Source organism: Rhizobium sp. P1_E6, from assembly GCF_056405875.1.
This window is the reverse complement of sequence record NZ_JBFUBG010000018.1, coordinates 1-89,521: the sequence shown is the minus strand read 5'-3', so window position 1 is coordinate 89,521 and position 89,521 is coordinate 1. Positions and strand designations below refer to the sequence as shown.

General features: G+C 60.6%; 86 protein-coding genes and 1 tRNA gene. 48 read left to right on the top strand and 39 right to left on the bottom strand.

The annotated features are described in order from the left end of the window. The first annotated feature begins 139 nt into the window (after window positions 1-139). From AC1D35_RS12285 to AC1D35_RS12270, 4 genes are read left to right on the top strand one after another with little or no spacing between them, the layout of a single operon-like run. Window positions 140-913, top strand: a complete 774-nt coding sequence (locus AC1D35_RS12285) for a GntR family transcriptional regulator (protein WP_113299552.1) — start codon at window positions 140-142, stop codon at window positions 911-913. Beyond that, window positions 910-1,941 (top strand): SIS domain-containing protein, encoded by a 1,032-nt coding sequence (locus AC1D35_RS12280; protein WP_113308659.1) that lies wholly within the window; start codon window positions 910-912, stop codon window positions 1,939-1,941. The genes AC1D35_RS12285 and AC1D35_RS12280 overlap by 4 nt, the downstream gene beginning before the upstream one ends. Further along, window positions 1,941-3,092 (top strand): N-acetylglucosamine-6-phosphate deacetylase, encoded by a 1,152-nt coding sequence (gene nagA / locus AC1D35_RS12275; protein WP_113308660.1) that lies wholly within the window; start codon window positions 1,941-1,943, stop codon window positions 3,090-3,092. The genes AC1D35_RS12280 and nagA overlap by 1 nt, the downstream gene beginning before the upstream one ends. Before the next feature lie 10 nt (window positions 3,093-3,102). Further along, on the top strand, window positions 3,103-3,831 hold the full coding sequence (locus AC1D35_RS12270; RefSeq protein WP_113308661.1) for an SIS domain-containing protein: 729 nt from the start codon (window positions 3,103-3,105) through the stop codon (window positions 3,829-3,831). Between the two features lie 142 nt (window positions 3,832-3,973). On the opposite strand, the gene efp is transcribed toward AC1D35_RS12270, so the two are convergent. Continuing rightward, window positions 3,974-4,543 carry an elongation factor P gene (efp, locus tag AC1D35_RS12265; protein WP_113299556.1) on the bottom strand — a complete coding sequence of 190 codons (570 nt, stop codon included), beginning with the start codon at window positions 4,541-4,543 and terminating at the stop codon, window positions 3,974-3,976. Between the two features lie 150 nt (window positions 4,544-4,693). On the opposite strand from efp, the gene epmA reads away from it, so the two are divergent. From epmA to AC1D35_RS12220, 9 genes are all read left to right on the top strand, one after another. Then, entirely contained in the window at window positions 4,694-5,758 is a 1,065-nt protein-coding gene (gene epmA / locus AC1D35_RS12260) for an EF-P lysine aminoacylase EpmA (RefSeq protein WP_113308662.1), read from the top strand. After that, window positions 5,755-6,807: a lysine-2,3-aminomutase-like protein gene (locus tag AC1D35_RS12255; protein WP_113308663.1), complete on the top strand. Its 1,053-nt coding sequence runs from the start codon at window positions 5,755-5,757 to the stop codon at window positions 6,805-6,807. Before epmA ends, AC1D35_RS12255 begins: the two co-directional genes overlap by 4 nt. Before the next feature lie 264 nt (window positions 6,808-7,071). Further along, the gene (locus AC1D35_RS12250) at window positions 7,072-7,323 is read left to right on the top strand and encodes an acyl carrier protein (protein WP_113299559.1); all 252 of its coding nucleotides are present in this window, start codon (window positions 7,072-7,074) and stop codon (window positions 7,321-7,323) included. Further along, the gene (locus AC1D35_RS12245; RefSeq protein WP_113308664.1) at window positions 7,323-8,504 is read left to right on the top strand and encodes an acyl-CoA dehydrogenase family protein; all 1,182 of its coding nucleotides are present in this window, start codon (window positions 7,323-7,325) and stop codon (window positions 8,502-8,504) included. The genes AC1D35_RS12250 and AC1D35_RS12245 overlap by 1 nt, the downstream gene beginning before the upstream one ends. Window positions 8,505-8,508: 4 nt before the next feature. Further along, entirely contained in the window at window positions 8,509-9,417 is a 909-nt protein-coding gene (locus tag AC1D35_RS12240; protein ID WP_113299561.1) for an amino acid--[acyl-carrier-protein] ligase, read from the top strand. Then, the gene (locus AC1D35_RS12235) at window positions 9,408-10,388 is read left to right on the top strand and encodes a DUF1839 family protein (protein ID WP_477938626.1); all 981 of its coding nucleotides are present in this window, start codon (window positions 9,408-9,410) and stop codon (window positions 10,386-10,388) included. Before AC1D35_RS12240 ends, AC1D35_RS12235 begins: the two co-directional genes overlap by 10 nt. A 16-nt stretch (window positions 10,389-10,404) precedes the next feature. Further along, on the top strand, window positions 10,405-12,879 hold the full coding sequence (locus tag AC1D35_RS12230; RefSeq protein WP_113308665.1) for a glycoside hydrolase family 2 protein: 2,475 nt from the start codon (window positions 10,405-10,407) through the stop codon (window positions 12,877-12,879). A 46-nt stretch (window positions 12,880-12,925) separates the two neighbouring features. Continuing rightward, window positions 12,926-14,104 (top strand): glycosyltransferase family 4 protein, encoded by a 1,179-nt coding sequence (locus tag AC1D35_RS12225; protein WP_113308725.1) that lies wholly within the window; start codon window positions 12,926-12,928, stop codon window positions 14,102-14,104. An 89-nt stretch (window positions 14,105-14,193) separates the two neighbouring features. Further along, window positions 14,194-17,505 (top strand): oligosaccharide flippase family protein, encoded by a 3,312-nt coding sequence (locus AC1D35_RS12220; protein WP_113308666.1) that lies wholly within the window; start codon window positions 14,194-14,196, stop codon window positions 17,503-17,505. A 115-nt stretch (window positions 17,506-17,620) separates the two neighbouring features. Here AC1D35_RS12220 and AC1D35_RS12215 read toward each other — a convergent pair whose 3' ends face one another. The 3 genes from AC1D35_RS12215 to AC1D35_RS12205 all read right to left on the bottom strand — a co-directional run bounded on the left by AC1D35_RS12215 (window position 17,621) and on the right by AC1D35_RS12205 (window position 20,106). Then, window positions 17,621-18,787 (bottom strand): glycosyltransferase family 4 protein, encoded by a 1,167-nt coding sequence (locus AC1D35_RS12215; protein WP_113308667.1) that lies wholly within the window; start codon window positions 18,785-18,787, stop codon window positions 17,621-17,623. Window positions 18,788-18,890: 103 nt separating this feature from the next. Further along, window positions 18,891-19,127, bottom strand: coding sequence for an Lrp/AsnC ligand binding domain-containing protein (locus AC1D35_RS12210; protein ID WP_113299657.1), 237 nt, complete (start codon window positions 19,125-19,127; stop codon window positions 18,891-18,893). A gap of 70 nt (window positions 19,128-19,197) precedes the next feature. Then, entirely contained in the window at window positions 19,198-20,106 is a 909-nt protein-coding gene (locus tag AC1D35_RS12205) for a LysR family transcriptional regulator (RefSeq protein ID WP_113308668.1), read from the bottom strand. Window positions 20,107-20,209: 103 nt separating this feature from the next. Between AC1D35_RS12205 and hglS the strand changes: the two genes are divergently transcribed. The 7 genes from hglS (at window position 20,210) to AC1D35_RS12170 (ending at window position 28,632) form a co-directional block, all read left to right on the top strand. Continuing rightward, window positions 20,210-21,616 carry a 2-oxoadipate dioxygenase/decarboxylase HglS gene (gene hglS / locus AC1D35_RS12200; protein WP_113308669.1) on the top strand — a complete coding sequence of 469 codons (1,407 nt, stop codon included), beginning with the start codon at window positions 20,210-20,212 and terminating at the stop codon, window positions 21,614-21,616. Window positions 21,617-21,685: 69 nt separating this feature from the next. Next, a complete protein-coding gene (locus AC1D35_RS12195; RefSeq protein ID WP_113308670.1) occupies window positions 21,686-22,969 on the top strand; it encodes an NAD(P)/FAD-dependent oxidoreductase in 1,284 nt (427 codons plus the stop codon). A gap of 24 nt (window positions 22,970-22,993) precedes the next feature. Next, the gene (gene amaB, locus AC1D35_RS12190; RefSeq protein WP_113308671.1) at window positions 22,994-24,532 is read left to right on the top strand and encodes an L-piperidine-6-carboxylate dehydrogenase; all 1,539 of its coding nucleotides are present in this window, start codon (window positions 22,994-22,996) and stop codon (window positions 24,530-24,532) included. Between the two features lie 11 nt (window positions 24,533-24,543). Further along, complete coding sequence (locus AC1D35_RS12185) at window positions 24,544-24,720, top strand: hypothetical protein (RefSeq protein ID WP_162747193.1); 177 nt, start codon at window positions 24,544-24,546, stop codon at window positions 24,718-24,720. A gap of 19 nt (window positions 24,721-24,739) precedes the next feature. Next, complete coding sequence (locus tag AC1D35_RS12180; RefSeq protein WP_113308672.1) at window positions 24,740-25,765, top strand: iron ABC transporter substrate-binding protein; 1,026 nt, start codon at window positions 24,740-24,742, stop codon at window positions 25,763-25,765. Window positions 25,766-25,930: 165 nt separating this feature from the next. Next, the gene (locus AC1D35_RS12175; protein ID WP_113308673.1) at window positions 25,931-27,598 is read left to right on the top strand and encodes an ABC transporter permease; all 1,668 of its coding nucleotides are present in this window, start codon (window positions 25,931-25,933) and stop codon (window positions 27,596-27,598) included. Then, window positions 27,595-28,632, top strand: coding sequence for an ABC transporter ATP-binding protein (locus AC1D35_RS12170; protein WP_113299572.1), 1,038 nt, complete (start codon window positions 27,595-27,597; stop codon window positions 28,630-28,632). Before AC1D35_RS12175 ends, AC1D35_RS12170 begins: the two co-directional genes overlap by 4 nt. Window positions 28,633-28,634: 2 nt before the next feature. On the opposite strand, the gene AC1D35_RS12165 is transcribed toward AC1D35_RS12170, so the two are convergent. The 10 genes from AC1D35_RS12165 to AC1D35_RS12120 form a co-directional block, all read right to left on the bottom strand. Further along, the gene (locus AC1D35_RS12165; protein WP_113308674.1) at window positions 28,635-29,966 is read right to left on the bottom strand and encodes a glucoamylase family protein; all 1,332 of its coding nucleotides are present in this window, start codon (window positions 29,964-29,966) and stop codon (window positions 28,635-28,637) included. 255 nt (window positions 29,967-30,221) lie between these two features. Continuing rightward, window positions 30,222-32,060 carry an ABC transporter ATP-binding protein gene (locus AC1D35_RS12160; RefSeq protein WP_113308675.1) on the bottom strand — a complete coding sequence of 613 codons (1,839 nt, stop codon included), beginning with the start codon at window positions 32,058-32,060 and terminating at the stop codon, window positions 30,222-30,224. 38 nt (window positions 32,061-32,098) lie between these two features. Further along, window positions 32,099-32,854 (bottom strand): DUF1028 domain-containing protein, encoded by a 756-nt coding sequence (locus AC1D35_RS12155; RefSeq protein ID WP_113308676.1) that lies wholly within the window; start codon window positions 32,852-32,854, stop codon window positions 32,099-32,101. Window position 32,855: 1 nt separating this feature from the next. Next, window positions 32,856-34,640, bottom strand: coding sequence for a gamma-glutamyltransferase family protein (locus tag AC1D35_RS12150; protein WP_113308677.1), 1,785 nt, complete (start codon window positions 34,638-34,640; stop codon window positions 32,856-32,858). A gap of 21 nt (window positions 34,641-34,661) precedes the next feature. Next, window positions 34,662-35,546: an ABC transporter permease gene (locus tag AC1D35_RS12145; protein ID WP_113308678.1), complete on the bottom strand. Its 885-nt coding sequence runs from the start codon at window positions 35,544-35,546 to the stop codon at window positions 34,662-34,664. Next, entirely contained in the window at window positions 35,543-36,490 is a 948-nt protein-coding gene (locus tag AC1D35_RS12140; RefSeq protein WP_113299578.1) for an ABC transporter permease, read from the bottom strand. The genes AC1D35_RS12145 and AC1D35_RS12140 overlap by 4 nt, the downstream gene beginning before the upstream one ends. A 63-nt stretch (window positions 36,491-36,553) precedes the next feature. Further along, the gene (locus AC1D35_RS12135) at window positions 36,554-38,062 is read right to left on the bottom strand and encodes an ABC transporter substrate-binding protein (RefSeq protein WP_113308679.1); all 1,509 of its coding nucleotides are present in this window, start codon (window positions 38,060-38,062) and stop codon (window positions 36,554-36,556) included. A gap of 81 nt (window positions 38,063-38,143) precedes the next feature. Then, window positions 38,144-38,866: a FadR/GntR family transcriptional regulator gene (locus AC1D35_RS12130; RefSeq protein ID WP_113308680.1), complete on the bottom strand. Its 723-nt coding sequence runs from the start codon at window positions 38,864-38,866 to the stop codon at window positions 38,144-38,146. A 202-nt stretch (window positions 38,867-39,068) separates the two neighbouring features. Then, the gene (locus tag AC1D35_RS12125) at window positions 39,069-40,511 is read right to left on the bottom strand and encodes a M81 family metallopeptidase (protein WP_113507245.1); all 1,443 of its coding nucleotides are present in this window, start codon (window positions 40,509-40,511) and stop codon (window positions 39,069-39,071) included. 8 nt (window positions 40,512-40,519) lie between these two features. Next, window positions 40,520-41,653, bottom strand: coding sequence for an ROK family transcriptional regulator (locus tag AC1D35_RS12120; RefSeq protein WP_113299582.1), 1,134 nt, complete (start codon window positions 41,651-41,653; stop codon window positions 40,520-40,522). Between the two features lie 137 nt (window positions 41,654-41,790). On the opposite strand from AC1D35_RS12120, the gene AC1D35_RS12115 reads away from it, so the two are divergent. Genes AC1D35_RS12115 through AC1D35_RS12105 form a run of 3 tightly spaced genes read left to right on the top strand, consistent with a single transcriptional unit; the run spans window position 41,791 to window position 45,191 of the window. After that, complete coding sequence (locus tag AC1D35_RS12115) at window positions 41,791-43,341, top strand: ABC transporter substrate-binding protein (RefSeq protein ID WP_113308682.1); 1,551 nt, start codon at window positions 41,791-41,793, stop codon at window positions 43,339-43,341. A 60-nt stretch (window positions 43,342-43,401) separates the two neighbouring features. After that, window positions 43,402-44,322 carry an ABC transporter permease gene (locus AC1D35_RS12110; RefSeq protein WP_113308683.1) on the top strand — a complete coding sequence of 307 codons (921 nt, stop codon included), beginning with the start codon at window positions 43,402-43,404 and terminating at the stop codon, window positions 44,320-44,322. Then, window positions 44,322-45,191, top strand: a complete 870-nt coding sequence (locus AC1D35_RS12105) for an ABC transporter permease (protein ID WP_113308684.1) — start codon at window positions 44,322-44,324, stop codon at window positions 45,189-45,191. The genes AC1D35_RS12110 and AC1D35_RS12105 overlap by 1 nt, the downstream gene beginning before the upstream one ends. Before the next feature lie 61 nt (window positions 45,192-45,252). Here the strand turns inward: AC1D35_RS12105 and AC1D35_RS12100 are convergent. Beyond that, window positions 45,253-45,327, bottom strand: a tRNA-Gly gene (locus tag AC1D35_RS12100). A 257-nt stretch (window positions 45,328-45,584) separates the two neighbouring features. Here AC1D35_RS12100 and AC1D35_RS12095 point away from each other — a divergent pair. The 4 genes from AC1D35_RS12095 to AC1D35_RS12080 all read left to right on the top strand — a co-directional run bounded on the left by AC1D35_RS12095 (window position 45,585) and on the right by AC1D35_RS12080 (window position 48,093). Next, window positions 45,585-46,094, top strand: a complete 510-nt coding sequence (locus tag AC1D35_RS12095; protein ID WP_113308727.1) for a prolyl-tRNA synthetase associated domain-containing protein — start codon at window positions 45,585-45,587, stop codon at window positions 46,092-46,094. A 58-nt stretch (window positions 46,095-46,152) separates the two neighbouring features. Continuing rightward, window positions 46,153-47,124 (top strand): thioredoxin, encoded by a 972-nt coding sequence (gene trxA / locus AC1D35_RS12090; protein ID WP_113308685.1) that lies wholly within the window; start codon window positions 46,153-46,155, stop codon window positions 47,122-47,124. 101 nt (window positions 47,125-47,225) lie between these two features. Further along, on the top strand, window positions 47,226-47,897 hold the full coding sequence (locus tag AC1D35_RS12085; protein WP_113299587.1) for an LON peptidase substrate-binding domain-containing protein: 672 nt from the start codon (window positions 47,226-47,228) through the stop codon (window positions 47,895-47,897). A 7-nt stretch (window positions 47,898-47,904) separates the two neighbouring features. Next, entirely contained in the window at window positions 47,905-48,093 is a 189-nt protein-coding gene (locus AC1D35_RS12080) for a Trm112 family protein (protein ID WP_007814601.1), read from the top strand. 70 nt (window positions 48,094-48,163) lie between these two features. On the opposite strand, the gene AC1D35_RS12075 is transcribed toward AC1D35_RS12080, so the two are convergent. Continuing rightward, window positions 48,164-49,378 (bottom strand): ubiquinone biosynthesis hydroxylase, encoded by a 1,215-nt coding sequence (locus AC1D35_RS12075; RefSeq protein WP_113308686.1) that lies wholly within the window; start codon window positions 49,376-49,378, stop codon window positions 48,164-48,166. 85 nt (window positions 49,379-49,463) lie between these two features. Here AC1D35_RS12075 and tesB point away from each other — a divergent pair, with 85 nt between their 5' ends. The 6 genes from tesB (at window position 49,464) to AC1D35_RS12045 (ending at window position 57,061) form a co-directional block, all read left to right on the top strand. Then, the gene (gene tesB, locus AC1D35_RS12070; RefSeq protein ID WP_113308687.1) at window positions 49,464-50,348 is read left to right on the top strand and encodes an acyl-CoA thioesterase II; all 885 of its coding nucleotides are present in this window, start codon (window positions 49,464-49,466) and stop codon (window positions 50,346-50,348) included. Window positions 50,349-50,561: 213 nt separating this feature from the next. Next, on the top strand, window positions 50,562-50,912 hold the full coding sequence (locus tag AC1D35_RS12065; RefSeq protein WP_007814595.1) for a P-II family nitrogen regulator: 351 nt from the start codon (window positions 50,562-50,564) through the stop codon (window positions 50,910-50,912). A gap of 30 nt (window positions 50,913-50,942) precedes the next feature. Beyond that, complete coding sequence (locus tag AC1D35_RS12060; protein ID WP_477938625.1) at window positions 50,943-52,373, top strand: ammonium transporter; 1,431 nt, start codon at window positions 50,943-50,945, stop codon at window positions 52,371-52,373. Window positions 52,374-52,610: 237 nt separating this feature from the next. Beyond that, entirely contained in the window at window positions 52,611-55,280 is a 2,670-nt protein-coding gene (locus AC1D35_RS12055; RefSeq protein ID WP_113308688.1) for a DNA translocase FtsK, read from the top strand. Window positions 55,281-55,415: 135 nt separating this feature from the next. Next, window positions 55,416-56,090, top strand: a complete 675-nt coding sequence (locus AC1D35_RS12050; RefSeq protein ID WP_113299592.1) for an outer membrane lipoprotein carrier protein LolA — start codon at window positions 55,416-55,418, stop codon at window positions 56,088-56,090. A 167-nt stretch (window positions 56,091-56,257) separates the two neighbouring features. Next, the gene (locus AC1D35_RS12045) at window positions 56,258-57,061 is read left to right on the top strand and encodes an exodeoxyribonuclease III (RefSeq protein WP_113507240.1); all 804 of its coding nucleotides are present in this window, start codon (window positions 56,258-56,260) and stop codon (window positions 57,059-57,061) included. Window positions 57,062-57,067: 6 nt separating this feature from the next. On the opposite strand, the gene AC1D35_RS12040 is transcribed toward AC1D35_RS12045, so the two are convergent. Together AC1D35_RS12040 and AC1D35_RS12035 are read right to left on the bottom strand one after the other, a co-directional pair. Beyond that, window positions 57,068-57,523 carry a cyclic nucleotide-binding domain-containing protein gene (locus tag AC1D35_RS12040; RefSeq protein ID WP_113308690.1) on the bottom strand — a complete coding sequence of 152 codons (456 nt, stop codon included), beginning with the start codon at window positions 57,521-57,523 and terminating at the stop codon, window positions 57,068-57,070. A gap of 1 nt (window position 57,524) precedes the next feature. Continuing rightward, window positions 57,525-58,208, bottom strand: coding sequence for a response regulator transcription factor (locus AC1D35_RS12035; protein ID WP_112564470.1), 684 nt, complete (start codon window positions 58,206-58,208; stop codon window positions 57,525-57,527). 139 nt (window positions 58,209-58,347) lie between these two features. Here AC1D35_RS12035 and AC1D35_RS12030 point away from each other — a divergent pair, with 139 nt between their 5' ends. Together AC1D35_RS12030 and AC1D35_RS12025 are read left to right on the top strand one after the other, a co-directional pair. Beyond that, on the top strand, window positions 58,348-58,896 hold the full coding sequence (locus AC1D35_RS12030; RefSeq protein ID WP_113308691.1) for a L,D-transpeptidase family protein: 549 nt from the start codon (window positions 58,348-58,350) through the stop codon (window positions 58,894-58,896). A gap of 157 nt (window positions 58,897-59,053) precedes the next feature. Next, a complete protein-coding gene (locus tag AC1D35_RS12025; RefSeq protein ID WP_113308692.1) occupies window positions 59,054-59,884 on the top strand; it encodes an aldo/keto reductase in 831 nt (276 codons plus the stop codon). A gap of 56 nt (window positions 59,885-59,940) precedes the next feature. Here the strand turns inward: AC1D35_RS12025 and AC1D35_RS12020 are convergent, their stop codons facing one another. The 10 genes from AC1D35_RS12020 to ffh all read right to left on the bottom strand — a co-directional run bounded on the left by AC1D35_RS12020 (window position 59,941) and on the right by ffh (window position 68,420). Further along, window positions 59,941-60,282: a cell surface protein gene (locus tag AC1D35_RS12020; RefSeq protein ID WP_477852267.1), complete on the bottom strand. Its 342-nt coding sequence runs from the start codon at window positions 60,280-60,282 to the stop codon at window positions 59,941-59,943. A 196-nt stretch (window positions 60,283-60,478) separates the two neighbouring features. Beyond that, entirely contained in the window at window positions 60,479-61,888 is a 1,410-nt protein-coding gene (leuC, locus tag AC1D35_RS12015; protein ID WP_113308694.1) for a 3-isopropylmalate dehydratase large subunit, read from the bottom strand. 242 nt (window positions 61,889-62,130) lie between these two features. Then, entirely contained in the window at window positions 62,131-62,949 is an 819-nt protein-coding gene (locus AC1D35_RS12010) for an amino acid ABC transporter permease (RefSeq protein ID WP_113299599.1), read from the bottom strand. Window positions 62,950-62,966: 17 nt separating this feature from the next. After that, the gene (locus AC1D35_RS12005) at window positions 62,967-63,764 is read right to left on the bottom strand and encodes a transporter substrate-binding domain-containing protein (protein WP_113299600.1); all 798 of its coding nucleotides are present in this window, start codon (window positions 63,762-63,764) and stop codon (window positions 62,967-62,969) included. 146 nt (window positions 63,765-63,910) lie between these two features. Further along, window positions 63,911-64,474, bottom strand: coding sequence for a 50S ribosomal protein L19 (gene rplS / locus AC1D35_RS12000; protein WP_113299660.1), 564 nt, complete (start codon window positions 64,472-64,474; stop codon window positions 63,911-63,913). 199 nt (window positions 64,475-64,673) lie between these two features. Beyond that, window positions 64,674-65,375, bottom strand: a complete 702-nt coding sequence (gene trmD, locus AC1D35_RS11995; protein WP_113308695.1) for a tRNA (guanosine(37)-N1)-methyltransferase TrmD — start codon at window positions 65,373-65,375, stop codon at window positions 64,674-64,676. Between the two features lie 5 nt (window positions 65,376-65,380). Then, a complete protein-coding gene (gene rimM / locus AC1D35_RS11990) occupies window positions 65,381-65,950 on the bottom strand; it encodes a ribosome maturation factor RimM (protein ID WP_113308728.1) in 570 nt (189 codons plus the stop codon). A gap of 125 nt (window positions 65,951-66,075) precedes the next feature. Then, complete coding sequence (rpsP, locus tag AC1D35_RS11985; RefSeq protein ID WP_113299602.1) at window positions 66,076-66,450, bottom strand: 30S ribosomal protein S16; 375 nt, start codon at window positions 66,448-66,450, stop codon at window positions 66,076-66,078. Between the two features lie 49 nt (window positions 66,451-66,499). Then, window positions 66,500-66,820, bottom strand: coding sequence for a chorismate mutase (locus AC1D35_RS11980; RefSeq protein ID WP_113299603.1), 321 nt, complete (start codon window positions 66,818-66,820; stop codon window positions 66,500-66,502). Window positions 66,821-66,836: 16 nt separating this feature from the next. After that, the gene (ffh, locus tag AC1D35_RS11975) at window positions 66,837-68,420 is read right to left on the bottom strand and encodes a signal recognition particle protein (protein WP_113299604.1); all 1,584 of its coding nucleotides are present in this window, start codon (window positions 68,418-68,420) and stop codon (window positions 66,837-66,839) included. Window positions 68,421-68,916: 496 nt separating this feature from the next. Here ffh and AC1D35_RS11970 point away from each other — a divergent pair, with 496 nt between their 5' ends. From AC1D35_RS11970 to AC1D35_RS11945, 6 genes are all read left to right on the top strand, one after another. Next, window positions 68,917-69,147: a hypothetical protein gene (locus tag AC1D35_RS11970; protein ID WP_477938624.1), complete on the top strand. Its 231-nt coding sequence runs from the start codon at window positions 68,917-68,919 to the stop codon at window positions 69,145-69,147. 160 nt (window positions 69,148-69,307) lie between these two features. Beyond that, complete coding sequence (gene dapF / locus AC1D35_RS11965) at window positions 69,308-70,210, top strand: diaminopimelate epimerase (RefSeq protein WP_113308697.1); 903 nt, start codon at window positions 69,308-69,310, stop codon at window positions 70,208-70,210. Next, window positions 70,207-71,481 (top strand): tRNA (N(6)-L-threonylcarbamoyladenosine(37)-C(2))-methylthiotransferase MtaB, encoded by a 1,275-nt coding sequence (gene mtaB, locus AC1D35_RS11960; RefSeq protein WP_113308698.1) that lies wholly within the window; start codon window positions 70,207-70,209, stop codon window positions 71,479-71,481. Before dapF ends, mtaB begins: the two co-directional genes overlap by 4 nt. 15 nt (window positions 71,482-71,496) lie before the next feature. Beyond that, window positions 71,497-72,951 carry a signal recognition particle-docking protein FtsY gene (gene ftsY / locus AC1D35_RS11955; RefSeq protein ID WP_113308699.1) on the top strand — a complete coding sequence of 485 codons (1,455 nt, stop codon included), beginning with the start codon at window positions 71,497-71,499 and terminating at the stop codon, window positions 72,949-72,951. 61 nt (window positions 72,952-73,012) lie between these two features. Then, window positions 73,013-73,657 (top strand): septation protein A, encoded by a 645-nt coding sequence (locus AC1D35_RS11950; RefSeq protein ID WP_113299609.1) that lies wholly within the window; start codon window positions 73,013-73,015, stop codon window positions 73,655-73,657. After that, the gene (locus AC1D35_RS11945; RefSeq protein ID WP_113308700.1) at window positions 73,654-74,241 is read left to right on the top strand and encodes a DUF2585 domain-containing protein; all 588 of its coding nucleotides are present in this window, start codon (window positions 73,654-73,656) and stop codon (window positions 74,239-74,241) included. The genes AC1D35_RS11950 and AC1D35_RS11945 overlap by 4 nt, the downstream gene beginning before the upstream one ends. Here AC1D35_RS11945 and AC1D35_RS11940 read toward each other — a convergent pair. Genes AC1D35_RS11940 through ccmA form a run of 5 tightly spaced genes read right to left on the bottom strand, consistent with a single transcriptional unit; the run spans window position 74,238 to window position 77,126 of the window. Then, window positions 74,238-74,846, bottom strand: coding sequence for a DsbE family thiol:disulfide interchange protein (locus AC1D35_RS11940; RefSeq protein WP_113308701.1), 609 nt, complete (start codon window positions 74,844-74,846; stop codon window positions 74,238-74,240). The two genes, AC1D35_RS11945 and AC1D35_RS11940, sit on opposite strands and share 4 nt — an antisense overlap. After that, a complete protein-coding gene (gene ccmD, locus AC1D35_RS11935; protein WP_113299612.1) occupies window positions 74,843-75,013 on the bottom strand; it encodes a heme exporter protein CcmD in 171 nt (56 codons plus the stop codon). Before ccmD ends, AC1D35_RS11940 begins: the two co-directional genes overlap by 4 nt. 2 nt (window positions 75,014-75,015) lie before the next feature. Next, window positions 75,016-75,777, bottom strand: a complete 762-nt coding sequence (locus tag AC1D35_RS11930; protein WP_113308702.1) for a heme ABC transporter permease — start codon at window positions 75,775-75,777, stop codon at window positions 75,016-75,018. A gap of 48 nt (window positions 75,778-75,825) precedes the next feature. Then, window positions 75,826-76,485, bottom strand: a complete 660-nt coding sequence (gene ccmB, locus AC1D35_RS11925; RefSeq protein ID WP_113308729.1) for a heme exporter protein CcmB — start codon at window positions 76,483-76,485, stop codon at window positions 75,826-75,828. Then, window positions 76,482-77,126, bottom strand: a complete 645-nt coding sequence (ccmA, locus tag AC1D35_RS11920) for a heme ABC exporter ATP-binding protein CcmA (protein ID WP_113308703.1) — start codon at window positions 77,124-77,126, stop codon at window positions 76,482-76,484. Before ccmA ends, ccmB begins: the two co-directional genes overlap by 4 nt. Window positions 77,127-77,387: 261 nt before the next feature. On the opposite strand from ccmA, the gene acnA reads away from it, so the two are divergent. The 3 genes from acnA to AC1D35_RS11905 all read left to right on the top strand — a co-directional run bounded on the left by acnA (window position 77,388) and on the right by AC1D35_RS11905 (window position 81,730). Then, window positions 77,388-80,078 (top strand): aconitate hydratase AcnA, encoded by a 2,691-nt coding sequence (gene acnA, locus AC1D35_RS11915; protein WP_113299616.1) that lies wholly within the window; start codon window positions 77,388-77,390, stop codon window positions 80,076-80,078. A 236-nt stretch (window positions 80,079-80,314) separates the two neighbouring features. Beyond that, window positions 80,315-81,055: a DUF1223 domain-containing protein gene (locus AC1D35_RS11910; protein ID WP_113308704.1), complete on the top strand. Its 741-nt coding sequence runs from the start codon at window positions 80,315-80,317 to the stop codon at window positions 81,053-81,055. Between the two features lie 273 nt (window positions 81,056-81,328). Beyond that, window positions 81,329-81,730, top strand: a complete 402-nt coding sequence (locus AC1D35_RS11905) for a DUF2794 domain-containing protein (RefSeq protein WP_113299618.1) — start codon at window positions 81,329-81,331, stop codon at window positions 81,728-81,730. 6 nt (window positions 81,731-81,736) lie between these two features. Here AC1D35_RS11905 and AC1D35_RS11900 read toward each other — a convergent pair whose 3' ends face one another. The 4 genes from AC1D35_RS11900 to AC1D35_RS11885 all read right to left on the bottom strand — a co-directional run bounded on the left by AC1D35_RS11900 (window position 81,737) and on the right by AC1D35_RS11885 (window position 86,560). Further along, window positions 81,737-82,294, bottom strand: a complete 558-nt coding sequence (locus AC1D35_RS11900; protein WP_113308705.1) for a GNAT family N-acetyltransferase — start codon at window positions 82,292-82,294, stop codon at window positions 81,737-81,739. 111 nt (window positions 82,295-82,405) lie between these two features. Continuing rightward, complete coding sequence (locus AC1D35_RS11895) at window positions 82,406-83,134, bottom strand: Bax inhibitor-1/YccA family protein (RefSeq protein ID WP_113299619.1); 729 nt, start codon at window positions 83,132-83,134, stop codon at window positions 82,406-82,408. Between the two features lie 178 nt (window positions 83,135-83,312). Continuing rightward, window positions 83,313-85,856: an ABC transporter permease gene (locus AC1D35_RS11890; protein ID WP_113299620.1), complete on the bottom strand. Its 2,544-nt coding sequence runs from the start codon at window positions 85,854-85,856 to the stop codon at window positions 83,313-83,315. Next, entirely contained in the window at window positions 85,853-86,560 is a 708-nt protein-coding gene (locus AC1D35_RS11885) for an ABC transporter ATP-binding protein (RefSeq protein ID WP_113299621.1), read from the bottom strand. The genes AC1D35_RS11890 and AC1D35_RS11885 overlap by 4 nt, the downstream gene beginning before the upstream one ends. A 72-nt stretch (window positions 86,561-86,632) precedes the next feature. On the opposite strand from AC1D35_RS11885, the gene AC1D35_RS11880 reads away from it, so the two are divergent. Together AC1D35_RS11880 and thpR are read left to right on the top strand one after the other, a co-directional pair. Beyond that, window positions 86,633-87,277, top strand: coding sequence for an arylesterase (locus AC1D35_RS11880; RefSeq protein ID WP_113299622.1), 645 nt, complete (start codon window positions 86,633-86,635; stop codon window positions 87,275-87,277). A gap of 68 nt (window positions 87,278-87,345) precedes the next feature. Beyond that, complete coding sequence (gene thpR, locus AC1D35_RS11875; protein WP_113299623.1) at window positions 87,346-87,939, top strand: RNA 2',3'-cyclic phosphodiesterase; 594 nt, start codon at window positions 87,346-87,348, stop codon at window positions 87,937-87,939. Here the strand turns inward: thpR and AC1D35_RS11870 are convergent. Next, window positions 87,846-88,346: a low molecular weight protein-tyrosine-phosphatase gene (locus AC1D35_RS11870; RefSeq protein ID WP_113308706.1), complete on the bottom strand. Its 501-nt coding sequence runs from the start codon at window positions 88,344-88,346 to the stop codon at window positions 87,846-87,848. The two genes, thpR and AC1D35_RS11870, sit on opposite strands and share 94 nt — an antisense overlap. A 35-nt stretch (window positions 88,347-88,381) precedes the next feature. On the opposite strand from AC1D35_RS11870, the gene AC1D35_RS11865 reads away from it, so the two are divergent. Together AC1D35_RS11865 and AC1D35_RS11860 are read left to right on the top strand one after the other, a co-directional pair. Continuing rightward, entirely contained in the window at window positions 88,382-88,687 is a 306-nt protein-coding gene (locus AC1D35_RS11865) for a 4a-hydroxytetrahydrobiopterin dehydratase (RefSeq protein ID WP_113299625.1), read from the top strand. Between the two features lie 51 nt (window positions 88,688-88,738). Further along, window positions 88,739-89,131: a YkvA family protein gene (locus tag AC1D35_RS11860; RefSeq protein ID WP_113308707.1), complete on the top strand. Its 393-nt coding sequence runs from the start codon at window positions 88,739-88,741 to the stop codon at window positions 89,129-89,131. Here AC1D35_RS11860 and AC1D35_RS11855 read toward each other — a convergent pair. After that, a partial coding sequence (locus AC1D35_RS11855; RefSeq protein ID WP_477938623.1) for a sigma-70 family RNA polymerase sigma factor occupies window positions 89,128-89,521 on the bottom strand: 394 nt, incomplete at its 5' end. The genes AC1D35_RS11860 and AC1D35_RS11855 overlap by 4 nt on opposite strands.

Genomic DNA, 89,521 nt, shown 5'->3' with positions numbered 1-89,521 from the left:
GATTATATCTTTACGAAGAACTGAGTTCGTATTTCCTGTCCTGATTAATGAGACCCTCGCGGCCAACCGCGAGGGTTTTTTCTTTGGTGAAGCGAATCCGGCTTGCCGATTGGTTCTAAATAGGTTCTATTGTGTATCCATGGATAGAACCAGTCTGATAGCGGAACTGAATGGCCGTGGGCTGCGCGATGAGGCGGCAACGGGACCGCTTTACAAGCGGCTGGCGCAGGGCCTCACCGGCCTCATTCAGGAGGGCCTCTTGAAGCCCGGCACGGCGCTGCCCGGCGAACGCGATCTGGCGGAAGCTCTGAAACTCGGCCGCGTCACTGTGCGAACAGCCTATCGGGATCTCATGACATCGGGTGCGCTTGAATCCCGGCACGGCAGCGGCACCTTCGTTTCCAGCAAGGTCGAGCGTATGGAGCAGTCGCTGTGGCGACTTTCCTCCTTCTCGGCGGACATGCGTTCACGCGGGCGCTCGCCGGCGGCCCAGATCCTGTCGCGCACCATCAACAGCCCATCTCCGGAAGAGTCCTTCCTGCTCGGCCTCAGTGTCGACGAGCCGGTGCTGCGGCTCGACCGCCTTCGTTTGGCCGACGGGCTGCCACTCGCCATCGAACGCGCCGTCGTTCCGGTCAAGTTTCTTGGCGACAATGCCGGCGGCGAAGGCTCGCTCTACGATGCGCTTGCGCAGAGCGGCCACAAGCCGGTGCGCGCCATGCAGCGATTGACGGCCGTCACGCTCGATCCCTCTTCGGCCGCTATTCTTGATGTCAAGGCCGGTGCGCCTGCGCTTCTGATCGAGCGCGTATCGCGCCTGGAAGACCAGCGTGTCGTTGAATACACCCGCTCGCATTATCGTGGCGACGCCTATGATTTCGTCGCCGAACTGAGAATTGGAGATGACCTATGAGTGAGAACCAGTCGTTGATGCTGCAGGAAGCGGGCCAGTCGCCCGAAGTGGTCGCCGCCTTGCTCGAAAAGGAAAAGCCGGTTTTTGCCGAAATCGCCCGGCTGTTTTCGTCCGCCCGTCCGAGCGTCGTGACGACGGCGGCGCGGGGCTCTTCCGACCATGCAGCGACCTTCTTCAAATATCTCTTCGAGATCACTTGCGGCGTGCCGGTCGCCTCGATCGGCCCTTCGATCGCCTCGGTCTATGGCGCTTCCCTACATCTGAAGGGTGGCATCCACTTCACCGTTTCCCAGTCGGGCGCCAGTCCCGATATCGTGGCACTGCAGGAAGCGGCCAAGAAGGGCGGAGCGACGACGATCGCCGTCGTCAACGTCACCGACAGCCCGCTCGCCAAGCAGGCCGATATCGTTCTCGGCCTCAATGCCGGTGCCGAAAAGAGCGTTGCCGCGACCAAGTCCTTCATCGCATCGGTTGCCGCCCTTGCCGGTGTCACTGCTGCGATCGGCGGCAAGGCCGATCTGCAGGCCGCTATCGAGAAGCTGCCGGCCGCTTTGTCTGCGACATCGGGCATCGATACTGCTGCTGCCGAGGGTGTTCTGTTCAGCGCCGCATCGCTTTACACAGGCGGCCGCGGCACGGCTTTCGCCATTGCTCTTGAAGCGGCGCTGAAGGCTAAGGAAACCGCAGGTCTTCATGCCGAGGCCTTCTCGCTTGCCGAACTGATGCATGGCCCGATGCGCCTCGTGCAGCCGGGCTTCCCGATCGTCGGTTTCGTGCCTGAAGATGCTGCTTTCGACAATAATGTGAAGGCACTGGATCGGCTGCAGAAACTTGGCGCCACGACCGTGCCCTTCTCCACAAAGCCGCTTGCCGGCGTCAACCTGCAGGTTCCGACGACCGGCAACGGCCTCGTCGATCCCCTGGTCTCGCTGCTCGTCTATTACCGCCTGATCGAGTCGGTCACCCGCCGTAAGGGCTTCGATCCGGACAAGCCGGCAAACCTGCTCAAGGTGACGGAGACCGTCTGATGAGCCGCAAGATCTTCACGGGCGCCCGTATCTTCGACGGAGAGCGCTTTCATGACGAGCGGGCGCTGATCGTCAAGGACGGACGCGTCGAGGCGATCGTCGGCCTGAATAAGCTGCCCGAGGGCGAAGTCGTGACGCTTGATGGAGGCGTGCTGTCTGCTGGCTTCGTCGATGCGCAGGTCAACGGCGGGGGTGGTCGTATGCTGAACGACGACCCATCGCCGGTTTCCATGTACATGATCGCCGATGGACATCGGCCATACGGCACGACGGCACTGCTGCCGACGCTGATCACCGACACGGCCGAGGCAACGGCAACAGCGATCGAGGCGGCCAAGGTTGCGGTGAAGACGAACCGCGGTGTTGCCGGCCTGCATCTGGAAGGCCCGCATCTGGCGCCGGCGCGCAAGGGCGCGCATCTCGCCGAGCTCATGCGGCCGGTCGAGGACAAGGACGTCAAGGCCTTCATCGCTGCGCGCGAGGCGATCGGCACGTTGCTCGTCACCATGGCGGCGGAACAGGTAACGGTTTCGCAGGTGCGCGAACTCAGCGAAGCCGGCGTCATCGTCAGCATCGGCCATTCCGACAGCACGAGCGAAGCGGCGGAAGCTCGTTTCGATGCCGGTGCCCGGGGAGTGACACATCTCTTCAACGCCATGAGTCAGCTGGCGCATCGCGCGCCAGGGCTCGTCGGGGCGGCGATCGATCATCCGGCGGTCTGGTGCGGCATCATCGCCGATGGTCACCATGTCGATCCGAAGGCATTGCGCACGGCGTTGCACGCTAAGCGTGGCGAGGGCAAGCTTTTCTTCGTAACCGACGCCATGTCGCTCGTCGGCTCGGAGAAGGACACGTTCATGCTCAATGGCCGCACCGTGCGACGCGAAAGGGGCGGTTTCTGTTCCAAACTCGTGCTTTCGGACGGCACGCTGGCAGGCTCGGATGTCGATATGGCTTCGACGATCCGCTACGGCGTCACCTATCTGGAACTGACGCTTGCTGAAGCGCTCAGGATGGCGACGCTCTATCCGGCGCGGTTCCTGCGGCTTGCCGATCGCGGCCACCTTTCGCCGGGCGCGCGCGCCGATCTCGTGCATTTCACCGATGCGATCGATGTGACGGCGACCTGGCTCAACGGCGAAGCGGCTTAGGGAGCGGCGGATGAGCGACATTACGGACGCCTATTTCGCCAATCTCATCGGCCGGCTGGAGGAGCTGAAACAGGCCCTTGCGGAGCCGATGGCGCAGGCCGCTGCCGTGATACTCGAGGCTGCCCGTGGCGACAAGCGCGTCTATGTCTTCGGCACCGGCCATTCGCATATGCTGGCGGAAGAAGTTCACTATCGAGCTGGCGGGCTCGCCTTCACGGTGCCGGTCCTGGTCGGTTCGGCGATGCTGCATGAGGGTGCGGTCATCAGTTCGGTCTATGAACGCACGCAGGGTCTGGTACGGCCGATGCTGGAGCGTTACGGCATGCAGCCGGGCGACGTCATCATCATCGCCTCGAATTCGGGCGTGAATGCCGCGCCGATCGAGGCGGCCGACTATGCGCGAGAGATCGGCGTCAAGGTGATCGCCATCACATCGATTGCCTATTCGACAGCGATCGCCAATGGCCGCCGGCGGTTGGCCGATGTCGCAGATGTGGTGCTCGACAACGGATTGCCGCCGGGCGACGCCGTTCTCGATCTGGATGGCACCGGCCTCCGGGTCGGGCCGGTCTCGACGGCGGTCGGGGTGACGGTCATCAACGCTATCTTCGCGGACGTCGCCTCCGAGCTTTCCAAGTCCGGCGATGCGCCGGTCTATCTTAGCGCCAACATGCCGGGTGCTGCGGAGATCAACCAGAAACTGGTGAAGAAATACCGGCCGCGCAATCCTCATCTCTGAGTACGGAGGCCGGCGTTTTTCCGGCCTTTCTCTATATGGCCACGGGCGCCGTCAGGGCGATCGTGCCCTTGGAAGCAGACGTCAAATGAAAACGGCCCGAAGCGGGTGCTCCAGGCCGTTGGAATGTCTGGAACTGATGCGCTCAGTTCTTGGCGCGCTCGACGTAGGAATTGTCTTCCGTCGCGATGACGACGCGGGTGCCGGCGTCGATATGGGGCGGAACCAAAGTGCGGATGCCGTTCGACAGGATCGCCGGCTTGTAGGAGGAGGAGGCCGTCTGGCCCTTCACGACCGGCTCGGTCTCGACGATCTCGAGGGTGACGTGGCGCGGCAGATCGAGCGCCAGCGGAATGCCTTCGTGGATCGACAGGATGCAGGTCATGCCTTCCTGGAGGTAGGCCTTCTGGTCGCCCATAGTGTCAACGTCGACGACGACCTGGTCATAGGTGGCCGGGTTCATGAAGTGGAAGCCTTCGCCATCTTCATAAAGGTACTGGAAGTTGACGTCTTCGACGAAGGCGCGCTCGACCTGCTCGGTGGTGCGCCAACGCTCGGAAACCTTCACACCGTCGACGATGCGGCGCATGTCGACCTGGGTGACCGGCGTGCCTTTGCCCGGGTGGAAATTCTGAGCCGTGAGAACGACGTAGAGCTTGCCGTCGACATCGAGAACGTTGCCCTTGCGGACCGAAGAGGCGATGACCTTGACCATAAGACTTCCTTGTAAGTCGGCTTTCGGCGTCGTAGAGGACAGTCGGAATGGCCCTGAAGACGCAAAATGTTTTTCTTTCGGGGCGCACTAACCTAAAATCGCAGAAATAGCCACCCCCATACCGGCTGAATCCGGCGAGGAAAGCGCTGAATGAACCTCACGAGCGCCAAAGCGTCTCCCTGGTGGACCCCCGCCGTACACGCCGATCGCCGTCCGTTCCTCATGGGGCGCAACGCGATCCAGGCAGCGTTGCGCGGCTACTTCGCGCGTGAGGATTTCATTGAGGTCGATACCGCCACCTTGCAGGTCTCTCCGGGCAATGAGGCGCATCTGCATGCGTTTGCCACACAGGCCCTGACGACAGATGGACAGGCTGCACCCTTCTACCTGCACACGTCGCCGGAATTTGCCTGCAAGAAGCTCTTGGCCGCTGGTGAAGAACGCATCGTCTGCTTCGCACATGTCTATCGCAACCGCGAGCGTGGGCCGCTCCATCATCCTGAGTTCACCATGCTCGAATGGTATCGTGCGGGCGAAAGCTATGAGAGCCTGATGATGGATTGTGTGCGCATGCTGGCGCTCGCCGCCGAAACGATTGGAACCACAACGCTCACCTATCGTGGCGCCGAGTGCGACCCCTTCGCCGGGCCGGAGCGTATCAGCGTTGCAGAAGCGTTCGGTCGCTATGCCGGCGTCGATCTTCTGGCTTCTGTGTCTGCTGACGGCTCGACCGATCGCGAACATCTCGCTGCCGAAATGGGGCGGGTCGGCATGCGCGTTGCCGATGATGACCATTGGGCCGATCTATTCAGCCGGGTGCTGGTGGAGAAGGTCGAGCCGCATCTCGGCTTCGGCCGCGTCACCATTCTCGATGAATATCCGGTTTCCGAAGCCGCGCTTGCGCGGCCGTCGGCGCGCGATCCCCGCGTGGCGGAGCGGTTCGAACTTTATGCTTGCGGCGTCGAGCTTGCCAACGGCTTTGGCGAATTGACCAATGCCGCCGAGCAGCGGCGTCGTTTCGAGATCGAGATGGCGGAGAAGGTGCGGGTCTATGGCGAGACCTATCCGCTCGACGAGGATTTTCTGGCCGCGCTGGCAATCATGCCGGAAGCAAGCGGTATCGCGCTCGGCTTCGACCGCCTGGCGATGCTGGCGACGGGTGCCTCTCGGATCGATCAGGTGCTCTGGGCGCCGGTCGCGGAGTACGGCCGATGAATATCATGCGTCCGATCAAGAGCGTGGACGATCTTGTCAGGGCGGGGCTGATCGAAGAAGCCGAACGGCTGGCGCTCGACGAGGTTGCCACGCGTTATGCCCTCACGCTGACGCCCGCCATGGCGCGGCTGATCGATCATGCCGATCCGGCTGACCCGATTGCCCGGCAATTCGTGCCCGATGCAGCGGAGCTCGTCACCACGTCGGAGGAACGGGCTGATCCCATAGGCGATCATGCCCACAGCCCGGTCGAGGGCATCGTGCATCGCTATCCCGACCGCGTGCTGCTGAAGGCCGTGCATGTCTGCCCGGTCTATTGCCGCTTCTGTTTCCGGCGGGAGATGGTCGGGCCGCAGGGGCTCGGCACTCTCGATGCAGCGGCGCTCACTGCCGCCTTCGACTATATCCGCGGGCATGGCGAAATCTGGGAAGTGATCCTGACGGGCGGCGATCCGCTGGTGCTTTCACCGCGGCGTCTTGGTGAGATTCTCAGCCAGCTTGCAGAGATCGAGCACGTGAAGATCGTGCGCTTCCATACGCGCGTGCCCGCCGTCGATCCGCAAAAGATCGATGCAGAGCTGATCGCGGCTCTGAAAGCGAGTGGCAAGACTGTCTATGTCGCGCTTCACGCCAACCATCCGCGGGAACTGACGGCGGAAGCACGCGCCGCCTGCGCCCGGCTGGTGGATGCAGGCATCGTCATGGTCAGCCAGTCGGTGCTCCTGAGGGGCGTCAATGATGATCCTGATATCCTGGCGGAACTGATGCGGGCCTTTGTCGAGACGCGTGTGAAACCCTATTATCTGCATCATCCGGATCTTGCGCCCGGCACCAGCCATTTCCGGCTGTCGATAGAGGAGGGGCAGAAGATCGTCGCCTCGCTTCGCGGCCGTATCTCCGGGCTCTGCCAGCCTACCTATATTCTCGATATTCCCGGCGGTTACGGCAAGGCGGTAATCGGCGAGAGCGCCGTGAAGACGACCGGGGAGGGCTGCTACTCGATCTCCGATTATCGCGGTGGCGAGCATTCCTATCCGCCTGCCGGTTAACGCAAAAGTGCGCGTTTGGCGTACCATTTCTGCACTCGGCACAGCCGCCGCCAGTTGCGGCCGCTCTGCTTAGACTATATCAAACTATTGATAGAAATTAAGTATTAGGCATCAGCCCGGCATGATTTGTAAAATGCCAAGTATGGGCGATAGTTATATTTAACTAATAACATTAGCGGAATGTTCTGTTTTCCGCACTAAAAGCACTCCCATGAAAAGGCGATGAATGCCGGCTCAGGATCATGAAAATCTGGAGTTAATGGGATGAACAAGACAATCCGCGACCTCGTAGCCAAATTCGGTAAGCTTCCTGTTTCGATTGATCAGGTTGCCGATGATGCGGATCTCTACACCGCGGGTCTGACGTCCTTCGCCTCGGTGCAGCTCATGCTCGGCATCGAAGAGGCATTCGACATCGAATTTCCGGATAATCTCCTGAACCGCAAGTCCTTTTCCAGCATTTCAGCGATCGCCAAGACGGTCGATCTCATTCAGGATAGCCGAAAGGTCGCCTGATGAACTTCCCGGTCAAGATCACGGAAGACAGCCTCGTCGCAAGGGCTGCTCGCGTCGCCGAAATTGCGGCAAGGCATGCGGATGCCGTCGATTTTGAGGGCCGGTTCCCGCAGGAAGCCGTAAACGCGATGAAGGCCGAGCGTCTGTTCGGCATCCAGATTCCCCGCCATCTCGGCGGCGAGGCCGCTTCCATTACCGATATCGCCGAATTGTGCTCGGTGCTCGGTCAGGCCTGCGCGGCAAGCGCGATGGTCTTCGCCATGCACCAGATCAAGCTTTCAAGCCTTGTCGAACATGGCGTTGACAGCGAATGGCATAGCGCCTTCATGCGCCGCATAGTCGCCGAACAGCTCCTCATCGCCTCCGCCACCACCGAGGGCGGGATCGGCGGCAATCTGCGCAACAGCATCTGCGCGATCGAAATCGACGGTGATACCTGCCGGCTGGAAAAGGACGCAACCGTCATTTCCTACGGTTCGCATGCCGACGCCATTCTCATCACCTCGCGCAGCCATTCGCAGGCCGCCTCTTCCGATCAGGTGCTGACAGCTTTCCTGAAAGACCAGTACACGATCGAAAAGACGCATGTCTGGAATACACTCGGCATGCGCGGCACTTGCTCCGACGGCTTCCTGTTCAAGGGCGAGGCGCCGGCTGTACAGATCCTGCCGAAGCCTTTTGCTGAAATCGCTGCACAGTCGATGCTGGCATCTTCACACCTGCTCTGGAGCGGTGTCTGGTACGGCATCGCGGTTGACGCCGTTTCCCGCGCTCAAGCATTCGTGCGTGCCGCCGCCCGCAAGTCTCCCGATGCCACGCCGCCCGGCGCGCTTCGCCTCGCGGAGGTCTCCAACCTTCTGCAGATGGTGAAGTCGAACGTCGTTGCCGGCCTCAAGGCCTATGAAGACGCCAAGGCTGACGGCGACAAGCTTTCTTCGATGGGTTTTGCCGTTGCAATGAACAACGTGAAGATCGCTTCTTCCGAAACGATCCTGGAAATCGTCAATCATACCATGCTGATCTGCGGCATCATGGGCTACAAGAACGGTACGCCCTTTAGCCTCGGACGCCATCTGCGCGATGCCCATTCCGCGCAACTCATGATCTCGAACGACCGCATCCTCGGCAATACGTCGAGCATGCTTCTTGTCCATAAGCAGGACACTAGCCTACTGGGGTAAAGCCATGGATATGCAGACCTCGTTTCTGGACCGGCTCTTCGAGTCCGGTCTGCTGATCGATACCGGCGTTGACGGTCTTTACGGCCGCAGTGGTCAGTTCGAAGACGTTATCGCCGCCTTTGAACGGCTGATCGATAAGTTTGGCGGCGCCGATGGCGCCGAGGCGATGCGTTTTCCGCCTGGCATGAACCGCGCACTCTTCGAAAAGAGCGGGTACATGAAGAGCTTTCCGCAGCTCGCCGGCACGGTGCACAGCTTCTGCGGCAGCGAGCTCGACCATATGAGCCTGTTGCAGTGCATGGAAGTCGGCGAGGACTGGACGAAGGACCAGAAGGCGACCGATATCGTGCTGACGCCGGCAGCCTGCTATCCGCTCTATCCGACTGTTGCCAAGCGCGGCAACCTGCCTGCCAAGGGCGGCCTCTTCGATCTGCAATCCTATTGTTTCCGCCATGAGCCTTCCAAGGATCCGGCTCGTCAGCAGCTCTTTCGCATGCGCGAATATGTCTGCATGGGCACCGAGCAACATGTGACCGATTTCCGCCAGAGCTGGATGGATCGCGGCCTTGAAATGATGAAGCAGGTCGGGCTCGACGTTACGATCGATGTTGCCAACGACCCCTTTTTCGGCCGTGCCGGCAAAATGATGGTCAATAACCAGCGTGACCAGAACCTGAAGTTCGAACTCTTGATCCCGATCACCTCGGCGGCAAATCCGACGGCTTGCATGAGCTTCAACTACCATCAGGACTCCTTCGGCGTGAAGTGGGGCCTGAACCTCGAAGACGGCAGCGTCGCCCATACCGCCTGCGTCGGCTTCGGCCTGGAGCGCATCGCGCTCGCGCTCTTCCATCACCACGGTCTCGACGTCAAGGAATGGCCGGCAAGTGTGCGGAAAGTCCTGTGGGGCTGAGCGGCACGATGACATCGGTCTTTGCGGGTATCGACCCTGATGCCTACAAGCCGCATGCGCTGCATTCCAACGAGCGCATATGGCCGGAGACCAATTGCTATATCGATCTCTGGATCGAGGTTCTCTCGACCTTCGGCGTTGCGCCGGAAGCCATGCTCGGTTTTACGCTGACGCAGGATTTCGAGGGCGACCAGTTCACCTTCTTCAAGGTGCCGTTGGAGGATCTCGAAGCGCTCTACGGCATCCGCGCCACCGAGCTTGCGATCTACGACCGTATCGAGCGGCATATCGAGGTGCAGACAGCCCGCGGGCGGCTCTGCCTCATCGAAATGGATTCCTTCTACATGCCGGATACGCGCGGCACCGCCTACCGGCAGGAGCATGGCAAGACCACGGTCGCGATCAACCGGCTGGATTTTGCCGGCAAGCGCGTCGACTACTTCCACAATGCCGGTTATTTCCGCATCGAAGGCGAGGATTTCGACGGGCTGTTCCAATCCCATCTGACGGACGAGGATGCGCCGTTCCTGCCCTATACGGAATTCGTCAAGTTCCCGGAACGCCCTGTCGGCGAAGCGCATCTGCGCGAGGTTTCCCGGCGTCTCCTTGCTTTCCATTTTCGTCGCCGCCCGAGCGCCAACCCGATCCGCGCTTTTGCCGAGGTCTTTCCGCTGCAGGTCGAAGCAGTGGCCGATCGGCCCTTCGGCTTCTTCCACAAATATGCCTTCAACACGCTGCGGCAGGTGGGTGCGAATTTCGAACTTGCTGCCGATCATCTGACCTGGCTTTCAGCCGGCGAGTTTGGTGTTGCCGCTGAGGAGGCGCGCCGCATCTCGGAAGGGGCGAAGTCGGTTCAGTTCCAGCTTGCCCGCGCGGTCACCCGCCACAAGTTCGAGCCATTGAAAGCGGCACTTGATCCGGCAGCCGATGCATGGGATTCGATGATGGCATCGCTTGTGGAGCGAGTCTGAAGCCGGAGATCTGACCATGCGGGGGCGGTTAGCAAGCATCGGAGCTGAGGAAAGCTTGCTTTCCGAAGGGTGGAATCTGGTTCTGACCGAGCCTGATGCCTGCGCGACACCCCATGATATTCACCTTTCCGCACAGTTCATTCCAGCGCCCGTTCCGGGCACGGTCGCGGCCGCGCTCGAAAGGGCTGGTCTCTTCGACCGCGAAAATCCGCGGGCTCTGAACACCAAGGACGCCTGGTATCTGACCCGCCTGTTCGATACGGAGCCGGGTGAGGCGATCCTGCGTTTTGAGGGGCTGGCGACGATCTGCCATGTTTTTCTCAACGGCCAGGAAATCCTCTCTTCCGAGAGCATGTTTACTGCGCACGAAATGCCGGTGACGCTGACAGGCGGTGATGAACTGGCGCTTTGCTTCCGGGCGCTTGGCCCTCGCCTTGCGGAACCCGGACCGCGTGCTCGCTGGCGGCCGCAGATGATTACGCCGCAGGGGCTGAAGAATGTCCGCAACACGTTGCTCGGGCATATGCCCGGCTGGTGTCCGGAGATCCATGCCGTGGGGCCATGGCGTCCGATTTCGCTCGTGCGGCGAGGAGTGGCTGCGGTCGACAATGTCTCGGTACGCGCCATGCTCGAGGAAAACCGGGCGGGGCGGCTCAGCGTTTCCCTTTATACCGATGGCGAAGAGCCTGTGATGCTGCTGCGCTGCGCTGGCGTCGAACAGGGTTTTGAGAAGATCGGCGACCGGCATTATTCGGCGATCCTCAAACTGCCCGAAGTCGAGGCATGGTGGCCGCACACGCATGGTGTGCCACATCTCTATGACGTGACGCTGATCCTCGACGGCGAAGAACACTCGCTGGGCAAAACGGGTTTCCGGCGGATCGAGGCCAACCATGGCGCTGACGGCAGCGATTTCGCGCTTCTCGTCAATGGCGAGCGGGTCTTCTGCCGGGGCGCGGTGTGGACGACAGCCGATATTGCACGGCTACCGGGCGAGCGGGCCGATTACGAACCCTTCCTGCGGCTTGCGGCCGAGGCCGGCATGAACATGATCCGCATCGGCGGAACCATGGCCTACGAGACACCTGATTTCTTCGCGCTCTGCGACGAGCTCGGCCTGTTGGTCTGGCAGGACTTCATGTTCGCCAATTTCGACTATCCGAAGAATGACAAGGCGTTTATCGGCCATGTGCATGCCGAGGTGGAGGAATTCCTGCACGGAGTGCAGCTCTCGCCCTCGCTTGCCGTGCTCTGCGGCGGCAGTGAAATCCACCAGCAGGCCGCGATGTTCGGCCTCCCCTCGGATTTCTGGAGCGGGCCGATCACCGACGAGATCATCCCGGCAATCTGCCAGCGCGTGCGCCCGGATGTCCCCTATGTGCCGAATTCGCCCTATGGCGGAGCGATGCCCTTCTCGCCGAACGCCGGCGTTACGCACTATTACGGCGTCGGAGCCTATATGCGGCCGCTCGATGATGCGCGACGTGCCGAGGTCCGTTTCGCGGCCGAGAGCCTGGCATTTGCCCATGTGCCGCAGCAGAGGATGCTACAGCGGCATCTCGATGTGCCATCGGTTCACAGTCCGCTCTGGAAAGAGCGGGTCCCGCGCGACCGCGGTGCCTCCTGGGATTTCGAGGATGTGCGCGATTTCTATCTCGGGCTTCTTTACGATCTCGACCCGGCCAGGCTCCGCCGCGAAGACCCTGAACGCTATCTCGATCTTTCGCGTGCTGTGACGGGTGAGGTGCTGGAGGAAACCTTTGCCGAATGGCGGCGCAAGGGATCGTCCTGCAATGGCGCGCTCGTCTGGACCCTGCAGGATCTGTTGCCAGGGGCTGGCTGGGGTGTGATCGATTCCACCGGCGAGCCGAAGCCCGTCTGGTACGCAATGCGCCGCGCCTTCCGTCCTGTCCAGGTCGTCTTCACTGATGAAGGGACGAACGGGCTTTACGCTCACGTTATCAATGAAACGGACAAGGTGGTCGCTCTCGAACTCGATGTCGCCTGCCTGCGCGATGGGCGCCAGCAGGTGGCAAGCGGCAGCAAGGCCTTCAACCTTGACCCCAGAAGCGTGGAGCGCATCGCCTGCACCGACCTTTTCGGCGGCTTCTTCGATGCGGCCTATGCCTTCCGTTTTGGCGCGCCGTCACATGATGTGAGCGTCGGCTGGCTGCGGTCGACGATGGACGGCGGGCTCCTGGCGCAAGCTTTCCATTTTCCTCGCGGGCGGCCGAAAGCCTTCCACGACGCGACGATCGAAGCGTCCTTCATGCGCGAGGGCGACGACTGGTTCATCACGCTTGCGACCGACAGGCTGGCGCAGTCGGTGCACATCGATGTCGAAGGCTATCGAGCGGAAGAGGACTGGTTCCATCTGGCGCCGGGTCCGGCCAAGCGGGTGAAGCTCATTGCCGCTGCGGGCACCGATGGAGAAGCGCTGCCGACCGGTGAAATCAGGAGCGTCGGCGCCTCGCGCCGTTTCGCGCTTTAAGGACCAGGGAGCGGTCATGACGATCAGAGTGCAGGCGGAAGAGGCTTTGCGGGGCGTCTATCGGAGCGTGCGCGGGCATCTGCTGCAGCGCCTCATCGTCAAATCGCGCCTTGCCTTCAATCCGCGCCGACCTGTCGAGATCGTCGGCTATCTGTCGATGGCTGCAGGCGTCGGGGAATCCGCAAGGCTTTGCGCTGCCGCACTCTCGAAGGCGGGTAGAGAGATCATGCTTGCTGACGTCAGCACCCATCCGGACGAAGACAAGCTGGTGGAATGGGCACCGGCGAATCTCTCCGACGGTCAGCCGGGAAGCCGCATATGGCATCTCAATCCGCCCATGCTGCCGCGCGCGATCCTGAAGAAGGGGCTCGGTAATTTCACCCGCACCTTCAACATCGGCTACTGGGCCTGGGAGCTCGAAGTGGTACCAGCGGAATGGCGCAATGCCGTGCACTATATGAACGCCGTCTTCGTTCCCTCGGAATTCACGAGACGGGCGATCGCGCCGCATACGACCGCACCTGTCATCGTCGTGCCGCATCCAGTAACCGAGCGCCCGGCGGCTGAAGGCATCCGGCGGAAGTTCGGGATCGCCGATGACGCCTTCTTCGTGTCGTTCATCTTCAGTGCCGGTTCCTCGATCAACCGCAAGAACCCGCAGGGCACGATCGAGGCCTTCAGGCTGTTCAGCGCTGAATGCCCCAATGCCTTTCTCCTGATGAAGGCGAGTGGCAATCCGGCAAGGGACGAGACGCTTCGAGCAGTCATGCAGTCCGTCGAAGGCGATCCTAATATCAGGATCGTTACCGACAATCTGACGAGTTCGGAGATCAACGGCATTATCCGCGATTCCAACGCCTATCTTTCCCTGCATCGTTCCGAGGGTTTCGGCCTGACGGTCGCCGAGGCGATTATGCATCGCACGCCTGTCGTCTCGACCGGCTGGTCGGGCACTGCAGACTTTTGTGACCCCGATAATACCTGGCTGGTCGAGCCGTCGCTCATTCCCGTCGTCGATAGCCATCCGGAATTTGCAGATCTCAAGGATGCAGTCTGGGCCGATCCTTCGCCGGCGGCAGCGGCAGCGCATCTGAAGAGCATCCATTCGGATACAGATGGTGCGAGGCGGAAGGCGGAGGGGGCCAGGGACTATCTGATGCGCCATCTTGCCGAGCACAGCTATGACAAGGCGCTTTCAAGGCTTTCGGCGATGCAGGTGAGCTAAGCTGAGGGCGTCACTCCCCTTTATTTTAACATTTCCAATTTAGAGATGGCTTGTTTTTGGCCGCGATGCGGCGTGCAACGGATGGATCGATGTCGAAGGGCATTATTGCAAACTCGATGATGAATGCGGCGGCGGGCATGCTGCTTCTGGTGACGGGGTTTGCTTCCTCGATCATAACCGCACGCCTGCTCGGACCTGAGGCCAATGGCATTGTTGCCTTCTCGCTCTGGCTCGTCGTCACCGGCGCCTCGATTGCCGAACTCGGCTCCAGCATCACGCTTCTGAAGACGCTGCCGCAACTCTCGGCGCAGGGCTACAGCCTTGAGCAGCGCAGGGGATTTGCCTCGATCCTCGTCACATTCATGGTTTGCTCCACGCTCGTGTTGCTGGGGCTCTATGCCATGTTCTTCCTGACCTCGGAGGAGATGCACTGGGCCGATACCGCGCCGTCGGTGGCGCTGGTCACCGGTATCCTTTTCTTCGTTCAGGCAATCGGCTCCTTCGTCAAATTCTACCTTATCGGCGAGAAGCGGCTCGGCACCTTCTTTCGGCTGACGCTGATCGTCTCGGTCTTCCAGCTAGTGGGCGTGGCGATCGGCGCGGTTTTTTATGGGGTGCTGGGCGTGCTGGTCGGCTATGCGCTCGGCCAGTTCGTGCTTTTCGTCGCGACCTTGCCGATCCTCTCTACCCGCCGTGACCGCTGCGGCGTCTCGCTCAAATATCTGGCGTCATCGTCGGTCATCCTGTCGATGCAATTCATCATCGATTCGATCTTCCTCAACCGTATCGAGCTGCTTTTCCTGCAGCAGTTCTGGTCGGTGGAAATGGTTGGTTTCTATGCTGCCGGCCTGTCCATCGCCAATATCGCGCTGCAGCTTCCCATCCAGATGAGCGGCAGCCTGCTGCCCTATTATTCGGAACGGCGCCATGCCAGCGCCGATGCGAAATTCCCGGTCGAGGCCTTCGCTGCAGTCATCCGCAGCATGGCCTATATCGTGCTGCCGATGAGCCTCGGGCTTGCCGCGATCTCCAGTGAACTGGTGCATGTGGTATTCGGCGAAGCCTTCGATCGAAGCGGCGGGGTTGTTGCCCTGCTTGCGCTTGTGGCGCCGGCGTACACTTTGATGCAGGTTCTCAGCCTGTACCTGCTTTCGATCGACAAGGCCAATGTACGGTTGAAAATCAGTGTGATAGGTGGCCTCCTGATGGTAGTGGGTTGTTTACTCATCGTACCTAGGCTGGCCGCTGAGGGTGCCGCGCTTGTGCGCATAGCCGTATTTGTTGCGATGTCGGTAATGATGGTCAGACAAACGGGATTCGGAGCTCAGCTTTCGGGGCTTTATCTCAGCCTTACGAAAATCACGCTTGCGGCGGTATTGTGCGCTTGCGGCGCAATTACCGCGCTCGAGATCTTCCAGGGGCCTGTTGGCCTTGTCGTCGCGATCATTGCCGGCACATTTGCCTATTTTGCTGCGCTTAAGGTCTTCCGTGCCGTTCCGGCCGAGGATATCCAGGTGCTGCGCTCGATCCTCGACAAGATCCCGGCGCTGTTGAAGGGACCGGCAAGGCGCGCGGTTGATTTCATCACCGCGCCGACCCCCGAAGGGGAACAGAAGAAGCCGGTCAACGAAGAATTCTCGCGCGAACCGGCAGAAGGCGCCGGCCGTGCTGCTGCTCTTCCCGTTGTCTTCGATGGCACGATCGGTCTCTTCATGCCTGAAAAGGCTGACGTTACAAAACGTTCGGCTGCCGTTCTCTTCGTCAGTCCCTGGGGTTTCGAGGAAATGTGCACGCGGAAATTCTACCGTGTGGCGGCAGAGCATTTTGCCGATATCGGCGTCCCGAGCCTGCGTTTCGACTATACGGGTACGGGTGACGCTCTGGATTTTGGTGATCACACACCGAGCCTGGAAATCTGGAAGAATTCTATCCGCGCGGCGGCTGGAAAGCTGAAGGCGCTCAGTGGTTGCTCGCAGATCATTCTTGTCGGCCAGGGTCTCGGTGGCACGCTTGCTCATCTGACCGGCCATACAATCGAGGGCGTCGACAGCGTCGTGCTGCTTGCGCCTATTCTGAGCGGCAGGGGGCATCTGCGCGAAATCAACATGTGGTCGCGCATCATCCATGCCGACCTTGGTCTCAGCAAGGAGCATGCGCCGAGCGCACAGGTCCAGATCGCCGGTCTGTCTTTGCCCGACGCAATTGCTGCGGAAATCGGCAAACTCAATATCAGCTCACCGCAGGACCTGGCAGCGCCGAATTACCTCATCCTCGAACGCCCGGTTCGCGTCGACGATACGGGGTTTGCTGACGCACTGAAGGCGCTCGGCGGCAATGTCGAGCAGCGCGTTTTCGAAGGTTATGACGAGCTGGTCACGAACCCGCTCTTTGCGAAGACGCCGATGGCAGTCATCGACCTGCTCGCCGAATGGCTTGTCGAGACGACCTCGCCAGAAGCATCCGCCACTCATTCTCCGCAGATGGTCGAAAACCAACCGCTCGCGGGTGATGGTTTTGAGGAAATTCCGGTTCGTTTCGGCGCATTCCAGCATCTCATCGGCGTCATCAGTCGCCCGCAGGGCGAGATCAAAGGCAATGCCGTGCTCTTCATGTCGACGGCCTATGATCGGCACGCCGGTTGGGGTCGTACGACTGTCGATATGGCGCGTGAACTGGCTCGCCAGGGCGTCGTTTCACTGCGCTTCGATTCCGCCAATGTCGGCGACAGCGTTCCCCGCCCGGATGCGCCGGAACAGGTTCTCTATTCGGCGACGCAGACGGAAGATGCGCTCGCCTCGCTGGATCTCTTGGAAAGCTTCGTCGCGGGCCCGATCATGGTCGCGGGTCGCTGCAGTGGCGGCTATGTGGCCCTGCGTGCGGGCATCGAGGACGAACGCCTGAAAGCGATCGTTTCCATCAATCCCTTCGTCTACTACTGGGATCCCGAGATGCCGGTGCGGCGCGAGCATGTCGTCTCCGTTCCGCGCAGCGTCGACGACTACGGTCAGCGGATGATGCGGCTCGACACGGTCAGGCGACTGTTCCGCGGCGAGGTCGATGTCTTTGCGGCGTTGCAGAATATCTTCATCGCGATCGGCCGCCGGCTTTCGCCGCGCATCGCGCCGCTTGTCGAACTCATTCCGGGCCGCCGTCATATCGCACGGCAAGTGCGCCAGTCCTTTGCCGCGCTCGGCAAGCGCAAGGTGCCGCTGACCCTGATCTACAGTGAAGGCGATGTCGGTCTCGACCACATGTATTTCCACTTCGGTCCGCGCGGGCACAAATTTACCCGGCACCCCAATGTGCGAGTGGTGATGCTGCAGGATGCCGATCACAACCTAACGCCGCCGGAATCGCGCAAGCTGGTGCTGGACGAGATCGTCCGGCTGGCGAAGGCCTGAGAATCTCCTGATTTTCTGGAGCATTTTCGTTTTCGTTGAAACACGAAATGCTCCGTCGCCTCGTGTTCCCACAATTCCGGATGCAAAACTGCTGTTCGCTTTTGCTTGAATTTCTCTAGGCGATAATGCCGATCGACCGGTAGAGGTCGATGTAGCGCCCTGCCACAGCATCCCACGAATAGGCCTGGGTGGCTTCGATGAGGCTTTCCCGCAGGACCGCACCCTCGGCAGCGACTTTCCGGTAAGCTTCTTCGATCACATCCGCGGCCGCGTCCGGTTTCGTGAAGTCGGCGAGGGCAATTGCCTCATGCCTTCCAGCCAGCGCGCGATAGGCCTCATTGGCGTTGAGAACCGGCAGTAGGCCGGCGCTCATCGCTTCCAGGGCGACAAGCCCGAAACCTTCGTATTCCGAAGCGGAAGCGAAGAGGGATGCTTTGGCAATGATGTCGCGGATCGCCTGGTTGTCAGGCGAGATGCTGAGGGTGACAGACTTCTCCAGCGATCTCTCGGCGATTTCACGCTTGAGATCGGCGGCATTGAGATCGGATTCGGCGCCGACAATATCGAGATGCCAATCGGGATTGCGTCTGACGAGGGCGGCCCCAGCATTCAGCAGGTTATCGAGCCGCTTGTTCACGGAGAAACGCCCGATCGTGACGATGCGACGTTCGGGTGCGCGCGAGCCGATATCGGCAAATTTGCCGATATCGGCGCCGTTTTCGATGGTGATGCCGTCAGGAACGATCCGAATGAACTGGCTGAGGTCGGACGCGCTGCAGCACACGACCTGCCGGTAGGCCATCGCCGAGAGCCGTGTCAGCGTGCTGAACCAAACCTTCTTGATGACAAGAAATTTCTTGGTGTGAAAGAAGCCGCCATGGGTCGTCACGACCATGGGTTTGCGATGCAGGAGCCTGCCCCAGGCGAGTGCATCGAAGAAGAAGTCGATCGCATGGACATGAATGAGGTCGGCATCGCCGATATGGCGGAACACCTGCGGTGCTACCGGATAGCGGCTACTGCCGGACCAGGGGATGCGCACCACCTCGATGCCGTCGATGATTTCACGTAGCGGAAGCTTCTTTTCGGGTGCGGTGAAAAGGGAATCAAGCGTGACGACGCGAACGCGATATCCGCGCTTCAGCGTCTGGCGAGCCAGATTGGCAACCACATCTTCCATCCCGCCACGGTTTGGCAGGAACTGGCGCACCACATGCACGATGAGGGGCGCCGCCTGCGGCTGCGCCCTGTTCTCAAAGGTCTCGATCATGGAGACGGACATTTCCCACCTATTCTTCGTGGGAAGGATCAGCCATGCCGGCCGTTAATGTGCGGTATATGCGGGCGCACTACAGCCGGCTTTGTTAACAGAAGGGTTAATCGCGTCAGAACGCCTTGAAGGTCAATGTCGTCAGAGAACGGATGATGCCGGGGATATTGGCGATGTTGTCGTTGATGAACTTGCCGATATCCTGGCCTTCCTCGATGTAGACCTTGAGCAGCAGGTCGTAATTGCCTGATGTCGAATAGAGCTCCGAGACCAGTTCGGTCTTGTAGATGGCGTCAGCGACCTCATAGGTCTTGCCTGGGGCGCACTGGAGCTGGACGAAGATCGGCTTCATGGGAATTTCCTGCGTCGAATTCTGATGGCGCGCATAATGGTCGAAACCGCTGCTGCGATGCAAGCCTTCCTTACGTGTCCGGATCCGAACCGGCCTCGGAGACGATCCAGTCGCGGAAGGCGGCAAGCGGCGCGTAATCGGCACGCTCCGGTGGGAAGGCGAGATAGTAGCGCTCGCGGCTTTCCATCTCCCTGTCAACGGCGGCAATGAGATCGCCGCGTTTCAATTCCTCCTGCATGAGGAAGGTTGGCAGCAGGGCGACACCGAGGCCGGCGATTGCTGCCTGCGCTGCCGTGGCGAACTGGTCGAACAACATGCCGTGCACGCTTTCGAAGTCGACGCCGCTATCGGCAAACCAGCGTTCCCAGGCGTCGGGCCGGGTCGTCAGATGCAAGAGAGGCACCGTCAGGAGGTCTTCCGGTCGGGTGATCGCATTGCGTTTGAGGAAGTCTGGACTGCAGGCGGGCAGCGTGTGCTCCGACATCAGGAAGGCGAGTTCCGCGCCGGGCCAATGCGGATGACCGAAATGGATGGCGGCATCGATGGAATCAAGGCGGAAATCGAAGGGGGAAAGCCGGGTAGCGAGATTGATCGTGACGCCCGGATTGGCGGCAAGGAAGTGGCCGAGGCGCGGTGCCAGCCAGCGTGTACCGAAGGTCGGCAGGATGGCGAGGTTCAGCGTGCCACCATGCGGGTTGGCGCGCAGGTTCAGCGAGGCGCTGGAGATGCGCCGCAGCGCTTCGCGAATTTCTCGAGCATAGGCATCACCGGCGATTGTAAGGCGCACGGTTTGCCGCTCGCGCAGGAAAAGCTCGACACCGAGGTGTTCCTCCAGTGCCTTGACCTGGCGGCTGACGGCGCTCTGCGTCAGGTCGAGTTCGCGGGCCGCCGCCGTCACGCTGCCAGTGCGGGCTACTGCCTCGAAGGCGGCGAGATGGGAGATCGAGGGCAAAAACCGTCTTGGTGCGAGCATGATCATTCCGTTTCAGAATGGGCTATTTCCGAAACGTCGATATTCATGGCTCAAGCTGGATTGTAAAGAATTTCATCCTGCAAAATCGGAATGAACGCGGAGTTCCTTCATGCCCGTCCCTTTCGTCTCCACGGACCACATCCGTTCGCTTTTCACCGAAGCCATGTCGCAGATGTACCGGACGGAGGTGCCTCAATACGGGACGCTGATCGAGCTTGTGGAGGAGGTCAACGCCGAAGTCCTCGCGAGAGACCAGGAACTCAGCGAGCGGCTTCGGCGTGCGGGAGAGCTGGAACGTATCGATGTCGAGCGTCATGGCGCGATCCGTCTCGGAACGGCCGAAGAGCTATTCACGATCCGCCGGCTCTTTGCCGTCATGGGCATGCAGTCGGTCGGTTACTACGATCTTTCGGTCGCCGGCGTTCCCGTACATTCCACCTGCTTTCGGCCGGTCGATGAGGCGGCGTTGAACGTCAACCCGTTTCGCGTTTTCACCTCACTTCTACGCTTGGAGCTGATCGAAGATGAAGATTTGCGTGCGGAAGTTGCTGCAATCCTCGCCAAACGGCGCATCTACACACCTCGTGCCATCGCTCTCATCGAACAGCACGAGAAGGCCGGCGGTCTGACGGAGCCGGAAGCTTCGGAATTTGTTGCCGAAGCGCTGGAAACCTTTCGCTGGCATGGCGAGGCGACGGTCAGTGCGGGGACCTACAAGCGGCTGCATGATACGCATCGCCTCATTGCTGACGTCGTCAGTTTCAAGGGTCCGCATATCAATCACCTGACACCGCGCACGCTCGATATTGACGAAGTGCAGCGGCGCATGCCCGCGCGCGGCATCACACCTAAGGCTGTCATCGAAGGCCCTCCGCGGCGAGATTGCGATATCCTGCTGCGGCAGACGAGCTTCAAGGCGCTTGAGGAGCCGATCGCCTTCACGGGTGCTGCTGGGGCAATATCGGGCACGCACACGGCCCGCTTCGGCGAGATCGAACAGCGCGGCGTGGCGCTGACGGCCAAGGGCCGGGCGCTCTATGATAAGCTGCTTGCCTCTGTGCGCGGCGAAGTGCAGGTCGGCGCAGCCGGCGCCAAGGCTGGCGATTATGATTCTGAGCTTGCCGAACGGTTCAAGGCGTTGCCGGATAATTGGGATGAGCTGCGGCGCGAAGGGCTGGCCTTTTTCCACTATTCCGCAACTCCTGCCGGCATTGCGGCCAGAGGGCATTTGCCGTCTGATCCGGAAGCATTGATCGCCAAAGGGTATCTGCACTTCGATCCGGTTATCTACGAGGATTTCCTGCCCGTCAGCGCGGCTGGTATCTTCCAATCGAATCTCGGTACGGACCAACAGCAGAATTATGCGACGCGATCGAACCGTGTTGCCTTCGAGGAAGCGCTTGGCGTTGACGTGCAGGACGAGCTCGCACTTTACGCCGAGCGGCAGGCTGCATCGCTCGATCTTGCCATGGTAAAGTTAGGCCTTTGCGACCTGACGCTGAAGACAGTGGCCTGATATTTGGCCGCTTCCGCAAGCGCGGAGGCGGCGCTAGAGTGCCGATTTCGATCCTGACTGGACTGTCCGATGCTCAATGATCCGCGCTCCCACGGCCTGTGGGAAAAGACTGCTCCCCAGCCGCCTGTTACGTCTGCGCTGGAAGGCGCTGCCGAGGCCGATGTCGTCATCGTCGGCGGCGGCTATACGGGCCTGTCCTCCGGCCTGCATTTAGCCGAGGCCGGGTCGCGAGTCGTGCTCCTGGAGGCGAAGGACATCGGTTTTGGTGGAGCAGGCCGCAATGTCGGCCTTATCAATGCAGGCATGTGGGTCATGCCTGATGATCTGCCCGGTGTGCTTGGATCTGTCTATGGTGAGCGGCTACTCGATCTGCTCGGCAATGCGCCGCAGCTGGTGATGGCGCTGATCGAAAAGCATGGCATCGCCTGCGAGCTTGAGAAGCAGGGCACCCTGCATTGTGCCGTCGGCCCTGACGGATTGAAGGAAGTCGAGGAACGCTACAAACAGTGGTCGGCGCGCGGCGCGGCCGTCACGCTGCTCGATGCGGATGAGACGGCAAAACGCATCGGCACAAACGCCTATAGCGGATCGCTGCTCGATATGCGGGCCGGCACGCTGCAGCCGCTCGCCTATGCGCGCGGGCTTGCCCATGCCGCGCAACAGGCGGGCGTCGTGCTGCACACGGCGAGCCCGGTGATTGCGACGGAGAAGCAAGGCAGCCGCTGGGTGGTGAAGACGGCGCGGGGGCAAATCACCGCTGACTGGATCATCGTGGCGACCGATGCCTACAGCACCGGCCCCTGGGAGCAGGTTCGCAACGAGCAGGTGTTTCTACCCTATTTCAATTTCGCCACCGTGCCGCTCGGCCATAATCTGCGTCAATCGATCCTGCCCAATCGCGAGGGTGTGTGGGACACGAAGGAGATCCTCTCCTCCTTCCGCATGGATCAGGCTGGTCGTCTGGTCTTCGGCAGTGTCGGAGCGCTGCGCAATACCGGCCTTTCCATCCACAAGGGCTGGGCGAAGCGCTCGCTGAAGCGGCTTTTCCCTGAGATCGGCGATGTCGAATTCGAGTGCGAATGGTACGGCCAGATCGGCATGACCGACAATGCGCTGCCGCGCTTCCACAAATTCGCTCCCAATGTCATCGGCTTTTCAGGCTATAATGGCCGCGGCATCGCGCCCGGCACGGTGTTCGGCCGCACATTGGCAGAGCATATCCTCGGCCGGGTCGGCGAGGCGGACCTGCCTCTGCCTCTGACCGATCCCCGCGAGACGAGCTTCCGCACGCTCAAGGAATTATGGTACGAAGCCGGCGCTCAGGTCGCCCATTTCGCCGATGCCCGTTTCTGAGAACAACAAGACTGGAACCAAGATATGACCATCGCCGTCCTCGATCTCGCCACCGAAACCGCCAAGCTGCTCGCCGATCTCGGCGTTGATGCCGGGAGCTATACGGGCGGAACGCTCTCCGTCTCCTCGCCGATTACGGGCAAGGAAATCGGCAAACTGAAAGAGCATTCCGTCTCGGACGCCAAGGCGGCGATCGACGCGGCGCATCAGGCCTTCCTCGAATGGCGAGCGGTTCCGGCGCCGAAGCGTGGTGAGTTGATCCGCCTGCTCGGTGAAGAGTTGCGTGCCTCCAAGGTGGCACTCGGCCGGCTGGTCTCGATCGAAGTCGGCAAGATCACCTCCGAAGGCCTCGGCGAAGTGCAAGAAATGATCGATATCTGCGATTTTGCAGTCGGCCTTTCCCGCCAGCTTTACGGCCTGACGATCGCCACCGAGCGTGCCGAACACAGGATGATGGAAAGCTGGCATCCGCTCGGCGCCATCGGCATCATATCGGCCTTCAACTTCCCGGTGGCTGTCTGGTCGTGGAATGCGGCGCTCGCCATCGTCTGCGGCAATTCCACCGTCTGGAAGCCCTCGGAAAAGACACCGCTGACGGGGCTTGCCGTTCAGGCGCTGTTCGAAAAGGCGCTGAAGCGTTTCGTCGCTGAAGGCGGCAAGGCGCCGGCAAATCTCTCGACGCTGCTGATCGGCGGTCGCGAGATCGGCGAAGTGTTGGTCGACCATCCAAAGATCCCACTCGTTTCTGCGACCGGTTCCACGGCCATGGGCCGCGCCGTCGGTCCGCGCCTGTCGCAGCGTTTTGCCCGCGCGATCCTGGAGCTCGGGGGCAACAACGCCGCGATCGTCTGCCCGACGGCCGATCTCGATCTGACGCTGCGCGGTGTCGCCTTTGCGGCGATGGGCACGGCCGGCCAGCGCTGCACGTCGCTGCGCCGTCTCTTCGTGCATGAGAGTGTTTACGACCAGCTCGTGCCGCGATTGAAGAAGGCCTATGGTTCGGTGACGATCGGCAATCCGCTGGAGACCGGCACGCTCGTCGGCCCGCTGATCGACGGGCAGGCTTTTGAGAAAATGCAGGCAGCGCTTGGTCAGGCAAAGGCTGCAGGCGGCTCCATCGTCGGTGGCGACCGCATCGAGAATGGTTCGGCAGAAGCCTTCTACGTTCGCCCGGCGCTCGTCGAAATGTCCACCCAGGCTGGCCCGGTCGAGAACGAGACCTTCGCGCCGATCCTCTATGTCATCAAGTACAGCGATTTCGACGCCGTGCTGGAGCTGCATAACGCCGTGCCGCAGGGCTTGTCTTCCTCGATCTTCACCAACAACATGCGCGAAGCCGAGACTTTCCTCTCCTCGCGCGGTTCGGATTGCGGCATTGCAAATGTCAACATCGGCCCGTCCGGCGCTGAAATCGGCGGCGCCTTCGGCGGCGAGAAGGAAACCGGCGGTGGCCGCGAATCCGGTTCGGATGCCTGGAAGGCCTATATGCGGCGTGCCACGAACACGATCAACTACGGTAAGACCCTGCCGCTGGCGCAGGGCGTGAAGTTCGACGTCGAATAAGGCGAGGCTGGTTGAAATTGCAAAAGGCGGCGTCCTCGGACGTCGCCTTTTTTGACGAGATCTGGATTTATTCCCGCGAAGATGAAAGATTTAGTCAAGATAATGTGATGCCGTTTTCGGCAGCGAAACTTGAAGTAATCAGTCAACAAAAATATACGGCTGCCATCACCCTTGGGGAACTCGGGTGACATCGTCACGGAGGCCATCATGAAAATTGCTCTTACCCGTTTTTCCGGCGCGTTCGCGCTTGCCGCTTCGCTTCTCGCTGCCACTACACTCGCTGGCAGCGCCAATGCGCAGGAGGCCGAAGGTATCGTCGTTTACAATGCGCAGCACGAAAGCCTCGGCCGCGAATGGATCGATGCCTTCACCAAGGAGACTGGCATCAAGGTCACCATGCGCCAGGGCAGCGACATGCAGTTTGCCAACCAGATCATTCAGGAAGGCGATGCTTCGCCTGCAGACGTATTCCTGACCGAAAATTCGCCGGCGATGACGCTGGTCGATGGCGCCGGCCTCTTCGCGCCGGTCGAGAAGGAAACGCTGGATCAGGTTCCGGAACGATATCGCCCGACCGACGGCATGTGGACCGGCATTGCCGCCCGTACCACGGTTTTTGCCTATGACAAGACCAAACTGACCGAAGATAAGTTGCCGAAGTCGATGCTCGACCTCCAGGACCCGGCCTGGAAGGGCCGCTGGGGTGCCGCTCCTGCCGGCGCTGACTTCCAGGCGATCGTTGCCGCCTTCCTGCAGCTGAAGGGCGAAGATGCCACCAAGGCATGGCTGAAGGGCCTCAAAGACAACGCCACTCCCTATAAGGGCAACAGCGTCGCCATGAAGGCCGTCAATGCCGGCGAAGTCGAAGGCGCAATCATCTATCACTATTACTGGTTCGGCGATCAGGCGAAGACCGGCGAAAACAGCAAGAATGTCGGCCTTCACTACTTCAAGAACCAGGACCCAGGCGCCTTCGTCAGCGTGTCCGGCGGCGGTATCCTGAAGTCCACGCAGCACATGAAGGAAGCTCAGGCTTTCCTGAAATACATCACCAGCAAGACCGGCCAGACCGTCCTCAAGGATGGCGATTCCTATGAATACGCCATCGGCAAGGACGCTGCCTCCAACGACAAGCTGGTGCCGCTTGCCGACCTCAATGCGCCTGATGTCGAAGCCTCGACCCTCGACAGCAGGAAGGTCGTGGAGTTGATGACGGCCGCAGGCCTCATCTAAGCCTGTCGCGCAAAAGCGTGCCGCGGTTTTCGTCAACGACAGTCGCGGAACAAGGACTTAAAGCGCGGCAAGCGGATCTGACAGATCGCGACGCGCTTTAAACCTTTCTGCCGCAGGCTTGTTCCGGCTAAAACTATTGCTTTTGGCTCAAGAAAACCTTAGGGCATGACGAAATCCGGCAACCGCTTCTCAAAAGCGGTTGCCTTCCTTTTTCAGCGTGTAAAGGCATCGGCCTTGCTGCAGGACAACAGATTGCTTGCATCCGGCAATAAGGCGCCGGTAGCGCCAAGGGCCGCGCGAACGGTTTTGCCGCGCGGGCGCATGCCGAACGCTTCCGTCGTCCTCCTCGCATCGATCGTCGCGATCTTCAGCCTCGTGCCACTCGGCTTCATCGCCTGGGTGACCTATGATGTCGGCTGGGAAGTCGTGAAGACGCTAGTCTTCCGACCGCGTGTCGGCGAGCTTCTTGTTAATACGATCCTCTTGGAATCGTTTACTATTCCCCTGTCTGTCGCGCTTGCCGTCACGCTTGCCTGGCTGACGGAGCGAACAAATATCCCCTTTGCAAGACTTTGGGCGTGGCTGGCGATCGCACCCCTCGCGGTGCCGGCCTTTGTGCATTCCTACGCCTGGGTCAGCCTTCTTCCAGGCATGCGCGGCCTGCAGAGCGGTGTCTTCGTTTCCGTGCTTGCCTATTATCCGTTCCTGTACCTTCCGGTTGCCGCGGCGCTCCGCAGGCTCGATCCGGCGATCGAGGATGCCGCCGCCTCGCTCGGCCTTGGGCCTTGGCGCGTCTTCTTCCGCACGGTCCTACCGCAGCTTCGCCTTGCCATTTGCGGCGGCTCGCTGCTGATCGCGCTGCACCTGCTTTCGGAATATGGTCTGTTCGTCATGATCCGGTTCGACACGTTCGCTACCGCGATCGTCGACCAGTTCCAGTCTTCCTACAACAGCCCGGCCTCCAATATGCTCGGCGGTGTGCTCGTCGCCTGCTGCCTGTTCCTGCTTGGCCTCGAAGTGCTGCTGCGTGGCAATGAGCGCTATGCCCGTGTCGGTTCCGGTTCCGCGCGTCCGGCCGATCGCCGCCGGCTCGGCTGGTTCGTGTTGCCGGCCGTCGTGTTGCCGGTCGTCCTCGCGGCGCTGACGCTTGGCGTGCCGCTGATCACGCTTGGGCGCTGGCTCTATCTCGGCGGTGTAGAAATCTGGCGCATCGAAGTGGTGAGCGCTTTTGCGCAGACGATCGTGCTTGCCATTGCCGGTGGCGTGCTGACGACGATTGCCGCTGCGCCCATGGCCTGGCTATCGGTGCGCGCGCCGGGACGTCTCCAGCGCATTCTTGAAGCCTGCCACTATTATGTCGGCTCGTTGCCGGGCGTCGTCGTGGCGCTGGCGCTGGTCTCGATCACAGTCCGTATGATCCTGCCGCTCTACCAGACTTTCGCAACGCTGCTCGTCGCCTATGTGCTGCTCTTCCTGCCGCGCGCCATGGTCGGCCTGCGTGCCAGCATCGCTCAGGCGCCGGTCGAGCTCGAGCGGGCGGCAATGGGGCTCGGCCGCACGCCGGGACAGGCGGTCCGGCAGATCACCATGCGGCTTGCCGCGCCAGGTGCGGCGGCCAGCGTGGCGCTTGCCGCGCTCGGCATCACCAACGAGTTGACGGCGACGCTGATGCTGTCGCCGAATGGCGTCGATACGCTGGCGACGAAATTCTGGTCGCTGACCAGCGAGATCGATTATGTCTCGGCAGCACCTTACGCCTTCATGATGGTCGTGTTGTCGCTGCCACTTACTCTCATGCTCTATGCCCAATCGAAACGGACTGCCGGCCAATGACGCTGCTTACCATCGACACTATCAGCAAGCGCTATGGCTCGGTTCAGGCCTTGAAAGATATCTCGCTCGAAGTACAGGCGGGCACACGCACGGCGGTCGTCGGTCCGTCCGGTTCCGGCAAGACGACGTTGCTGCGCATCATCGCGGGCTTTGAACAACCTGATGTCGGAAGGGTGACGCTCAATGGCGAAGTTCTTGCCGATGGACCGGCGAGCGTTCCGGCCCACAAGCGCGGCATCGGCATCGTCTCGCAGGACGGTGCGCTCTTCCCGCACCTGAGCGTCGCAGAGAATATCGGCTTCGGTTTCGAGCGCGGCGCGCCGGACCGCGAGAAACGTATTCGTGACCTCCTCGAAATGGTGGAACTCGAAAACAGCATGCTGGATCGTCGTCCGCACCAGCTTTCTGGCGGCCAGCAGCAGCGTGTGGCGCTTGCCCGTGCGCTCGGTCGCCGGCCGCGCCTCATGCTGCTTGACGAACCGTTTTCGGCGTTGGATACGGGCCTCAGGGAAAATATGCGCAAGGCGGTCGCCCGCGTGCTGCAGGCGGCGGGTATTACGGCCATCCTCGTCACTCACGATCAGGGCGAGGCGCTGTCATTTGCCCATCAGGTGGCCGTGCTGCGCGAAGGGCGGCTGGTGCAGGCCGGATCGCCAGAGACGCTCTATCTCAAGCCGCGTGATCGCGAGACGGCGCTTTTTCTCGGCGATGCCGTCATGCTGCCGGCGATCATCAAGAACGGGTTTGCAGATTGCGCGCTTGGCAGCGTACCGGTCGAGGAAGGCCATCAGGGCAAGGCGGAAATCATGCTGCGGCCGGAACAGATCCGCGTCGTCGTCGACGAGGCCAATGCGAAATATGGCGGGCGTGTCGTGGATGTGGAATTCGGCGGCGCCACCTGCACGGTGGCCGTGTCGCTTGCGGCTGTCGCCTTGCCGCCGATCCTTATCAAGACATCAAGCGTGGCGCTGCCGGCGCGAGGCGATCTCGTTCGCCTCGATATCGCCGGCAAGGCGCATGTCTTCACGCGGTAAGTTCAGCCAGCCTTCAGAACCAATTCTTCCGGTTCTTCGCCTGCCAGCCAGCCGCCAGTGAAGCCGGCGCGCTCCAGACCGAGGCGAATGACCGGCGACTTGCGCATCAGCTTCCAGATGAAGTCAGAACGTTCGTTCTCGACCGTCATAACGACGAGGCCCTGGTCTATGGCGACGGTGCGGTCGTCGACCCAGCCTTCCGGCCGCTTTGTCTGGACCGTCGGGTTGAAGCCGCCGGGGAAGCCGCCTTCAAGGAGCAGGTTCGGATAGGTGGTCAGCAGTGCCTTGGTGCCGTCGATGGCGGCCTGCCGGTCGTAAGGCAGGCAGCCAAGCGCTGCCCAGGGCGCAATCGTGCCGTCATCGGGACCGAGTGGAGCGCCACGGGCAGCATAACCCAGCACCTTCGGGCTGCGGCCACCGCGCATGCGGCGCGTTGGCGGCGGGCCATCGCAAGCGGTAAAGCCCCAGATATCCTTGCTGTAGCCAACGAACTGGCCGGGATTGCGTTCCGCATAATCGCGCTGGACGTTGATGACGACCTGTGTGTTGCGGAAATAATCCCAGTTCCGCTCGGCCATCGGCTTGTCCTGGATGCCGCGGAAATCGATCCAGGCATGGGAGAAGAGATGGATGAAGAGCGGACCGGCGTAGAGGTAGGGCTGCTCATTGAAGATCATCCACGAATAGCTTGCCGTGAAGGCGTCATAGCTCGATTGTGGAATCGGATAGGTCGGTGACGCGAGCGCCAGCGTGTAGAGGATGATCGCTTCATCGAAGCCATGGTAGCGCCAGCGCAGGAAACCGGAAGAGGGCTTCCAGCCCATCGAGATACAATCGCCCTTGTTCAGCGCCCAGCGCCAGTCGACGCGCTCGTAAATGAATTTTGCGAGCGCGCGTATCTCGGTCTCGGTTTCACCCTCGCCGTCGAAATATTGTGCTGCGGTCAAAATACCGGCGATGAGCAGAGCGGTATCGATGGTCGACAGCTCGCTATTCCACGCGCGGTTGCCGGTATCCACGTGGAGAAAATGGTAGAAGAAGCCGCGATAGCCAGTCGCGTGGCGTTCCGTGCCCTGTTTGGCGTTGGCGAAGAAGTGCAACGTGTTGAATACGCGCTCTGCGGCTTCCTCGCGGCTGACCCAGCCGCGCTCGACGCCAACCGGATAGGAAGAAAGCCCGAAGCCGACTGCGGCGATGCTGGCCGGGACGCCAGGGATCGACGTGTCCGGCACAAGGCCGTTTTCAGGATTGGAATATTTCAGGAAATACTTGAACGCTGAATGCTGCAGCCTGTCGACTAGCGCGGCATCAATGTCATCAATCCGTTGCAGCATGTGCTCCTGCCCGACTGTTCTATCGCCCCATGGTTCAACATGGTGGCTGCCCCCAAGCAAATCAAACCTTTTTGATTCGCAAGGATAAGAGAACACAAACGCCAGCGATTGGCGTTAATAATTCCCAGTGAAATAATATCTGGAATAAATGATATAAGCGATGCAGCAAAAGGGATTAAACCGCACCCTCGGATGCGGCCTGTTTCCTGCAATAGCTGTCTTTCTCAAACAGCCGCCTAAGCCTCCCGGACTAACTCAGGCGGCTTCGTCCATCCGTACCATATGGCCTGCCGCGACCTCGCGGTACTGACGCTTCGGAGGCACGTAACCCACGGGGCGGACGGGGCTTTTCAGTTCGTCGGTGCCGAGGTTGCGGCGGATGCCGCGGCGAGCTGGATCGGGCACGGGAACAGCCGCCATCAGCTTCTTGGTGTAGGAGTGTTGCGGGTTGCGGAAGAGTTCTTCGCGCGGGCCGATTTCGACAATCTCGCCGAGATACATGACCGCAACGCGGTGGCTGACGCGTTCGACGACCGCCATGTCGTGGGAGATGAAAAGGAAGGCGAGGTTGAGGCTCTGCTGCAGATCCATCAGCAGATTGCAGACCTGCGCCTTGATCGAAACGTCGAGGGCCGACACGCTTTCATCCGCTACGATGACCTTCGGATCGAGCGCAAGGGCGCGGGCGATGCAGATGCGCTGGCGCTGGCCGCCGGAGAATTCGTGCGGGTAGCGCTTCATCATATCCGGCTTCAGCCCGACGCGTTCGAGCAGGTCGGCGGCCTTGTCGCGCGCCTGGGCGCGGGTGCCGAGGCCGTGTTCGACAATGGGTTCGGCGACGGCGGCCCCTATCGTCATGCGTGGATTGAGGCTCGCGAAAGGGTCCTGGAAGATCATCTGGATGCTGCGGCGCATCTGACGCAGGCTGATCGCGTCGAGGTTCAGCACGTCATAACCGTCAAGGCTGACGGAACCGGCATTCGGCTGCACCAGGCGGGTGATCGAACGTCCGGTCGTGGATTTGCCGCAGCCGGATTCGCCGACGAGCGACAGCGTCTCGCCCTGGAAGAGCTCGAAGGAGACATCCTCGACGGCGTGGATGGCGCCAGTCTTGCGGCCAAGCAGACCGCCGCGAATATCGAAGCGGGTGACGAGGTTCTTCACTTCGAGGATCGGGGTTTTGCGGCGGTCGATGGTTTCGGCCACCTCCACCGGTTCGCGACGTTCGCCAGTCGCCGCATCGATAACCGGGAAACGCAGAGGCCATTTGCGGCCATCCATCGAGCCGAGGCGCGGCACAGCCGAGAGCAAGGCGCGCGTATAGGGATGTTTGCCGCGATGGAAAATGTCGTCCGTCGTGCCGGTTTCGACCGCCTCGCCGCGATACATGACGATGGTGCGGTCGGCGATCTCGGCGACCACGCCCATGTCATGGGTGATGAAGAGAACAGACATGCCCTCCTCTTCCTGCAGCACCTTGATGAGATCGAGAATCTGGCCCTGTATGGTGACGTCGAGCGCGGTTGTCGGCTCGTCGGCGATCAACAGCTTCGGCCTTGATGCGAGCGCCATGGCGATCATCACACGCTGGCGCATGCCGCCGGAAAACTGGTGCGGATATTCGTCAAAGCGGGATGCGGCGTTCGGAATGCGCACCTTCTCCAAGAGGCGGATGGTTTCCGCGCGTGCGTCGGCCTTGCTGATATCGCCGTGGCAGGTGAGCGCCTCGGAGATCTGCCTGCCGATGGTGAAGATCGGGTTCAGGCTGGTCATCGGCTCCTGAAAGATCATCGCGGCATCCTTGCCGCGCACCGCGCGCATTTCCTTTTCGGAGAGCGAAAGAATGTCGCGGCCGTTCAACGTGATGCTGCCTTCGACACGGCTCGAGCCCTTGGCGAGCAGACGCATGATGGAAAGCGAAGTGACGCTCTTGCCGGAACCGCTCTCGCCGACGATGGCGACCGTCTCCCCCGGCATGACATCGAAGGAGACGTTGCGGACGACGGATTTCCATTCGCCGTCAGCGAGAAAGGAGGTCGTCAGGTTCTTCACGGAAAGAACCGGAGAGACGGATGCTGCGGACTGATCACTCATATCGTTCCCTTACTCTTATATGCCTGGTGGTCGGGCTCTCAGGTCTTCGGAGGCGTAGCGAAGGAGGCCGAGGGCCGCCCTTCCGCAATGCGCGCCGCTTCCAGCGTCGCGATCTTTTCATCGATCTCGCGCCTGTCAATCATTCCGTCAGGATTGGCCTTTGTCGCCATCGTCTCGGCGACATGCATGTAACGCTCCTGCGCCACCGCGTAGAGCCTGTGCAGTTCGGCGAGCGGATCCGGATGATCATCGGCGCGGATGCTGAGCCAGGGATAATCCTGATCGCGGTAGACGAGGAGGGCGGCAGACTGCTTGCCACGCTTGTCACCGCCGGCATCCTCGCCGGCCTGCATGGCTTCGAGCAGGCGCTCGATGAAGGGCTTGTCCGTCGCCTTCCTGTAGATCGCAAGCGTCTCGGCAACGACCTCGGGACCGGCCAGCATATTGCCGGCAACGGAGACATTGTCGTCGATCAGATGGCCGGCCCAATCGATGCATTCGGTGCCGGTGAAGGCGGCGTTGCGGCCGTGAGCATCGATCAGGTGAAGCTGGCGCTGGTCGCGGCCAGCATCACGACCGGTCAGCTCGGCGATGATCTCATCCGGTGCTTTGCCCTCGGCAAGCAGGGCAAGTCCGTCGGTGCCATAGAGCGGGCTGACGAAAGCCTGCGTGGCGACCGCGCCGATGCCGCCGCGGATATGCGGCACCAGCCCGCCGACCGCAAAGAAGCGGGTGGCGACGGCGATGCCGAGATAGCCGGTCTTGGGATCACGGGCGACGATGGACCAGGTCATGCTATCTCCCCACAGCATAGGCCTGCATGAGGCGTGGTGTGGCGGCTGCGCGCAGCAGTCCGTCGGCATCGCGGCGCGCGGCCGTCAGGCGGCCGATGGTCCAGGGCTCGGAGACCGTAAGGTCATGGCCACGGGCGCGCAGGCTGTCGAGCACGGCGGCGTTGAAATTGCCTTCCACCATCAGGCCACCCGGCTCACGCGTGCGCGGATAGAAGGAGCCGGGGAAATGCGAGGTGTGGAAGAGCGGCTGGTCGATCGCCGCCTGCAGGTTCATCTTGTGATGAACATAGCGCAGGAAGAAAGAAAGCTGCCATTGTTCCTGCTGGTCGCCGCCGGGCGTCCCGAAGGCGAGCGTCGGGCGGCCTTCGTAAAGGGCGAGCGAAGGCGTCAGCGTGGTGCGCGGGCGCTTGCCGGGGGCGAGCGAGGTCGGCAGACCTGGCTTCAGCCAGAACATCTGGGCGCGCGAATTCAGGCAGAAGCCAAGACCCGGAATGATCGGCGAAGACTGCAGCCAGCCGCCCGACGGCGTGACCGAGACCATGTTACCTTCGCGGTCGATGACGTCGATATGCACGGTATCGCCGCGTTTTTCCGTCAGATGCGCCATGGTCGGTTCGTAGACGGCGCCGGTCTTGGAATCTGCGCCGAGCATCTCCATGGTTACATCGTATTGCTGCTCGAAACCGGGCAGCTTTCCGGGACGCAGGTCGAAGGAGGCTTCGCCCGTTATGAGTTTGCGACGAGCGGTGGCGTAGGTATCCGACAGGAGATGGTCGAGTGGTACATCGGCGAAGTCGGGATCACCGTAATAGATTTCGCGATCGGCGAAGGCGAGCTTCATGGCTTCGGTGACGGTATGGACGAAATCGGCTCCATCCGGCTCCATCGAGGCGATGTCCATGCCCTTGAGGATCGACAGAGTCTGCAGGAAGACAGGACCCTGACCCCAGGGGCCGATCTTGGCGACAGTCCAGCCGTGATAGTCGTAGGTCTTCGGCTCTTCGATTGTTGCCGACCAGTTGGCCATGTCATCCGCGGTCAGCACCGCCTTGTGACGGCTGCCGGTCGCATCCATCACTTCGGCGGTCTTCAGATAGTTTGCGATCTTCTCGGCGACGAAGCCGCGATAGAAGGCGTCGCGGGCGGCGTCGATCTGTGCTTCGCGACCCTGCTTTGCTTCCGCCTCGGAAACAATGCGCTTCCAGGTCTCGGCCAGAACCGGGTTCTTGAAGTTGGAATTCGGTTCGGGAACGGAGCCGCCCGGAACCCAGGTCTGGTAGGACGTCGGCCATTCTTTTTCGAAGAACTCGGCGAGCCCGTTGATGGTGGCGGAAACGCGCGGCAGCAGCGGATGGCCGTTCTCGGCGTAGTAGATCGCAGGCTCCAGCACGTCGCGCACGCTTAGCCTGCCGTAGTCGCGCAGCATCAGCATCCAGCCATCGAAGGAGCCGGGAATGACGGTTGCGAGCAGACCGTCGCCGGGGATCAGTTTCATGCCTTCGGACGTGTAATGCTCGATGGTGGCGCCCGCCGGGGCGGGGCCCTGGGCGCAGATGACTTCGACCTTGTCCTTCTTCTTCGAATAGATGATCGCCGGCATGTCGCCGCCGGGGCCGACGAGATGCGGCTCAAGAATCTGCAAGGTAAAGCCGGTCGCAACTGCGGCATCGAACGCATTGCCGCCCTTTTCCAGGATGCTCATGCCGACGGCAGAGGCGATCCAATGCGTTGAGGTGACGACGCCGAATGTGCCCAGAATTTCGGGGCGGGTCGTGAATGCGGTCATTTCATATATCCTTTCGAAGAGTCATGCTTCGCGCGGATCGAGCGCATCGCGCAGGCCGTCGCCCAAGAGATTGAAACCGATAACGACGAGGAAGATGGCGATACCCGGCCACATCGCCATCCATGGTGCCTGGCTGAGGAAGTTCTTGGCAACGTTCAGCATCGAGCCCCAGCTCGGTGCCGGCGGCTGCTGGCCGAGGCCGAGGAAGGAGAGGCTGGCTTCGGCGATGATCGCGGTCGCAATCGTCAGTGTCGCCTGCACGAGGATCGGCGCGAGCACATTGGGCAGGATGTAGCGGGTGATGATGCTGAAGTGACGGAGCCCGACGGAGCGCGCACCTTCGATATATTCCTCGGTCTTCACAGCCAGCACCTGGCCGCGGGTCAGCCGCACGAAGATCGGCATGGCCGAAAGCCCGATCGCGATCATCGCATTGGTGAGGCTTGGGCCGAGGAAGGCGGCGAGGGCAATGGCGGTAATGAGGAAGGGCATCGCCAGGAAGGCTTCAGTGATGCGCGAGATCACCATGTCGATCCAACCGCCGAAATAGCCGGATACAAGGCCGAAGGGCACGCCGATGAGGACGGCGATCGCCACGGAAAAGACACCCGCCATCAAAGAGGCCTGAGCGCCCCAGATCATGCGAGAGAGGATATCGCGACCGAGGTCGTCTGTGCCGAACCAATGGGCGGCGGATGGCGCCTTGCGGATCGCCGACCAGCTCGTTGCGATCGGATCGGGAATCGGCAGAAGCGGTGCGATAATCGCAAGGATAGTGAAGAAGGCGATGATGGCGAGGCCGACGAGCGCGCCCTTGTTGGCTTTCAGCTTGCGCCACGCACGGTTCGGCGAACGTTGCTCGCTGGAGGCGACGGGTGCGGCTGCGACTTGATCGATTACGGTCATAACGAGGCCCTCATGCGCGGATTGAGGAGGACGTAAAGCACGTCGGCCACGAGGTTCATCAGGATGAAGCCGATCGCGGTGCATATGACGACGCCCTGGACGACGGCATAATCGCGGTTGAAGACGGCATCGACGATGAGTTTCCCGAAGCCGGGAATGGTGAAGATCTGCTCCGTGAGAACGGCGCCGGCGAGAAGCTCGCCAAACAGCAAGGCGGTCAGCGTTACGATGGGCAGGACGGCATTACGGAAGCTATGCTCCAGTACCACGGAGCTTTCCGAAAGCCCCTTGGCACGGGCGGTGCGGATATAGTCGGCGCTCAGGACGCTCAGCATGGCCGATCGGGTGTGGCGCATGAGCGTGGCGGCGAGTGCATTGCCGAGCACGAAGGAAGGCATCAACATGGTTTCGAGCGAACGTAGCGGATTCGAGAAGAAGGGTTCGTAGCCCGAGGCTGGGAGCCAGCCGAGATTTACGGAGACCAACAGGATCAGCATGATGCCGAGCCAGAAATTCGGGATCGAAAGGCCTGATAGTGCGATGATGTTGGCGATATAATCGATGGCAGTGTTCTTCTTGACCGCCGCCAGAATGCCCATGGGAACGCCGATCGCGAAGGCGAAGATCATCGACATGATGGCGAGCTGGATTGTGACCGGCAGCTTTTCGGCCACGAGTTCCAGAACCGGCTGGTTGGTGCGCAGGGAAATGCCGAGATCACCCTGAAGCGCAGAGCCCAGCCAGTAGAAGTACTGATAGGGGACTGGGTCGTTGAAGTGATATTTTTCGCGCAGGAATTCCAGCACCTGCGGGTCCCGCTCCTCGCCGGCCATGGCCAGAATCGGATCGCCGGGTAGAAGCTTCTGCAGCGAGAAGACGAAGACCGAAATGATCAGCAATGTTGGAATGGCGACCAGCAGCCGCTTGGCGATGTAACTGTACATGGGCGCTCCCGTAGCGTCGGGAGGACGCGGCAAAAGCTGCCGCGCCCTCAGAGACTTGGCGTATCAGCCTTCTTTTTTCACGCCGATCAGGCGAATCATGCCGTCAGGCGAGGGGATGAAGCCAGAAACATTCTTGTGGAATGCCCAGCTCCAGGACTGGTGACCGATGAAGGTGATCGGCAGGTCCGCGTTGAGGATCACAGCCGCCGCATCATACTTCTGCTTGCGCACGGAATCATCGGTGGATTGACGAGCCTCGCTCAGCAGCTTGTCGACATCGGGATTGCAGTACTTGCTGTCGTTCAGGCCGGCATTGCACGTGACGAACTGCTGAATGTTGCCGTCAGGATCGACGCGGCCAGACCAATCCGAGCGGCTGAGTTGGTAGTTGCCGGCGGTCTGCTCGTTGAGAAGGGTCGCAAATTCGGTCGCCTTCAGCGTTACGTCAAAGCCAGCCTCCGCGACCATCGACTGGATGATCTGCATCATCTGCATCGTGACCGGACCGTTCGCGACCATGATCTCTACGGGAACGCGATCGTAACCGGCTTCCTTCACGAGAGATTTGGCCTTTTCGACATCGCGGGCCGGGACCGGGATATCCTTATCGAACCAGGGGCTGCTCGGCGGGAACGGCTGGTTGCCGGCAACGGCCGTGCCGTCATAAACGATCTGCATGGCGGCTTCGCGGTCGATGGCCAGCGAGAAAGCCTGTCTCAGGCGCTTGTCCTTGCCGAGCGGATTGTCAGCGCGCGCACCGTTACCGACATTGGCGTAAATGCCGAGCCAGCCGGTATTGACGACATCGTTGTAGACGAGGTTCGAATCGGCTTTGATCGTCGCGGCGTCAGTTGCTGCGGGACGCTCGATCATGTCGAGATCGCCTGATTGCAGGTTAGCGAGGCGCACGGTCGTATCCGGGATCGGCAGGTAAGTGACCTTGTCGACGAAGACGTTGTCCTTGTTCCAGTAATCCTGGAACTTCTCGAGCACGATGCGATCCTGCTGGACGCGTTCGACAAATTTGAACGGGCCGGCGCAGACCGGATGGTCGCCGAACTTGGCGCCAAGTTCCTTCGCTGCCTTCGGCGAGACGATCATGCCGGCGCGGTCGGAAAGTTGGGCGAGAAGGGAGACGTCCGGGCTTTTCAGCGTGAACTTGACTTCGTATTCGCCGGTGGCCTCGACCTTGGCGACGGAGGCAAGCTCGCTCTTTCGACGGGATTCCGGCAGGGTGATGTTTCGCTCGATGGTAGCGACGACGGCCTCAGCGTTGAAAGGCGTCTCATCCTGAAATTTTACGCCCTGACGGAGCTTCATGGTGAGCTCCTTGCCATCGGCTGACCAGTTCCACTCGGTCGCAAGCTGCGGCACGATCTTCAAATCCGGCGAAACGTCGACCAGCTTGTCACACATCGCGGTATAAACGATGCGGCCCACGAATGAGCGCGACTGAGCCGGATCGAGCACATCAGCGTCGTCCTGCAGGCCGATCTTCAGGTCGACCGCGAAAGCCGGAAACGCAAACAGCGCTGCCGTTGCGGCGGTCGTTAATAATTTGGCGAATTTCATTCCATTCTCCTCTGTTATGTTGTTGTTTCACGCTGTCGTTGGAAGCCGGCGAGTTATGGCTCCGCAGGTCTTCCTTCGCGTTCAGCTGGCCTTCTCGGCGCCCGTTTCACCGTGATCCAGCGAGGTGATGCGGATGAGGCTCTCCTGCAGGGTCAGCAGATGCTGGCGCATGGCCTCGCCTGCCCTGGCCGGATCGCGCGCGGCAATGGCGTCGACGATGGCCTTGTGCTGGCCATGCGTGACTTCACGTGTGCGGCTTATGCTGCGGGCGCGCTCGCGGATCATCTGCCAGGCGGGGTCCTGGCGTACGCGATTGATGACGTCGAAAATCGTCAGGAAGAACTGGTTGCCCGCGCACTGCGCGATCTGTCGATGCAGCGTACCGTCCCACAACTCGCGACCATCAGCATCGGTGCTCTCGTAGATCTTCTCTACCAGATCGTACATGCGTTCGATCTCCGCCGCCTTGGCGCGCATGGCGGCAAGCTGGACGAGCTGCGGCTCGACGCGGAGACGCACCTCCATGATCTCCATGAAATCGGTTTCAGCGACGATGGAATCGACTTGACTGCTCCATTCGTCCGGCCGCTTGCCGGCGAAGGTGCCGGAGCCTTGCCGGCGCCATATGCGGTCTTCGGCTTCCAGCACTTCCAGTGCGCGGCGGATGGAGCGGCGGCTGACGCCGAGCATTTCGGAGAGGGTGCGTTCTGTCGGCAGCTTGCCGTCCGCGTCAAGACTATCCGATTGCAGGAGAGCTCTCAGCTTCTCCAGCGCATAGTTGGAATTGCCCTGCGTTTCGTCCATTGCCGCCCGAACCAATTTGATATTGGTTCAGTGCAAACCAAATTCGACCAATCGTCAAGCGCTTTTTTGTGCAGATAAATATCTGCCTGTTTTTTCGCCGTGCAGCATGGTTTTGCGGCAGATGCGAAGGCCGAATGCACGATTTCAAGCGACCAACGGCTTCATCCGGCGTGCCGAACCAAAACGTAATTGGTACGACGCTTCAGCGCTTGGCGGATCGTGCGGACGGGAAGGTCTGCGGTTCGAAGGCAAAGTCCTTGTCGAAGGGGTAGGTCGGATGCTGCTTGCGCAGGCGCGGCAGGCGCTCGACGAACTGGTCGACAACGCCGGCCGAAAGCGCCATCAGGCTCGGATTGGCGATCGGCGCAAGTTCCGGCGAGAGATAGCCGGACTTGACCACGATGATTTTGGCCGTCCGCGGATCGAGGCCGAGGCGGGTGAAATCGACGATGTTATGGTAGGGGCGGCGTTTGGCCGAAAGCACCAGATCGATGCCGCGAATGGAAACGACGGCTTGGCGGTCGGCAGTATCTGCGGTCTCGTGCAGGAACTTCACAGTAAAGCGTCCCGTCAACGGCTTGCTGCCCTTGGTATCGAGCGAGGCGCCGACCGTCAGCTCCAACGCAGCGCCCATACCGGCAGCATAGCAGGTGTCGGTGGCAGCCTTGTCCGCGATGCCGGCGAAGACCACGCCGGTGGCGCCCTTTGCAATCAGCTCGGCCAATACGTCGGCGCGATCGCCCACGCCGCCGCCAGTCGGATTGTCGCCGGATTCGGCAAGCACGACGGGGCCGGTAGGGCTGGCGATCGCCTTGGCGACGCACTCCTCGATCGAGCCGGTTTCGCAGCCGAAGATGAATTCTGCGCGCACCTCCCAATAGGCTTTTGCCAGACGTTTTGCCTCGCGCTCCAGAACCGCGCGGTCCGTGCCGGTCATGATGGCGGCAGCCGTGGCGCGGGGCTCGTCGGCCCAGACGTAGCCGACCATCAGCGAGGCATCCCAGACGCCGTCAAGCGTATCGATGCCGGGCAGTTCGGCATAGAGGCTCTTTGCCGGTTCATCGACGGTGCTGGTGCGTTCACCCGGCAGGACGACCGGGATCGGGGCCCACAGCAGGGTGGGCTTCACACCGGTCTTCAGGCTCTTCACCAGCATGGAGACCGAGCGGCGCATGGTTTCCTCGACATCGATATGGGGCGCGGTGCGATAGGTGGAGTACATGTCGAGCGCGTCGAGGATGCGCTGGGTGACGTTGCCGTGCAGGTCGTAACTTGCCGAAACCATGCAATCATCGCCGACGAGCGCGCGGGCCGCGCTGATCCAGTCGCCTTCCGCATCCTCCATGCCCTCGACATACATGGCGCCGTGCATGGCGAGATAGAGGCCGTCGAGCGGCAGAAGCGGTTTCAGGCGCTCGAGGAATTCGGCCTTGAAGGCCTCATAGGTGTGACGTGCGACCGGGCCGCCGGCAATCGCGCGGGCATGGATCGTCGGCAGGAATTCGGCATCGTAATCCCGAAGGAACGCAAAGTAGGGAGCGGCCAGCAGTTCCTCTCCGCGCACCACCCGGAAATCCTTCTCTTCGTTCAGGACGGGATTGTACGTGCTGCATTCGATGTGAATGCCACCGACGGCGATGCGCATGGGAAACCTCAGCTTATATTGGGACCAATCAGAAAATTATGGGCGGCGATGCTGGCAGCCCCCCGCGCCCAGACGTCGCTATCGACGCGGCGGGTGCGGATTGGCGTCTGGCCGGCATAACGCGGGAGAACATTGGCTTCGATCGCCTGTTGCACGACCGTGCCGAACAGGCCATCGAAGGAGCCATCGACGTGGGTGACGAGGATCATGCCGGGATCGTTCATCTGGATCAGATGCGAGATCGCCAGGCCGAGTGCTGCGCCGGCCTTGTGGATGATGGCGATCGCCTCGGCCGTGCCGTGCGAGGCTTCCTCTTCCAGTTCCGACAGCGAGGCGCATTTCAGGCCGGCGGTTCGCGCCATTTCCTTGATCGCCTTCATGGAAGCAATGGTATCCAGGCAGCCGCGCTTGCCACAGCGGCAGGGCGCGCCGCCCGGCTCTATCGTCGCATGGGCGATTTCGCCGGCGCCGCCATGATTGCCGCGATAGAGCCTGCCGTCGATGAAATGGGCGCAGCCGATGCCGTCTCCGAGTGAAACGACCGAGAAATTCGGCGTGTCGCGGGCAATGCCGAAGAGCTTCTCGCTGACGGCCACGGCCTTGGCGTCGTTCTCGATGAAGGTGTCGACGCCGCTCGCCTGACGGATGATATCGGCGAGCGGTACGTCCTGCCAGCCGAGCAGGGTGGACTGTACGCAGGTTGCCTGCTTTTCATCGACGAAGCCGGACAGCGCCACGCCGATGCCGGCAAGCTTCGAGCTTGCCTGCGGGTGGCCCTTCAGGATTTCCGGCAGGCAGTAGGCGATGGCATTGGCGATGACCTTGGGGTCGCGGGAATGGGGCAGCTGCTGACGGGCGATGATATTGCCGTTGAGGTCGCTGAGGATCATCGGCGCAGGATCTTCCAAAAGCGAGATGCCGATGAAGAAGGCGCATTCGGGTTTCAGGTCGAGCAGGACGGAGGGACGGCCCTGGCCGTAGACCGTTTCCGTTTCATGCAGCACGCCGCGCTCGATCAGCTCGCGGGCAATGCCGCTCATCGCCGCCTTGCTCAGCCCGATCGCGGCCGCAAGGTCGGTCCGGCTGAGGGGACCGGACTCGCTTATGACCCGCAGAAGCTCGCGCTGCGATGAGTTGAACATTCAATTCCTGACCCTGTTGCTTCTGATTTTGCCTTGACAATAAGTTCACAAAATGAACCAATCAATCAAAATAAATTACAAAAATTGATCAAGGCCGACCGAAAGGCGGCTTCAAGAATCAACAAGAGGGTGAACCAATGGAAATCATTCGCAAGAAATTTATTAGCACTCGCCAGTTTGCATTGAGCTGCGCCGTCGCCGGAGCGCTGTTTGTGCCGTTTTCTGCCTTCGCTTCCACGCTGACGGTCATGCAGACCGAAGCGCCGCGCTCGATGGATCCGGGCGATCAGACCGCGACGTTCACGGCCGCGGTTCTGGACCCGATGTATGAGGGGCTTCTCGCCCGCGCCAAAGGCCTTACTCTCCAGCCTGCGCTTGCTACGGAGTGGTCGAGCGACGATGCCGGCATCGTGTGGACCTTCAAGCTGCGCCAGGGCGTAAAATTCCATGACGGCACTCCGTTCGATGCCGATGCCGTGGTCAAGAACTTTACACGCCATCTCGACACCAAGCGCGGTCTTGCCGCCAGCGGCCGTCTGCGCACCTTCATCGACAGTGTCAGCGCTATCGATCCTTCCACGGTGCAGTTCAAGCTTAAAAAGCCTTATCCGGCCTTTCTCGCGCTCCTGACCACAGGCGCCTGCCTCATGGTCAGCCCGACCGCAGATGCTGCCGGCACGATCGGCAGCAAGGCAGTCGGCACCGGTCCCTACAAGCTGCAGGAATACAAGTCCGGCGAATATGTACTGGAAACGAAGAACACCGATTGGTGGGGAGGCGCCCCGAAAGGTGCCGACGAGATCAAGTGGACCTGGACGGCCGAGCCGTCGGTCATGAACATGGCGCTGCAGACGGGTGATGCCGATATCGTCAATCCGCTGCCGGCCGCCTTTGCCAAGCAGCTCGCGGCCAACTCGGACATGAAGGTCAACAAGTCGGATGGTTCGGCAGTGTTCTGGGTTTCGCTCAACACCAAGCTGAAGCCGCTCGACGATGTGCGTGTGCGCCAGGCTCTGAACTATGCGACCGACCGGGACGGCCTCGTCAAGGCGATCATGCAGGGCAATGCGACGCCGGCAAATTCGCCGTTGGCGCCGGTCACGCCCGGCTATGACAAGACGCTTGCGCCCTACACCTATGACGTCGACAAGGCGAAGAAGCTGCTCGCCGATGCCGGCTATCCCGATGGTTTCTCGATGACCACCATCGTGCAGGAGCCCGAGGCACGCATTGGCGAACTGCTGCAGGCCATGTGGGCGAAGGCCGGGGTGAAGCTTGACGTTCAGCGCATGGAAAGCGGTGTCTGGGCAAAGGCCGCCTTTGCTGATCCGGCCGGCAAGGCGGCTGCCAATACGGGTTCGGTGATCGCCTCCTGGTCTTCCGGCGTCAACGGCGCCGACTTGCAGTTCCGGCCGCTCTACTATTCGGCAAGTGCTTCGCCTGCCAGCGCCAATCTCGGCTTCTTCAACGATCCGAAGCTCGACGAGCTGATCGACAAGGCGGCCTCGACACTGGACGAGAAGGCGCGCAACGCGGTCTATGTCGATGCCCAAAAGGAGGTCAACGAGCAGGCGCCGCACGTTCTCCTCTATACGACGCAGGATCTCTATGCTGCCCGCAATAACGTGAAGGGTGCCTGGGTCATCCCGGGAGGCCAAGTCGTGGTCAAGGAAGCCACCAAGGACTGATGCGTATCCGGGCGGGCTGCGTATTGCGTCGTCCGTCCGATCACTGACAATGACGGTCCGATGAAAGCCTATCTTCTCAAGAAGCTGCTCGCGTTGCCGCTGATCCTGATCGGCGTGTCGCTGCTCATCTTCATCGCCATCCGCGCGCTTCCCGGTGATCCGGCCCGCATGATGGCCGGCCCCGAAGCCACGCAGGAAGCGGTCGATAATATGCGCGCCCGGCTGGGGCTCGACCGCAGCATCGCCGAACAATATGGTTCGTTTGCCTATGGCGCCGTCAGGGGCGATCTCGGCATGTCCCTCAAGTCGAAGCTGCCTGTCGTCGATGAAATCGCCGAGCGGATGCCCTTTACGCTCGGCCTTGCGATCACCGCCTATCTGCTGGCGATCGCCATCGGTGTCCCGGCCGGCATGATCGGCGCGATCTACCGGCATGGCTGGCCGGACCAGGCCGTGATGTTGCTTGCCATCGCCGGCGCTTCCATCGCCAATTTCTGGCTGGCGCTGATGGCGATGAATACGTTCTCCGTCAGTCTCGGTTGGTTGCCGCTTCTCGGCGCCACCTCATGGAAGAGCTTCATCCTGCCGTCGATCACGCTCGCGGTGCTGCCGATGGCTGTCATCGCCCGCATGACGCGCTCCAGCATGATCGAGGTGCTGGCGCAGGATTATATCCGCACGGCGCGGGCCAAGGGTGTGGCGCCTAGCTCAATCTATTGGAGCCATGCGCTGCGCAACGCGCTGATCCCGATCGTCACCATCGCCGGCCTGAATTTCGGCAGTCTGATCGGCGGCGCCGTCGTCACCGAATCGGTCTTCAACTGGCCGGGCATCGGTCGCCTGCTGGTCGATTCCGTGCGCTATCGCGACTATCCGGTCATTCAGGGTGTGACGCTGGTCGCTGTGACAGGCGTCGTCGTCATGAATTTCCTGGCGGAAATGATGATCGCTGCGCTCAACCCGAAGATAAGGTTCGACTGATGGCGGTGAGCGAAGCGGAAAAGGTTGCGACCGGCAGCAGCGGTATGCGCCGCGCCTTGCGCTGGCTTGCGACGCATAAGGGCATCACTATCGGCGGCGGGCTGATCGGCATCATCGTGCTGATGGCAATCTTTGCGCCGCTCGTCACCTCGGCCGATCCCTATTCTCAGGATCTGCTTTCGACCATGCTGGAACCATCCTGGGAGCACCCCTTCGGCACCGATGACAATGGCCGGGATATTTTCGCCCGCGTGCTCTACGGTGCTCGTATCTCGCTTTTAGAGGTCGTCCTCAGCGTCGGGCTCGCTGTCGTCGTCGGCGTGCCGCTCGGCATTGTCTCGGGCATGACCGGGCGCTATGTCGACCAGGCGATCATGTGGTGCATGGATATCCTCTTCGCCTTCCCGGGCATCGTGCTTGCCATCTTGATCGTCAGCGTGCTCGGCACCAGCCTGGTGAACCTGCTGATCGCCATCGCGATCTTTTCGGTGCCGGTCTATGCGCGGCTCAGCCGCAACCTGACGCTCGGCCTCAAGGCGATGGATTATGTCGAAGCGGCGATCTCGCTCGGCGTGTCGCGCCACCGAATCATGACGCATTACATCCTGCGCAACGCGATCGGCCCGATCATCGTGCAATCGACGCTGACGGCAGGCACGGTCATCCTCTCGGCCGCAAGTCTTTCCTTCCTCGGGCTCGGCGCGCAGCCGCCGCTTCCGGAATGGGGAGCGATGATGAGCGATGGCCGCAATTATCTCGGCCTCAACATCTATATGTCGCTCTTTCCGGGCCTTGCGATCATGGTCACCGTGCTCGGATTCAACATTCTCGGCGACGGCCTGCGCGACCTGCTCGATCCGCGGAAATAGCCAACGTGGGGCGTAGCGAGCCGCACTTTTCATTTAATCGGTTGGGAAAGTTTTGAGAAACTGGAGCGGGCGAAGGGATTCGAACCCTCGACCCCAACCTTGGCAAGGTTGTGCTCTACCCCTGAGCTACACCCGCTCAATCCACACAGGTCCGGGGTAGTAAGTAGCGGACCGTGGGCGCCACCTTGCGGCGACGGGCGCTATATCGCCCAAACGATTTTCAAATGCAACAGGGAAATGACGGAAAAACGAAGAAAAGTTCGGATGGCGGAGAACCGGCTTCGGAAACGCCGCGAATGCAGGGCAACGCGTCGGTCCTGAAGATTGCCAAGCTCGCGAGGCGGACTTAAGCAGACAGTCCAATCTGCCTTACTCTTGTCTGATGGAATGATGATGACCGAAAACAAGCCCAAGACTCGCCAGGATCTTCTCGCCTTTCTCGATGGCCTCGGCATCGCCCACAGTACCAAGGACCATGCGCCCGTCTTCACGGTAGCCGAATCGGCGGCGCTGCGGGACGAGATCCCCGGCGGACACACCAAGAACCTGTTCGTGAAGGACAAGAAAGATCGTTATTTCCTGCTGACCGTGGAGGAAAATGCCGTCGTCGACCTCAAGCAGGTCCATACCATCATCGGCGCTTCCGGACGCGTCTCTTTTGGCAAAGCCGAGAAGCTGATGGAATATCTTGGTGTCATTCCGGGCGCTGTGACCGCGCTCGGCGCGATCAACGATACCGGCAACAATGTCACCTTCGTGCTCGATGCGCATCTTATGCATGATGACATCATCAACTGCCATCCACTCTCCAACGACGCGACGACTTCGCTCGCCAGCGCCGATCTGATACGATTCATGGAAGCGACAGGGCATAAGCCGCTTGTCTTGAAAGTGACGTCCTGACATACGATTTTAGCGCTATCAGAGAGACGCCGGCAGATCGGCGCGGCGGGAGATATCTATGAGCGGCAGCGACAATCCCTATAACGGCTCCTTCGGCAACCAGATGTCGGCAACGGCAAGTTTCGGCACGACACCGCAGCCTGCGGTGGAGGGCGGCCATATCAAGGACACGACGACAGCGAATTTCACCAAGGATGTTCTGGAGGAATCGCGCAACCAGCCGGTGCTGGTCGATTTCTGGGCGCCCTGGTGCGGTCCGTGCAAGCAACTGACGCCGGTGCTTGAAAAGGTCGTCAACGAGGGGCAGGGCCGCGTCAAGCTGGTCAAGATGAATATCGACGATCATCCGTCGATCGCCGGCCAGCTCGGCATTCAGTCCATTCCCGCCGTCATCGCCTTTGTCAACGGCCGCCCGGCCGACGGCTTCATGGGTGCGGTGCCGGAAAGCCAGGTCCGCCAGTTCATCGATCGCCTTGCAGGTCCTGCAGGCGCCGATCAGGCTGCTGAGATCGAGGGGGTTCTCACCGAAGCTGGCGAGTTGCTTGCTGCCGGGAACATCAATGAAGCGGGACAGCTTTATGGTGCCGTCATGCAGGCCGATCCGGAAAACACCAAGGCGCTTGCCGGCGTGGCGGAGTGCTTGATTGTGGCTGGTCAGCATGGTGAGGCCCGCCAGATGCTGAGCGAGCTGCCGGAAGAGCTTGCCAAGGATACCGGCATTCAGGCGGTTCTGAAGAAGCTCGACCAAATCGAAGAAGCCCGCAAGCTCGGCGATCCGATCGCCCTGGAACGTGAGTTGGCTTTGAACCCCGATCATCATGAAGCGCGCCTGAAGCTTGCCAAGATCCTCAATGTCGAAGGTAAGCGCGATGAGGCAGCCGAGCATCTGCTCACCATCATGCGCAAGGACCGCACCTTCGATGATGACGGCGCCCGCCGCCAGCTCCTGCAGTTCTTCGAGGTCTGGGGTTTCAAGGATCCGGCGACGGTTTCGGCCCGCCGCAAGCTTTCCTCGATCCTGTTTTCCTGAGTTTGCACCTTCGCCCTTGCGTTTTCAGACAAGGGCACCACATTTCTCGTCAGGGCGGACGCGTTAGACGCGCCCGTCGCAAGAGTGCGGGACCAGTCTTCATGCAAGTGGGCAATGCCAGATACCTGAAGCCCGGCGATCTACCGGACGAAATTGCTGTTTTCCCCCTGACAGGTGCGCTTCTCCTGCCTGCCGGGCAGTTGCCTCTCAATATCTTCGAACCGCGTTATCTTGCGATGTTCGATGCTGCGCTCACCGGAAACCGTCTGATCGGCATGGTGCAGCCGGCGCACGGCGAACATGAGGACAAGGCGCATGCGCCGGAACTTGCAGCTGTCGGCTGCCTTGGCCGGATCACCTCCTATGCCGAAACCGGTGATGGGCGTTATATCGTCTCGCTGACGGGCGTATGCCGTTTCCGGCTGCTGGGGGAGCGATCGCACGGCCAGCCGTTCCGCACTTTCCGTATCGCGCCGTTCATATCGGACCTTTCGGCCGAAAACGAGGAGGATGCCGTCGACCGCAATGCGCTGCTGACGGCCTTCAAGGCCTATCTCGACGCCAACAAGCTGGAGGCGGACTGGGAGAGTGTGGAGCGCGCCAGCAACCTCACCCTCGTCAATTCGCTCGCCATGATGTCGCCCTTCGGCCCGGCCGAAAAGCAGGCGCTCCTTGAGGCACCCGACCTGAAGACCAGGGCGGAAACCCTGATCGCCATTACCGAAATCGTGCTCGCTCGCGTTTTCGGCGATTCCGACACCGTGTTGCAGTAGAGGCGCCGTGGACGAAAAGCTGAGCCGGGTCGATCCCAAACTTCTCGAACTTCTCGTCTGCCCGCTCACCAAGGGGCGGCTTTCCTATGACCGCGAGCATAATGAGCTGGTTTCGGAAAAGGCGCGGCTTGCCTATCCGATCAGGGACGGCATTCCGATCATGCTGGTTTCGGAAGCGCGCACGCTCGAGGACTGATTTCTAGAGAATTTCTTTGTTTTTATGCAATTCCAAAACCGCTGCACCCTTTGCTGGAATTGCTCTCATTTCAAATCGTTTCGCCTGAGAGCAGTCGCGGATTGTCCTTGGCTGTCGTTCCCGCAGCCTGGCCGATGAAGAAGGACTTCAGACCGGGCAGGCGATCGACGATGCCGAGGCCGAAGTCGCGGGCGATGCGGATTGGCGCCATATCGTTGGAAAAGAGCCGGTTCAGCACATCGGTCGTGACGCCCATGCGGAAGGTGTCGAAACGGCGCCAGCTCTGGTAGCGCTCGAGAATGTTGATGGCGCCGATATCCAGGCCGAGGCGATCGGCTTCCACGATGGTTTCGGCAAGTGCCGCCACATCCTTGAAGCCGAGATTGAGGCCCTGGCCGGAAATCGGATGGATGCCGTGTGCGGCATCGCCGGCAAGCGCGAAGCGCGGTGCGACGAAGGAGCGGGCGAGTGTCAGGCCAAGCGGAAAGGCGCGCTTGTCGCCGACGACCTTGAGAGTGCCGAGCTTGTGGCCGAAGCGGCGCTCCAGTTCCTCCTCGAAAACCAGATCGTCGGCGGCAACGAGCCTGTTGGCATCGTTCGTCCGCTCGGTCCAGACCAGCGATGACCGGTTGTTGCGTAGCGGCAGGATGGCGAAGGGGCCGGAGGGCAGGAAGTGCTCTTCGGCACAGCCATTGTGCGGGCGCTCATGCTCGACGGTTGTGACGATGCCGGACTGACCATAATCCCAGGTGACGGTCTTGATGCCGGCAAAGTCGCGCAGCCTGGAGCGCACGCCGTCGCAGGCAACCAGCAGGCGCGATTGCAGCGTGCTGCCGTCGGACAGGCTGACCTCGATATTGGTATCACCGGTCGTCAGGCCCGTGGCGCTGAGGCCGTGGCGGATCTCGATGCCGAGCCGTTCGCAGACGCCGCGCAGCGCGCCGACCATGACGACATTGGGGATCATGTGGGCAAACGGCCGGCCCTCGGCCACTTCACCGTTGAAGGTCAGGAAAATCGGACGGACGGGATCGGACATCTTGGAGTCGGTGACGATCATCTTGGTGATCGGCTGGGCCTCCGGCTCGATCTCGGCCCAGATGCCGAAGACCTCAAGCATCTTCGTTGCAGCGGCGATGATGGCGGAGGCGCGCATGTCTTTCTGCCAGACATGTTCGGGTGCGGCTTCGACGACGGCGACGTCAAGGTGAGGTGCAGCCTGCTTGACCGCCACTGCCACGGACAGGCCGACATAACCTCCGCCCACAACCAGCAAATCCAGCATCATCCGCTCCTGTTACTTTCTACGATCAGATGCGATCTATATAGATCATCACACTGCCACTTCCTACCGCCGGGAGCCGAACAAAATGACGGAGCAAACGGACAAGCCCACCGCTATGGAAACGTTGATTTCGACGCTCGATATCGAGCCGATCGAGGTCGATATCTTCCGAGGCCGCAGCCCGCAGGTCGGCTGGCAGCGGGTGTTCGGCGGACAGGTGATCGCGCAGGCGCTGATGGCGGCTCACCGGACCGTCGATGACGAACGTTTCATTCACTCTCTGCATGCCTATTTCATGCGTCCTGGCGATCCCTCCGTGCCGATCATCTATCAGGTCGAGCGTATCCGCGACGGATCGAGCTTCAATACGCGCCGGGCCGTCGCGATCCAGCACGGCAGGGCGATCTTTGCGCTGTCGGCCTCGTTCCAGGTGGAAGAGGCGGGCTTCGATCACCAGATCCCCATGCCATCAGTGCCGATGCCGGAAACGCTGCTCGGCGAACAGCAGATCAAGGAACAGTACCTCGCCCATGCGCCGGCGGCAGTGCGCAAATATTGGGAGCGCGAAAGGCCGATCGAAATCAGGCCGATCTCGCTCAAGCACTATTTCACCCGCGAGAAGCTCGAGCCGCGTCAGGATGTCTGGGTTCGCGCCACCGGTCCCGTGCCGGACAGCCGGCTTTATCAGGCTGCCGTACTTGCCTATCTCTCAGACATGACGCTGCTCGACGCGTCGCTGCATGCCCATGGAACGTCCATCTTCGATCAGAATTTGCAGGTCGCAAGCCTTGACCACGCGATGTGGTTTCACAGGCCGGACAAGCTCGACGACTGGCTGCTCTACACGCAGGACAGTCCATCAGCCTCAGGCGCCCGAGGACTGACCCGTGGCAGCCTGTTTACGCGATCCGGTGCGCTGATCGCGTCGGTGGCGCAGGAGGGCCTGATTCGGAAAAAGGCAAATGAATAAATAGTAGGCATCTTTATAAATTTGCGCATTATTTGTGCGCTTATTGGCCCATCATCTGCCTGTTTATTGGCGTTCCCAATTATAATCTTTATATTTCAATAACTTATAGACTGTCACGAATCTGGCACGTCCTTTGAATGTCTATCGCCGGTCGCTGTTGAAGAAACAGTCAGCGGCAAGGAGAGTCGGCTCCGCGCCGAGGGATAACGAAGGATGGGAAACCAGATGAAAATTGTGATGGCCATTATCAAGCCGTTCAAGCTCGATGAGGTCCGCGAGGCCCTCACGGCGATCGGTATTCAGGGCCTGACCGTAACCGAAGTGAAGGGCTACGGTCGTCAGAAGGGACACACTGAAATCTATCGCGGTACTGAATATGCAGTCAGCTTCCTGCCGAAGCTCAAGATCGAAATCGCGGTCGCATCCGAAATCGTCGACAAGGCGGTAGAGGCCATCGCAGCATCTGCCAAGACCGGCCAGATCGGCGACGGCAAAATCTTCGTCTACTCGATCGACCATGCCGTGCGCATCCGTACGGGCGAAACCGATTCAGAAGCGCTGTAAAAAGAACGGCAGATCAAGGAGCTATTTCCAATGTCAATTTCGAAGTTTTCCTCTAACCTGACGCGACTTGGCGCGCTTTCCGCCGCTCTGCTGGCGCCGGTCGTTGCCTTCGCGCAGGAAGCCGCCCCGGCAGCTGCCGATGCTGCAGCCGCCGCTCCAGCCATGACGATGGATAAGGGCGACAACACCTGGATGCTCATTTCCACGGTGCTCGTTCTCCTGATGACCATCCCGGGCCTGGCGCTGTTCTACGGCGGCCTCGTCCGCGCCAAGAACATGCTGTCGGTTCTCATGCAGGTCTTCATGATCACGGCCGTCGTCATGATCATCTGGGTCACCTACGGCTATTCGCTCGCCTTCACGGATGGCGGCTCGCTGAACAGCTTCGTCGGCGGCTTCTCCAAGGCTTTCCTTGCCGGTGTGACGCCGTCTTCGCTCGTCGAGACCTTCTCCAAGGGCGTGGCCATTCCGGAACTCACCTACATCTGCTTCCAGATGACCTTCGCCTGCATCACGCCGGCCCTGATCGTCGGCGCCTTTGCCGAGCGTATCAAGTTCTCGGCCGTCATGCTCTTCGTCGTCCTTTGGGTCACCTTCGTCTACTTCCCGATGGCGCACATGGTCTGGTTCTGGGGCGGCCCGAGCGCCTATAGCGGCCCGTCCGGTCTCATCTTCTCCCTCGGCGCGATCGACTTCGCAGGCGGTACGGTCGTTCACATCAATGCCGGTGTCGCCGGCCTGATCGGCGCCATCATGCTCGGCAAGCGCACGGGCTATAAGAAGGAAATCATGGCTCCCCACTCCATGACCCTGACGATGGTGGGTGCCTCGCTTCTCTGGGTCGGCTGGTTCGGCTTCAACGCCGGCTCCAACCTCGAAGCCAACGGCTATGCATCGCTCGCAATGATCAACACCTTCGTCGCAACGGCTGCTGCCGCTGTTTCCTGGTGCATCGTTGAAAGCTTCACCCGCGGCAAGGCTTCCATGCTCGGTGCCGCTTCGGGTGCCGTTGCCGGTCTCGTTGCCGTTACCCCGGCTGCCGGTTTCGCCGGGCCGATGGGTTCGATCGTTCTCGGTCTCCTCGTCTCACCGGTCTGCTACTTCTTCGTCGACGTCGTGAAGAACAAGTTCAACTATGACGACTCGCTCGATGTCTTCGGCGTCCATTGCATTGGCGGTATCTTTGGCGCCATCGGCACCGGCAGTCTCGTCAACCCGGCTCTCGGCGGCGCTGGTATCGTCGACTATTCGACGCCCGACTTCGCAGCCACTTATCTGGGCACGGGTGCACAGGTCTTCAATCAGCTCAAGGGCGTACTGATCACGATCGCCTGGTCGGGCATCGGCTCGGCGATCCTCTACAAGATCGTCGACGTCGTCATCGGCCTGCGCGTTCCGGTCGAAGCCGAGCGCGAAGGTCTCGACCTCGCAACGCACGGCGAAGCCGCTTACCACTCCTGATCACAGGGTTTGCGGCGCCCGGCACAAGGGCGCCGCTGAACAGCCCGTCGCGGCCTATCCAACAATAAGCCGCTCTTGGCCCGGACCTTCCAAGGTTCGGGCTTTTTTCTTTTTAGCGATCCGCCATATGCATGGTTAACATCGCTTTAACCCCGCTCTGATTAGGTGGAGCGGACGCATTTGGCGCGGCGAAGTATTGGCGATTCGCGTGCCCTCAGGCATTGGACGGGTTAGAACATGGCAAGAAGCACGTCGCCGGCAATGGATGGCCGTCCTGACCGGTTCTCCTTCTCGGCATTCATGCTGCGGCAGATCCAGGCTCTCATCGGCTTTGCGATCTTCCTGCTCTTAGCGCTCGCGGTTGCAGCACTTGCGACCTGGAACGTCACCGATCCCAGCTATTCCTACGCTACCGGCAACCTGCCGACCAATGTACTCGGTTCTAGTGGTGCTGCCTTTGCCGACGTCGCCATGCAATTCCTGGGTTTGGCAAGCGTCGTTGGGATGCTGCCGATCGTTGCCTGGGCGCTGGCGTTGATTTCCGGCCGCCGCATCAGCCGCATTCCGGCGCGCGCCGGAGCCTGGCTTGCCGGCACAGTGTTTTCCTCCGCCGTCATCGGCTGTTTCCCGCCTCCGCTCACCTGGCCGATCCCGAACGGCATCGGCGGCGTTATCGGCGACATGATCCTGCGTTTTCCTGCACTCTTCGTCGGCGCTTATCCGACAGGTGTCTTCGCCACCGCCGTCGGCTGTATCTTCGCCGTTCCGACCGCGTGGATGATGCTCTTTGCTGCCGGCATCGTCGGCCGCACCGAGCTCGATGAGGAGGACGAAGAAGAGGAATATGTCGATACCCGCAGCAAAGTGCGTGTCGTCGGCGATGAGGACGAGGACGATGACGGATCCCGCTGGATGGCCTTTAGCGGCGCCATGACGCATGCCTGGTACATGAACCAGGCGCGTTTCCGAAGGCTTTTCGGTATGGGACCGCGTAAGCGCCGCCAGAGCGATTTCGAATCGCCCTATGATTTCAACGACGACGAATTCGGTACGCTGAACGAGCCGGTGCGCGCCAAGCCCGCAGCGCGGGGCGAACGGATGGATCCCTCCATGGACCCGCGCGCCGCATCTGGCCGCCGGGTCGTCTCGGCTCCCTCCGTCTCGCTCAACGACGATGACGATGAGGACGACGATCCGCCGTTCGACACCGATATGCCGCCGCGTCCGGCCGATATCCTGCCGGACGACGACGATGACTGGACGATTCGCGCGCCGGCAAAATCGGCCGGTAAACCCGAACCGCGCGTTATTCCCGCCTCGGCCCGTCCGAAGCCCGGCGCCCGCGTCGAACGCGAGGCGCAGGGTTCGTTCATCCGGCCGGAAGGTTTTCAGCTTCCGTCCATGCATCTGCTCGCGGAACCCAAGAATGTGGTGCGCGATTCCACGCTCTCGGCCGATGCCTTGGAGCAGAATGCCCGCATGCTGGAAGGCGTTCTGGAGGATTTTGGCGTCAAGGGCGAGATCATCCACGTCCGGCCGGGCCCGGTTGTCACGCTCTACGAGTTGGAGCCGGCTCCCGGCATCAAGTCTTCCCGTGTCATCGGCCTTGCCGACGATATCGCCCGCTCGATGAGCGCGATCGCCGCCCGCGTCGCCGTTGTGCCGGGCCGTAACGCAATCGGTATCGAATTGCCGAACCAAACGCGCGAAACCGTCTATCTGCGTGAACTGATAGGGTCACGCGACTTCGAAGGCTCCAAGGCGAAGCTCGCGATGGCGCTTGGCAAGACGATCGGCGGCGAAGCCGTCATCGCCGATCTCGCGAAGATGCCGCATCTGCTGGTGGCCGGTACCACCGGTTCCGGTAAATCCGTTGCCATCAATACTATGATCCTGTCTCTGCTCTACCGCATGACGCCGGAGCAATGCCGACTGATCATGATCGACCCGAAGATGCTGGAACTCTCCGTCTATGACGGCATTCCGCACCTGCTCTCGCCTGTCGTGACCGATCCGAAGAAGGCTGTCGTGGCGCTCAAGTGGACCGTCCGCGAGATGGAAGAGCGCTACAAGAAGATGTCGAAGATCGGCGTGCGCAACATCGATGGCTTCAACACGCGCGTCGAGCAGGCGCTTGCCAAGGGCGACACGATCTCGCGCACCGTGCAGACCGGCTTCGACCGGCAGACGGGCGAAGCGGTCTACGAGACAGAGGAATTCGACCTGCAGCCGATGCCCTATATCGTCGTCATCATCGACGAAATGGCCGACCTGATGATGGTCGCCGGCAAGGATATCGAAGGCGCCGTGCAGCGCCTTGCGCAGATGGCGCGCGCCGCAGGTATCCATGTCATCATGGCAACGCAGCGTCCGTCGGTCGATGTCATCACGGGCACGATCAAGGCAAACTTCCCGACCCGTATCTCCTTCCAGGTGACCTCGAAGATCGACAGCCGTACGATCCTTGGCGAGCAGGGTGCAGAACAGCTGCTCGGCATGGGCGACATGCTCTATATGGCAGGTGGCGGCCGCATCCAGCGCGTCCACGGCCCGTTCGTGTCAGACGTCGAGGTCGAAGAAATCGTCTCCTACCTGAAGACGCAGGGTTCGCCGCAATATCTCGATGCCATCACTGCCGATGACGACGAGGATGGCGAGTATGGCGGCGGTCCAGCCGGCACGGCAAATCTTGCCGATTCAGAGGATCCCTACGATCAGGCGGTCGCCATCGTCCTGCGGGACGGCAAGGCATCCACTTCCTATGTCCAGCGCAGGCTGGGCATCGGCTACAACCGCGCTGCCTCGCTTGTTGAACGCATGGAGCAGGAGGGCATCATCGGCCCTGCCAACCATGCCGGCAAACGCGAAATCCTCGTGCCGACCGACGGAGATATCCTCGACCGCTGACGACGGAAAATTTGACGGCGCAACCCATCCGATGGAAACCCCGGGGCATGTAATCCGTTACCTTTCACCGGGCAATGGCGGCGCCTTGAAGACGCCGCCTTTCGGCGGCATTCAGATTGCATACAGGAGGTTCACATGACCAACTCCGCATCCATCTTTTCCGGCCTGCCGGTAACCCGCCGCGAGGTCCTTGGCGTCTTTGCCGCTGCCGCCGTTGCAAGCGCCGTTCCGTTTCCCGCTTTCGCCCAGGCGGCAGCCCCTGCCGCCAACAGCGTCACGGCACAGGCCATTGCCGATCATTTCTCCGCTGTCGCCACCATGCAGGGCGAATTCGTGCAATTTGGCCCGCGCGGCGAACAGACGGGCGGCAAGTTCTTTATCCAGCGCCCGGGCAAGCTGCGTTTCAACTATGACGATCCGTCGCCCATGCGCGTCATCGCCGACGGGAGAAACGTTGCCATCGGCAATGTGAAACTGAAGACCTGGGATCTTTATCCGCTCTCCAAGACGCCACTCAGCCTGCTGCTTGCTCCCCATATCGATCTCTCCGCCGGCATGGTGAAGGGCGTAAAGGAAGAGTCGGATCTGACGACGATTTCGCTCGGCAACAATACGGTGTTCGGCAACTCGACCATCACTATGATGTTTGACCCGAAGACCTATGACCTGCGTCAATGGACGATCACTGACAATCAGGGCAAGGATACGTCCGTGATGATCTTCAACGTCAAGACCGGCATGGCCTTCGAGGATCGCGTCTTCCGCGTGCCCTATGAGGATATCAAAGGCACTTCGGCAAACCGCGACTAAAGCGCTGTGCGTCCATTCTCCATTCGGACGCACAGAGCGCTCTACCTCTTCTAAGCCTGATGCTGTGACGCTTTTCAGTTGATCGCCGGCCGGTTTTGTCTGCGACCGGTTTTCTCGTTACCGCCTTTGCTCTAAAGCCTTTTCAGAGGGATCTGAAAGGGCATGGCATGAGCTTCTCAATCACCACCTGGAATATCAATTCGGTGCGCCTTCGCATGCCGATCGTCGAGCAGCTCGTGCTGAAGCACAGGCCCGATATCCTCTGCCTGCAGGAAACCAAGGTTACGAACGATCTCTTCCCGCTCGCGCCGCTGCGCGCCATGGGCTACGAGCACATCATCATCCACGGCCAGAAGGGGTATCATGGCGTTGCCATCGCTTCCCGTGTGCCGCTGACTGAGGATCACCGGCAGGATTACTGCAATGTCGGCGATGCGCGCCATATTTCGGCGGTCTTCGAGCGCGGCAACCGGCGTATCCGCCTGCACAATTTTTATGTTCCTGCTGGCGGCGACGAGCCGGATCGTACGATCAATCCGAAATTCGGCCATAAGCTCGATTTCATCGAGGAGATGAAGAACCTCAAGGCCAGCGCCGAGCCGAACACGTCAGCCATTCTCGTCGGTGATCTCAATATTGCACCGCTGGAACACGATGTCTGGTCTCACAAACAGCTTTTGAAGATCGTCAGCCACACGCCCGTCGAAACCGATGGGCTGCTCGAGGTGATGAAGCGTGGCGGCTGGCACGATCTCATGCGCCAGCATGTGCCTGCCAACGAGAAGCTTTACACGTGGTGGAGCTACCGCGCGAAGGATTGGGAAGCTGCCGACAAAGGCCGACGTCTCGACCATATCTGGTCCTCGCCCGATCTCGGTCCGCATCTGCAGCGCATCGAGGTGCTGAAGGAAGCGCGCGGCTGGGATCGGCCGTCCGACCATGTGCCGGTGACCGTGCATCTCAATCTCTGAGAAAGCTCAGCTGAAGCGGCTAAACTGGCTTGCGGCCTGAGCAGCAAGATCGGCGATGCTGTCGCGGATACGGTTTTCCATAATGCGCGCCGCCGACGGATATTCCTCGATCAGACGATGGAACAGCGCCCGGGTGATGCGGATGATGCCGGTATCCTCGCGTGCGATTGCCGTGAACTTGCGCTCCACCAGCGTGATCAACGCCAGTTCCGAGATCAGCGCTCCGGCGCCGGCGATGGCTTCGGTCCGGCCCATGCCGTCGGAGCCTGTCACGCTGAGTTCCAGGCTGCCACTGGTGATCACATAGGCGCTTTCGGCGGGCGAGCCCTGACGAAACAGCATCTGCCCGGCAGCGATCACGCGTCGGTCGGCGCCGAAGGCGATCAGCCGGAGCTGGTCGTCGTTCATGTCCTTGAAGAGCGGCAGCTGCGAAAGCAGATGAATATCGTCGGAAAGAGACATTCTACGGGATGATCTTGTAGCCGCCGTTCTCCGTCACGAGGATCTCGGCGTTGGACGGATCACGCTCGATCTTCTGGCGCAGGCGGTAGACGTGGGTTTCCAGCGTATGGGTCGTGACGCCGGAATTGTAACCCCAGACTTCTTCCAGCAGTACGTCGCGGGTGACGACCTTCTGTTCGGCTCGGTAGAGATAGCGGATGATTGCCGCTTCCTTCTCCGTGAGCCTGATCTTCTGGCCGTTGTCGGTCGTCAGCAGCTTCTGGCTCGGCTTGAAGAGATAAGGGCCGACCGTGAAGGTGGCGTCCTCGCTCTGCTCGTGCTGGCGAAGCTGCACACGGATGCGGGCGAGCAACACGGCGAAACGGAAGGGCTTGGTGACGTAGTCGTTGGCGCCGGCCTCAAGGCCGAGGATCGTGTCGGAATCCGTGTCGTGGCCGGTCAGCATGATGATCGGCGCCTTGAAGCCGCCCTTGCGTAGCAGTTTCACCGCCTCGCGGCCGTCCATATCAGGCAGACCGACGTCCATGATCAGCAGATCGACCGGGTTGGAGCGGGCGGCCTGGACCCCCTTGCCCGCGGTCGCTTCCTGCAAAACCGTGAATTCCTCATACAACGACAATTGCTCCGTCAGCGTCTGGCGAAGGTCGTCGTCGTCATCCACCAGAAGAATGGTGCGTGCGGTCATGCGGGTGCGTCCTTGCGTTCTGTCAGATACTCCTACGCCAAATTCCGCATTTGGCAAGGATTGCTGGTCTGCGGTTGCCGCTCGGGGCCTGATATGATTTCAATCGAAGCCCAAGGCAATTCAACAACATGCGAGAAAGATGGAAAAAACAAGGCGAGAGCGAAGCGACAGGCCCTCAACGCTCGTTGTGCGGGCGGCACCAGGCAAAACAAGCAGGGCCATCGTCCGTTTTGGCCCACTTGTATTGCCAGCCGCGATCGGCCGTAGCGGCCGCACCGTGACAAAACGGGAAGGCGACGGAGCAACGCCGATCGGCAGCATGCGGCTTCTCTACGGCTTCCGGCGCGGCGAGCGAAACGGTCATCTTGCCTCGGCGCTGCCCATCAAGCGCATCCGCACCGGCATGCTGTGGTGCGATCAGCCGGACAATGCGAACTACAACCGGCCGATCCAGGCACCGTTCAAGCCAAGTCATGAGGAGATGAAGCGGAAGGACGGACTCTATGATATCTGCCTGGTGCTCGACTGGAACGTAACGTCACGGGCGCGCAACCGCGGCTCGGCGATTTTCTTCCATCTCATCCGGCCGGGATATGAGCCGACCGCCGGCTGTGTCGCGATCAGCGCCCGCGACATGCGCCGCATCCTGCCCTACCTAAGAAAGGGAACGATCCTTCGCGTTCTCTGATTGTATTGCGGGCTCTCTGTCCTATATGGGTTTTCGACCGGACGCGCAGGCTGCAATGCGTCCAGGGAAACCCGCCGCGCGGGTTCAAATCATGCCCATCCAATTCGTGCCCATCGAATTCAGTCTTGGCCAATCTTCAAACTTACGGAGATATATTGTGACCACTCAGCCCATCATCACTTTCCATGACGGACATTCCATTCCCCAGGTCGGTCTCGGCGTCTGGCAGACCCCGCAGGATATCGCGGCTCCGACCGTGCGCACCGCACTTGCCGCCGGTTATCGTCATATCGACACGGCTTCCGGCTATGACAATGAAGAGGGCGTCGGTGAAGGCATCCGGTCGGCAGGTGTCGACCGCAAGGATATCTTCCTCACCACGAAGCTGCGCAATACCGACCAGGGTTATGACAATGCGCTGCGTGCCTTCGAGGTCAGCCTGAAAAAGCTCGGCAGCGAGTATATCGATCTCTATCTCATCCACTGGCCATCGCCGCATCGCGGGCTCTACCGCGAAACCTGGAAGGCTTTCGTGCGCCTGAGGGAGGAAGGGCGCGTGCGCTCCATCGGCGTATCGAACTTCTATCCTGACCATCTCGATCACATCATCGGCGATACCGGCGTGGTTCCCGTCATCAACCAGATCGAGCTGCATCCCGACTTCCAGCAGAAGGCGGCGCAGGAAGCGCACAAGAAGCTCAATATTGCTACCGAATCCTGGAGCCCGCTCGGTCAGGGTCGCTTCATCTCCAATCCAGCCATCGGTCAGATCGCGGCCAAACATGGCAAGACGCCTGCTCAGGTCATCATCCGCTGGCACATCGATACCGGCCTCGTCGTCATACCGAAATCGGTGACGCCGTCGCGCATCGAGGAGAACTTCAAGGTCTTCGATTTCAAGCTCGACGGTGACGACATGGCTGCCATCGCCAAGCTTGACAATGCAGGCGCCCGCATGGGGCCGGACCCCTACACCGCGACCTTCTAAACACTGTAAAACAAAGCTGCGGCTGTCATGTCGACAGCCGCCGTCTCGAACACAGTCTAATAATTGCAATATTGCGAGCCGTTGGTCGGCGTGAATCCGTAGCTGCAGGTGTTCCGCAAACGAGGCTGCGACCGGATCGAACCGGTGTAATCCCTATTTCCACGGAATGCCTGAGGTGGATACCAGTATCCATCCGAAGCCCGCCGATATCCCGTACGCTGCGTTTTATAGCCGGGATAGCCGTTCATGTATCTTTGCCCTGCCTGCGCGAGACGCACGATGCCGGCAATAGCGGGCGGTTCTGCGTAGAGTGGAGCAGCGATGCCAGGACCAACCGGCGCCATTGAAGCAAAGGCGACGAGGGCAATCGGCAGGACTGCCAATAATCTCTTTCCCATTGATCATTCTCCCCAGCGATATCAACTCAAACGCTCATCCCGGGAGCGCAGATTCAATCACGCACACAAGCAGCGGGGCAAGTCGATTATCCGAAAGGGTGAAATTCGGTCAAAAGAGTGTCATTACTATGCCATTAAAATAAAACGCCCGGTGCGGATGCACCGGGCGTTTTTCATGTCAGATGTGCGAGAGCGATCAGTTCCACTCGCGGATATCGACGAAGTGGCCGGCAATCGCGGCTGCGGCGGCCATGGCCGGCGAGACGAGATGCGTGCGGCCCTTGAAGCCCTGACGGCCTTCGAAGTTGCGGTTCGACGTCGAGGCGCAGCGCTCGCCCGGCTTCAGGCGGTCGTCGTTCATGGCGAGACACATGGAGCAGCCCGGCTCGCGCCAGTCGAAGCCGGCAGCCTTGAAGATCTTGTCGAGGCCTTCCTGCTCCGCCTGTTCCTTCACGAGGCCGGAGCCCGGAACGATCATGGCGTTGACGGTCGAGGCAACGGTCTTGCCCTCGACGACCTTGGCGACAGCGCGCAGGTCTTCGATGCGGCCATTGGTGCAGGAGCCGATGAAGACGCGGTCGATGTTGATGTCGGTCATCGGCGTGCCCGGCTTCAGGCCCATATAGTCCAACGCACGCCACTTGGAGGTGCGCTTCGTTTCGTCCTGGATATCGTCAGGGTTCGGTACGATACCCTGCACAGAAATCACGTCTTCGGGCGAGGAACCCCAGGAGACGATCGGCGGCAGGTTGGCGGCATCGAGCACGACGACGCGGTCGTAATGAGCGCCTTCATCGGTCTGCAACGTCTTCCAGTAGGCAATCGCCTGTTCCAGCGCCTCGCCCTTTGGCGCACGCGGCTTGCCCTTTATGTATTCGAAGGTCTTTTCGTCAGGGGCGATCAGGCCGGCGCGGGCGCCGCCTTCGATCGTCATGTTGCAGATCGTCATGCGGCCTTCCATCGACAGCGCGCGGATAGCTTCGCCCGCAAATTCGATGACATGACCAGTGCCGCCGGCCGTGCCGATCTCGCCGATGATGGCGAGGATGATGTCCTTGGCAGTGACATGCGGCGGAAGCAGGCCGTCGACACGCACCAGCATGTTCTTCGCCTTCTTCTGGATCAGCGTCTGGGTCGCCAGGACATGTTCGACCTCGGAGGTGCCGATCCCATGCGCCAGCGCGCCGAAGGCGCCGTGCGTGGAGGTGTGGCTGTCGCCGCAGACAATCGTCATGCCGGGCAGGGTGAAGCCCTGTTCCGGACCGACGATGTGAACGATGCCCTGACGCTTGTCGCTTGCCGAATAATACTCGACGCCGAATTCGGCGGCATTGGTGGCCAGCGCTTCGACCTGGATGCGGCTTTCCTCGTTCTTGATGCCAAGATGGCGGTCGGGCGAAGTCGGAACGTTGTGGTCGACGACGGCGAGCGTCTTTTCAGGCGCGCGAACCTTGCGGTGGGTCATGCGCAGGCCTTCGAAGGCCTGCGGCGAGGTGACTTCATGGACCAGGTGACGGTCGATGTAGAGAAGACAGGTGCCGTCTTCCTGTTCGTCGACCAGATGGTCGGCCCAGATCTTGTCGTAAAGGGTACGCGGTGCGCTCATGGCTATAGTCCGTTTTGGCTGGAGCATGGAATTTAAGGATGTCGCGGACAGGCTCCGCGGACCGTCATTCGATCAACGAAGTCGGCTGTTGAGCGCACCGGAAACGGACGCATAGAAGCGTGCCGGCAGGCGGTAATGATCCTGCAGCACGAAAATATGCGCACCGATGCATCTAAATTTGGATTCCATAGGGTGGATATAGCTATTTTTGACCGAAACGGCAATTCGAATCATGCGCCCGCTCAGTGCCGCGGCATCTGTTTCATCTTCTTCTCGATCCGCCGCAGGAAGAGCGACAGGCCGATCGTCAGGATCAGATAGATGTAGGTGACGATCGAATAGGTTTCGAAGAAGCGGAAGGAGCCGGAGGCGTAGACCTTACCCATCTGCGTGATGTCGGCGACGCCGAGGACGGAGACGAGGGAGCTGTCCTTCACCATGGAGACGAAGTCATTGGAGAGCGGAGGGAAGATCACTCTTATCGCCTGCGGGAAGACAACGAGGCGGAAACGGCGGTAGCGCGACAGGCCAAGCGACTTGGCGGCTTCGATCTGGCCGATATCGACGGACTGGAAGCCTGCCCGGAAGATCTCGGCGATAAAAGAAGAATAGCCGATCATGAGCGCAATGATCGCCCGCCACATCAACGACAGATCGCGCACGAGGATGGGTTCCAGAAGACCGGCACTTACCAGCGGAGTTATCAGGAAATTATAGGCCGCAACAACGCCCGGCGCGCCGACGAAGGCGATGTAGAAGAGCAGCACCAGAATCGGGATGCCTCGGATGATTTCGATGTAGAAGCGGGCTACCTGACGCAGCACGATGCTGTCCGACAGGCCCAGCAGCGCGATGCCGAGACCAAGCGCCGTCGCCAGCACGAAGGCGACGAGTGTGACAAAGATCGTGACGCCGGCTCCATTCACGACGGTCCGGAACACCTGCGTGTAGATGTCGTTGGTGACGATGACGGCGGCAAGCGCCATGCCGATCAGGACGAGGACGACCAGCCACCAGGGACGGTCGTCCTTCTCGTGTCGAGGGGACGGTGGGAGCGCCATCTGCGATTTCTCGGGGGTTATTCGCCCATCTTGTAGTCGAGGAACCACTTCTTGTTCAGCGCATCGAAGGTGCCGTCTGATTTCAGCGCAGCGATAGCGGCATTGACGGGCGCGACGAGATCGGAACCCTTCGGGAAGATGAAGCCGAAATCCTCGGTGCCGAGCGGTTCGCCGACGACCTTCAGCCCACCGTTCGAGGAATCGACATAACCCTTGGCAGCGACGCTGTCGGTCAGGACGAGATCGACGTCACCCGTCTTCAGCGCCTGCACGGTCGCGCCGAAGGTTTCGAAGAGCTTGATGCGCGGGTTCTGCTCGTTGCCATCGAGAATTTCATAGACGGCAGTATAGAAGGGCGAAGTGCCGGGCTGGGCGCCGATGAGGCCATCGTTGAAGGCGCCGAAGCTTTTGGCATCGGTGAAGCGCTTCTCGTCCCCACGTACCAGCATGAACTGCTGCGAGCGCATGTAGGGATCGGAGAAATCGACCTTCTGCTTCCGGTCGTCCTTGATGGTGATGCCGGTCATGCCGATGTTGTATTGCCCATCGGACACGGCCTGGATCATCGCGTCCCAGCTGGTGTTCTGGTATTCGACCTTGGCGTTCAGCCGCTTGGCGATCTCGTTCATCGCATCATATTCCCAGCCGATCGCCTTGCCGGACTTGGGGTCGACGAACTGCAGCGGCGGATATGCGTTTTCCGTCACAACGACGACGGTCTTGCCGCCGAGATCAGGCAGGCTGGCTGCGAAGGCTGTGAGCGGCGAAAGCATTGCGGCCGTCAGGCCGGCGAGAACTGTGCGGCGAAAGAACATGGTGTGGCTCCCCATTATTTGACCCGAGAATTGTCATGGAAGATGCCGCCATGGCAAGGCTGCAACCGCTGCCCGTAGATGCAAAAAAGAAAAGGCGGCCCAAAGACCGCCTTTTCCATGCAATGATTTTCGCTTTCGCGAGCTGCTTATTCAGCCGAACCTTCAGCAGCGGCTGCGGCTTCTGCGGCAGCCTTGGCTTCGGCAGCTTCAGCGGCGGCCTTTGCTTCAGCGGCTTCTGCTGCTGCCTTTTCGGCGGCGAGAGCCTGAGCTGCTGCGATCTTTTCAGCTTCGATACGTGCCTTTTCCTCGGCAACGGCAGCGCGTTCGGCATCGTTGAGCTTGCGGGCGCGGACGCCGGTGTCTTCAACGATACGTGCAGACTTACCGCGACGGTCGCGCAGGTAGTAGAGCTTGGCGCGACGGACCTTACCGCGGCGAACGACGTCGACGCTTTCGATCATCGGCGAGTAAACCGGGAATACGCGCTCGACGCCTTCGCCGTAAGAGATCTTGCGGACCGTGAAGTTTTCCTGCAGGCCTCCGCCGGAGCGGGCGATGCAGACGCCTTCGTAGGCCTGAACGCGGGTACGGGTGCCTTCCGTAACCTTCACGTTGACGCGGAGGGTGTCGCCCGGGGAGAATTCCGGAAGTGTGCGCTTGGCTTCGATCTTGGCGGCCTGTTCGGCCTCAAGCTGCTGAATGATGTTCATCGTCTTAACCTTTGGTTCTTCTGAAACAGCCAGAGCGCTCACACTGTCCATCGGTCGATGCCTCCGGAGTTTGCCCTTGCGGGCGGGAGCGGATTCGCCATTCTTTGTTTGCTGGCAGACGGGGATAAACCCCATTTCCGCGTGCGCCATTACACGAAAGACTTCCGCGTGTCATCCCTTGGACGGCAAATTTGTGGAATCAGCCGGCTTTTTCGGGCTTTTGCGCCGTAATCAGGTCCGGCCGCCGTTCCTTCGTCAGTGCAATCGCCTCTTCGTGTCGCCATTTCTCGATGGCGCCGTGATTGCCCGATATCAGGATTGCGGGAATCTCGCGGCCTTCCCATTCCTGCGGACGGGTGTAGTGCGGATGCTCCAGCAGTCCGCCCTCGAAGCTTTCATGCAGGCCCGAGAGATCATTGCCCATCACGCCCGGCAGAATGCGTACGATCGCATCGAGCAGGATCAGCGCCGCCGGCTCGCCACCGGACAGAACATAATCGCCGATCGAGACTTCTTCGAGTTCTCGCGCCTCGATCACACGCTGGTCGACGCCTTCGAAGCGGCCGCAGACGATGAGGACACCGTCGCCGGCAGCAAGTTCACGTACGCGCTCCTGAGTGAGCGGTTTGCCGCGTGGACTCATCAACAAGCGGGGGCGATTGTCGTTTTCAGAAGCGCTGTCGATGGCGCGGGCGAGTACGTCAGGCTTCAGCACCATACCGGCGCCGCCGCCGGCTGGCGTATCATCGACGGTGCGGTGTTTGTCGGTCGCGAAATCGCGAATTTGCACGGTGTCGAGCGACCATTGTCCGCGCTCGGCCGCCTTGCCGGCGAGCGAAAAGCCCAGATGGCCCGGAAACATTTCCGGGTAGAGTGTCAGCACGGTCGCCCGGAAAGCCATGGCGTTTACTTCTTATTCTTCGGCTTGCCTGACGTAAGACCCTTCAGATCGTCAGGATCGTCGATAAGTCCGGCTGCACGCGGATCGATCAATAGCTTGCCGGCCTCGAGATCGATTTCCAGCACGGAGGCTTCCGAAAAAGGGATCAGAACCGGACGCTTGCCGGGACCTTTGAGCTCCAGCAGATCGCCGCCGCCGAAATCGAAGACACCGGTCACGGTCCCGTAGCTGACGCCGTGATCGTCGAATGCTTCCAGCCCTTCCAGATCGGCGTAGAAGAACTCGTCGTCCTCCAGCTCCTCGTCGGACAGATTGTCACGCTCGATATAGAGTTCTAATCCGTTCAGCGCCTCGGCGGCGTTGCGGTCGTTGACGCCGCGGAAGCGCACGACGACCATATTCTTCATCTCGCGCAGTTCAAGGACCTCGAAGCTGCGTCCGTCCATGCTGTACAGGTGGCCGTAGTCGCCGAGTGCAGTCGGGTCGGCCGTATAGGCCTTCACACGCACTTCGCCGCGAATCCCCTGTGCGCCGCCAATGGTTGCCATCAGCACCGGATTTTCAAGCTTGGTCATGGGTTCCTTCATTCGAACGCAGGCAGAAGCCGAGATCACGCTTCTCATAAACGAAGTGCGAGGGAATGGAAACGAAAACGGGCGGCATGTCGCCATGCCGCCCGTTCTGGTGGGATCGGAACAGATTATTCGGCGGAAGCAGAAGCAGCGGCTTCGGCAGCGTCAGCAGCCTTCTGAGCCTTTTCTGCTGCACGCTCCTGGGCCCTCTTGCCCGGCTTTGCCTTTTCCGGGTTGTTGCGGGCTTCGCGCTTGGAGATACCGGCTTCGTCGAGGAAGCGCAGTACACGGTCGGTCGGCAGGGCGCCCTGGTCGAGCCAATGCTTGATGCGTTCGCCGTTCAGCTGAACGCGCTTCTCGTCGTCCTTGGCGAGCATCGGGTTCCAGGAACCGAGGCTCTCAAGGAAGCGGCCGTCACGCGGGCTGCGGGCATCGGCGAGAACGACGTGGTAGTACGGGCGCTTCTTGGAACCACCGCGTGCGAGACGAATTTTCAGTGCCATGTTCTTTACTCCTTAGGCTTTTCTTGAACCGCTTCGTTGAGCGGCATGGTTATCGGGCTGCGGCGCTCTGTTCAGCGTGGTCCGCAGCGATCTGCTCATGATGCCGGATGACTTCCTTGATGATGAAGTTCAGGAACTTCTCAGCGAAATCCGGATCCAGATGCGCATCTTCGGCAAGCTGCCGAAGACGGGCGATCTGGTATTCCTCGCGCGCCGGATCAGCCGGCGGCAGATTGTATTTTGCCTTCAGCACGCCGACCTCTTTGGTGCAGCGGAAGCGTTCAGCAAGAACATGCACAAGCGCCGCATCGATATTGTCGATCGACTGACGGTACTTGGCGAGCTGGGCTTTGACGTCTGGATCAATCATGGGGCAGGCGATCCTTTCACTTCTTCTTGGGCAATCCGGGCAGACCCGGGAAACCACCACCGAGGCCCGGCAGCTTTGCGCCGCCAAGACCGGGCAATCCGCCCGGCAAGCCTCCGCCTAGACCGGGCATACCCCCACCCGGCTTTCCGAGACCCGCGGCTTCCGCCTGCTTCTGCAGCGCTTCGAGCTGCTTCGGGTCGATATTCGAGAGATCGGGCATGCCGCCCATGCCGCCGAGGCCCCCCAGCCCCATCTTGCCGGCAAGGCCGCCCATCATCTGCTTCATCATGCCGCCTTTGCCTTTGCCGCCCATCATCTTCATCATATCCGCCATCTGGCGGTGCATCTTCAGAAGCTTGTTGATGGCGGCGGCATCGGTGCCGGAGCCGGCGGCGATGCGCTTCTTGCGCGAATGCTTGAGCAGGTCGGGATTGGCGCGCTCGGCCTTGGTCATCGACTGGATGATGGCGATCTGGCGGCCGAACAGCTTGTCGTCGAGGCCGGCGGCAGCCATCTTGTCCTTCATGCCGCCCATGCCGGGCATCATGCCCATGATGCCGCCCATGCCGCCCATCTTCTGCATCTGCCTCAGCTGGTCGGCGAGGTCGTTCAGGTCGAACTTGCCCTTGGCCATCTTGGCGGCCATGGCGGCGGCCTTTTCGGCGTCGATGTTTTCGGCCGCCTTTTCGACGAGCGAAATAATGTCGCCCATGCCGAGAATGCGGTCGGCGATACGGCGGGGATGAAACTCCTCCAGCTCGCCCATTCGTTCGCCGACGCCGATCAGCTTGATCGGCTTGCCGGTGACGGCGCGCATGGAAAGGGCAGCACCACCGCGACCGTCGCCGTCCATACGGGTCAGCACGAGGCCGGTGATGCCGACGCGCTCATCGAAACTACGGGCGAGGTTGACGGCGTCCTGACCGGTCAGGCTGTCGGCGACCAGCAGGATTTCGTGCGGGTTCGAGTTCTTCTTGATATCGGCCATTTCGACCATCAAGGGCTCGTCGATATGGGTACGGCCTGCGGTGTCGAGAATGACAACATCATGTCCGCCGAGCTTGGCGGCCTGCACGGCGCGTGCGGCGATATCAGTCGGAGACTGGCCGGCAATAACAGGCAGCGTGTCGATATTTGCCTGAGCGCCGAGCTGGCGAAGTTGCTCCTGCGCGGCCGGACGGCGCGTGTCGAGCGATGCCATCAGCACCTTCTTCTTCTCGCGCGTCGTCAGCCGGTTGGCAATCTTTGCCGTCGTCGTCGTCTTACCCGAGCCCTGCAGACCGACCATCATGATGACGACGGGTGCGGGTGCATGCAGATCGACGCCAACGCCTTCGCCACCGAGCATTTCGATGAGCTCGTCATGAACGATCTTGACGACCATCTGGCCGGGCTTGATCGACTTCAGGATCTCGGCGCCGACGGCCTTTTCACGTACGCGGTCGGTGAAGGAGCGGACGACTTCGAGCGAAACGTCGGCTTCCAGAAGCGCACGGCGAACCTCGCGCAGCGCTGCGGAAACATCACTTTCCGAAAGCGCACCACGGCCTGTCAGTCCATTCAGGATGGAACCAAGACGGTCCTGGAGGTTCTCAAACATCGGCTCTTCCTTGCTACGTTTCGGGGAGTTTTGGGATGTCCCGAACGTCGTGCTTTTCCTTGACGAAAACAAGACGCAAAGCCAAAAAGCACCCGAGGGCGCAGCGCGCTGTCGGGTGTTGACCTCCGGTATCCATGTCCCGGTCGGCGGCTCGGAGTCTAATGCTCGTCGCAGATTTTGCGCGATAAACAGGAAAGCTTCGTGAAAGTCAAGGCGAATGCGACTAGCGACGGCTTGGCGAATTTTTCCGACGTTTTACGAGAGGCGGCCGCGAGCATATTTTCCTGTGCAATCTGTAGTGGCAAAGGAAGTATATATTCATATAAACTAAAATGTTGTCTCTAATAAATTACCGATATCTGGTGCCCCAAAGATGAGTATTTCAACCGAAGAGCCGAATTCGCTATAAAGGCCGGTTGCAAAATATTTCGCTTATGATTCTACTTTCTATTTAAGTGCATTCTGTAAAATGATTCGTGAATATCCTTGATCCCGAATGAATCGGTGGAGATATCGAATGATAAACCCTGACATCCAGGACTGGGCGCTGGCGCGCGCCCATACTATTGTTTTGAACGAAGGCTTGAATCTGGCGAAGGCAGCACAGGATCTGGATCGTAAACGGTCCCGCTTGCTGGTCTATGAGCTGAGAAAGGTCATCACCGCGGCTATCGTCGAAGCCCATGTAGCATCCTTCAATTCCGACGGCACGCTGCGGGAAATCTGAATGGCGCCCGGTCCCAGGGTTAACTGGGCCTCATTCCTTCTGATTTCGCGGACGTAGCCTCGGCGCGTGAGGAAGAGGACGATGCCCGTCCGGCGCTCACCCACTGGTAATCCCTGCGCATTTCCGCCATATACAGCCGAAACGCAGTGGATATGGTCAGATGAGCAACACGGTCGAATTCGCGAAGATGAACGGGCTTGGCAACAAGATTCTGGTCGTCGACATGCGCGGACGGACCGACAAGGTGACGCCGCAGGCGGCGATCGCGCTCAATGCTGCCTCCGACACGCAGTTCGACCAGATCATGGCGATCCATGATCCGAAGGCGCAGGGCACTGACGCCTATATCGACATCCTCAATTCCGACGGTTCCAAGGCGCAGGCCTGTGGCAACGGTACGCGTTGCGTCGTGCAGGCGCTGGCCGCCGAAACCGGCAAGAAGGCCTTCACCTTCCAGACGGTCGCCGGCATCCTGAATGCTGTCGAGCATGACGACGGCACGATCTCGGTCGACATGGGCCGGCCGGTTTTTGAATGGGACCGCATTCCGCTGGCGGAAGAATTCTACGATACCAGCCGTATCGAATTGCAGATCGGGCCGATCGACAGTCCCGTGCTGCATTCGCCCTCGGCCATGTCTATGGGCAATCCGCATGCGATCTTCTGGGTCGACCGCGATCCGATGAGCTTCGATCTCGAGCGTTTCGGGCCACTGCTCGAAAACCATCCGATCTTCCCGGAAAAGGCCAATATCACCCTGGCGCAGGTCATCTCGGATTCAGCACTGCGGACGCGGACGTGGGAACGCGGTGCGGGCCTGACGCTTGCCTGCGGTTCGGCTGCCTGTGCCTCCGCCGTCAGCGCCGCACGCACCGGCCGCACGGGCCGGAAGGTGAGCATTGACGTCGCTTCAAGTCCTATCCGTCAACCGCTCATCATCGACTGGCGCGAGGATGATCATGTCGTGATGACCGGGCCTGCCGAATGGGAATGGTCCGGCTTGGTCGATCCGTCGACCGGTATGTGGTCGCGCGATGCCGAACGCGGGGCGGAAGCGCGGTGAGCGGCGTCGAGGTCATCACCTTCGGCTGCCGTCTCAATACTTATGAATCCGAAGTGATGAGATCGCAGGCGGAAGCGGCCGGGCTCAACAATGCGATTCTGGTCAATACCTGCGCCGTGACCGGCGAGGCCGTACGCCAGGCCCGCCAGGCGATCCGCCGCGCGCGCCGCGACAATCCGCATGCCCGCATCATCGTCACCGGCTGCGCGGCCCAGACGGAGAAGCAGACCTTTGCCGAAATGGCCGAGGTCGATGCGGTATTCGGCAACGAGGAGAAGCTGAAGGCAGCTTCCTACCGCGCGCTTCCTGATTTCGGTGTTTCGGCAGAAGAGAAGCTGCGTGTCAACGACATCATGAGCGTGCGCCACACTGCGCCGCAGATGGTCAAACACATCGATGGTCATGTACGCGCTTTCATCCAGGTGCAGAATGGCTGCGACCATCGCTGCACCTTCTGCATCATTCCTTATGGCCGCGGCAATTCGCGCTCCGTGCCCATGGGCGCTGTGGTCGATCAGGCGCGCAATCTCGTCGAAAGCGGCTATTGCGAAATCGTGCTGACCGGAGTCGACGCCACAAGTTATGGCGACGATCTCCCAGGCCAGCCGACACTCGGGCTGCTGGCAAAGACGCTTTTGAAACAGGTACCGGATATCCGCCGCCTGCGGTTGTCTTCCATCGACAGCATCGAGGCCGATCGCCATCTCATGGACCTGATTGCCGACGAGCCGCGCTTCATGCCGCATCTGCACCTGTCGCTGCAGCATGGTGATGACATGATCCTGAAACGCATGAAACGCCGGCACCTGCGCGACGATGCCCTGCGCTTTATCGAGGACGTCCGCCGGCTGCGGCCGGACATGAGCTTTGGCGCGGACATGATCGCCGGTTTTCCGACGGAGACCGAAGAAATGTTCGAGAATACGGTGCGGCTGGCGGAAGAGGCTGACATCGCGCATCTGCACGTCTTCCCCTATAGCCCGCGGCCCGGCACGCCTGCTGCGCGCATGCCGCAGCTCGACCGTTCGCTGATCAAGGACCGCGCCGCTCGCCTCCGCGCCACTGGACAGATGCTGCACCGGCGCCATCTGGACAAGATGGTCGGAACGCGGCAATGGCTGCTGGTGGAAAACAACGGTCTTGCCCACACGGAAAACTTCACGCTTGTCACTGTCCCCGGTCTTCGTCCGCGCGATATCGTCGAAGCGACGATATCTGGCCACAACGGCAAGCATCTCGACATGCAATTGACGGCTGCCGCGGCGGCCTGACTTCACGGACAGCTCATGGCGCTCAGTTTCATCAAAAAGGTCTTCACCTTCGGCAAGCCGGCGGAAGAGCCTGTGCCGGATGCCGTCGAACGGGAACTGGAGCCGCGTTCGCGCGACGAAGATCTGCCGGTTGCAGACGATCCCGTCCTCGCTGAAGAAATGGACACCGCCGGTGGACCTGCGGCCGACTTCGATGAAGCCATAGCTGAGCAGGAACCCGTCGAAGCCGAGTCGGATGTGTTGCCGACTGTCGATCATCTCGGCGACATGGGTGTCGTGCCTTTATCGCTGCTTGAGGCGGAAGCGGCGGCCGAGGAAAGCCCGACGGTTTCCGTTGATGCTGTCGAAGACGAGCGGATGCCGGATTGGGGCGCCGACGACGAGCGCCTGGCCGAGATCGTCGAAACGCTTGCCGAGGAAATTCCTGCCGCAGAGGTCGTCGCGCAAGAGCTGGTCATTGAAGAGGCACAGGCGGCCGAGCCGGTTCTTCCCAAAGGCTTCGCAACCGGACCGACCGCAGAGCCCGAATCTGTGCTTACGACGCAGCCAAGGCTTTCCTGGTTCCAGCGCCTGCGCAATGGCCTGGCGCGCACATCATCACAGCTCACCAGCCAGATCACCGCGCTCTTCACAAAGCGCAAGCTGGACGACGACACGTTGCAGGATCTGGAAGACCTGCTGATCCAGGCCGACCTCGGTGTAGAGACGGCAATGCGCGTCACCGATACGCTTGCTTCCGAGCGCTACGGCAAGGATGTGACCGGTGAGGATGTGAGCCGCATCATGGCGGCCGAAATCGCCAAGGTTTTGAAGCCGGTCGCCAAACCGCTGCAGCTCGATCTCTCGCACAAGCCGCATGTCATCCTCGTCGTCGGCGTCAACGGCACCGGCAAGACGACGACGATCGGCAAGCTTGCAGCCAAGCTTTCCGGCTCGGGCCTCAAGGTGATGCTGGCTGCCGGCGATACGTTCCGCGCTGCGGCCATCGAGCAGCTGAAGATCTGGGCCGATCGCACCAAGTCGGAATTCATCGGCACCAAACTTGGCGCCGACGCGGCGGGTCTTGCCTATGATGCCTTCGAACAGGCGAAGGCCAGTAAATGCGATGTGCTGATCATCGATACGGCCGGCCGCCTGCAGAACAAGACGGAGCTGATGGCCGAGCTCGAGAAGATCGTGCGCGTGCTCGGCAAGCTCGATCCCGATGCGCCGCACACGGTTCTGCAGACGCTCGACGCGACGACGGGCCAGAACGCGCTCAATCAGGTCGAAATCTTCCGCAATGTCGCAGGCGTCAGCGGCCTTATCATGACCAAGCTTGACGGCACGGCGCGCGGTGGCATTCTGGTGGCGATTTCGGCCAAGCATAAGCTGCCGGTCTATTTCATCGGTGTCGGGGAAGGCGTCGACGATCTCGAACCGTTTGAGGCCGAGGATTTTGCGCAGGCCATTGCCGGCATTGGCCAATGATGCCACAGATTAGCCGTTGATGGCTTGCATGCATTGCAAAAAAAAGCAGGTTTGAAGAAGTATGACGACTGAAAGCGATATCACTCCCAGCGCCGCAGACCGGCATCACCCGCTTCTGAAACTGGCGCTCGAACTCGGGCCGCTTCTGGTCTTCTTCTTTGCCAATCTGCGCGGTGAATGGTTGGTAACAAGCTTTCCCGCACTCACCGAACTCGGCGGCCCGCTTTTCGTGGCGACAGCGCTGTTCATGGCCGCGACCATAATTTCGCTCGTCGTTTCGAAGATCATGCTCGGCCATCTGCCGATCATGCCCTTCGTTTCAGGCATCGTCGTCGTGATCTTCGGCTCTCTGTCGATCTGGCTGCAGAACGAGACCTTCATTAAGATGAAGCCGACGATCGTCAATGCGCTCTTCGGCTTTGCGCTGCTCGGGGGGCTTGCCTTCGGCAAGTCGCTGCTCGGCTATGTCTTCAACGCCGCCTTTCAGCTCGATGCCGAAGGATGGCGCAAGCTGACGATCCGCTGGGGCATCTTCTTCCTGTTCCTTGCGGTACTGAACGAAGTCGTCTGGCGCAATTTCTCCGACAGTTTCTGGATCGCCTTCAAGGTATGGGGCACGATGCCGATCACCATCATCTTCACCATGGCGCAGATGCCGCTGGTGCTGAAGCACAGCATTTCTACCGAGGCGGAAAGCGAGAAGTGACGGCAGTCGAGGGCGCCGCCCGATCGCGGCATCAGATCTTCTGGTTTTCTGCCTGCCTGGCAGTGCTGGTCGCACAGATCGTGATCGAATATCTGCTGGGCCGCGTGCCAATCTGCACCTGCGGCTATGTCAAGCTCTGGGAAGGCACGGTCAATTCCAGCGGCAATTCGCAGCATCTGTCCGACTGGTACACGCCGTCGCATATCATCCACGGTTTCCTGTTCTACGGGCTTGCGCATCTCGTGCTTCGCGGCAAACCGCTTGCGGTGAAACTGCTTCTGGCTGTGCTCATCGAATCCGGATGGGAGCTTCTGGAAAATTCGCCGCTGATCATCGATCGCTACCGTACGGCGACGATCTCGCTCGATTACTACGGCGACAGCATCATCAATTCGGCGATGGATACGATCTTCATGGCCGTCGGCTTCTTCTTCGCCTGGCGGGCTCCCGTCGTGCTGACGGTCGCTATTGCCATCTTCTTCGAGCTTTTCACCGGCTATGTGATCCGGGACAACCTGACGCTCAACGTGCTTATGCTGATCTGGCCGGTCGAGGCGATCAAGGTCTGGCAGGGCGGCGCTTAGGAGGCCGGCTTGGCCAGCGCCTTCTCCATCGCGGGAAACAGCCCTTCCTTCAGGCTGATATCGTCGAAGGGGCCGACACGCTTGTAGATGATCGTACCGTCAGGCGTGACGAGATAGCTTTCCGGAATACCGTAGACACCCCAGTCGATCGCCGCCTTGCCGTTCGGGTCGACGCCGATGGCATGGTAGGGGTTGCCGAGTTCGCCGAGAAAACGCAGCGCGTTCTCGTTCTTGTCCTTGTAGTTGATGGCAACGATGTTCAGTCGTCCATCCTCGGCTAGCTGCTTGAGCAGAGGATGTTCGTCGCGGCAGGGAATGCACCAGGAGGCGAAGACATTGACGAGGGTGAGCTTGCCCTTGACCGCCTCGTCCGTCAGCGCCGGCAGGCTGGAGCCTTCGAGCGGCGGCAGGTTCAGCGACGGCGCCTTGGTGCCGATCAGCGCGGAGGGGATTTCGGCGATGTTCTTGCCGTGGAAATCCTGGTCGTAGAGCATCTTGCCAGCGGTTGCGGCGATGCCGCCGAAGACGACGAGCGGGATCAGTGCAAAAGCATAGCGGCTGACGCCGCGGCTCTTCGGCTTATTGTCTTGCTGAGCTTCGGTCATTCACCGTCCTTCGGTCGGGCAGAACGGCGACGGATGCCGGCGGCCTCGAGCGCTGCCAATTCCTTCTGGCGGGCACGGCCGTCAGACCAGGTCCAGAGCGTCACCGCAATCGTCACCAGGGCGGCGAAACCATAGGAGCCGTAAACGTAGAAAGCGTAGGAGCCCACCGCTATTCCTCCCGGTTTGCCATACGGGCGGCCATCCGGCGCTGGGAGGCAATGCGGCGGCGCCAGATCTCGTTTCTCATCGCCATTAGATGCAGCGTGAAGAACAGCAGCGTGAAGGCGATTGCCATGATCAGGAGCGGGCGCAGAAACTCAGGATCGATTGCCGGGCCGTCAAGGCGCAGAACGCTTGCCGACTGATGCAGGGTGTTCCACCAGTCGACCGAGAACTTGATGATCGGGATATTGACGAAGCCGACGAGGATCAGGATGGCGGTAACACGTGCAGCCTTCGAAGGATCGTCCATCGCACGGCTCAGCGCGATCAGGCCGAGATACATCAGGAAAAGGATGAAGACAGAGGTGAGCCGCGCATCCCAGACCCACCATGTGCCCCACATTGGCTTGCCCCAGAGCGAGCCGGTGACGAGCGCAAGCAGGGTGAAGGCGGCGCCGAGCGGGGCTGCGGCCTTGGCCGAAACGTCTGCCAGAGGGTGGCGCCAGACGAGCGTGCCGATCGCCGAAATGCTCATGATCGTGTAGCACATCATGGCGAGCCAGGCAGACGGCACGTGGATATACATAATGCGCACGGTCTCGCCCTGCTGGTAGTCGCCTTCGGTCGAGAAGCTCAAATAGAGACCAGCCACGAAACAGAGGGCGGTGATACCCGCCAGCCATGGAATGACGCGCGATGCCAGCGCCAGAAACCGTGTCGGGTTGGCGAGATCACTGAATTTGCTGATGGCCAGGCTCGTTTCGCTCATATCCGCTTCCTTACCTTGATCCGTGCGGAGCCGCAATCGAAGCGCCGATCAATCCGCTGTGTTTCTAAGCGCCAGCGCAGCCGCCGCCGGGCCGATGACGGCAAAGAAAAGCGTCAGGGCGATGAGGATCAGAAAAGGCGGCAGGAAGGGCGATGGTCCCTCGACCGCCGCGTAGGTGGCGCTGACGCCGAAGATCAGCACCGGGATCGTCAGTGGCAGGATCAGCACCGATACCAGCAGTCCGCCACGCGGCAATGCGACGGCAACAGCGGCGCCGACCGCACCGATAAAGGTGATGGCCGGCGAGCCGACGAGGAGGGTGAGCATGGTTGCGCCAATCGCCGTCTCGTTCATGTTCATGAAAAGGCCGAGCAGCGGTGAGGCAATGACGAGCGGCAAACTGGTTGCTGTCCAGTGCGCCGCGCATTTGACGAGCACGGTCAGGACCAGCGGTGTTTCCTGCATGAGCATCAGATCGAGCGAGCCATCGTCGCGCTCCGCCTGGAACAGCCGATCGAGGCCGAGAAGGGCTGCAAGCAGCGCGCCGATCCAGACGATGGCGGGGCCGATGCGGGCGAGAAGCGCAAGGTCGGGTCCGACGCCGAAGGGGATGACCGCGACGATCGTCAGAAAGAAGAGAATGCCGATGAGTGCTCCGCCGCCGGCGCGGATGGAAAGCCTGATATCGCGAAGGAAGAGGGCGGTCATCCCCACACCCCTTGATCTACACCGGCAAAGCCGGTCATTTTCAATTCCTTAACCCCATCCAATCCCAGCGGCTGGTGCGTTGCCGCGATGACGAGGCCGCCTTCTCGGCGATGGCCTTCAATCAATTCCGCAAACAGTTTGTCCGCGCTTGCATCCAGCGCCGCAGTCGGCTCATCCAGGATCCAGACCGGGCGGTGTGCGACCAGAAGCTTGGCGAAGGCGAAGCGGCGCTGCTGGCCAGCAGAAAGATAGCCGAATGGTAGATGTGTGATGCCGGGCAGGCCAACGGCCTCGGCAGCTTCCTCGGTGCCGAGGCCGGGCTCACTGCCGGCCCCCAGAAAAGATCGCCAGAAATCCAGATTCTCTGCAACCGTAAGTTCAGTCTTCATGGCGTTACGATGGCCGAGGTAGTGGCTCGCTTCGGCCGCCGGGCGCCTCTCGGCACCGAACGAATCAGAGACCGTGACGGAGCCTTTTTCCGCCCTCAAAAGACCGGCGATGACCCGCAATAAAGTGGACTTTCCCGATCCGTTTTTACCCGTCAGAATTAGTGCCTCTCCGGCCTGCAAGTGAAAGGAAACGTTAACGAAAATCAGATCTTCCCCGCGCCGGGCAGCAAGATTTTCAGCGATGAGATGCATGCATCGGTTCTTTCTTCATTGCGCTCGTGGGCAGGCTCAAAAAATGTAAAATTTCGACCTTTGTTGCTATGGCAAGTCTTTACGAAATTATCTATAAGACCTGCAACCACGCCAGCGGTCGGCGTGAATTTCATCCTTGCGCCGAACTTGGGGTCTTCTCCTCACGTGCGGACAGCGGAAATGGCCGTACCCGCATCCTGATGTGCATTAAGTGCATAGGCGTTCGCACGACTGTGTTGGCTATCAGAAACGGGGTCTCTCGTGTCTAAATCTCTTGACAGTTTCAATTGTCGGTCCACGCTTTCCGTCGGTGGAAAGGACTACGTCTACTACAGCCTGCCGAAGGCTGAGGCAAACGGCCTGCCCGGCGTATCGAAGCTCCCCTATTCGATGAAGGTGCTGCTGGAAAATCTGCTGCGCTTCGAAGACGGCCAGTCGGTTACCAAGGAGCACATCCTTGCCGTCGCCGAATGGCTTGATAACAAGGGCGCCGTCGAGAACGAGATCGCCTATCGTCCGGCCCGCGTGCTGATGCAGGACTTCACCGGCGTTCCCGCCGTCGTCGATCTGGCTGCAATGCGCGATGCAATGGTCTCCCTCGGTGGCGATCCGGAAAAGATCAACCCGCTCGTTCCCGTTGACCTCGTCATCGACCACTCTGTTATCGTTGACGAATTCGGCACGCCGCAGGCTTTCGCCAGGAACGTCGAGCTGGAATACCAGCGCAATGGCGAGCGTTACCGCTTCCTAAAGTGGGGCCAGCAGGCATTCAAGAATTTCCGCGTCGTTCCTCCGGGCACCGGCATCTGTCATCAGGTCAACCTCGAATATCTCGGCCAGACAGTCTGGACGAAGGAAGAGGACGGCGAAACGATCGCCTATCCGGATACCTGCGTCGGCACCGACTCGCATACGACGATGATCAACGGCCTCGGCGTTCTCGGCTGGGGTGTCGGCGGTATCGAAGCTGAAGCGGCCATGCTCGGCCAGCCGGTCTCGATGCTTCTGCCTGAAGTCATCGGCTTCAAACTGACCGGCAAGCTGAAGGAAGGCGTCACCGCGACCGACCTCGTTCTGACCGTCGTGCAGATGCTGCGCAAGAAGGGCGTCGTTTCCAAGTTCGTGGAATTCTTCGGCCCGGGCATGGACAACATGCCACTCGCCGACCGCGCAACGATCGGCAACATGGGCCCGGAATACGGCGCGACCTGCGGCTTCTTCCCGGTCGACGGCGAAACCATCAACTATCTCACCATGTCCGGCCGCACGCATGACCGGATCGCCCTCGTTGAAGCCTATTCGAAGGCCCAGGGCATGTGGCGTGACGGCGACGGTTCCGAGCTCGTCTTCACCGATACGCTGGAACTCGACCTCGGCGATGTTGTCCCGTCGATGGCCGGCCCGAAGCGCCCGGAAGGCCGTATCGCGCTTGAGAACATTGCTGCCGGATTCGCCGGCTCGATGGATGCCGACTACAAGAAGCCCGGCCAGCTAAACAACCGTTATGCGGTCGAAGGCACGGATTTCGATCTCGGTCATGGCGATGTGGCGATTGCCGCCATCACGTCCTGCACCAATACGTCGAACCCGTCGGTTCTGATCGCTGCCGGCCTTCTCGCCCGCAACGCCGTTGCCAAGGGCCTCAAGACCAAGCCGTGGGTCAAGACCTCGCTCGCTCCCGGATCGCAGGTGGTCGGCGAGTATCTCGCCAAGTCCGGCCTGCAGGCTGACCTCGACAAGCTCGGTTTCAACCTCGTCGGCTTCGGCTGCACGACCTGCATCGGCAATTCCGGCCCGCTGCCGGCGCCGATCTCCAAGACGATCAACGACAAGGGCCTGATCGTTTCCGGCGTGCTCTCGGGCAACCGCAACTTCGAAGGCCGCATCTCGCCGGACGTTCAGGCGAACTACCTCGCCTCGCCGCCGCTCGTCGTCGCCTACGCTCTTGCCGGTACGGTTCAGAAGGATCTGACCAATGAGCCGATCGGCGAAGACCAGGATGGCAATCCGGTGTTCCTGAAGGATATCTGGCCGACTTCGCACGAGGTTCAGGAATTCATCCTGAAATATGTCACCCGCGAGCTTTACGAAACCAAGTATGCCGACGTCTTCAAGGGCGACGAAAACTGGCAGGCCGTTCAGGTTCCCCCAGGCCAGACCTATGCCTGGGACGACGATTCGACCTATGTTCAGAACCCGCCCTATTTCGTCGGCATGGGCAAGAAGGGTACCGGCATTTCCGATATCAAGGGCGCCCGCGTTCTCGGCCTCTTCGGCGACAAGATCACCACCGACCACATTTCCCCGGCCGGTTCGATCAAGGCTGCTTCGCCGGCAGGCGCCTACCTGCTCGGCCATGACGTCGCCGTTGCCGACTTCAACCAGTACGGTACGCGTCGTGGCAACCATGAGGTGATGATGCGTGGCACCTTCGCCAACATCCGCATCCGTAACTTCATGCTGGGCGCGAACGGCAAGGAAGGTGGCTACACCATTCACTATCCGTCCAAGGAAGAGACGTCGATCTACGATGCGGCCATGCAGTATAAGGCCGAAGGCGTCCCGCTGGTCATCTTCGCCGGTGTTGAATACGGCAACGGCTCTTCGCGCGACTGGGCTGCAAAGGGCACGAACCTGCTTGGCGTCAAGGCCGTCATCGCTCAGAGCTTCGAGCGCATCCACCGCTCGAACCTGGTCGGCATGGGCATTATCCCCTTCGTCTTCGAAGAAGGCACGACGTGGCAGAGCCTCGACCTGAAGGGTGACGAAATCGTCACCATCGAAGGCCTCGAGAACATCAAGCCGCGCGAAAAGAAGATCGCCAAGATCACTTATGCCGATGGCACGGTGAAGGACGTTCCGCTGCTGTCGCGCGTCGACACGCTGGACGAGGTCGTCTACCTCAACAATGGCGGCATCCTGCAGACGGTTCTGCGCGATCTCGCAGCCTGATTGTTAAGATACTTGCCTGATAATCACCGCCGGAAAGCGATTTCCGGCGGTTTTTCTTTGCGGAAAACGGAGCTGTTTCACTGCTCACGGTGATGTGTTTCGGCCGCAATCCGCCTGGGCCTCCGTCTCACCCGTTCGTGACTTTCCGTTTGGACCCGGAAGGATTATTCGTACGTTCATATCTCAGAGCCGGCGGTTGAAGACCGCTGTCGGCGCTGAAAAAGAGGTGCTGGTGAATGTCCCCGCGTTTTATGATCCCGCTGATCGCCGGGCTTGCGTTTGCAGGTCCGCTCCTGGCTGAAGACGGCGCGCCGAAAGGCGTCGTTGAGCTATTCACGGCGCAGGGCTGCGCCTCCTGTCCGCCGGCAGACGCTGCGTTCCGCAAGCTCGTCAGCCAGGGCAATGTCATCGCACTCGCCTATCACGTCGATTACTGGAATTATCTCGGCTGGGCCGACACGCTGAGCTCAAAGGAAAATACGGAGCGGCAGTACGGCTATGCCCGCATGATGGGCCGCAGCAACATCTATACGCCGCAGGCGATCGTCAATGGCCGTGACCATCTCGCAGGTGCGGACCTTGCCGGCATCAACGGCAAGGTCAACGGCTATGCGGATGAGGGCAAAGGTCTGACCGTGCCTGTTAATGCTCGCATGCGCGGCGACGAGCTGGAGATCAAACTCGGTGCCGGCCAGGGCAAGGCCAATGTTGTGATCGTTTATTTCGACAAGGAAAAAACGATCGACGTCGAGAAGGGCGAAAACAGCGGCCAGAAGATTTCCTACCTTCACAGCGTGACCGATGTGGAGACTGTCGGCATGTGGGACGGCAAGGCCATGACGCTCACCCTGCCGGCGAGCGTCATGGAAAAACCGGATCTGGAAGGCTCGGCGATTCTCTTGCAATCCGTGACAGCTAACGGCGATCCGGGCGCAATCCTCGGTGCGGCCGTCGTCATGGCGGGAAAAAATATCTAGGAATTTCATCCGCTTGCGGATGAATGTCAGGCGGCCCGGCCAAGCGTATTCGGGGCTGGGGTTAAGGTCGATACGCTCCGCCGGGCCCTTTGGCGCGCTGGCGCCAAACTGGAACCTATAGTTCTCTTGGAAATGAGGCGCTGTTTTGACTGAAATGCGGCGCTGCGGAGAAAGCAGGTTTCGTCCCCAGTGTGATAGTCCGTGCCCTTGCAATTTGCCGCGGCTCGGGCAAACTGTCACTCTCCTGTCACACGTGGAGGTCTTGGGAGTCTGATGACAGATACGCCGGATTTGCGACACGGCGAAAGCCGCTCCGTCGACAATAGCTCTTCAACCGTCGTTGATCTCAAGGAATACAGACAAAACAAGGACCCAATGCCGGTGACATTTCACCGGCGGGAGCTCGACCAGATTCTATGGATCTATGGTCGCATGGTGGGTGAGGGCGAGTGGAAAGACTATGCCATCGACCACACCAGGGAGAAGGCAGTTTTCTCCGTCTTCAAGCGTTCGGGCGAAATGCCGCTTTTTCGCATCGAGAAAAACCCGAAACTCGCGGCCAAGCAGGGCGCCTATTCGGTCGTCAACATCAACGGAATGATCCTGAAGCGCGGCCACGAGCTCGGACTGGTGCTGAAGGTCTTCGACAAGTCGCTGAAGCTCGTCGACAAATAGGCGATATCACCCCTTGAATAGGTTGCCCGGATAGGCAGCGGGGTCGGGATGCGTTTCCGTTCCTTCGCCGAGTATTCGCTGCATCAGCATCGTATCCAGCCAGCGGCCGTGCTTGTAGCCGGCGCCTTTCATCAGCCCGAGCTCTTCGAAACCGAGCGAACGGTGAAGCGCGATCGACGCAGGGCTCGCGCCGCCAATGACCGCGGTCATCTGCCGAAAACCCGATGCCGTGCAGCGGGAAATCAGCTCTCTAAGGAGCAGTTTGCCGATACCCTTTCCGCGCGCCTCCGTGCCTAGATAGATCGAATCCTCGACCAGCCAGCGATAGGCCGGGCGGGTGCGGAAAGCGGAGGCATAGGCGTAGCCAAGCAGGGTTCCGTCCTCGCCCGTTGCAGCGATGTAGGGGTAGCCCTGCTCGCGGATGATGGAGAAGCGAGCCGTCATTTCCGCTTCGGTCGGCGGCGTGATCTCGTAGCTCGAGGTGCTGTTCAGCACCGATTCGCGGTAGATCTCGGTAATGGCGGGAAGATCGGAGGGAATGGCGTCGCGCAGGATAGGGGGCATTTCGGATCGATCGGCACTGTTGGAGGACTGGCCCCGTTGAAGCACTCCAGCGAACTGCTCGCAACAAAAAAGGCGGCCGAGGCCGCCTTTTCGTTTTCATTCCGACCCTGCTTATTTCCGGTTACCCATGAACTGCAGCAGGAACATGAAGAGGTTGATGAAGTCGAGGTAGAGCGTCAGCGCACCCATGATGGCCTTGCGGCCGGCGACATCAGAACCGTCTGCTTCAAAGTACATTTCCTTGATGCGTTGCGTATCGTAGGCGGTGAGGCCTGCGAAAATCAGCACGCCGATCGCGGAGATTGCGAACTGCAGGGCAGACGAAGCCAGGAAGATGTTGACCAGCGAAGCGATGATCAGGCCGAAGAGGCCCATGATCAGGAACGAGCCCATTGCCGACAGGTCACGCTTGGTCGTGTAGCCGAAGAGCGACAGCGCGCCAAAGGAAGCGGCAGTCACGAAAAAGGTCTGCGTGATGCTCGACTGCGTGTAGATCAGGAAGATCGACGACAGCGAGAGACCGACCAGCGCTGCATAGACCCAGAAGGTCGTCTGCGCGGCAGCGACGCTCATGCGGTTAATGCGGAAGCTCAGGAAGAAGACTGCCGCAAGAGGCGCAAGAATGATGACCCAGCGCAGGGGCGACTGGAACAGCAGGTTGCCGAACTGCGTGAGCTGGCCGTCCTGCACAGCGAAGGTGAATGCGAAATAGGCGGCCAAACCAGTGATCGCCAGACCCAGCGCCATCAGGTTGTAGACCTTGAGCATATAAGCGCGGAGGCCTTGATCAATCACTTCGCCGGTTTGTGCGCGGCTTTGATAGTTACGGAGATCAGCCATAGTTTCCTCTTACAAGCTCCGATGGAAATACGGTGTCGGGTTCACGACCCGGGCGCCGCTGCGGAGCTCCAGCATGCCTGCTGACAATATGAGGCTTTTGCCCTTTTCAAACAAGGCCTTTGCAATCAGCCGTTCGGTTAAATCGCCGTAAGGTGAAGGGATATGAGCGTCTCACCCGTCACAGCTCGCGCAAAACGGGTGCCGCTTTCTGGCCGAGGATGCGCCAGGTGCCGATCAGGCCGATGCCGACGGTCAGCACGAGGGCGGTGACCAGGGTCACACCTGCGACGTCAGGCATGAAAGTGGAGGGCAGGCGCATGATGCGGCTGACGATGAACCAGGCGGCCACGCCGCCGGCAAGGAGCGCGAAGATGGCGGTGGCAACACCAAGGATCAGGTATTCGTAGCTGAAAGCGCGGATCAGCATGGTCCGGGTCGCGCCGAGGGTTTTCAGTACAACGGCATCATGGGTGCGCGCCCGGTTGCCGGCGGCCAGCGCTCCTGCCAGCACGAGGATGGAGGCGATGAGGGCAACGGAGGCGGCTGCGCGGATCGCGGTCGCAAGCTCGCCGACCAACTGGTTGACGATATCGATCGCGTCCTTGACGCGGACACTCGTGATCGTCGGATAGGTGTTGGTCACGGATTTCAGGATTGCGGCGTCTTCCGTCTCCGTGGATGCGGGATCCGTCAGTGTCGCCAACCATGCATGCGGAGCGCCACGGAAGGTGTTCGGCGAGAACACCATGACGAAATTGATCGACAGCGATTCCCACTCGACCCGCCGCAGATTGGCAATCTTGGCGGTGATGTTGCGGCCGAGCACGTTGACGGTGACGGTATCGCCGATCTTCAGGCCGAGCTCACGCGCTTCCTCCGCCGAGAAAGAGACAAGCGGCTCGCCGCTATAATCCTTGCCCCACCACTGGCCTTCAGTCAGGGCGGAATTCTCCGGCAGGCTTTCCTCGTAGGTAATGCCACGGTCGCCATTCAGCACCCAGCGGCCCGCCGCCGGCACGTTCATCTTGGTCACATCCTGGCCATTAAAGGCGATGATGCGGCCGCGCAGCATCGGCACTTCCACCAGTTTGCCGTTCGGCGACTGGGTGTGGATCAGGTTGCGGAAGGCATCGACCTCGGCACTCTGGATATCGACGAAGAAGAAGTTCGGGGCGCCCTCGTTCATGCGGCCGGTCAATTGCTGGCGCAGGTTTCCATCGATCAGCGTGAGGGTCACGAGCAATGCAAGGCCGAGGCCGAGCGAGAGTACGACTGACGGTGTCAAAGCGCCGGGGCGGTGGATATTGCCGATCGCCAGCCTGAGCGCCGGCGAGCTGACGCGCGGGCTCCTGCGCGCCAGCCAGGCAATCAGCGCGGCGACAAGGCGCAAAATGACGAAGGCGAAGATGATGGCACCGACGAAGACCACGGCGATGAAGCGGTCATAGGCGGTAAAGATGGCAAGGCCGGCCAATGAGGCCATGAAGAGCGCGGCAAGCAGCACATAGGGCCAGGAGGGCAGGCGGCGGGCTTCAAAACCCTGCTCGCGGAAGAGGGCGGTGGCAGGAACTTCGCGCGCATGGCCAAGCGGCAGGATGGCGAAGGCGAGCGTCGTCAGCATGCCGAAGAGGGCTGCAAGCAGCAGCGCGCCGGGATAAAGCGTCGGATCTGTGGAAACCGGCAGGAACTGGGCAAGAAACTGTGCCGCCAGCATCGGTGACAGCGCGCCGAGCACCAGGCCGATCAGGATGCCGCCCGCCGCGATGAGAGCGATCTGGAACAGGTATATCCAGACGACGACCGCCGCTGGCGCGCCGAGGCACTTGAAGGTCGCGATCGTCGTGCGCTTGGCGTCAAGGAAGGCGCGTACCGCATTGGCGACGCCGACGCCGCCGACGATGAGTGCGGTCAGACCGACCAGCGTCAGGAACTGCGTGAAGCGGGTGATGTTTTCCGTCAGGGACGGTGCCGCGCGATCGCTGGTGCGGATCGACCAGCCGGCCGACGGGAATTCTCTGGTCGCGCGGGCCTGGATGCCGGCCATCGTACCGCGGTCTTCCAGCTTGATCTTGTAGGCATGCTCCACAAGGCTGCCGGTCTGGATCAGGCCGGAGGCCTGAAGCGCGTTCCGGCTGACCAGCATACGGGGGGCGAAACCGAAGCCTTCAGAGAGTGCATCCGGTTCCGTCTTGACGGTGCCGGTGATGCTGAGCTTGACGTTGCCGAGCAGCAATTCGTCGCCGATCTGCAATCCCAGCCGCTCCAGCAGCAACGGGGCGACAACGGCGCCGTAGGTGCCGCCCTCTCCTGATAGCATGGAAGCAAGCGGATAATTCGGCTCTGCTTCGAAGGTGCCATAAAGCGGATAGGCCCCGTCGACAGCCTTGACCTCGACCAGCGCTTGATCGGATCCGTCGGGCTTGCGGGCCATGGAGCGCAGGCCGGTGGAGACGGAAACCTCCCCGAGGCCGCGCAGAAAATTCATCTCCTCTGGCGTGGCTTCGCGGTTGTTGAGTTCGAAGCGAACATCACCGGCGAGAAGCTCCTGCCCCTGCGAAGCGATCGTATCGGTGATCGACTGAGATACCGAATTGACCGCGGCGATTGCCGCGGTGCCAAGCGCGATACAGGCGAGGAAGATGTAGAAGCCTTTCAGGCCGCCGCGCAGCTCGCGAAGGGCCAGGCGGAAGGCGAGCGAGATGCGCGGTGTGACAATCCTCATGCGATCGCCGCCTCGGAGCGACGGGCGGCGCTGTCGCCTTCAATGCGACCGGAGCGGACGCGGATCTGGCGCGAGCAACGGTTGGCGAGGCCGACATCGTGCGTGACGAGCAGCAAGGTCATGCCGCGTTCGGCCTGCTTGGAGAACAGGAGATCGGCGATCTGCCGGCCGGTATCGGTGTCAAGATTGCCGGTCGGCTCGTCGGCGATCAGCAGTGCAGGCGAGGGAGCCAGCGCGCGGGCGATTGCAACACGCTGCTGTTCGCCGCCTGAGAGCTGACCGGGATAATGGCTCAGGCGCTCGCCGAGCCCGACTGAGTTCAGCTCGCGTTGGGCGATCTCAAAAGGGTTGGGAATATTGGCGAGCTCGAGCGGCACCGCGACGTTTTCCAGTGCCGTCATGTTGGCGATCAGATGAAAGGACTGGAAGACGATGCCGATGTTGCGACCGCGGAAATCGGCGACCTGATCCTCGCTCAGTGCATGCAGGGGCGTGTCGTTGATGTTGATCTCGCCGCTGTCGAGCTTTTCCAGGCCTGCAAGCACCATCAGGAGCGTGGACTTGCCGGAGCCGGAAGGACCGACGATGCCGACGGATTCGCCGGCGCTGATCTCCAGATCAATGCCCTTCAACACATGGACGGAGGCCGCAGCGCTACCGAGCGTCAAATCGGCTTGTTTCAGATCGATGATGGTTTTGGCCAACAGAAATCGCCCTATATAATTCCCTAACCGAATGGCCGCATAACGGCACCTAGCCAATCTAGGGAAAGCATTATGAGATTTAAAGTTGCCGCCCTTCACTTCGCCGTCATTGTTTCCGCACTGATTTTCTCGACGGCTGCCGAAGCCCGCACCATCAATCTGGTCGGTTTCGGCGACAGCCTGATGGCGGGCTACCAATTGCCGCCGGGCGATGGCTTTCCCGAGAAGCTGCAGGCGTCCCTGAAAGCCAAGGGGATCGATGTTGCGATCACCAATGCCGGCGTCTCCGGCGATACGACGACGGGCGGGCTCGCGCGAATCGACTGGTCTGTCCCTGACGGCACCGACGGCGTTATCCTCGAGCTTGGTGCCAATGATGCGCTTCGCGGCATCCCCCCGGAACAGAGCGAAAAAAATCTCGACGAGATGATAAGCCGGTTAAAGCAGCGCGGCATCGCCGTCCTGCTCGCCGGCATGATAGCGCCGCCGAACATGGGCGCGGATTATGCCGAACGCTTCAACCCGATTTACCAGAAACTCGCGGAAAAACATGGCGTTGAACTCTATCCATTTTTCCTCGACGGCGTGGTCCTGGATGCTGGTCTGAAGCTCGACGACGGCATGCATCCCAATGCCAAGGGTGTCAATGTGATGGTGGAGAAGATGGAACCGGCTGTCACAAAATTCGTCGAGACGATTTCTTCTGTGAAGAAATAGGGGCTTGCACAGGTTTGTAATGCGTGATTCCGTGTGAGCACCTGCAAAAGATTCGGGGAGTGCTCGTTATGCCGAGACTTTTTACCGCCCTCGAAATTCCGCGCAATGCGGCGATGAGCCTATCATTGTTGCGCGGTGGTCTTCCCGGAGCACGATGGATCGATGTGGAGAATTACCACATCACACTTCGCTTCATCGGCGATGTCGATGGCCGGACCGCAGACGAAATCGTCGAGCGCCTCGACCGGATCGACCGGCCGGAATTCCAGCTCCGGCTTGATGGCATCGGCTCTTTCGGCTCCAAGAAACCGCATTCGATCTGGGCCGGGGTTTCTCCTTCGCCGGAAATGTACGCCCTGCAGGGCGAGATCGAGCGGATCTGCCAGCGCATCGGCCTGCCGCCGGACCCGCGCAAGTTCACGCCGCATGTCACGCTCGCCCGGCTGAAATATTCGCGCGTCGACGATGTCGTGCAGTATCTCGCCGGCCGCGGCAACTTCCAGACCTCAACCTTCACCGTGCCGCGCTTCGTGCTTCTGTCGTCGCGCGAATCGGTCGGCGGCGGGCCTTACCTGACCGAGGAAGTCTTCCCGCTCCACGAGCCGCTGATGGTGCCGAGCCTTTCGACCAGCGTATTGCAGCCGTTCAAGAGCCTCGCATAGACGAACTCGAAGTCTTCCGGGCCGCCATAGTAGGGGTCCGGAATATTTTCGCCGGTGCCAAGCGCGAAATCGCCGAAAAGGTGAATGTTATCCGCATGTGGCGAACGGCGGCGCAGTTCCGCAACATTCGAGTGGTCCATGGCAAGGATCAGATCAAAATCTTCGAAATCGCCGGCCAATATGCGTCGGGCGCGTTGCCCGGCAATGTCGATGCCGTGGGCGCTTGCGGTTGCAATCGAGCGGCGGTTCCGCAATTCGCCTTGATGCCAGCCGCCGACACCGGCGGAATCGACGTGGACCGCATCATCAAGGCCTGCTCTAGCCACGACGCGGCTGAAAATTCCCTCTGCGAGCGGTGAGCGGCAGATATTGCCCATGCAAACAAAGAGGATGCTGATACGTTTCATCTGGGAGCCTTACGGAAGGATGAAAGGAGCATGACATGAAACGGGAAAAGCTGGAAAGGGCGGCCATCACTGAGTTGCTCGGCGATCTGGAGGGCTGGACGCTCGATGATGCGGCAGGTTCGATTTCGAAGACCTTCAAATTCGCCAGTTTCGTGGAGGCCTTCGGCTTCATGGCAGAGTCGGCGCTCGCGGCCGAGAAGCTCAACCATCATCCGGAATGGTTCAACGTCTATTCCCGTGTCGAGGTGAAGCTCAACACCCATGATGCCGGCGGGCTGACCGAGCTGGACTTCAAGCTCGCAAAGGCCATGGAGAAGGCGGCGGCGCGGCGGGCCGATTGAATCGGTTCCGGCCATCACCATATGTTCGGAGCGACTAAAAGGGATACAGGGATGGACGAGGTCAAATACGGGGAGATCCTGTTGCCGGGCGACGCGGATACTCAGAACCGGCGCGAAAAGACGGTGCGGCAGAAATTCTGGCCGACATTTCGTCGTGCCGTGCGCCAGATACCGTTTTCACGCGATGTGGTTGCCGGCTTCTATTGCGCCCTCGATCCGCAGACACCTGCCAGGGTGCGTGGCGTGCTCCTGGCGGCACTTGCCTACTTCGTCATGCCTGTCGACATCATCCCCGATGTCTTCGCCGTCATCGGCTTTTCGGACGACATTGCCGTCCTGTCGGCAGCCTTTGCCATGGTCAGGGGGAACATCCGGTCAAGCCACTACGAGGCTGCCGACCGCGTGCTTGCCGACCAGTCCGAAGACGGTATGAAGACGATTTAGGCCTCCTCCCGCTCCAGCAGGTTTCGGAGCTTGCCAAAGGCGAGCCTGATGCGCGACTTGACGGTGCCGAGCGGCAGGCCGGTCGCCTCGGCTATTTCGGTATGCGACTGGCCAAGGAAGAAGGCGGCCTGCAGCAGCGCCCTCTGCTCCTCCGGCAACTGGCCGACAGCGTCGCGTACCTGCGCGTCGCGGTCGTCATTGGCGACGATTTCGTCAGCGCGCATTTCTTCGGGCGGCTGGAGCGTCGGGTCCTCCCCGTCAAAAACGCGCACCTGGGCGCGGCGCTGAAGATCGATGCGCCGGTTGCGGGCGATGCGGAAAAGCCAGGTGGAGAGAGAGGAGCGGGTGGGATCGTAGAGGCCGGCCTTGTGCCAAAGGACAATCATGATT

Bases quoted from the DNA above. Each gene is read 5' to 3' on its own strand.
- AC1D35_RS12285 (WP_113299552.1), top strand. From the start codon at position 140: ATGGATAGAACCAGTCTGATAGCGGAACTGAATGGCCGTGGGCTGCGC.
- AC1D35_RS12280 (WP_113308659.1), top strand. From the start codon at position 910: ATGAGTGAGAACCAGTCGTTGATGCTGCAGGAAGCGGGCCAGTCGCCC.
- nagA (WP_113308660.1), top strand. From the start codon at position 1,941: ATGAGCCGCAAGATCTTCACGGGCGCCCGTATCTTCGACGGAGAGCGC.
- AC1D35_RS12270 (WP_113308661.1), top strand. From the start codon at position 3,103: ATGAGCGACATTACGGACGCCTATTTCGCCAATCTCATCGGCCGGCTG.
- efp (WP_113299556.1), bottom strand. From the start codon at position 4,543: ATGGTCAAGGTCATCGCCTCTTCGGTCCGCAAGGGCAACGTTCTCGAT.
- epmA (WP_113308662.1), top strand. From the start codon at position 4,694: ATGAACCTCACGAGCGCCAAAGCGTCTCCCTGGTGGACCCCCGCCGTA.
- AC1D35_RS12255 (WP_113308663.1), top strand. From the start codon at position 5,755: ATGAATATCATGCGTCCGATCAAGAGCGTGGACGATCTTGTCAGGGCG.
- AC1D35_RS12250 (WP_113299559.1), top strand. From the start codon at position 7,072: ATGAACAAGACAATCCGCGACCTCGTAGCCAAATTCGGTAAGCTTCCT.
- AC1D35_RS12245 (WP_113308664.1), top strand. From the start codon at position 7,323: ATGAACTTCCCGGTCAAGATCACGGAAGACAGCCTCGTCGCAAGGGCT.
- AC1D35_RS12240 (WP_113299561.1), top strand. From the start codon at position 8,509: ATGGATATGCAGACCTCGTTTCTGGACCGGCTCTTCGAGTCCGGTCTG.
- AC1D35_RS12230 (WP_113308665.1), top strand. From the start codon at position 10,405: ATGCGGGGGCGGTTAGCAAGCATCGGAGCTGAGGAAAGCTTGCTTTCC.
- AC1D35_RS12220 (WP_113308666.1), top strand. From the start codon at position 14,194: ATGTCGAAGGGCATTATTGCAAACTCGATGATGAATGCGGCGGCGGGC.
- AC1D35_RS12215 (WP_113308667.1), bottom strand. From the start codon at position 18,787: ATGTCCGTCTCCATGATCGAGACCTTTGAGAACAGGGCGCAGCCGCAG.
- AC1D35_RS12210 (WP_113299657.1), bottom strand. From the start codon at position 19,127: ATGAAGCCGATCTTCGTCCAGCTCCAGTGCGCCCCAGGCAAGACCTAT.
- AC1D35_RS12205 (WP_113308668.1), bottom strand. From the start codon at position 20,106: ATGATCATGCTCGCACCAAGACGGTTTTTGCCCTCGATCTCCCATCTC.
- hglS (WP_113308669.1), top strand. From the start codon at position 20,210: ATGCCCGTCCCTTTCGTCTCCACGGACCACATCCGTTCGCTTTTCACC.
- AC1D35_RS12195 (WP_113308670.1), top strand. From the start codon at position 21,686: ATGCTCAATGATCCGCGCTCCCACGGCCTGTGGGAAAAGACTGCTCCC.
- amaB (WP_113308671.1), top strand. From the start codon at position 22,994: ATGACCATCGCCGTCCTCGATCTCGCCACCGAAACCGCCAAGCTGCTC.
- AC1D35_RS12180 (WP_113308672.1), top strand. From the start codon at position 24,740: ATGAAAATTGCTCTTACCCGTTTTTCCGGCGCGTTCGCGCTTGCCGCT.
- AC1D35_RS12175 (WP_113308673.1), top strand. From the start codon at position 25,931: ATGACGAAATCCGGCAACCGCTTCTCAAAAGCGGTTGCCTTCCTTTTT.
- AC1D35_RS12170 (WP_113299572.1), top strand. From the start codon at position 27,595: ATGACGCTGCTTACCATCGACACTATCAGCAAGCGCTATGGCTCGGTT.
- AC1D35_RS12165 (WP_113308674.1), bottom strand. From the start codon at position 29,966: ATGCTGCAACGGATTGATGACATTGATGCCGCGCTAGTCGACAGGCTG.
- AC1D35_RS12160 (WP_113308675.1), bottom strand. From the start codon at position 32,060: ATGAGTGATCAGTCCGCAGCATCCGTCTCTCCGGTTCTTTCCGTGAAG.
- AC1D35_RS12155 (WP_113308676.1), bottom strand. From the start codon at position 32,854: ATGACCTGGTCCATCGTCGCCCGTGATCCCAAGACCGGCTATCTCGGC.
- AC1D35_RS12150 (WP_113308677.1), bottom strand. From the start codon at position 34,640: ATGACCGCATTCACGACCCGCCCCGAAATTCTGGGCACATTCGGCGTC.
- AC1D35_RS12145 (WP_113308678.1), bottom strand. From the start codon at position 35,546: ATGACCGTAATCGATCAAGTCGCAGCCGCACCCGTCGCCTCCAGCGAG.
- AC1D35_RS12140 (WP_113299578.1), bottom strand. From the start codon at position 36,490: ATGTACAGTTACATCGCCAAGCGGCTGCTGGTCGCCATTCCAACATTG.
- AC1D35_RS12135 (WP_113308679.1), bottom strand. From the start codon at position 38,062: ATGAAATTCGCCAAATTATTAACGACCGCCGCAACGGCAGCGCTGTTT.
- AC1D35_RS12130 (WP_113308680.1), bottom strand. From the start codon at position 38,866: ATGGACGAAACGCAGGGCAATTCCAACTATGCGCTGGAGAAGCTGAGA.
- AC1D35_RS12125 (WP_113507245.1), bottom strand. From the start codon at position 40,511: ATGCGCATCGCCGTCGGTGGCATTCACATCGAATGCAGCACGTACAAT.
- AC1D35_RS12120 (WP_113299582.1), bottom strand. From the start codon at position 41,653: ATGTTCAACTCATCGCAGCGCGAGCTTCTGCGGGTCATAAGCGAGTCC.
- AC1D35_RS12115 (WP_113308682.1), top strand. From the start codon at position 41,791: ATGGAAATCATTCGCAAGAAATTTATTAGCACTCGCCAGTTTGCATTG.
- AC1D35_RS12110 (WP_113308683.1), top strand. From the start codon at position 43,402: ATGAAAGCCTATCTTCTCAAGAAGCTGCTCGCGTTGCCGCTGATCCTG.
- AC1D35_RS12105 (WP_113308684.1), top strand. From the start codon at position 44,322: ATGGCGGTGAGCGAAGCGGAAAAGGTTGCGACCGGCAGCAGCGGTATG.
- AC1D35_RS12095 (WP_113308727.1), top strand. From the start codon at position 45,585: ATGACCGAAAACAAGCCCAAGACTCGCCAGGATCTTCTCGCCTTTCTC.
- trxA (WP_113308685.1), top strand. From the start codon at position 46,153: ATGAGCGGCAGCGACAATCCCTATAACGGCTCCTTCGGCAACCAGATG.
- AC1D35_RS12085 (WP_113299587.1), top strand. From the start codon at position 47,226: ATGCAAGTGGGCAATGCCAGATACCTGAAGCCCGGCGATCTACCGGAC.
- AC1D35_RS12075 (WP_113308686.1), bottom strand. From the start codon at position 49,378: ATGCTGGATTTGCTGGTTGTGGGCGGAGGTTATGTCGGCCTGTCCGTG.
- tesB (WP_113308687.1), top strand. From the start codon at position 49,464: ATGACGGAGCAAACGGACAAGCCCACCGCTATGGAAACGTTGATTTCG.
- AC1D35_RS12065 (WP_007814595.1), top strand. From the start codon at position 50,562: ATGGGAAACCAGATGAAAATTGTGATGGCCATTATCAAGCCGTTCAAG.
- AC1D35_RS12060 (WP_477938625.1), top strand. From the start codon at position 50,943: ATGTCAATTTCGAAGTTTTCCTCTAACCTGACGCGACTTGGCGCGCTT.
- AC1D35_RS12055 (WP_113308688.1), top strand. From the start codon at position 52,611: ATGGCAAGAAGCACGTCGCCGGCAATGGATGGCCGTCCTGACCGGTTC.
- AC1D35_RS12050 (WP_113299592.1), top strand. From the start codon at position 55,416: ATGACCAACTCCGCATCCATCTTTTCCGGCCTGCCGGTAACCCGCCGC.
- AC1D35_RS12045 (WP_113507240.1), top strand. From the start codon at position 56,258: ATGAGCTTCTCAATCACCACCTGGAATATCAATTCGGTGCGCCTTCGC.
- AC1D35_RS12040 (WP_113308690.1), bottom strand. From the start codon at position 57,523: ATGTCTCTTTCCGACGATATTCATCTGCTTTCGCAGCTGCCGCTCTTC.
- AC1D35_RS12035 (WP_112564470.1), bottom strand. From the start codon at position 58,208: ATGACCGCACGCACCATTCTTCTGGTGGATGACGACGACGACCTTCGC.
- AC1D35_RS12030 (WP_113308691.1), top strand. From the start codon at position 58,348: ATGGAAAAAACAAGGCGAGAGCGAAGCGACAGGCCCTCAACGCTCGTT.
- AC1D35_RS12020 (WP_477852267.1), bottom strand. From the start codon at position 60,282: ATGGGAAAGAGATTATTGGCAGTCCTGCCGATTGCCCTCGTCGCCTTT.
- leuC (WP_113308694.1), bottom strand. From the start codon at position 61,888: ATGAGCGCACCGCGTACCCTTTACGACAAGATCTGGGCCGACCATCTG.
- AC1D35_RS12010 (WP_113299599.1), bottom strand. From the start codon at position 62,949: ATGGCGCTCCCACCGTCCCCTCGACACGAGAAGGACGACCGTCCCTGG.
- AC1D35_RS12005 (WP_113299600.1), bottom strand. From the start codon at position 63,764: ATGTTCTTTCGCCGCACAGTTCTCGCCGGCCTGACGGCCGCAATGCTT.
- rplS (WP_113299660.1), bottom strand. From the start codon at position 64,474: ATGAACATCATTCAGCAGCTTGAGGCCGAACAGGCCGCCAAGATCGAA.
- trmD (WP_113308695.1), bottom strand. From the start codon at position 65,375: ATGGCTTTCCGGGCGACCGTGCTGACACTCTACCCGGAAATGTTTCCG.
- rimM (WP_113308728.1), bottom strand. From the start codon at position 65,950: ATGACCAAGCTTGAAAATCCGGTGCTGATGGCAACCATTGGCGGCGCA.
- rpsP (WP_113299602.1), bottom strand. From the start codon at position 66,450: ATGGCACTGAAAATTCGTCTCGCACGCGGTGGTTCCAAGAAGCGCCCG.
- AC1D35_RS11980 (WP_113299603.1), bottom strand. From the start codon at position 66,820: ATGATTGATCCAGACGTCAAAGCCCAGCTCGCCAAGTACCGTCAGTCG.
- ffh (WP_113299604.1), bottom strand. From the start codon at position 68,420: ATGTTTGAGAACCTCCAGGACCGTCTTGGTTCCATCCTGAATGGACTG.
- AC1D35_RS11970 (WP_477938624.1), top strand. From the start codon at position 68,917: ATGAATCGGTGGAGATATCGAATGATAAACCCTGACATCCAGGACTGG.
- dapF (WP_113308697.1), top strand. From the start codon at position 69,308: ATGAGCAACACGGTCGAATTCGCGAAGATGAACGGGCTTGGCAACAAG.
- ftsY (WP_113308699.1), top strand. From the start codon at position 71,497: ATGGCGCTCAGTTTCATCAAAAAGGTCTTCACCTTCGGCAAGCCGGCG.
- AC1D35_RS11950 (WP_113299609.1), top strand. From the start codon at position 73,013: ATGACGACTGAAAGCGATATCACTCCCAGCGCCGCAGACCGGCATCAC.
- AC1D35_RS11940 (WP_113308701.1), bottom strand. From the start codon at position 74,846: ATGACCGAAGCTCAGCAAGACAATAAGCCGAAGAGCCGCGGCGTCAGC.
- AC1D35_RS11930 (WP_113308702.1), bottom strand. From the start codon at position 75,777: ATGAGCGAAACGAGCCTGGCCATCAGCAAATTCAGTGATCTCGCCAAC.
- ccmB (WP_113308729.1), bottom strand. From the start codon at position 76,485: ATGACCGCCCTCTTCCTTCGCGATATCAGGCTTTCCATCCGCGCCGGC.
- ccmA (WP_113308703.1), bottom strand. From the start codon at position 77,126: ATGCATCTCATCGCTGAAAATCTTGCTGCCCGGCGCGGGGAAGATCTG.
- AC1D35_RS11910 (WP_113308704.1), top strand. From the start codon at position 80,315: ATGTCCCCGCGTTTTATGATCCCGCTGATCGCCGGGCTTGCGTTTGCA.
- AC1D35_RS11905 (WP_113299618.1), top strand. From the start codon at position 81,329: ATGACAGATACGCCGGATTTGCGACACGGCGAAAGCCGCTCCGTCGAC.
- AC1D35_RS11900 (WP_113308705.1), bottom strand. From the start codon at position 82,294: ATGCCCCCTATCCTGCGCGACGCCATTCCCTCCGATCTTCCCGCCATT.
- AC1D35_RS11895 (WP_113299619.1), bottom strand. From the start codon at position 83,134: ATGGCTGATCTCCGTAACTATCAAAGCCGCGCACAAACCGGCGAAGTG.
- AC1D35_RS11890 (WP_113299620.1), bottom strand. From the start codon at position 85,856: ATGAGGATTGTCACACCGCGCATCTCGCTCGCCTTCCGCCTGGCCCTT.
- AC1D35_RS11880 (WP_113299622.1), top strand. From the start codon at position 86,633: ATGAGATTTAAAGTTGCCGCCCTTCACTTCGCCGTCATTGTTTCCGCA.
- thpR (WP_113299623.1), top strand. From the start codon at position 87,346: ATGCCGAGACTTTTTACCGCCCTCGAAATTCCGCGCAATGCGGCGATG.
- AC1D35_RS11870 (WP_113308706.1), bottom strand. From the start codon at position 88,346: ATGAAACGTATCAGCATCCTCTTTGTTTGCATGGGCAATATCTGCCGC.
- AC1D35_RS11865 (WP_113299625.1), top strand. From the start codon at position 88,382: ATGAAACGGGAAAAGCTGGAAAGGGCGGCCATCACTGAGTTGCTCGGC.
- AC1D35_RS11860 (WP_113308707.1), top strand. From the start codon at position 88,739: ATGGACGAGGTCAAATACGGGGAGATCCTGTTGCCGGGCGACGCGGAT.